Consider the following 112293-nt stretch of genomic DNA (forward strand, 5'->3'; position numbering starts at 1 on the left):
TGGAAGAGATGACTTCCGCCAATCATCGTTTCGTCCTCCAGGTTGCCGCCAATTACGGTGGGCAGTGGGACATTCTTCAGGCGGCTCAGCACTTGGCTGCCGAGGCGCAGTCCGGGCGTCTGAATCCGGCGGAAATTACGCCTGCTCTGTTTCAGAGCTATCTGGCGACCGGCGACATGCCGTTGCCCGATCTGTGCATTCGCACCGGCGGTGAGCGGCGCATCAGCAATTTCCTGCTTTGGCAGCTCGCCTATGCGGAACTGTATTTTTCCGATCTTTATTGGCCCGACTTCAAGCACGTTGCCATGCGCAAGGCGCTCGCCGATTTCGCCACTCGACAGCGGCGATTTGGCAAAACGGGCGAACAGGTCGAAAGCGAGGTCAAGGCCGAATGCTGAAGCAGCGCATCATCACCGCCGCCATCCTTCTGCCCGTCGCGATCATTGGGTTCTTTCTCCTTCATGGGCTCGCTTTCGCCATCTTCATTGGGCTGGTCGTTGCGCTAGGTGCCTGGGAATGGGCCCGATTGGCTGGATTCGCGGGCCAGCCGGTGAGAATCACTTATGCGGCGCTGGTCGTGGTGCTGCTTGCCGTGCTGTATCAACTTCCGGCACTGGCCCCCTGGCTGTTGGCGCTCGCCGTGCTCTGGTGGCTGGCAGCAACCTATCTGGTGTTGACCTATCCGCAGAGCAGTCGTCTCTGGGGTGGCTCCGCTGGCAGTCTGGTGATCGGTCTGGCGATTCTGCTTCCGTCGTGGCAGGCGCTGGTCGTGCTCAAGCAATGGCCATTGGGTAACTGGTTGATCCTTGCCGTGATGATTCTGGTCTGGGCTGCGGATATCGGGGCGTATTTCTCCGGCAAGACGTTCGGCAAGCGCAAGCTTGCACCGCAGGTCAGTCCTGGCAAGAGCTGGGAGGGGCTGATAGGTGGCCTGTTGACCAGTCTGCTGATCACGCTGGCGGTTGGCATTTACCGCGGCTGGTCGGTGCGAGAGCTGGTGCTAGCGCTGCTGGGTGCGGCGGTGGTGGTGTTGATCTCGGTGATCGGTGACCTCACCGAGAGCATGTTCAAGCGTAGCTCGGGCATCAAGGACAGCAGTCAGCTGCTGCCCGGGCACGGCGGTGTAATGGATCGCATAGACAGTCTTACCGCGGCCATTCCGATCTTTGCGGTGCTTCTTTGGCTTGCTGGCTGGGGCGTGCTGTGACGCGACCTCTACAGATAACCGTGCTGGGGGCGACCGGTTCGATCGGACTTAGCACATTGGATGTCATCGCTCGTCATCCCGATCGCTATAGCGTATTTGCGCTGACCGGCTTCAGCCGGCTCGCCGACCTGCGTTCGCTCTGCCTCAAGCATCGTCCGAGCTACGCAGTGGTCGGTGATGAAGCGCAAGCCGGCGTGCTGCAGGGGCAGTTGCAGTCCGATGGCGTTGCCACTCGAGTGCTGAGCGGCGAGGGCGGTCTGAGCGAGGTGGCGGGCCATCCCGAGGTCGATGTCGTGATGGCTGCAATCGTCGGTGCCGCTGGGCTGAAGCCGACTCTCGCCGCCGTGCAGGCAGGCAAGCGAGTGTTGCTGGCGAACAAGGAAGCGCTGGTAATGTCCGGCGCGTTGTTCATGCAGGCACTGCACGATAGCGATGCGGTGTTGCTGCCGATCGATAGCGAACACAACGCGATTTTTCAATGCTTGCCATCGGATTATGCCCGCGGGCTTGGTGCTGTCGGTGTGCGGCGGATATTGCTCACCGCTTCTGGCGGGCCGTTTCGAGATATTGCGCCGCAGCATCTGGCGGATGTATCCCCGGAGCAGGCCTGTGCTCATCCCAACTGGTCGATGGGGCGCAAGATTTCCGTGGATTCGGCCAGCATGATGAACAAGGGGCTTGAGCTGATCGAGGCCTGTTGGTTGTTCAACGCGCGACCAGATCAGGTCGAGGTGGTGATTCACCCGCAAAGCGTTATCCACTCTATGGTGGACTACGTGGATGGTTCGGTGCTCGCGCAACTCGGCAATCCCGACATGCGTACGCCGATTGCGCATGCGCTGGCATGGCCGGAGCGAATCGATTCCGGTGTGTCGGCGCTGTCTCTGTTGCAGGTTGGGCGACTGGATTTCCAGGCGCCGGACAACCTGCGTTTCCCTTGTCTGCGGCTTGCTCGCCTGGCCGCGGAGACCGGTGGTACGGCGCCGGCGATGCTTAATGCCGCGAACGAAGTGGCGGTTGACGCCTTTCTCAATCGACGCATCCGCTTCACCGAGATCGCGAGTATCATCGACGACGTGTTGAATCGAGAGGCATCGGTTCCGACTGTCTGCCTTGAAGATGTACTGGCAGCTGACAACCAGGCTCGTAAAACTGCCGACCACTGGTTGAGCTGCCGCGGGCGATAGGGTCTGCCGGCCTCGCGGCTTGCAGCGAAACGTCAACAGACCCACTCCCGGAGGAAAATATGGGCGCGCTCTACATGATCATCGGCACCCTCGTTGCGCTCGGGGTGCTGGTGACCTTTCACGAATTCGGTCATTTCTGGGTTGCCCGTCGCTGTGGCGTGAAGGTGCTGCGATTCTCCGTTGGCTTCGGTAGTCCGCTGCTTCGCTGGCATGACCGGCAGGGCACCGAGTTCGTCATCGCTGCGATACCGCTTGGCGGTTACGTCAAGATGCTCGACGAACGTGAGGGCGACGTGCCTCCCGCTTTGCTCGACAGTGCATTCAATCGCAAGAGCGTCCGCCAGCGCTTCGCTATCGTATCCGCCGGGCCGTTGGCCAATTTCCTGTTAGCTATGGTGTTCTTCTGGCTGCTGGCGATGCTTGGCAGCGAACAGGTGCGGCCTGTTGTCGGTGCTGTCGCGCCAGGCAGTCTCGCTGCTCAGGCGGGGATGGCGGTCGATCAGGAGATCGTTGCGGTCAATGGCAAGCCAGTCAGTGGCTGGTCCGACGTCAATCTACAGTTGGTGCGGCGCCTGGGCGAGAGCGGTCAGCTCGATATGACGGTGCGAGAGCTTGGCGGTTCTGGCGAGCAGCACTTGCAGATCCCGCTGCAAAATTGGCTGAAAGGCGTGGAGGAGCCGGACCCGATCACCTCGCTCGGAATCAGACCCTGGCGCCCTCAGATTGTCCCAGTGGTCGCTCAGTTGGACCCTGAAGGCCCGGCGCAGGCCGCAGGTATTCGTCTTGGCGACCGCCTGTTGAGTATCGATCAGCAGCCACTGGACGATTGGCAGCAGGTGATCGACGCAGTCAAGGTACTGCCCGGTGAGCCGGTATCCCTGCAGGTGGAGCGCGCCGGTGAGCGACTCGATGTGTCGTTGATGCTGGCCGCGCGTGGCGAAGGCGATGCGCGCCGCGGTTATCTGGGGGCGGGTGTCGAAGGTGGTGAATGGCCAGCGGAAATGCTGCGCGAAGTCAGCTTCGGTCCTCTTGAAGCGGTGGTCGAAGGCGTAAGGCGCACCTGGACCATGAGCCTGCTGACCCTCGATTCGCTGAAGAAAATGCTCTTCGGGGAGCTCTCGGTAAAAAACTTGAGCGGCCCGATAACCATTGCTAAAGTGGCGGGCGCTTCTGCCCAGTCGGGGCTAGGGGATTTCCTCAATTTCCTCGCCTATCTGAGCATTAGTCTGGGGGTTCTCAATCTATTGCCTATCCCGGTGCTCGATGGCGGCCATCTGCTCTTCTATCTCGTCGAGTGGGTCCGCGGACGTCCTCTGTCGGAGCGGGTACAGGGATGGGGAGTACAGATCGGCATCAGCCTGGTGGTTGGGGTGATGCTGCTTGCACTGGTCAATGACCTTGGCCGTCTGTAATGCCGAATCCGTAGTGTCGCCATGCCGAATCGCCGGTTCATTTATCAGGTTTGAATAAGAAAGGACTTCATGAAACGTCTGCTGCTACCTGCGGTTATCTCCGCATTGATGATCGCCGAAGTTCACGCTGAGTCCTTCACTATTTCCGATATCCGGGTCAATGGCCTGCAGCGGGTTTCCGCCGGCAGCGTATTCGGCGCTCTGCCTTTGAACGTGGGTGAGCCCGCCGATGACAATCGCCTCGTCGATGCCACTCGTGCGCTCTTCCGAACCGGTTTCTTTCAGGATATTCAGCTGGGGCGGGATGGCGATGTGCTGGTCATCAGCGTAGTCGAGCGACCATCTATTTCCGGCATCGAGATCGAAGGCAACAAGGCGATCAAGACCGAAGATCTGCTGTCAGGTTTGCAGCAGTCCGGTCTGGCCGAAGGGGAAATCTTTCAGCAGGCCACGCTCGAGGGTGTACGTAATGAACTGCAGCGCCAGTACGTTGCCCAGGGGCGCTATTCGGCGACCATCGAAACCGAGGTCATTTCGCAGCCGCGTAATCGGGTGGCGTTGAAGATCAAGATCAACGAAGGCTCGGTGGCGGCGATCAAGCACGTCAATATCGTGGGCAATTCTGTCTTCGCGGACGAAGATCTGGTGGATCTGTTCGAGCTGAAGACCACGAACTGGCTGTCGTTCTTCCGCAACGACGACAAGTACGCGCGTGAAAAGCTCTCCGGTGACCTGGAACGCCTGCGCTCGTATTACCTGGATCGCGGTTACATCAACATGGATATCACCTCGACCCAGGTATCCATCACGCCAGACAAGAAGCACGTCTATGTCACCGTGAACATCGACGAAGGCGAGCGCTATACCGTGCGCGACGTTAAGCTGAGCGGTGATCTCAAGGTTCCGCAGGAAGAGATCGAGGCGCTGTTGCTGGCAAAAGAAGGTCAGGTGTTCTCGCGCAAGGTGATGACTACGACCTCCGAGCTGATTACACGGCGCTTGGGTAACGAAGGCTATACCTTTGCCAACGTCAACGGTGTTCCTGAAGCTCACGACGAAGACAATACGGTGTCGATCACGTTCGTCGTCGATCCGGGTAAGCGTGCGTACGTCAATCGCGTCAATTTCCGCGGGAATACCAAGACCGAAGATGAAGTGCTGCGTCGCGAGATGCGCCAGATGGAAGGTGGGTGGGCGTCGACCTATTTGATCGACCAATCCAAGACTCGTCTCGAGCGCCTGGGCTTCTTCAAGGAAGTGAACGTAGAAACGCCACAGGTTCCAGGTACGGATGATCAGATCGACGTCAACTACAGCGTCGAGGAGCAACCGTCCGGTTCGATCATGGCCAGCATCGGTTTTGCGCAAAACGCAGGCCTGATTCTGGGTGGCTCCATCAGCCAGAACAACTTCCTCGGTACCGGTAACCGGGTCTCCCTGGGCTTGACTCGCAGCGAATACCAGACGCGTTACAACTTCGGTTTCGTCGACCCCTACTGGACCGAAGACGGTGTCAGCCTGGGGTATAACGCCTTCTATCGCACCACCGATTACGACGAGCTCGATTACGACGTTTCCAGTTATTCGGTGGATAGCCTTGGTGGCGGCATCAACATCGGCTACCCGATCAGCGAGACGTCTCGACTGTCATTCGGCCTGACTGTGCAGCAGGATGATCTTGATACTGGCCGTTATACCGTGGACGAGATCTTCGACTTCATGGAGGAGGAGGGCGACAGCTTCCTCAACTTCAAGGCATCTGCAGGTTGGTCCGAGTCGACCCTCAATCGCGGCGTGCTCGCAACTCGCGGCCATTCGCAGAGCCTGGTATTCGAAAGTACTATTCCGGGCAGCGACCTGTCTTTCTACAAACTCGACTACAACGGCCAGCTGTTCGTACCGATGAGCAAGGATTACACCCTGCGCATGCATACGCGCCTGGGTTACGGGGACGCCTATGGCTCGACCTCGAGCCTGCCGTTCTACGAGCATTACTATGCCGGTGGCTTCAATTCGGTACGCGGCTTCGAGGATAGCAGCCTCGGCCCTCGTAGCACGCCGAGTGACGGGTCGCGCCCAGGCACCATCGCCGACCCGGATCAGGATCCTCTGCCGTTCGGTGGTAACGTACTCATCCAGGGGGGCTTGGAAGTGCTGTTCCCCATGCCGTTCGTCAAGGATCAGCGCTCGCTGCGTACCTCGGTGTTCTGGGACGTAGGTAATGTGTACAACACCAATTGCCCAACAGAGTCGAGTAATTGCAGCGATATCGACTTCGGCGATATGGCCAGCTCGGTGGGTGTAGGTCTGACCTGGATTACCGCAATGGGCCCGCTGAGCTTTAGTCTGGCTATGCCGGTGGTCAAGCCGGACGAGGCCGATACTCAGGTATTCCAGTTCTCGCTGGGACAAACGTTCTAACATTGCGGCGTGATGCCTCAGTGCTTTCTTTCAGGAGTGGTGTTTACCGTGCGTAAGTTGACTCAACTGTTTCTCGTCGTTGCCGCGCTGGTAGCGACCCCAGCATTTGCCGAAATGAAGATCGCCGTCATGAACTATCAGATGGCGCTGCTTGAGTCGGATGCGGCCAAACGTTACGCGGTCGACGCGGAGAAGAAGTTTGGCCCCCAACTGAGCAAGCTGAAAACACTCGAAAGCGACGCCAAGCGTATTCAGGATCGCCTGGTCAAGGACGGCGACAAGATGCAGCAGGCCGAGCGTGAACGTCTGGAACTCGAATTCAAGCAAAAGGCCCGTGACTTCCAGTTCCAGTCCAAGGAATTGAACGAGGCAAAGGCTGTGGCGGATCGGGACATGCTCAAGCAACTCAAGCCGAAGCTTGATCAGGCTGTCGAAGAAGTCATCAAGAAGGGCAACTACGACCTGGTGTTCGAGCGTGGTGCCGTGGTGGATGTCAAACCGCAGTTCGATATCACCCGCCAGGTCATCGAGCGCATGAATCAGCTGCGCTGATATGGCAGGCGCAGTCTATACACTCGGCCAGCTGGCCGAGGAACTGGGTGGCACCCTGCGCGGCGATGCTGACCAGACTATTAGCGGGCTCGCTACCCTGCAGGAGGCAGGCCCGGCGCATTTGAGCTTCCTTGCCAATGCTCAGTATCGCAAGTACCTGTCGACCACCCAGGCCGCCGCGGTGTTGTTGGCTCCCGCTGATGCTGAAGGCTACGAAGGTGCGGCAATTATCGTTAGCGACCCCTATCTGGCTTATGCGCGCGCGTCGCACCTGTTCGAGACTCGACCGGTAGCGAATAGCGGCATTCACCCGACGGCGGTGCTCGCTGCCGATGCTTATGTAGATTCGTCGGCCAGCATTGGTCCCTATGTGGTGATCGAGTCCGGCGCAGCCATCGAGGCGGATGTGGTGATCGGTGCCCAGTCATTCGTCGGCGCCCGTAGCCGAATCGGCGCTGGCGGGCGACTCGCACCGCGAGTCACGCTTTATCACGACGTGCAGATCGGTAAGCGCGTGGTGATCCAGTCCGGTGCCGTGATCGGTGGTGAGGGGTTCGGCTTCGCCAAGGAAAAAGGTGCCTGGCAGAAGATCGCTCAAATCGGCGGTGTGCGTATCGGGGATGATGTGGAGATTGGCTCGAATACCACCATCGACCGCGGCGCCCTTTCCGATACGCTGATTGGCAACGGCGTGAAGCTAGATAATCAGATCATGATCGCGCACAACGTGCAGATCGGTGACAACACGGCGATGGCTGGCTGTGCCGGCATCTCCGGTAGCACCAAGATCGGACGCAATTGCATGATCGCCGGTGGCGTCGGCATGGTTGGGCACATCGAAGTGTGCGACAACGTGTTCGTGACGGGTATGACGATGGTCACGCGCTCGATCACGGAACCCGGAAGCTACTCCTCGGGCACGGCGATGCAGAATGCTGCCGATTGGAGAAAGAGTGCGGCGCGTATTCGTCAGTTGGATGACATGGCTCGCCGGCTGCAACAGCTGGAGAAAAGCCTGGCTACCGTGACTCAGGGTCAGAATCCGGCTTCTGATGCCTGAGCTTACCGTCTGATCCGGTTTTTTTCGGGGTTAATGCCTGTCAGTGCTCGCGCGGGCTTTCAGCGCAGGCGGCCCTATACTTTTTTACAGGCTCTTTCCTGACATGATGGATATCAACGAGATTCGCGAATATTTGCCTCACCGCTACCCGTTCCTGCTGGTGGACCGTGTGACGGAGATGGACGTCGAGGCCAAGCGCGTTCGTGCCTACAAGAACGTGACCATCAACGAGCCGTTCTTCAATGGGCATTTTCCACAGCATCCGATCATGCCAGGCGTGCTGATCATCGAAGCCATGGCGCAGGCGGCCGGTCTGCTTGGTTTCAAGATGATGGGCGTCAAGCCAGCCGATGGCACGCTTTACTATTTCGTCGGCTCTGACAAGCTGCGCTTCCGTCAGCCGGTGGTTCCGGGCGATCAGTTGGTGCTGGAAGCTTCCTTCATCAGCGCCAAACGCGGTATCTGGAAGTTCGATTGTCGTGCGAGCGTTGAGGGCAAGCCGGTCTGCTCGGCAGAAATCATCTGCGCGGAACAGAAGATATGAGTTTGATCGACCCTCGCGCCATCATCGACCCTGCGGCTCGCTTGGCGGATGACGTCCAGGTCGGCCCATGGTCGATCATTGGTCCGGACGTCGAAATTGGCGAGGGTACGGTGATCGCGTCGCATGTGGTCATCAAAGGGCCGACCCGTATCGGTCGGCACAATCGCATCTATCAGTTCTCCTCGGTTGGCGAAGATACGCCGGATCTGAAGTACAAGGGTGAGCCGACGCGCCTGGTGATTGGCGATCACAACGTGATTCGCGAGGGTGTCACCATCCATCGCGGCACCGTGCAGGATCGCTCCGAAACCACCCTCGGTGATCACAACCTGATCATGGCTTATGCTCACATCGGCCACGACAGCGTGATCGCCAATCATTGCATTCTGGTCAACAACACCGCGCTGGCCGGTCACGTCCATGTGGGCGACTGGGCCATTCTCTCCGGTTACACCCTGGTACATCAGTTCTGCCATATCGGCGCCCATAGTTTTTCCGGCATGGGCACGGCGATCGGCAAGGATGTACCGGCATTTGTCACCGTGTTCGGCAATCCGGCGGAGGCGCGCAGCATGAACTTCGAGGGCATGCGTCGTCGTGGCTTCAGCGCCGAAGCCGTTCACGCCCTGCGCAACGCTTACAAGGTCGTCTACCGCAAGGGGTTGACCGTGGAGGCTGCACTCACCGAGCTGGCCGAAAGTGCAGCGGCATTCCCCGAGGTTGCGATCTTCCGCGACTCGATCCAGGCTTCAACTCGTGGCATCACCCGCTGAGATGAACCGGCCGCTCAGGGTTGCCTTGGTAGCCGGGGAGTCCTCCGGTGACATCCTTGGTGCGGGCCTGATGCAGGCGCTGAAGGCTCAGCACGCGAATGTCGAATTCATCGGGGTCGGCGGCTCGCGTATGCAGGCCGAAGGGTTGCAGTCGTACTTTCCGCTTGAGCGTCTGGCAGTGATGGGCCTGGTCGAAGTGCTCGGTCGTTTGCCGGAGCTGCTGGCCCGCCGCAAACGCCTGGTGGACACGCTGATCCAGCAGCGGCCGGATGTATTCATCGGCATCGACGCGCCGGACTTCAATCTCGGGCTTGAGCTCAAGCTGCGCCGGGCCGGAATCAAGACCGTGCACTACGTCAGTCCGTCGGTCTGGGCCTGGCGTCAGAAGCGGGTACTGAAGATCCGTGACGCCTGCGATCTGATGCTCACGCTGTTTCCATTCGAGGCCAGGTTCTACGACGAGCACCAGGTACCTGTTCGCTTCGTCGGTCATCCCCTGGCTGATGCCATTCCGCTTTGCGCCGATCGTGCCGCGGCACGGCAAGCGCTCGGATTGCCAGCGGATGGCCTTATCGTCGCGCTGATGCCCGGTAGCAGGGGCGGCGAAGTCGCTCGACTGGGGGATCTGTTCCTTTCCGCTGCCGAGCGGTTGCGTGCCATGCGTCCCGGGATTCGTTTTGTCATGCCTTGCGCCAGCCCCGAGCGGCGGCTGCAGCTTGAGCAGATGCTGGTTACGCGTGATTTGCCGCTGACCCTGCTCGATGGCCGGTCCCATGAGGCATTGGCCGCCTGCAACGCCGTGTTGATTGCTTCCGGTACGGCAACGCTTGAGGCGCTGTTGTTCAAACGTCCTATGGTGGTGGCCTACAGCGTAGCGCCAATGACTTACCGCATCCTTCGGCGGCTGGTGAAGAGCCCCTATGTTGCGCTTCCCAACCTGCTGGCCCAGCGTCTGCTGGTTCCCGAGTTGCTGCAGGACGCCGCTACCCCCGAAGCGCTTGCGCAGTCTCTGTCGCCACTGCTGGACGATGGTGACGTGCAGACCGAAGGCTTCGACAGTATTCATCGCACCCTGCGTTGCGATGCGTCGAGTCAGGCCGCCGATGCCGTGTTGCGCCTGGTTGGAGTTCGTTGATGCAGTTCGGACTCGATTTCAATCTGGTCGAAGAGCTGGTTGCCGGCGTCGACGAGGTCGGGCGCGGGCCGCTGTGTGGTCCTGTAGTGACCGCCGCAGTGATCCTCGATCCGGCGCGTCCGATCGAAGGCCTCAACGACTCGAAAAAGCTGAGCGAAGCCCGTCGTGAAGCGTTGTTCGACGAGATCTGCGCAAAGGCGGTGGCGTGGTGCATTGCCCGAGCCGAGGTCGAAGAGATCGATCAGCTGAATATCCTTCACGCCACGATGCTCGCCATGCAGCGTGCGGTTGATGGACTGAGTGTCACGCCGCGGCTGGCACTCATCGATGGCAATCGGTGCCCTCAGCTGAACGTGCCCAGCGCACCGGTGATCCAGGGCGACGGTCAGGTGCCGGCTATCGCTGCGGCATCCATCCTGGCCAAGGTCAGTCGTGACCGCGAAATGCAGGCCCTGGATCTCTGCTATCCGGGTTATGGGCTGGCCGGGCACAAGGGTTATCCGACTCCAAGCCATCTGGAAGCGCTTCGTCGGCTAGGACCTACGCCCATTCATCGGCGCTCTTTCGCCCCCGTGCGTACGCTGCTTGAGCAGGCAGTTGTCGAGACCGACATCCCGGCCAGCGTGCTGCTGGTCTAGCGGGTAACTGTACGCGGGCCAGCCAGGTGCTTCATGAGATCCTGGGCCGCCGAACACCCTTTTATCGTGTCGGCTACCGTTAGCGCGGTCGCCAGCCCGTCCGTGCTTTCCGGTACAATTCCGCGCTTGTCGTTCTGCCAGCTCAAGGTCTGTTCATGCCTGTTTCCTTCGTCCATCTACGTCTGCATACCGAGTACTCGCTGGTCGATGGGCTGGTTCGGGTCAAGCCGCTGATCAAGGCGGTCGCGGCAGGCGGCATGCCGGCAGTGGCGGTGACCGACATGAGCAATATGTGCTCGCTGGTTAAGTTCTATAAAGCCGCGCAGGGCGCCGGCATAAAGCCGATCTGCGGTGCCGATATCTGGATGGCTGGTTGTGACGAGGACGGTCCTCTCAGCCGCTTGACCTTGCTGGCGATGAATCCCAAGGGGTATCGCAATCTCACCGAGCTGATCTCTCGCGGCTGGACCGAAGGCCAGCGCAACGATCTGGTGATCATCGAGCGCGACTGGGTCAAGCAGGCCTCCGAAGGTGTGATCGCCTTGTCTGGCGCCAGGGAGGGAGAGGTCGGCCAGGCGCTGCTCAATGGCGACGAACCACTGGCCGAATCGCGTCTGGCTGAATGGCGCGATGTGTTTGCCGATCGCTTCTACCTGGAAGTTCAGCGCACCAGCCGAGTCAATGACGAAGAGTATCTGCACGCTGCAGTCGCGCTCGCCGAGCGCAGCGGTACGCCGCTGGTCGCGACGAACGACGTGCGTTTCCTCAAGCAGGAAGACTTCGAGGCCCACGAGACCCGCGTATGCATCGGTGAAGGCCGAACTCTGGACGATCCGCGGCGGCCGCGTACCTACTCTGATCAGCAGTATCTGAAGACTCCGGCAGAGATGGCCGAGCTGTTCAGCGACCTCCCCGAGGCGCTGGAAAACACCGTCGAGATCGCCAAGCGCTGCAACATCGAAGTGCAGTTGGGCACCTACTTCCTGCCGAACTTCCCCGTGCCCGAGGGCATGACCATCGACGACTACCTGCGTCAGGTGTCGTTTGAAGGACTGGAAGAACGTCTCGAGGTGCTGCTACCCAAGGACACTCCTGACTACGAGGCGAAGAAGCAGGTCTACATCGATCGCCTTGAGTTCGAGCTGGGCACCATCATCCAGATGGGCTTCCCCGGTTACTTCCTGATCGTTATGGACTTCATCAAGTGGGCGAAGAACAACGGTGTACCGGTCGGCCCTGGTCGTGGCTCGGGTGCCGGCTCACTGGTCGCCTACGTGCTGAAGATCACCGACCTCGATCCGCTGGCCTATGACCTGCTGTTCGAGCGCTTCCTCAACCCCGAACGTATTTCCATGCCCGACTTCGACGTCGACTTTTGCATGGATGGTCGCGACCGGGTCATCGATTACGTGGCCGAGGCATATGGCCGTAATGCGGTCAGCCAGATCATCACCTTCGGCACCATGGCGGCCAAGGCCGTGGTGCGCGACGTGGCGCGGGTGCAGGGCAAGTCCTACGGCCTGGCTGATCGGTTGTCGAAGATGATTCCCTTCGAAGTCGGCATGACGCTGGAAAAGGCCCACGAAATGGAGGAGCCGCTGCGCGACTTCCTCGCCGTTGACGAGGACGCCCGGGAAATCTGGGAGATGGCGCTCAAGCTCGAAGGCATTACTCGCGGTACCGGTAAGCACGCCGGTGGTGTGGTGATCGCGCCAACCAAGCTCACCGACTTCGCGCCGATCGCTTGCGACGAGGAGGGTGGCGGCCTGGTGACCCAGTTCGACAAGGACGACGTCGAGCAGGCCGGTCTGGTGAAGTTCGACTTCCTCGGCCTGCGGACGCTGACCATCATCAAGTGGGCGTTGGAAACCATCAACCGCGAACAGGCCAAGAAGGGCCTGGAGCCGATCAACATCGACTTCATCCCGCTGGATGACAAGCCAACCTACCAGTTGCTGCAGAAGGCCGAGACCACCGCGGTATTCCAGCTCGAATCCCGCGGTATGAAGGAGCTGATCAAAAAGCTCAAGCCCGACTGCCTGGAAGACCTGATCGCACTGGTGGCGCTGTTCCGTCCCGGTCCGTTGCAATCGGGCATGGTGGACGACTTCATCAACCGCAAGCACGGGCGTGCCGAAGTCTCCTATCCACACCCGGACTACCAGTACGCTGGGCTGGAGCCAGTGCTCAAGCCCACCTACGGCATCATCCTGTACCAGGAACAGGTGATGCAGATCGCGCAGGTCATGGCCGGCTATACGCTGGGTGGTGCGGACATGCTGCGCCGCGCCATGGGCAAGAAGAAGCCCGAGGAGATGGCCAAGCAGCGCGGTGGTTTCATCGAAGGCTGTTCCAACAATGGCATCGACAAAGAACTCTCAGGCAACATCTTCGACCTGGTAGAGAAGTTCGCCGGTTACGGTTTCAACAAGTCGCACTCGGCGGCCTACGGTCTGGTTTCCTACCAGACGGCCTGGCTCAAGGCGCACTACCCGTCGCCGTTCATGGCTGCCGTGCTCTCGGCGGATATGCACAATACCGACAAGGTGGTGATCCTCATCGAGGAATGCCGCAGCATGAAGCTGCGCATCGATCCGCCGGATGTGAATGTTTCCGAATTCAAGTTCACCGTGAACGATGACGGTCGTATCGTCTACGGCCTTGGTGCGGTCAAGGGCGTCGGTGAGGGGCCCGTAGAGGCCATCGCCGAATGCCGAGCAGAAGGCGGGCCGTTCAAGGATCTGTTCGATTTCTGCGCGCGTATCGACCTGAAACGGATCAACAAGCGTACCCTTGAGGCGCTGATTCGCTCCGGTGCGCTGGATCGTCTAGGTCCGTATTTCTTCGAAGAGGTCAAGGCCTATCAGGCCAACATCGACCGCAATCGGGCGGTTTTGCTGGCGGCGATGGAAGAAGCGGTGCAGGCCGCGGAGCAGACGGCGCGCAGCGCTGAGAGCGGCCACATGGACCTGTTTGGCGGCTTGTTCGCCGAGCCCGAAGCTGACGTTTACGCCAACCACCGCAAGGCGCGTGAGCTGTCTCTGAAGGAGCGTCTGAAAGGTGAAAAGGACACCCTCGGCCTCTATCTCACTGGTCACCCGATCGATGAATACGAGGGCGAGGTGCGGCGCTTCGCACGCCAGCGCATCGTCGATCTACGTCCGGCGCGTGGCGAGCAGACCATTGCCGGCCTGATCGTCAATCTGCGGGTAATGAAGAACAAGAAGGGCGACAAGATGGGTTTCATCACCCTGGATGACCGCTCGGGGCGCATCGAGGCGTCACTGTTCGCCGAGGCTTTCAATACTGCTCAGGCGTTGTTGCAAACCGATGCGCTGGTCGTGGTGGAGGGCGAGGTAAGCAACGATGATTTTTCCGGTGGCCTGCGGCTGCGCGCCAAGCAGGTTATGAGCCTGGAAGAGGCGCGCACCGGGCTTGCCGAAAGTCTACGGGTCAAGGTCGCTGGTGAGGCGCTCAAGGGTGAGCGCATGCGTTGGCTGGCCGAGGTTTGTGGCCGTCATCGCGGGGCCTGCCCGATTACGCTGGAATACACCGGTCGTGACGCGCGTGCCCTGCTGCAGTTCGGTGAAGCCTGGCGGATCGACCCGGCCGACAACTTGATTCAGGCATTGCGTGACCAGTTCGGGCGCGACAACGTCTTCCTGCAATACCGATAGAGGGCCGAGGCCCGGAACGTCGCCGATGGCGCTTTCCGGGTCAGGCCCGAACGGCCCGGTGATGACCGGGTCATGGTTCAGAACAATTTTTGTTCGACCTGAATGCGCCCGTCCCGTAAGGTAAGGCGCAAAAAACGGAACAGCCTCCCGGCCGCCTGGCCGTCGACGCATGACGGATGCCTATGAACCCGAATTTCCTGGATTTCGAACAGCCGATCGCCGACCTGCAAGCCAAGATCGAAGAATTGCGCCTGGTTGGTAACGACAACTCGCTGAACATCGGCGATGAGATTGCCCGCCTGCAGGACAAGAGCGAATCGCTCACCGAAAGCATCTTCGGCAATCTGACCAGCTGGCAGATCGCCCGCCTGGCTCGCCACCCGCAGCGCCCCTACACCCTCGACTACATCAATCACCTGTTCAGCGAGTTCGAAGAGCTGCACGGTGATCGCCACTTCTCCGATGACGCCGCTATCGTGGGCGGTACTGCGCGTCTGGACGGACAGCCGGTGATGATCATCGGTCATCAGAAGGGCCGTGAGGTGCGCGAGAAGGTACGCCGTAACTTCGGCATGCCGCGCCCCGAGGGTTACCGAAAGGCGTGCCGTCTGATGGAGATGGCCGAGCGCTTCAAGATGCCGATCCTGACCTTCATCGACACCCCGGGCGCCTATCCGGGTATCGATGCCGAAGAGCGCAACCAGAGCGAGGCCATTGCCTGGAACCTGCGCGTCATGGCACGTCTGAAGACGCCGATCATTGCCACCGTGATCGGTGAGGGCGGTTCTGGCGGAGCCCTGGCTATTGGCGTCTGCGACCAGCTGAACATGCTGCAGTATTCCACCTACGCGGTGATTTCGCCGGAAGGCTGCGCCTCGATTCTCTGGCGCACCGCCGAGAAGGCACCTGAAGCGGCCGAGGCCATGGGTGTGACGGCTGAGCGTCTCAAGGACCTGGGCATCGTCGACAAGGTGATCCCGGAGCCTCTGGGCGGCGCCCACCGCAATCCTGCCGTCATGGCTGCGGCCATGCGTGAGCAGCTGAACAGCCAGCTGCATATGCTCAAGTCGCTGGATACCGATGCGCTGCTCGCGCGCCGCTATGAGCGCCTGATGAGCTACGGTATCGCCTGATCCGTCACGCCTGATCCGCGTCTCGATTTCACCGTTCGAAATCGAGACGCGAAAGCCACTGGGTTGATCGCCCCCAACGTCCTATCGCTGCTTCTGCCGCCGGGCTTTATGCTTGCCGTCAACGCCGGTCATCGAAGCGCTCGTATGTCCCTCGACTCCCTCCTGCTTTCAGCTCTCGCACCTTGGCGTGGTTCACCGACGTGGTGGGTCGCGTTGTCTGGTGGTCTTGATTCGACCGTCCTGTTGCATTTGCTGGTACGGCTCGCTGGACAGCATGAGTTGCCTGCGATTCGCGCGATCCATGTGCATCATGGCCTGCAAGCCGCTGGTGAGGGCTGGCCGGCGCATTGCCAGGCGATCTGCGACGGTTTAGGAGTTCCTTTGCAAATGGTCCGCGTGAAGGTCGTGCCTGGCGCAAGCCTGGAGCGTGCGGCGCGCGAGGCTCGCTATGAAGCGTTCTCCGAATGCCTGAGGGAGGGCGAGCTGCTCCTGACAGGTCAACACCGTGACGATCAGGCCGAAACTGTGCTGTTTCGTCTGCTTCGTGGGGCTGGCGTGCGCGGTCTGGCAGCGATGCCGGTGGAGCGGTCGCTAGGTCTGGGCAGACTGGTGAGACCGCTTCTCGGCGTATCGCGCATCGAACTCGAGGCGTACGCCCGGCGCAACGCATTACGCTGGGTCGAGGATCCGAGCAATCAGGATCACAACTATTCGCGCAATTTTCTGCGCCGCGAGGTCATGCCGCTTTTAAAGCGGCGCTGGCCGCAGGCGGCTTCGAGTATGGCTCGAGCAGCGGCTCATATGACTGAAGCGCAGCAACTGCTGGACGAGCTGGCGCAACAGGATCTGCTCATTGCGAACATGGCCAGCGCTTTTGAGTGGCTGCGCCTGCCGAGCCTTGCGCTACCGCCGTTGCGAGCATTGACGCCGGTGCGTCAGCGCAACGCGCTACGTCATTGGCTGGCGAGCTTCACGCTGGCGCCGGATGAGGATCACTGGGCCGGCTGGGCGTCGCTGCTGAATGCCCGGCCGGATGCCACGCCGCGATGGTGCTTGGCAGGGGGCGAGCTGCAGCGCACTGGCGAGCGGGTCTGGTGGCTGCCCGATAGCTGGCTTGAGCCGGTTGTCGAGCCGATCGACTGGTCGGATCCGTCCACAGCCCTGGATCTCCCAGGCAATGGCATGCTTCGAGGGGAGGGTGAGCCACCTGCCGGTAAACTCCAGGTCCGCTATCGGCACGGTGGCGAGGCGCTTCTCGTGCCTGGCCGCGGCCGGCGCGACCTGAAACGTCTGCTTAACGAGGCTGGCGTTCCCCATTTTGCGCGCAGTCGTCTGCCATTGCTTTACTGCAATGATGAACTGATCGGCGTAGCCAATCTGCCACTCCTGGCTAACGGGCGGTTCGCCCTGTATTGGTGCGTGCCGGACTTCTAAGTGGTTTGAGCTGATAAGGCCTTTCCGGTAGACTACGCTCCCGTCTCAATACAGCTTCTGCGGTTTCTTCGAATCCGTGGCAGTTGCGCTATTGCCGCTCGCGAGCAATGGCATCTTCGCTTTCCCCCGGCGGCGCCGGCCGCTTAACGCAGACTTCTAGGGTTTTTCATGACGCGCTACATCTTCGTCACGGGTGGTGTTGTTTCTTCATTGGGGAAAGGCATCGCCTCGGCTTCATTGGCGGCCATCCTGGAGGCGCGGGGCCTGAAGGTCACGATGCTCAAGCTTGACCCTTACATCAACGTCGATCCGGGCACCATGAGCCCGTTCCAGCACGGCGAGGTGTTCGTCACCCACGACGGCGCCGAGACCGATCTCGATCTGGGGCACTACGAGCGGTTCATCCGCACCCGCATGACCCAGAACAACAACTTCACCACCGGTCGCGTATACGAAGACGTGCTGCGCCGAGAGCGCCGGGGTGATTACCTGGGTGCGACCATTCAGGTCATTCCGCACATCACCGACGAGATCAAGCGTCGCATCATCAAGGGCGCCGGCGATGCCGACGTTGCCCTGGTTGAAGTCGGCGGCACCGTCGGGGACATCGAGTCGCAGCCGTTCCTTGAGGCGATTCGCCAGTTGCGCGTCGAAGTGGGCGCCAAGCGCGCCATGCTGATGCACCTGACGCTGGTGCCCTACATCGCCACTGCCGGCGAAACCAAGACCAAGCCCACGCAGCATTCGGTGAAGGAGCTGCGCTCCATCGGCCTGCAGCCTGACGTACTGGTCTGCCGCTCCGATCGTGCCATCGACGTTTCCTCGCGGCGTAAGATTGCGCTGTTCACCAACGTAGAAGAGCGCGCGGTGATCAGCCTTCCGGACGCCGATACGATCTACAAGATTCCAGGCATCCTGCATGCCCAGGGCCTCGATGACTACGTGGTCGAGCGCTTTGGCCTGGAGTGTCGTGGTGCCGATCTCTCCGAATGGGATCGTGTCGTCGATGCCAAGCTGCACCCGGAGAAGGAAGTCACCATCGCCATGGTCGGTAAGTACATGGAACTTCTGGACGCCTACAAATCTCTGATCGAGGCGATGAGCCACGCTGGCATCCAGAGCCGTACCAAAGTGAACCTGCGTTATATCGACTCCGAAGACATCGAGAATCAGGGCACCAGCCTGCTGGAAGGTGTCGACGCCATTCTCGTGCCGGGCGGTTTCGGCCTGCGCGGCGTCGAGGGCAAGATCGCTACGGTACGTTATGCCCGTGAGAACAAGATCCCGTATCTGGGCATCTGCCTGGGTATGCAGGTCGCGGTCATCGAGTTCGCTCGTGACGTGCTGGGCTGGTCCGATGCCAACTCCACCGAGTTCGACAAGGACAGTGGTCACCCGGTGGTTGGTCTGATCACCGAATGGGAAGACGCCAGTGGCGCGGTTGAAACCCGCAGCGATAACTCTGATCTGGGTGGCACCATGCGCCTTGGCGCGCAGGAGTGCGGCCTCGAAGCCGGCTCCAACGTATTCGAGTGCTACGGCCAGGAGCGCATCGTCGAGCGCCATCGCCATCGTTACGAAGTGAACAACAACCTGCTGCCGCAATTGCAGGCAGCGGGCCTGAAGATTACCGGGCGTTCCGGCGACGGCGCGCTGGTGGAAGTGGTCGAGGCTCCGGATCATCCCTGGTTCGTTGCTTGCCAGTTCCACCCTGAATTCACCTCCACGCCGCGTGACGGCCATCCGCTGTTCAGCGGTTTCGTCAAGGCAGCGCTGGAATACAAGGCGAAGAAGGCATGAGCCAGAAGACCATCCGCGTAGGTAACATCGAGATCGCCAACGACAAGCCGTTCGTGCTGTTCGGCGGCATCAACGTGCTGGAATCCCGCGACCTGGCCATGCAGGCCTGCGAAGAGTACGTGCGGGTGACCGAGAAGCTCGGCATCCCCTACGTGTTCAAGGCCAGCTTCGACAAGGCCAATCGCTCCTCGATCACCTCGTTCCGCGGCCCGGGCCTGGAAGAAGGAATGAAGATCTTCGAGGAAGTTAAGAAGACCTTCGGCGTGCCTGTCATCACCGATGTGCACGAGCCCTGGCAGGCGCAGCCCGTCGCGGACGTCTGTGACATCATCCAGCTGCCGGCTTTCCTCTCCCGGCAGACCGATCTGGTGGTGGCGATGGCCAAGACCGGCGCGGTGATCAACATCAAGAAGGCGCAGTTCCTCGCGCCGCAGGAGATGAAGCACATCCTGCGCAAATGCGAGGAAGCCGGCAACGATCAGCTGATCCTCTGCGAGCGCGGCTCCTCCTTCGGCTACAACAACCTGGTCGTCGACATGCTCGGCTTCGGCATCATGAAGCAGTTCGAGTACCCGGTGTTCTTCGATGTCACCCACGCCCTGCAGATGCCGGGCGGTCGCGCCGATTCGGCGGGTGGTCGTCGTGCCCAGGTCACCGATCTGGCGAAGGCCGGCCTGTCCCAGGGCCTGGCTGGGCTGTTCCTCGAAGCGCATCCGGATCCGGACAATGCCAAATGCGACGGCCCGTGCGCGCTGCGCCTGAACAAGCTCGAGCCTTTCCTTACCCAGCTCAAGCAGCTGGATGATCTCGTCAAGAATTTCCCGCCAATCGAAACTGCTTGAAGCCTTGCAGCTATCTACGGAGTGTTAACAACAATGGCAAAGATCGTCGACATCAAGGGGCGTGAAGTTCTCGATTCCCGTGGCAACCCCACAGTGGAAGCCGACGTGATCCTGGACAACGGCATCATCGGCAGCGCCTGCGCGCCGTCTGGTGCATCCACCGGTTCCCGCGAGGCTTTGGAACTGCGTGATGGCGACAAGAGTCGTTACCTGGGCAAGGGCGTACTGACTGCCGTAGCCAACGTAAATGGCCCGATCCGTGACCTGCTGTTGGGCAAGGACCCGCTCGATCAGAAAGCGCTGGACCAGGCGATGATCGAGCTCGACGGTACCGAGAACAAAGGCAAGCTGGGGGCCAACGCCATCCTTGCCGTGTCGCTGGCTGCCGCCAAGGCTGCTGCTCAGGCCAAGGGCGTGCCGCTGTACGCGCACATTGCCGATCTGAACGGCACCCCGGGCGTCTACTCCATGCCGGTACCGATGATGAACATCATCAACGGCGGCGAGCATGCCGACAACAACGTCGACATCCAGGAATTCATGGTCCAGCCGGTCGGCGCCAAGACCTTCGCCGACGCGCTGCGCATGGGCGCCGAGATCTTCCACCACCTGAAGGCTGTGCTGAAGGCCCGTGACCTGAGCACCTCCGTGGGTGACGAGGGGGGCTTCGCGCCGAACCTGGCGTCCAACGAAGACGCCCTGGCCGCAATCGCCGAAGCCGTCGCCAACGCCGGCTACACGCTGGGTGACGACGTCACACTGGCTCTGGACTGCGCTTCCTCCGAGTTCTTCAAGGACGGCAAGTACGACCTGGCCGGCGAAGGCAAAGTGTTCGACGCCGCCGGATTCGCCGACTACCTGGCCGGCCTCAGCCAGCGCTATCCGATCATCTCCATCGAAGATGGCATGGACGAATCCGATTGGGCCGGTTGGAAGGTGCTGACCGACAAGATTGGCGACAAGGTGCAACTGGTCGGTGACGACCTGTTCGTGACCAACACCAAGATCCTCAAGCGCGGCATCGACGAGAAGATCGGTAACTCGATCCTGATCAAGTTCAACCAGATCGGCTCGCTGACCGAAACGCTGGAAGCCATCCAGATGGCCAAGGCCGCCGGCTATACCGCGGTGATCTCGCACCGCTCCGGTGAGACCGAGGACAGCACCATCGCCGACCTGGCCGTGGGTACTGCCGCTGGTCAGATCAAAACCGGTTCGCTGTGCCGTTCGGACCGCGTGTCCAAGTACAACCAGCTGCTGCGTATCGAAGAGCAGCTGGCCGGCAAGGCACCGTACAAGGGTCGCGCCGAATTCCGCGGCTGATCCGCGGTACTTAAAAAAGGGCGGCGCAAGTCGCCCTTTTTTGTTTCAATCGCTCCGTGCCCGCGTGCAAACTCTTCGTGCCTCCAGAGCCGTCGCTGTTTGCCAATACCCGAATTTCAGCTGAAGTCGTTTCATGCCTTCTATGCGCCGCCCCTACTGGTTGTTCGTCGTACTGATACTGCTGCTGGGTGGTCTGCAGTACCGTCTCTGGGTGGGCGAGGGCAGCCTGGCTCAGGTCAATGGCCTGAACAAGCAGATCGCCGAACAGCAGGGTGAGAACGAGCGTCTCCTGGAGCGCAATCGAATCCTCGAGGCGGAGGTTCTGGAGCTCAAGCAGGGCATGGAGACCGTCGAAGAGCGGGCCCGCCAGGAACTCGGCATGGTCAAAGAGGGCGAAACCCTCTATCAGCTGATCGAATGAGTCCGCGCGATCAGCCTGCCTTCTGGGTCGTCATCCCGGCTGCCGGTGTCGGCAGTCGTATGCGCGCAGATCGTCCCAAGCAGTATCTGTTGCTGGGTGAGCGCAGCATTATCGAACACACCCTCGATTGTTTTCTGAACCACCCGGCACTTGCTGGTTTGGTGGTTTGCATTGCGCCTGACGATCCCTACTGGCCGGCGCTGCCCTGCGCTCGCGATACTCGCGTGCAGCTTGCGCCGGGCGGTCGTGAACGTTGCGATTCGGTACTCAGTGGGCTGCAGCGCCTCGATGAACTGGGCGCGAATGAGCATGACTGGGTGCTGGTGCACGACGCGGCCCGTCCCAATCTTGCGCGTGAGGATCTGGACAGGTTGCTGGCCGAGTTGGCCGATGATCCGGTCGGTGGTCTGCTGGCTGTTCCGGCGCGGGACACCCTCAAGCGCGTAGGTCCGGATGGGCGTGTGGTGGAGACGGTGGACCGCAGCGTCATCTGGCAGGCTTTCACTCCGCAGATGTTCCGCCTGGGCATGTTGTGCGACGCGCTCGAAGCTGCACTCGCGTCCCGTATGCAGGTTACCGACGAGGCGTCGGCACTGGAGTGGGCAGGTCACTCGCCTAGGGTGATAGAAGGGCGGGCGGACAACCTGAAGGTCACCCGGCCCGAAGATCTGGAGTGGCTGGCGCAGCGCTGGAAGACAGACCGCGAGTCTTGAGAACGGCAGGGGTTGCCTGCCCGCCATTTACATCAGAAACGATAGATCGCCGCAGCGCCGGTGCCGGTCGGCATCCGTTCGGTCGGTACCACAACCACGTCTCCACCTTGCTCGAGTGTCCAGATGGTCAGCTCATCCAGCAGGTCGGGTGTGTTGACGTCATCTTCGCTGGTCGGCGTTGCCGTTCCGTCAGTTTTGTCGACATGGCCGGGAATCTGCCGCTCGGCCTCCACCAGCAAGGTGGCGACCCGGCCTTGGCGGGTGGCCTGACCGATATCCTCGAGGTGGTCGGATGCCAGCCCCTGGCCATGGGATGCGCCGAACTGGTTGAGCAAGTCTTCCAGGCGCTTGAGATAGCGCGGCTGCATCACCATCCAGCTTTTCTCACGTAGCTCATTGACGCTCAATGCGTTCTGGCCGGTCTCGATGCCCTCCGGCAGCAGGCAGTCATTGTGGCTGAGGCGTCGGAAGTGCGACTGCTGCTCGGGCAGAGCGGCGAGGATCAGCGGCAGGCCGGATGGGCGCGAGTGATGTTCGGTGATAGCGCGATCGACTTCGCGAAAGTAGCGATCACGGTCCCGGTCGATCTCCGCCTGCTTGCCGCTGCCGCCAGCCTCCACCTGCATCGGGTCGCCGCGTTCGCTGGAGCGGCCATAACCCTGGGGAAACCCACTTTGACCCTTCTCGGTGAGGTCGCTGCCCAGGGCGTCGGCGAGTGTCCGGGGCACACCGTCGTGCAGCTTCACCTCGTCGAGGGCATCACGGTTGCCCTCGAACAAGCGTACCGAGTCGCGCGAGAGGCAGAGGATCTGAAAGCGGTCGGCTGACTGTGCAATGCGTACCAGCGGTTTGAGGTGCATGCGCGCGTTGGCCACGGCCATTTCCGGCACGCTGCGTTGCAGTCGATAGACCTGGAAGTAGTCCTTGGCGGCAAAAGCGGCCAGGCCGTCGAGGCTGTGGTTCCAGAAGTCACTGTTGTCGATCAGGGCGTAGAACGGCTCGAGCAGGGTGTGTGCCTTGTCGCCATGGCCTTGCTGCTTGAGTGATTCTTCCAGCTGCTTGACCAGGTGCTTGAAGCGGATCGGGTCCTGCTGACGCTCGGGAAAGCTGCGATGAGTGGGTTGGTACACGGACAGGCAGGGCCCGTCTCGTTTTGACAGCAGTTTGGTCAGGGTTTCGCGGTCGAGCAGTCGGTTCATGCGTGGCCTCCAGTAGCGGTGGTTCGGTCCCTCGCAGAAGTGTCGATGGCGCGCTCATTGGCCATCGAGGGCCAGTCAGTGGCGGTTGATCTTGTCCAGAACGTGGCTCAGTGCGTGGTTCAGCTTCTCCGCGGCGCCGTTGATTGCCAGGTCCAGCGTTTCGGCCTTGTGGGTGGCCGAGATGGGGTCGTGACCCTTGACCCTCGCCTCCATCTGGCAGCGCTTGTCATGGGGACCGCTCTTGCTGCTGTTTTCGTCGTTGAGATGGACCTCGACTCGGGTCAGGTGATCATCGAAGCGCTCCAGTTCGGTCTCGACCGTGGCCTTCACTCGTTCTTCCAGATCGGCGGTGACGCTGATGCTGTGGTTACTGTTCACCAGAACCTGCATGGTTTCCTCCTGATTGCAGCGCTGCGCTCATCCAGCGCGGGCGGCTCGAAGAGCAGCAGCTACACAGGGTACGACGTGGGGGATTAAGGCGGGTTCCGCGTCATTAGAGGCGTCTGACGCGCGGTTCAGTGCCCGTTCCGGTCGCCGGTCCTGGCGTACTCCGAACGCTTGGCAAGACCGGTCTTGAGGGCCTCGACCAAGAGCCGAACTTTCGGTAGCGGGTAGCGCCGTTGCGGGTAAACCGCCCACACGGCGGTATCTGGCGGCTGATTGCTTTCCAGTAGCGAAACCAGCTCGCCGCGACGCAGCGGCCCTTGCACGTAGTAGTCCGGCAGCTGGCACAGGCCAAAGCCACGCAGGGCTGCATCCAGCACCGCCTCGCCACTGTTGCAGCGCCAGTTGCCGCTGGGCTTGAAGTGCTGCTCGCGGCCCTCGATCTGAAGCGACCAGATGTCGCTCGTGCCGATCAGGCAGTTGTGTCGCGCCAGCTCCGACAGGGTGTGTGGCCGTCCGTAGCGTTCGAGGTAGCTCGGTGCAGCGCACAGGTACATTGCTCGCGGCGCGATGCGGGTGGCAACCAGGCGCGACTCGCCGAGTTTGCCGAGGCGGATGGCCAGGTCGTAGCCCTCCTGAACCAGATCGAGGGTGCGGTTGGACAGCTCGATATCGACGCGCAGTTGCGGATGCTGGGCCATGAATTCGTTCACCAGCGGCACGATGAAGCGCTCGCCATAGGCCACCGCAGCGGTCATGCGTAACAGCCCGGTCGGTGCGCTGTGCAGATCGCTGATGGCCAGAAAGGCTTCGTCACGTTCCTCGATCAAGCGCTGGCAGCGGGTGAAGAAGGTATGCCCGGCCTCGGTCAGCGAGACGCGGCGGGTGGTGCGATAGAGCAAACGCGCTTGCAGGCGTTCTTCAAGGCGCGCGACCTGTCGGCTGACATGCGAGGATGAAACCCGCAGCCGCTCAGCGGCGCGCATGAAGCTGCCGCATTCGGCGACAGCCACGAATTCGTCAAGGCCTTCCCAGCGGCTCATGGGTTCTCCGGTGTCAGATTCCAGCAAGCGGGTTGCAAAGATCCTAACGTGATGAGCGCCGATTGTCCCTCAACAGCAATAATGTTTTCCCGAGGCCATCGTTAATCCCCGTTTGGCCATGAATTACACTCTCTGCTTTCCAATCACATCGAGAGTGATGTCCATGACCATCAAGTCGCGCGCCGCCGTTGCCTTCGGCCCCAACCAGCCTCTGCAGATCGTGGAAGTGGACGTAGCCCCACCCAAGGCTGGCGAAGTCCTGATCCGCATCGTCGCCACCGGTGTGTGCCACACCGATGCTTACACGCTCTCGGGCGAGGATTCGGAAGGCGTGTTTCCGTGCATCCTCGGTCACGAGGGCGGCGGCATCGTCGAGGCGGTGGGTGAGGGCGTCACCTCGGTTGCCGTCGGCGATCACGTGATTCCGCTCTATACCGCCGAATGCCGGCAGTGCAAGTTCTGCAAGTCGGGCAAGACCAACCTCTGCAGCTCGGTTCGCGCCACTCAGGGCAAGGGCCTGATGCCCGACGGCACCACCCGCTTCAGCTATCAGGGCGAGCCGATTTACCACTACATGGGCTGCTCGACCTTCTCCGAGTACACCGTGCTGCCGGAAGTCTCGGTGGCGAAGATCCCGAAAGAGGCCCCGCTGGAAAAGGTCTGCCTGCTCGGTTGCGGCGTCACCACCGGTATCGGTGCCGTGCTCAACACCGCGAAGGTGGAAGAGGGGGCGACCGTGGCGATATTCGGCCTGGGCGGTATCGGCCTGGCAGCGATCATCGGTGCGAAGATGGCCAAGGCCAGCCGGATCATTGCCATCGACATCAATCCGGGCAAGTTCGCCATTGCCGAAGAACTGGGCGCCACCGATTTCGTTAATCCGAAGGACCACGACAAGCCGATCCAGGACGTGATCGTCGAGATGACCGACGGCGGCGTCGACTATTCCTTCGAATGCGTCGGTAATGTGCAATTGATGCGCGCGGCGCTCGAGTGCTGCCACAAGGGCTGGGGCGAATCGACCATCATCGGCGTCGCTGGTGCGGGGCAGGAGATCAGTACCCGTCCGTTCCAGCTGGTCACGGGACGCGTCTGGCGCGGTTCGGCGTTCGGCGGCGTGAAGGGTCGTACCGAGCTGCCTAGCTACGTGGAGAAGGCGCAGAGCGGCGAGATTCCGCTGGACACCTTCATTACCCACAACATGCCCCTGGACCAGATCAACGAAGCGTTCGACCTGATGCACGAAGGCAAGAGCATCCGGACCGTCATTCACTTCTGATCCCCAGGGTGGATAACGCCGTCGCCAGACGGCTTGTCCACCTCGACCGGTGGAAGCCCGCGCGGTTTCCACCTTCGCGAGGCCTGTTCATGACCCTTGAAATCGTTTCCAGCAACAAGAGCTTTGGTGGCTGGCACAAGCGCTACAAGCATCGCTCCGCCAGCCTCAACTGCGACATGGTATTCGCCGTGTATCTGCCGCCGCAGGCGGAGCAGGGCGAAAAGCTGCCGGTGCTGTACTGGCTGTCGGGGCTGACCTGCACCGATGAGAACTTCATGCAGAAGGCCGGGGCGTTGCGGCTGGCTGCCGAGCTCGGCCTGATCATTGTCGCGCCGGATACCAGCCCACGCGGCGCCGGCGTGCCGGACGATCCCGATGGCGCCTGGGACTTCGGCCTTGGCGCTGGCTTCTACCTCAACGCCACCCAGGAACCCTGGGCTCAGCATTACCGGATGTACGACTACGTGGTCGACGAGCTGCCGGCACTGGTCGAGGCGAACTTCCCTGTCTCCGACCGCCGGGGCATCAGCGGGCATTCGATGGGTGGCCACGGCGCGCTGGTCTGCGCGCTGAAGAATCCCGGTCGCTACCAGTCGCTTTCGGCTTTCGCACCCATCAGCAATCCGCTCAACTGCCCGTGGGGCGAGAAGGCGTTCAGCCGCTACCTGGGCGCCGACCGTTCGCGCTGGCGCGAGTGGGATGCCTGCGCGCTGATTGCCGATGCCGGCGAGAAGCTGCCGATGCTGGTCGATCAGGGCGATCGCGATGACTTCATGGAGGGTCAGCTCAAACCGCAGGCGCTGCGTGCCGCTGCGGACGCTGTCGGGCACCCGCTGACGCTGCGCATCCAGCCGGGCTATGACCACAGCTACTACTTCATCGCCAGCTTCATCGATGATCACCTGCGCCATCATGCCGAGGCGCTGAAGGCGCAGGGTGGATGACCGTGAAGCCTCATCCTCACGTCCGGCTCGGCTCGCCGCGCTGGTCGACACGTCAGGTGGAAGCGCGGCAAAAATAAAAAAGGCCCGTCCGGACATGCCGGTCGGGCCTTTCCATCGCCAGGAGCTTAGAGCGACGGATAATCGGTATAGCCAGCCGGGCCCTGGGCGTAGAACAGCTCGGGTTTCGGCTCGTTCAGCGGTGCGTCCTGACGCAGGCGCTCGACCAGATCCGGGTTGGCGATGTACGGAATGCCGAAGGCCACGGCATCGGCCTTGCCCTCAGTCAGCCAGGCGTTGGCCTGTTCCTTGGTGAAGCGTTCGTTGGCGATATAGATGCCACCGAATATCTTCTTCAGCTGTGGGCCGAGGCTGTCTTCACCGGCTTTTTCGCGAGTGCAGATGAAGGCTATACCGCGCTTGCCCAGTTCACCGGCAACGTAGCCAAAGGTCTCGGCGCGGTTGGAATCGCCCATGTCATGGGAGTCGGCACGCGGCGCAAGGTGTACGCCAACACGCCCTGCGCCCCACACGGAGATGGCGGCATCGGTCACTTCCAGCATCAGCCGGGCGCGGTTTTCCAGCGAGCCACCGTAGGCGTCGCTGCGCTGGTTGGTGCTGTCCTGCAGGAACTGGTCGAGCAGATAGCCGTTCGCGCCATGAATCTCGACCCCATCGAAACCAGCTTCCTTAGCGTTCTCCGCACCCTTGCGGTAGGCCTCGACGATGCCCGGAATCTCAGCGGTTTCCAGCGCACGAGGCGTCTCGTAATCCTTCATTGGTCGCACCAGGCTGACATGGCCGGCTGGTTTGATGGCGCTGGGTGCGACCGGTAGCTGGCCGTCGAGGTAGATCGGGTCGGAGATACGGCCGACGTGCCAGAGCTGCAGGACGATCTTGCCGCCTTTGGCGTGCACTGCATCGGTGACCTTCTTCCAGCCCTGAATCTGCTCGGCGGACCAGATGCCGGGGGTGTCCGGGTAGCCGACGCCCATCGGGGTCACCGAGGTGGCTTCGCTGATGATCAGGCCGGCGTCGGCGCGCTGGGCGTAGTACTCGGCAATCAGGTCGCCGGGAACGCGGCCGGGCTCGGCGCGGCAGCGGGTCAGGGGAGCCATGATGACGCGGTTGTTCAGTTCCAGATCGCCGATCTTGATCGGGTCGAAAAGTGTGGGCATAGCAATACCGCTCCTTTACTGGTGGTGCGAAAAGGGACTCAGAGTTCCTGGCCGATGCGCTCGACGAACGACTCGATGATCGCGTCGTTGCGCTTGAAGAAGTGCCACTGGCCGACCTTTTGGCTGGTGATCAGCCCGGCTTTCTGCAGGGTCGCCAGATGGGCCGATACGGTTGACTGCGACAGGCCGGCACGCTGGTCGATCTGCCCGGCACAGACGCCGTTTTCCAGCGAATGGTGCTGCTCGGAGAAATACCGCTGCGGCTCCTTCAACCAGCGCAGGATGTCGCGACGCAGCGGGTGGGCGAGGGCCTTGATGATGTCGTCGAAGTCGTCCGGCATGGGATGGCTCTGGGCTGTATATCGGAATGAGGCGAACTATATATCGTTGTTTTCCGATATGAGATCGATTCGACTGATGGTGGTTATTGGCTGTGTCGATGATCGGGAGGTGCCGCGGACACTCAAGCAGCACCCGGCTCCTGTAGAATCGCCGCCTCGAGATTTTCAGGGTTTTGCATCTATGCGTATCGGCCACGGTTACGACGTGCACCGCTTCGGCGAGGGCGATCACATCACGCTTGGCGGCGTGCGGATTCCACACAGGTTTGGGCTGTTGGCTCATTCCGACGGTGACGTGCTGCTGCATGCCTTGAGTGACGCGTTGCTCGGTGCCGCTGCGCTGGGCGATATCGGCAAGCACTTCCCGGACACCGACCCGCAATTCAAGGGCGCCGACAGCCGCGCTTTGCTGCGCCATGTGCTCGTCCAGGTCCAGGCCAAGGGATACGTCGTCGGCAATGTCGACGCCACCATCATCGCCCAGGCGCCGAAGATGGCCCCGCACATCGACAGCATGCGCGCGTTGATCGCGGCTGACCTGCAGGTCGAGCTGGACCAGGTCAACGTCAAGGCCACCACGACCGAGAAGCTGGGTTTCACCGGGCGTGAGGAGGGGATCGCCGTTCACGCGGTTGCCTTGCTGGTCCGCGCATGACCGAAGATCAGCTGCTCGGGCCGCGCGCCCATGGCGAGCCCTGTGGCAGTGCCGTGCTGAAAGCGATTGCCGAGGATTTTCAGGTCGATGAAGTGCTCGATATCCCGCTGTCCGGCGAAGGCGAGCACCTCTGGTTATGGGTGGAAAAGCGCAATCTGAACACCGAGGAAGCCGCCAAACGCATCGCCCGCGCTGCTGGCGTGCCGCTGAAGATGATCAGCTACGCCGGGCTCAAGGACCGCCAGGCATTGACTCGCCAGTGGTTCAGCCTGCATCTGCCGGGCAAGAGTGATCCGGATCTTGCCGCTGCCGAGAGCGACGGCCTGGCGATCCTCAAGCGCACCCGGCATCAGCGTAAGCTGCAGCGCGGCGCGCACTCGGCCAATGGCTTCCGCCTACGCTTGACGGAGCTGCGCGGTGAACATGCCGCGCTGGATGAGCGGCTGGAGCGGATCAAGGCCTCCGGCGTGCCGAATTACTTCGGCCTGCAGCGTTTCGGCTATGAGGGCAGCAACCTGCACGGTGCACGGCACTTCGCGGCGAAAGGTGAGCTTCCGGAGCAGCGCAACATGCGTTCGCGGCTGCTTTCGGCTGGCCGCAGTTACCTGTTCAACCGTGTGCTCGCCGAACGGGTTGGGGATGGCAGCTGGGATCAGGCACGAGTAGGCGATCTCCTGGCATTCACCGACAGTCGCAGCTTTTTCCCGGCCGGGCCGGACGAGTGCGACGACCCGCGCCTGACGATTCTGGATCTGCATCCGACCGGCCCTTTATGGGGCATGGAAGGCTCTCCAGCAGGTGACGAAATTCAGGCACTGGAAAACGCCGTCGCCGAAACTGAACCCGCGGTCGTCAATTGGTTGGCGCAGGCAGGAATGAAGCACGAACGGCGCATTCTTCGCCTCCCCATCGGCGGTTTGTCGTGGCATTATCCCGAGCCTGACATTCTGCAACTGGAATTCGTCCTGCCGACCGGATGCTTCGCCACCGCCGTGGTGCGTGAGCTGGTCAGCCTGGCAGGGCAGACGGACATCTGATGCGTATTCTGATCGCCAACGACGACGGGGTGTATGCGCCCGGGCTCGCCGTGCTTTATGACGCGCTGGCCGACTATGCCGAGTGCAAGGTGGTAGCCCCGATCCAGGACATGAGCGGCGCCAGCAGCGCCCTTACCCTGGACCGCCCGCTTCATCCTGTCAGCATGCCGAACGGCTTCATCGGGCTGAACGGCTCGCCCACCGATTGCGTGCATCTGGGCCTGAACGGGCTGCTCGAAGAAACACCGGACATGGTGGTTTCGGGCATCAACCTCGGCGCCAATCTGGGCGACGATGTGCTCTATTCCGGCACGGTTGCCGCGGCTATCGAAGGCCGCTTCACCGGCCGCCCGGCCTTTGCCTTCTCGCTGGTCTCTCGCTCGACGGAAAACCTGCCGACCGCTGCGCATATCGCGCGCCTGCTGGTGGAGAAGCACGACCAGCTCGAAGTGCCGCCGCGCACGGTGCTCAGCGTCAACGTGCCGAACCTGCCGCTTGATCACATTCGTGGTATCCAGCTCACTCGTCTGGGGCATCGCAGCCGTGCCAAGCCACCGGTCAAGCAGGCCAACCCTCGCGGCAAGGAGGGCTATTGGATATCCGTGGCCGGGGACGTCGAGGATGGCGGACCGGGTACCGATTTTCATGCGGTGATGCAGGGTTACGTATCGATTACCCCGCTGCAGCTGGATCGAACTTTTCATGAGGCCTTCAACGGTCTCGAGAGCTGGCTGGAGAACGTGCTGTGAGACATCGCGAACAAGACAGCCTGCTGCATGGGTCGGGAATGACCTCCCAACGCACCCGTGATCGCCTCATCCAGCGCCTGTACGAGGAAGGTCTTTCCAGCGCCCAGGTGCTCGAAGTCATCCGCCGCACGCCACGCCATCTGTTCGTAGACGAAGCCCTGGCGCACCGTGCCTATGAAGATACGGCGCTGCCGATCGGACACAACCAGACCATTTCCCAGCCGTTCATGGTTGCACGCATGAGCGAGCTGCTGCTGGCCGACGGGCCGCTGGACAAGGTTCTCGAAATCGGGACCGGCTCCGGCTACCAGACCGCCGTGCTGGCGCAGCTGGTCGAGCGGGTCTTCTCGGTCGAGCGCATTCAGGCGCTGCAGGACCGAGCCAAGGAGCGCCTCGCCGAACTCAAGCTGCGCAATGTGGTCTTTCGCTGGGGCGATGGTTGGGAAGGCTGGCCAGCATTGGCGCCTTACAACGGGATCATCGTCACCGCAGCGGCAGCCGATGTGCCGCAGGCCCTGCTCGATCAGTTGGCGCCCGGTGGGCGTCTGGTGATCCCGGTAGGGGCCGGCGAGGTCCAGCAACTCATGCTGATCATTCGAGAGGAGAACGGCTTTTCGCGTCATCTTCTGGATACCGTACGTTTCGTGCCGCTGCTCAATGGCCCCGTGATTTGATCATTCAGCGGAAGAAAGCATGAAAGACGCTTTATTGTTGTACGCCAAGGGCATGGCCATGGGCGCAGCGGATGTGGTGCCCGGTGTCTCGGGCGGTACGGTGGCTTTCATCACCGGCATCTACGACGAGCTGCTGCGTTCGATCAGTGCGGTGCCCTATGCCATCCGCCCGTTGCTGCGGGGGCGCGTCGCCGAGGCGTGGAAGACCGCCAACGGCAGTTTTCTGGTGGTGCTGTTTGCCGGCATCCTGACCAGCATCCTCAGCCTGGCCAGGCTGATTACCTTCCTGCTGGAAGAGCATCCGATTCCCGTCTGGTCCTTCTTCTTCGGCCTGATCCTGGTTTCCGTGCATCTGGTGGGCAAGGAGATCCAGCGGCGCAACCTGTCGCGGCTGGTGAGTTTCTGCCTGGGTATCGGTTTCGCCTACTGGATAACGGTGGCGGCCCCGGTGCAATGGGGCAGTGACGGCCTGAGCCTGTTCTTCGCCGGTGCCATCGCCATCTGCGCCATGATCCTTCCGGGGATCTCCGGCAGCTTCATCCTCGTCTTGCTGGGGCTGTATCCGGTGGTGCTGGGTGCGGTAAAGAACTTCGATATCGGCGTGATGGCGATCTTCGCTGCCGGTTGCCTGGTGGGTCTGCTCAGCTTTGCCAAGTTCCTCAGCTGGCTGCTCAAGCGCTGGCGCGACCTGACCCTGGCGTTTCTGACCGGATTGATGCTCGGCTCGCTGAACAAGGTCTGGCCGTGGAAGGAAACGCTGACCTGGCGTACCAACTCCAGCGGCGAGAACGTTCCGGTCCTGCAGCAGAATCTGCTGCCCGGCGCCTATGGCGACTTGACTGGCCAGGACCCGCAGTTGCTGCTGGCCATACTGCTGGCCGTGGGCGGCATCGTCCTGGTGCTGGGTCTCGAGTGGTTCGCCGGGCGACGCCAGCCGATGACGGAAGGCGTTTGACGCACGTGTCTATGAAAGGGAGCGGGCATTGAGGCTCACAGCAGTACGGCGGTGGATTCGCGACCCTTTGGTCCGCTCGATGGTCGGCGTGCTGGTGATCGCCGGCACGCTGGTCGGTTGCGCATCCTCGCCTCCGGGCGGTGGTGTGCAGGTCGTCGATCGCAACCAGCGTGATCGTGTCACCAGCGGGCAGTACATCGTGCGCCGCGGCGACACGTTGTGGTCCATCGCTTTCCGCTTCGGCTGGGACTGGCGCGATCTGGCCCGCGTAAACGGCATTCAGCCGCCGCATGTCATCTATCCCGGTCAGCGGATTCGCTTCAGCGGCGGCGCCACCCGAACGGCGGCTGCTACACCGCAGCCGGTGCCCAAGCCTTCTTCCAGTCCCGCCCCATCCACCCCGGTCGTGGTCGCCAATCCGGTGCCGCGCCAGCCGGCGATCACCACACAGCCTAAGCCTGCGGTTAGCCAGCCGGCGCGCACTCCGGTCACACCTGTGACCCGCTCTGCAAGCGGTTGGGCATGGCCAGCGAACGGCACGATCATCGGTCGTTTTTCCTCAAACGGTAGTTTGAATAAAGGAATTGATATCGCTGGGGATTTGGGACAGCCTGTCCTGGCTGCTTCTGATGGGACTGTTGTGTACGCCGGCAGTGGATTACGGGGTTACGGCGAACTTGTGATCATCAAGCACAGCGATACCTATGTAAGCGCCTACGGACACAACCGCAGGCTGCTGGTGCGGGAGGGTCAACAAGTCAAGGCTGGGCAAAGTATCGCCGAGATGGGATCGACGGGAACCGACCGGGTGAAGCTGCATTTCGAGATTCGTCGCCAGGGCAAACCCGTAGACCCGCTGCAATACCTGCCAAGACGTTGACCTGTCACTTGCCTGTTCCAGCACTAGGTTGGGCTTGAGCGTAGCCAGGGACCCGCGCCGCTTGGGCCTGTTGTCGAACTCGGAACAGGACAAGAATAAAATGGCACTTAAAGACCACGCGCTGGAGTTTGACGTCGACGATGCGGTTCTGCTCATGGAAACGCCGATCCACTTCGACCAGAAAGACAAAGTGACCAAGGCTGCCAGTGCAGGCAGACCCAAGGCCACATCCAGCAAACAGCACAAGTTCATCGACTACAACCGGGCGCTAGATGCAACCCAGTTGTATCTCAACGAAATCGGTTTCTCCCCCCTCCTGACCCCCGAAGAAGAAGTGCATTTCGCGCGTTTGGCGCAGAAAGGCGATCCGGCGGGGCGCAAGCGCATGATCGAAAGCAACCTTCGCCTGGTGGTGAAGATCGCCCGACGCTACGTCAATCGCGGTCTTTCCCTGCTCGATCTGGTCGAGGAGGGCAATCTCGGTCTGATTCGCGCGGTGGAGAAATTCGACCCCGAGCGCGGCTTCCGCTTTTCCACCTATGCCACCTGGTGGATTCGACAGACCATCGAACGGGCGATCATGAATCAGACCCGCACGATTCGCCTGCCGATTCATGTGGTCAAGGAATTGAACGTCTACCTCCGGGCCGCTCGCGAGCTGACCCAGAAGCTCGACCACGAACCCAGCCCTGAAGAGATCGCCAACCTGCTGGAGAAGCCGGTCGGTGAGGTCAAGCGCATGCTCGGGCTCAACGAACGCGTCACTTCGGTGGACGTGTCGCTTGGCCCGGACACGGACAAGACGCTGCTCGATACACTGACCGACGATCGCCCGACCGATCCTTGCGAGCTCCTGCTGGATGACGATCTGTCCAACAGCATCGACCAATGGCTGTCTGATCTGTCCGAAAAGCAGCGGGAGGTGGTTATCCGTCGTTTTGGCCTGCGCGGCCATGAAGCCTCGACGCTGGAGGAGGTGGGGCAGGAGATCGGCCTGACCCGCGAGCGTGTTCGCCAGATTCAGGTGGAGGCGCTGCGCCGTCTGCGCGAGATTCTCGAGCGTAACGGCTTGTCGAGCGACGCGCTGTTCCAGTGACATCAATGTCGTCGGGTCTGGTTGCCGGGCCCGACGACAATCCCGCCGCTGCTGCACTTTTCCTGACCCCTTGCACACGCGGCCTTGGGTCGATCCCTTGGCTTAATCCGCCGCGGTCGGTTTTCCTGGTTGTCCTCTCCCTGTGTACGCATTTGCTTACAAGCGTTGTAAGCAAAGCCCACGAAACAGCTACGGCGACCGGCGATTTATGCCCGGATCACTACGCAACTTACTGATTGTTATAGAAATTATTAGATGCTCTGGATGGGCCAGGCAGTGCTGCGGCTGGATGCCACAGCTTGTTGTCGTCACGCCGATCATTAATATCGCACCCGTGCTCAGGGATTAGCGCGGCCTTCAGGATGAAGGTCAAGGACCGCCGCAGGAAGCGGTGTCATCCAGGAAGATGAGAAGGGATACAGGGAACAAGGAAGGAGGCGGGCGGGGTCAAACCCGCCCCTTTTTTTTGCCTGCGAGAAACTCCCGCTGAACCGAGTGGCCGGGGCACGGCCTAATGGGAACAGTCCATCAGCGGAGAACCACATGAACGGCGACCAGCACAACGACCAGCCCACCAAAGAGCAGGACGACGTGACCCGTCGGCCGGATGAGGCTGACGAAGATCAGCTCGATGAGGCTATCGAAGAAACCTTTCCAGCCAGCGATCCGATCTCGCCCTGATTAACCGGAGGGCGCGCTCAGACGGCTTGTTCCTTCCCCTCCGTACGCATCAATAGCGCAGGCATGATATGCCTGCGCAACAGCGGCGCCACATCCTCCCTCGCGCATGGCGCGATCTCCAGCCAACCCAGTTCTTCCAGTTCGGCCTGCACCTTCACTGCGTGGGGCAGGCGTCCGATGAACACATCCGCCTCCACCTGATGGTCCGGCTCGTTGGCAGCCGGTGCGCGGAAATGCCCGAACGACTCGAGATCATCATCCTCGAGCCTCAGGTCGAGTTCTTCATGAAGCTCCCGCTTGACGGTTTGCAGAGGTGTTTCGCCCGGTTCTGCCTTGCCCCCAGGGAGCATGAAGAAGCGGGTGCTGCGTTTGCGCACGACCAGGAGGCGTCCGCGTTCGTCGATCAGACAGGCGATGGCGATGTTCAGGGTTGCAGCTGGCATTGGCATCATCCTTCGGTCATTAAGCAGGGCAATCAGTGCCTTGGTCCGTCGGTAGCGGGCCAGTCGGTCGGCCAGGGTGTCAGGCAGCAGGTCCGTCATGACGAAGCCAAGTCGCGTATAGAAATCCAGAAGTTCCGGTTTACAGAACAGCCAGACCGGTCCGCTGTTCGACATCAGCGCTTCGCGTACAAGCTGCGCGCCGATGCCGCGGCTTCGCTGCGAAGGGGTCACCAACAAGCCGGTCAGAAAATGCCCATCCGCTACTGGCGTCAGGCAGAGCCCACCCAGGATAGCGCCGCGCCGGGCCACCCAGCATGTGGCCTCGGGACGTATGCGGTTACGGCTGTTGTGGGCTCGATAGAACCTGACCAGCAGCGGCTGCAGAGCCTTGGGGAGCGGCGAATAGTCGAGAGTGGGCATGACCGACCGTGGATTCTTCGAGGGCACTAGTCTAGCGCCTGAGCGGCGATCACCATACGCCCTGTATCCGACCGCTGCCGTTCATCCGTTCGCTGCATCTTTTCCGTCGTCTTGGCGCTCTCACCCTTAGCGTTTCCAACGACAGGAATAACAACATGTTGGATCTACTGATTGTGCTCGCATTCGTTTTCTACGGCCTTTCGGCAGGGATGCGCGCCCGCTCCAAAGCCTCGCAGAGCCTTCACGAATACTTTCTTGCCGGACGAACCATCAAGGGCTGGCGTGCAGGCGTGTCGATGTCCGCCACGCAGTTCGCGGCCGATACGCCGTTGCTGGTCAGCGGTCTGGTCGCGACTGCCGGGGTCTTCGCATTGTGGCGGCTGTGGATCTATGGGTTGGCATTCCTGCTGCTGGCATGGGTATTCGCCTCCGGCTGGCGCCGTGCCGGGGTGCTCACCGACGCCGAACTCACTCGTGTGCGCTACAGCGGTCCCGCAGTGGTGCCGTTGCGGCTGTTCAAGGCGATTTATTACGGCACCGTTATCAACTGTGTGGTGCTGGCGATGGTACTGGTCGCGGCCATTCGCATTGCCGAGGTGTTTCTGCCATGGCACGAGTGGCTGCCGGGCGGCGTCTACGCGGTGATCATGGGCGCAGTGGAAGCCAGCGGCATACGGCTTGGTGAGAGCATTAGTGGGCTCGATCAGCTGACGACCAGCACCAACAATCTCATTTCGATCCTGTTGATACTTACCTTCACGGCGATGTACTCGATCACCGGAGGCCTGCGTGCGGTGGTGCAGACCGATGTCATGCAGTTCAGCGTGGCGATGCTGGGTACGTTGGTATATGCCTGGTTCGTGGTGGACGCAGCCGGTGGACTGGGCGGCCTGACCGATCGGATCGTCGAGCTGTATGGCAGTGAGCAGGCGGCCAAGATGCTTTCGTTCTCGCCGCCGAGCAATGCCGGCGAGGCGCTGACGCCATTCCTGGTGATCGTCGGTTTGCAGTGGCTGTTCCAGATGAATTCCGACGGTACCGGATACCTGGCGCAGCGCAGCATGGCTTGCCCGACAGATCGTGAGGCGCGTATTGCCGGTTTGGTATTCACCTGGCTGCAGATATTCCTGCGCAGCCTGTTCTGGTTGGCGATCGCGATCGGTCTGCTGGTGCTGTACCCGTTCAGTCCAGAAGAGATGAGTGGTGAAGGCTTCACCGCTGCGCGCGAGGCGCTGTTCGTCACCGGTATCGAAGAATTGCTACCGCCGGGTTTCCGCGGGTTGATGCTGGTGGGCCTACTGGCGGCCCTGGCGTCGACCGTGGATACGCACCTCAATTGGGGCGCTTCGTACTGGAGCAATGATGTCTATGGTGGGGTCGTCGCGCCGAAGCTGCTCAAGCGCAAGCCCAAGGACAAAGAGCTGGTTCTGGTCGCTCGTCTTTCCAACGTGCTGATCCTGCTGATCGCGATGGTCATCATGGCCAACCTCGGTTCGATCCAGATGGCCTGGTTCATCTCCTTACTGTTCGGTGCCGGAATGGGTTCGGTTCTGGTACTGCGCTGGCTCTGGGAGAGGATCAATCTGTACTCCGAGCTGACGGCAATGATCGCATCGCTGATCACCGCGCCCTTGCTGCTCTACTACCTGGGCACCGATCCGGAGCGTGAGTGGATACGTCTGGGCATCATGTCCGTGGTTACCTGCAGCGCCGCGATTCTGGTCAGCTACATCACCCCGCCCACGGACAAGGAGACGCTGGATCGCTTCTATCGCAGGGTGCGGCCGTTCGGCTTCTGGGGACAGACCGCCGTGCGTTGTGGCGTCTCACGCCGGGAGTCGCTCAAGGCCCTCGGTGTACGCCTGTTTGCGGTAGGCGTTACGGCGCTATCGGTCTTCACGTTATTGATCGGCGTGGGGCGGTTGCTGTTCCCACAGCCGGAAGGAAGTTCTGTGCTGGCGTGGATATGTATCGCCGTTGGGTTGGCCTTGACACCCGTGTGGATGTATCTCGCGTTCAGCCGTTATTTCGATGATGAACGGGAAGATGATGCGCTTGAGCTTCACGAGAAGAGTGCGGATGTGGCTGGCTGATTTAATGGACGGGTTTATATGTATATCACGCAACGATTCTATAATTGCCTTTCTAATATCTATTTGAAGGTCATCGTGCTGGCATAACAGTATCGCGTTCTAGGCTAATTTTATAAAAATCATCGAATTGACGCTTTTTTCTATTGTTTTGCATGAAAATCCGGTCATTCGTCGATTCCTTTGAGCAGTCTCAGGGTTTACATGCTTGTCTCAGGAATACGCATTGCTATTGCGTATTTCATAACAAGCACAAAAGCAGAGGTGCCGTCATGAATCGACTTTTCAAAACTTCCTTAATGGTTGCCGCCATGCTTCCGGCTGTTGCCGGTGCGGCTCCCATGACCGGTGACAAGGAAATCACATTGGGTGGTGCAGGAAGCAGCGACAAGGACTTTGACGATACTGTTTTTTCCGTACAGGGAAGTTGGGGTCAGTATTTAAGCGAATCTTCTCTCTGGGGTGTCCGGCAGACTGTCAATGCGCGTGATACCGAGGGAGAAAGTGTCAAGTTCGATGGCTCGACTCGCGTCTTCTATGACTATCACTTCGGCACCGGCAAGGCACGGCCTTTCATCGGTGCGAGCATTGGTGGTGTCTACGGTGACCGGGTAGACGAGACGTTCATGGCGGGGCCGGAAGTCGGCTTCAAGTACTGGGTTCAGGACAAGACGTTCATTACCGCGATGGCGGAATATCAGTTCCTGTTCAAGAGCGGCAGCGATGCACAGGATCGATATGATGACGGAGTGTTCCTCTACAGCATCGGTGTTGGCTTCAACTACTGATCAGGACATGCGCGATGTCGCCCGACATCGCGCATGCTAAATTGCCTGTGTCTTCGTAAAAGTGCCGTTTCGCTTGTTTTAATGCCGCTTCGCTTGTTTTTGGAAAAAGACTCTCAGGTTTCAACCAGTTGCTGCAGGAAGTTCTTCAGCGCAACGCCGGGTTCATCGTCTTCCGATGCAATCATGCGAATGCCCCATTGTCTCAACACTTCTTCCTGAACCGGGTTCGGCTTGTGTGAGAACACATATGAAATGGGCCGGACACCGAGCGTCTCGTGTTCGTTCCATATCTTCGACAGCTTGTGAAATAGCAGACGTATATTAGTATCGGAAAGACTGTATCCGATAAACAGAACGGCCTTGCTCAATGTGTCGGCGCGTAACTTGATATCCAGCGGCGTTTCGAACTGCAGGCGCTGGTAGTAGCTGGTCTCGTCAAGCACGATCGAGGCGTCATCATCGAAGTCACCGTGGAACTTGACGATCTGCCTGATGCCATCACGGGCCTTGGTAAGGTCACTGGCGTTGGCGATCTTGATGTAGTCCACCGCATGGGCGTCATGGGCGTACTCCAGCCAACGGTCATAGTTGGTGGTATAGATCGCCGGAAAACGGCCACGAACGATCAGCCGATGAATTTCCGAGTCACGTATTTCGATGTTGCGATGCCACTCGCGGTCCATCCAGCTGCGCAGCGGGCCGATGCTGCCTTTCTTGATCCGGTAGTACTCGGCCAGGGCGAGGAAATTGCCGTAGGTGTTGAACACCTCCGGGTCGTAGTCGAGCTGCACGGCGATCTCGTCGATCAGCTCCTTCCACGGCGGCAAGCCAATGTTGGCGGATACGCCGGAACCGACAAAAAGGATCAGGCGATTGTTCCGGTACGCTTCGCGGAGCTGGTCCATGGTTGCTCAGGACTCCCGCAGATAGGCGACGAAGGCGTCGAGTGCGCGCCGGCGCATGGAAAGGCCGTTCTTTTGCGTGCCCAGCTGCGCGAACGTCTGGGTCTGGCCTTCGGGAATGAATACGTCGTCCCATTCGAAGCCGCCATGCCCGGCTGGCGACGGTGCGATGCGCCCGGCGACCACGCCTTCGAAGAAATGCCGTTTGCGACCGTCGCAATAGCCGATCAGGGTCCGCGCCTCGGCGGCCGGATCGTCCAGCCGCCCGATCAGCTCCGAGAATCGCTCGGCCTGCAGTCGGTCCCAGAAGATCTGCGTCAGCCCGCCGGGAAAGCCGTTGAGGCTGTTGATGAAAAGCCCGGTGTGTTCGACGAAGACCGGTTTACCGATCATCTTGAAGGCGACCAGCAGCTTGTCGCTGACCAGCTGGTGCAGGTCCTCGGTACGCAGCTCCTCGATACGGATGGGGAAGGGCTTCACCTCGATTCCGCTGGGCTGGAGAATCTCGCAAACCTCGAGGATCTTCTGCGGGTTGATGGACGCGAAGCGGATTTTCATGGAACGAGCCAGCTCGGTTTCGACGGATGAACGCTGCCGCCACGACGGCCGCCCTTGTCTGTATGACGCAAGGTGAGTGGCTCGGTTCTCCTGCCCAGCGGATTAATCGATCAGGCGCGCCTATGGACGTTGCAGCGCCACGTCTTAAAGGAATGACATTGCAGACTCTGGCGGGGAGGGCGCTTCAGCTCCGGCCCGGACGCATCGGGCAGACTGCCTGCACCTGACGGATGCGCTCGGCGGGGACGCGCAGCTGCCGTAGCAGGTACTCGGCGAATTCCGGCGTGAATGGCTGACGGGCGATGGCCTGTTGCATGCAGAACAGCCAGGCATCGCGTTCGGCTTCGCCGACCTGCCAGCGGGTATGGAACTGCGGAATGCTGATGCCGCCATACTTCTCTGCGTATCGCTTCGGGCCACCCAGCCAGCCGCTCAGAAAGCTCGCCAGCCGGTCCCGGGCGTCGCTCACGTCTGCCGGATACATTGCACGAACGCCCGCGGCTTCTGGCGCCAGGTCCATCACCTGGTAGAAGTCCGCGACCAGCTGTTGCAGGCCCGGTTCGCCGCCGGCTGCCCGGAACGAGGCGTCGCCGACGCCGAACGCGAGACCTTGATTGGGGTTCATCAGACTCGTCTCTGGCTCGTTGAAAGGGCGCGAGATGATGCGCGCTTGTGCCAGATCAAAACAAGTGCGAGCAGCGCCCGCAACGCGCAGGCAGCTGGTCTAAGCTGAAGGTCCACACAACAGCGGAGACAGGAAATGCGCAGGCTTCTGGTTGCATACGATGGTTCGGACAACGCCAAGCGCGCCCTGCAGTATGTCGTCGATCTGGCGCGGGATACCGGGATCGCGCTACAGGTGCATGTGGTCAACGTTCAGCACGAACCGATCATCTACGGCGAATACGTGACGTCGGCGATGATCGATGAACTCAACAACGGCCTGATGGCCAAGGCGCGCTCCGTGCTCGACGAAGCGGCAGCCGTGTTGCAGGCCGGCGGCCTGAGCTGCGAAACCCATGCGCTGCTGGGCAATGTTGCCGAGCAGGTCAACGACGCGGTCAAGCGGCTGGGCTGCGACACGGTGGTGATGGGCACCCGTGGTCTGGGCAGCTTCACCGGGATGCTGATGGGCTCGGTGGCGAACCGGGTGATCCATGAGGTATCGGTCCCGGTGCTCTTGGTCAAGTGAGCTGAATGCCGGTCTGGCCGATCAGTCCTGCTTGCCCTTGAGCAGATCGGCCAGGTTGGCGAAGGCCTTGAAGGTTTCCTTCGGGCCCAGGTCGCTGCCCGGCCTGGCTTCGGCTTGGTACTGGTTGTCGGTGTAGCGGGAATGCTCGTTGTCGTGGCAGTACAGGCAGAGCAGCTCCCAGTTCGAGCCATCCTCGGGGTTGTTGTCGTGGTTGTGGTCCTTGTGGTGGACCGTCAACTCGCTCAGGCGCTTGCCGGAAAATTCCCGCGCGCAACGACCGCAGACCCAGGGATACATCTTCAGTGCTTTTTCCCGATAGCCTTGTTCGCGCTGACTGTAGGGCGTGGTCGGTTTGCTGCTGCTCATGGTGAATGCTCGCCGGGTTCGTTGTTCGTCAGGGCCCACCCCCGCGTCGGCATCGCCACGTGCGGGAACAGCCCCAAGTAAAGTCGATGGCTGTCAGCCCGCCAAGCCGACGTAGACGTTCTGCACGTCATCGTGGGCGTCGATGGCCTCGAGGAAGGCTTCGACTTCTTCCAGTTCGGCACCGGACAGGCTGACCGGATTCTTCGGACGATAGCCCAGTTGCGCGGACTGCACGGTAAAGCCGAATTCCGGCAGCGCCTTGCACACGGCGTCGAGATCGGTGGGTTCGGTGATGAACAGCGTGCTGCCTTCGTCGGCTGCTTCGAAATCCTGCGCACCGGCCTCGATCGCGGCCATTTCGGCATCGGCGTCGCCTTCAGGCGCGACTTCGATCATGCCGACGTGGTCGAAGTCCCAGCTCACCGAGCCGGAGGAGCCCAACTGGCCTTTGCGGAACAGCACGCGGATTTCGGCAACGGTGCGGTTGACGTTGTCGGTCAGGCACTCGACGATCAGTGGCACCTGATGCGGCGCGAAGCCTTCGTAGAGTGTGCGTTCGTAGTGGACCACCTCACCGTTGAGGCCTGCGCCTTTCTTGATGGCGCGCTCCAGGGTGTCCTTGGGCATCGAGGCCTTCTTCGCCTGTTCGACGACCAGGCGCAGGCGCGGATTCATGTCGGGGTCGGCACCGCTGCGGGCTGCGATCATGATTTCCTTCGACAGCTTTCCGAAGATCCTGCCCTTGGCGTTCGCCGCCGCTTCCTTATGCTTCGCTTTCCACTGTGCGCCCATGCTCGTCCCCGTCTGAAGTGATGAAGTCAGGCGCGGATTCTATAGCGTATTCCGGCCTTGCGTCGCCGGTGGCGGTGCTGCCCGTGCCAGGGCGATGGGCGGTTGCTCCGCACTGTGCCGCTCATTTTGGCGATCACTGTATGGAGCGCTCACCCGAAGCGGCATCTTTAATGCATCTTTTACGCAACAGGGTGCGTCGCCATGTCGCCTCGGGATCTGCTGCTCGCGCTGGTCGTCATCGTCGTCTGGGGCATGAACTTCGTGGTGATCATGGTCGGCCTGCACGACGTGCCGCCGATGCTGCTGGGTGCGTTGCGTTTCATGCTGGCGGCCGTGCCGGCGGTGTTCTTCATCAAGCGTCCGCAGGTGCCGTTGCGCTGGATGCTGGCCTATGGGCTGACCATCTCGCTCGGGCAGTTCGCCTTTCTGTTCACCGCGATGAAACATGGCATGCCGGCCGGACTGGCCTCGTTGGTGCTGCAGTCGCAAGCGTTCTTCACGCTGTTCTTCGCAGCGCTGTTTCTCAGCGAGCGATTGCGCGTAGCCAACTTGCTGGGACTGGTCATCGCGGCCTGCGGTCTGGCGATGATCGGCGCGCAGACCGGCCTGGGCATGACCCTGGGCGGTTTCGTGCTGACCATCTGCGCGGCGTCGATGTGGGCGCTGGGCAACATTGTCACGCGCAAGGTCGGCAAGGTGAACCTGGTCGGGCTGGTGGTATGGGGCAGTCTGGTGCCGCCGCTGCCATTCCTGGCGCTGTCGCTATGGCTCGAGGGGCCGGCGGTGATCGAGGCGGCGCTGCGCGGCATTGGTTGGCAGACGATTCTGGTGCTGGCCTATCTGGCATTCGGCGCGACGATTCTCGGCTATGGCCTGTGGAGTCGCTTGCTGTCGCGTTACCCGGCGAGCCAGGTGGCCCCGTTCTCGCTGCTGGTGCCGGTGGTCGGGCTGACGTCAGCCAGCGTGTTGCTGGGCGAGCGGCTGGGGACGCTGCAATTGGGTGGGGCGTTGCTGGTGATGCTCGGCCTGGGGGTGAATGTTTGCGGTAGCTGGTTGTTCGGTCGGTTGCGTCTGGCCAGGGTCTGAAACGCCCGGCATCAGACCGGGCGTCGCAGCGATAAGGCTCAATGGGTGGCGGCGTGGGCGCCGAGCAGCGTAGTGCCCGAGCCACTCTTCTTGTCGCGCTTGGCCATCCGTTTTTCTTGCGCCGTTTTCATCGGCTTTTTCTTGCCGTTCTTCTTTGCGTCCATTCCCTTGCTCATGGTGTTCACCTCTGATTGCTGGCTGGACATGTCCTGATGTGCGAAGGCCTGACTGTCGCTGCTGGAGCGAAGCCTGTTTCCGGCCTGTGTCTTCCATGACCGCTGCAGTATGGCACTGCTGGGCTGCATTGCACGTACTGCTTTGCTTAGGGTCTGTTCCCGTTTCGTCGCAAGCCGCGTTGCTGCGCCAAATAGCGCAATGGCCGGGCGGCGTTCCGCAGGCGCGGGAAGCAGGTAATGGTAGTTCCCTTGCCAAGTCCCGCAACGCCACATGGCGCCATTTGCCGCTGCCGCGCACGAAACGGGAACAACCCCTAGTTATCAGTCGAACAGGCTGTGCTGGTCGCGCTGGGCGCGAATGGCGTCGTAACGCTGGCGGAAGATCGCCCGATAATGCATGGCCAGACGCGACAGCTTCGCCAGTTGCTGCAGGCTGTCTTCAGTCAGGTTCTGATCGAGAAAGCAGCGCCACAGGTGCGCGACGTTGATCTGTGGGTGCGGGCGCTCGAGCAACTGCAACGTGTCGCCAGGACGCACGGTGCCTGGCTCGATGGTCCGGTAGAGCCAGCCGGTGCGGCCGCTCGCCGACAGCTCCCGTGCCAGGCCACGCACACCGTGACGGTTGTCCAGCCTGATGCAGGGCGAGCGCGGCTGGCTGATCTCGATCAGCGCGGTGCCCCAGCGAAGAAGATCGCCGATGCATACCTGCTCTTCGTCCAGCGCCTGGCTACCTAGGTTCTCACCGAAGGCGCCGCGACCAAGCCGCGCGCGCAGCGGCGGGAAGCGCTGCGACCAATACTGATAATGCTGGGTCGGGTAGTGGCAGAGGCTGCGATCCGGCCCGCCATGAAAACGCCGATCGGCGATCCGATCACCCTGCAGGCCATCCAGGCCCAGCCACAGCGGGCCGTCGCTGGCTTGCTTGTCCATGGCGGTGGCTCTGCGACTATCCGGCAGCGGCGAAAACTGACGGCACAGCAATGGGCCGTCGACGGTCCAGGCTCCGAGCGCGGTGCGTGGCGCCTGCTGGGTCACGGCTGCTGTGCTCGGTTGAGCTGCTCCAGTTCGCGGCGGACCATGGCGGTGTATTCCGGTGGGCTGAGCTGATACAGCTCGGTGGCAACCCAGGCCAGCCAGCGCGAGCCGAGGGCCGCTTGCTGGTCCAGCAGGCGTTGGGCTTCGGCGCGGGCGCGCTCGGCATTGTTCTGATGAAAATCTGCTCGACTCACGAATCGTCTCCGTCGCCGTACTCGGCGATGAAAGGGGCAGCGATGGTAAACCCGGAACGCTCGCGTTAGGCTCGATGGCTATTCTTTTTGCGCCGCGAGAACGATGCATGCCGGTGTCCATGAACTTCAAGCACAAAATCTCCCGCCAGCGCCCCTATGGCAAGGCCGAAGCGGGCCTGCGGGCCAGCGATGGCAGCCTCGACGCCGTGCTGGACCAGCTGGAGAGCGATCGCGGGCGCATCATCAACTCGGCCGCGGTGCGCCGCCTGCAGCAGAAGACGCAGGTGTTTCCGCTGGAGCGCAATGCCGCGGTGCGCAGCCGCCTCACCCATTCGCTGGAAGTGCAGCAGACCGGCCGCTTCATCGTTCGCACCCTGTACAAGCAGCTCGGCCACCGCGCCGCGGAGTTCGGCCTGGACGGACTCGAGCCGGCGTTGCAGAGCCTGGTCGAGATGACCTGCCTGATGCACGATATCGGCAATCCGCCGTTCGGCCATTTCGGCGAGTACGCCATCGGCGAGTGGTTCGAGCGCAATCTCGACGCGCTGTTCACGGCCGCCGTGACGCCGGGGCAGGGCGATGCCGAGCTGCGCAAACGGATGCTGGTCGATCTCAAGCACTTCGAAGGCAATGCCCAGGCGGTTCGCCTGGTGGTCTCGCTGCAACGCCTCAACCTGACCTATACGCAGACCGCCGGACTGCTCAAGTACGTCCGTCCGGCCTATCAGGCCAAGCCCGCGAAGGGCACCCCAGGCGCCTACCTGCTGAAGAAGCCCGGCTTCTATCTGTCCGAGGAACCCTTCGTGCGTGCGCTGCAGGCGGCGCTCGATCTGCAGCCGTGCACGCGTCACCCGCTGGCCTACGTGATGGAGGCCGCCGACGACATCGCCTATTGCCTTGCCGACATCGAGGATTCGGTGGAGAAGGGCATCTTCAGCATCGAACAGCTGGCGCAGCTGCTGCTCGCCAAGTTCGCGCTGCATGGTTCGGTCGATGCCCCGGTGCCGGGTCCGGAGCGCAGTTTCCGGGGCATGGTCAACTATGCGCTGGAACGCGCACAGAAGGAGCCGATCAACAAGGCCGGCGAGTTCTTCATCTGGCTGCGGGTGAACATGATCCACCCGCTGGTGCAGCACGCTGCGCGGCAGTTCATCGACAACATCGACGCGGTTTATCACGGCACCCTGGATCGCGCGTTGCTGGAGGACGACAGCCTGCCCAACGCCATCGTGCAGACCTTCAAGGATGTCGCGATGGAGCACGTGTTCTGCCACCGCGAGGTGGAAACGTTGCAACTGCAGGGCTATCGCATTCTCCAGGGCCTGCTCGACTTCTATGCGCCGCTGCTGCGCGTGCCGGCCACCGTGTTCGATGCACTCAGCCTCGGCACCTGCCGCAGCGAACCTCACCTGCAGATGCTGGCTCGACGCCTGCCCAACCAGCTGATCAAGGCCTACCACGAAGCGCTCAAGGAGCATGCTGAGCAATCGGCGGATTGGCCTCTGTGGGAGTTCTACTACCGCAACCGGATGCTGCAGGACTACATCAGCGGCATGACCGACCAACTGGCTCAGGACGAGTATCGGGCCCTTTCCGCCCTCTGAGGGTGCGCTGCACCAGAACTGCCGCTGTGCTTGGTACGCGCCTTGCTTTTGCTTGGTGCAGCAGTCGTCGTGCGGGCCCCGCAATGGCGCATGACGGATTTCCGGTAGTTTCCTTAACCTGTTGATATCAAAGGTTTCATGGCGCTTCAGCGTCTCGCTGCAAGCAAGCTCCGGCTGCAGGTGACGGTGGCCCGACATGACGCGTTGATGCATCTCGGTGCATGCGTCTGGCGGAGGTAACCGTTTTGGTGCGATTTATCCGCTGAGGCTGTAGTGACCCATGGAAAACCTCAACAGCGCCGTGGAAACCCTGGTCCACGGTTCGAATACCCTGTTCATCCTGATGGGCGCGGTGATGGTGCTGGCCATGCACGCCGGCTTCGCCTTTCTCGAAGTCGGTACGGTACGTCTGAAGAATCAGGTCAACGCGTTATCGAAGATCATCACCGACTTCGCAGTGTCGACCCTGGCGTATTTCTTCATCGGCTACTGGGTCGCCTATGGCGTGACCTTCATGCAGCCGGCCGGCCAGCTGGTGGTGGACCACGGCTACGCGCTGGTGAAGTTCTTCTTCCTGCTGACCTTCGCCGCGGCCATTCCGGCGATCATCTCCGGCGGTATCGCCGAGCGCGCGCGGTTCGGCCCGCAGCTGTGCGCCACACTGCTGATCGTCGCGTTCGTCTATCCGTTCTTCGAGGGCCTTATCTGGAACGGCAATTTCGGCTTCCAGGGCTGGCTCGAGCACCAGTTCGGTGCATCCTTCCATGACTTCGCCGGCTCCGTGGTGGTGCACGCCATGGGCGGCTGGCTGGCGTTCGGCGCGGTAGTGCTGCTGGGGCGGCGCAACGGTCGCTACCGGGATGGCAGGCTGGTGGCCTTCGCGCCGTCGAACATTCCTTTCCTCGCTTTGGGATCGTGGATTCTCATCGTCGGCTGGTTCGGCTTCAACGTCATGAGCGCGCAGACCATCGAGGGTATCAGCGGGCTGGTTGCGGTGAATTCGTTGATGGCGATGGTTGGGGGCACTGCAGCGGCATGGCTCGCCGGGCGCAACGACCCGGGCTTCCTGCACAACGGCCCGCTGGCTGGCCTGGTGGCGGTCTGTGCCGGCTCCGATCTGATGCATCCGGTCGGCGCACTGGCTACTGGTGTGATCGCCGGCGCACTGTTCGTCTGGACGTTCACTGCTACGCAGAATCGCTGGAAGATCGATGATGTGCTGGGTGTCTGGCCACTGCACGGCCTGTGCGGGATCTGGGGCGGGGTGGCCTGCGGCATCTTCGGCCAGTCCGCGCTGGGCGGTCTGGGCGGCGTGAGCCTGATCAGTCAGGTGATCGGCAGCGGCATGGGCATGCTGGTGGCGCTGCTCGGCGGCTTCGGCGTCTACGGCCTGCTCAAGCTGACCACCGGTATTCGCCTGAGCCAGGAGGAAGAGTTCAACGGCGCGGATCTTTCCATCCACCGGATCGGCGCGCTCAGCCAGGATTGAGCCGCTTGCTTATGTCCGGTTGTCGCAGTCGCGCTCAGTAGCCGCGGCTGCGCTCCACCAGATCATGCAGCGGCTCGCCGTCACGCAGCGCTTGCAGGTTAACGGCGACGATCCGGGCCGCGCTGCGCATGTCCGTTGCGGCTGCGATGTGGGGCAGCACGGTCACCTGTGGATGCTTCCAGAACGGATGCTCTGCCGGCAGCGGCTCGCTGCGAAACACGTCGAGCACCGCATGGCCGACCTGGCCACATTCGAGCGCCTGCAGCAGATCAGCCTCGACCAGGTGCCCGCCCCGTGCGAGGTTGACCAGCCCGGCGCCGGGGCGCAGAGCTTCGAAGAAACGCCGGTCCAGCAGATCGCCAGTCTGTGGCGTCAGTGGCAGCAGGTTGATGACGATGTCGCTGCATGCCAGCAGCGGCCAGAGGGCATCCATGCCGTGCTCCAGCGCGACGCCCTCGGCAGCGCCGCTGCGAAGCTTCCAGCCGGTCACGCGGTAGCCCTGGGTGACCAAGCGCTGGGCACATGTCCGGCCCATCTGGCCCATGCCCAGCAGCGTCACCTGGATTTCGTCAGCCCGCCGCTGCGGCAGTTGCCGCCAATCGCAGGCGTGCTGCTGCCGGGCGTAATCGTAGAAACCCCGATGCAGCGAGAGCGTCGCCCACAACGCGGTTTCGGCCATGGCCGCGCTCATGGTCGGGTCGACCATGCGTGCCACCGGCACGTCCGGCAGGCTCGGGTCGCTGAGCAGGCGGTCCACGCCGGCCCAGAGCGACTGGATCAGCCGCAGGTTTGGCAAGCCTTGCAGCAATCCCGCGGGTGGGTTCGCGACCACCGCCGCGGTGATCAGTCCCGCGTTCTCCGCCGTCGCGGACAGGTGCCAGCGGGCTTGCGGCAAGGCGCGCTGCAGCTCTGCGAGCCAGGCGTCGCGCTCGTTATCGTCGAAGCTGCCGCAGAGCAGGATGTCCATGCAGTCATTCCTCATCGGTCCAGGCGGAACTGTAGTCAGCCGCAGAGTCTCTGAATAGGCAAGTAGCGGAACGCGCGACGCGCCTTTCAGCCTGTTGACGAGCCTAAGGAGAACATCATGGAACTACCCAACAAAGACCTCGGTACTCTGTTCGAGCAGCTGGGGCTGGCGTCAGACCCGGCGAGTATCGATGCATTCATCGGCAAGCATGGGCACCTGCCGGAAGACGTTCGGCTGGCCGATGCGCCGGTCTGGAACGAGTCGCAGCGCGCGTTGCTGCGCGATGAGTGGATCGAGGATGCGGAGTGGGCGCCGATTGTCGACGAGCTGAATGTGCGCATGCACGAGCATTGATCACCAGCGCGAGCTGCCGCAATCGCTGCAGCTCGCCTGTCGCCCCTCGAGGCAGATCAGTCCAGCAGATCGGCTGGTACGTTGCCGCCATTCTCGGCCAGTTTGTTCAGCACCGCCTTGTGCAACCATATGTTCATCTGCGCCGAATCCCCCATCTTGTCAGCCGGGCAACCCAGCTCGGTAGCCAGTTCCTTGCGCGCGGTGAGGCTGCTGTCCAGGCTGAGCAACTTCAGCAGGTCGACGATGGACGTGCGCCAGTTGAGTTTCTCCGGGTGATTCTGCGCCATGCCGTCGAGCTTGGCCGCGACGTCCACCTGGTCCACTGCAGGGCCCGTGGGGGCGCCGGCACCGCCTGTGGAGGCCTCAGGTGGTGTGGTGGGCGCTGTGCTGTCGGGTGCGGCATGTGCCTGGCCGAGGCCGATCTTTTCCAGTATCGAGTTGAACAAGCCCATGGGGATCTCCTGTCTGCGTGAATGATGAGCCGTGGCTCGCAGATTAGGACCGCACGTGTATCGATTCGTCGCGTCCGTATTGAAGGCGAGTGGCGTGGGGAAATTGGGCTTTTGGGCGCCCTGGGTGGACCCATGTCATTCATCGTCTTGCCCAGTCGATTCCCGGCATCGCTCGTGCTGCAACAGGTGCATGTCGAGTGGCCTGTTTGGCAAGTTCAGTTGGTCAATTTCGGCGCCCATGGCCCCGATACAGCGTTGCTGCTCCTTGCCATAGCCCCGCTATGACTCGTCGCAGGGAGCCCTGATCATCCGAACTTGCCTCAACCAACTCACCAAACAGTCCACTAGAATGCCGCTTTTGTTTCAGGAACCGATCATGAGCGAGTCGACCCAGCAAGACCTCGATATCGATGCCCGCTACGCCTGTGCCAAGAGCCTCGCGCTGGAAGCCGCGCAGCTCGGCATGGATTTCTATCGGCAACGCGAGACGCTGGATGTCGAGCACAAGGGCAACGACCGGCAGGATGTGGTCAGCATCGCCGACAAAAACATCGAAGACTTCATTCGCGCACGCCTGGCCGAGCGCTTCCCGCAGGACGGCTTTCTCGGCGAGGAAAGCGGCTCGGCCGACCTCAAGGCCCGCTGTGTGTGGGTGATCGATCCCATCGACGGCACTGCCTGTTTCGTCAACGGTCTGCACAACTGGTGCGTTTCCATCGGGCTGCTGATCGACGGGGAACCCCACATCGGCGCGATCGCCGACCCCAACCATGACGAACTCTTCCATGGCTGTCTCGGCCGCGGCGCCTATGTCAACGAGACACCCATCACGGCCAGCGCCGCCAGCCATGTGCGTGATGGCCTGACCGGCGCGGGCACCTTTCATCCGCGCGGCAAGGAGCATTTCATTCCGTTTCTGGAAAAGCTGCTGGCCGAAGGCGGCATGTTCATCCGCAATGGCTCCGGCGCGCTGATGACGGCTTACGTCGCCGCAGGGCGATTGATCGGTTACTACGAGACCGAACTCAAGAGCTGGGATTGCCTGGCCGGGCTGGTGCTGGTGGCCGAGGCGGGCGGGCTGCGCAACGATTTCTTCCGCAACGATGGGCTGCTCAGGGGTAACCCCTATCTGGTGGCGGCGCCCGGCGTGTATCGACAGCTGGCCGAGCTGATCGGCCCTTCGCTGGATGGCTGAGGCGTTGCGCGTTCGTCAGTCGACCGTGTACTGCCAGGCCCGAGTCGGGCAGCCTGTGCTATACCGTTCTGACGCGCTGGGGCCGGCGAAACGGCCCTGTTCATCAGGGGGGAAACAATCGGCGGCCCATCAGCCTGAGCCAACCTGCGTGATCTGATGGCTGCCCGCATAGAAGCGAGGTAACGATCATGACCATGATGCAATGCACCCACCGCGACCACCTCATCACCGCCGAGGTGATGGAATATCCCGGCACTCCGACACCCTGGGCTGGCGGTTGCCGGATTACCGATCCCGCCGGGCACGTGACTCGCCGTATGCCGCTACCGCTCGAGCATGCGTTCATGGACGAGCTGGAAAAGGCCCAGCGACTGTCCATCGCCCATGGCAAGTGGCTGGTCGATCAGCATCTCGATCACGGCCGCGAGCTGTTCCAGAAGGCCGCCTAGCACTGCTCGAAGCGTCTTTTCATGCGTCGGATGTCCATCGTCCGACGCATGCCTTGAGCGCGCCGAGTGAGCGTGCGGTTCTTCGTTCCTGCACACACAATTCGCTTCGCAGTTGCCAGCGCACGAATCTGTACCGTTTGCGGCAGGAACGCCGGCGAACCGGCTAAGTTTCGGATAGCAAAGCGAAAAGTGCTGACGGGCAGGACTGCGTCGGCGGCATTTTGCCCGTTGCTTAATAAGTGAAACGGTGGCATAGCTATCACCAAGCCACCGGAAACGGTGGTGCTCATAAGCGGAAGTAAGGACGACTTATGCAAATCCAGGTTCACAGCGATAACCACATCGAAGGCAGTGCCCGTCTGGCTGATTGGGTCAGTGCCAGTGTCGCAAGCAGGCTGGACCGGTTCGACGACGAGCTGACGCGCGTCGTCGTGCACCTCAACGACGAAAACGGTGACAAGGCCGGCGCCCATGACAAGCGCTGCCAGATCGAAGCGCGGCCGAAGGGGCTGCAGCCGATCTCCGTCACCCACAAGGCCGAATCGCTGGAGTTGGCGATCGACGGCGCGGTGGACAAGCTGAACAATGCGCTCGCTCACCAGTTCGGCAAGTTGCGTAGCAAGCGCTCCGGAGCCCAGCCGCAGATGATCGATGGCGCGGTGGCCGAGCGTGACGCGCTCTTGGAGGAAGACTTCCTCGCGGACGAGCAGGTCCGCAATTCATAAGCCGTAAGCAAGGGCCTTCCTCGGAAGGCCCTTCACACATCTAGTGCAGCAATTCCGGCGGAATCCTGCCGCCATTTTCGGCAAGCTTCTTCATCACCGCCCGGTGCAGCCACATGTTCATCTGCGCCGAGTCCGCCATCTCTGCCGGCGGGCAGCCTAGTTCCGTAGCAAGCTCCCGGCGTGCTTCCAGGCTGCTGTCCAGCCCGAGCAACTTCAGCAGATCGACGATCGAGGTGCGCCAGTTCAGCGCTTCCGGGTGCGCCGCCGCCTTGGCTTCCAGTTGTGCCACCACATCCACGCCACTCGCCGTGGCTGATGACTGATTCAAGTCCTGGTGCGGCGCGATAGTCGCGTTGTCGGTGGCGGTGGGCCTTTCTCCCAGCGTGATGCCCTCGGCGCTCGAGCGGGTAGCGTCGGCTGGTGGTGCATCAGCCTTGTGTTGCGCCTCGTTGGAAGCATCACCCAGGCCGAGCTTGGCCTTGATCGTATCGAAAAGTCCCATGTCCGTTCTCCTGACTGTTGATGTCCATATTCGACAGCAACCCAGGACAGACCATTCGCTCCCGCAGGTCGGGTAATTGTCGGCCTGGCGTGGCCCCTCAGCCGTGCTCCAGCCAGGCGCTGGCTTCGGCTTCCTGGTGCAGGTCGAAGGCCTTGATGGTCAGCCCGGGGATCAGCGCGCCTTCCACCTCACTGGCCTTGCGCAGCCATTCCTTGCCGGCGACCACCGCGCAGCGGTCGAAACGGCGTATGAAGCGGAACAGGTGCGGAAGCCGTGACAGCTCCACGCCGACGGCGCCGAGCGTAGGCAGGTCGAAGTCGCCGATGCGATAGAGCATGCGGCCATGGCTGATGCCTTCGGATTTGAACAGCAGGTCATCCAGCGCAGCGCGCATGGCCTGACTGTCCAATTTGCCGGAGAAGTCGATATCGATGCGGTTTTCGCCTCGGCGCGATACGTGAAACATGCGCAGACCCTCGTTTGTTCGGTGTTTTATGCGAGTTGCCCCGCGTTACCTGACCATAGACGTTGCGTCGTGACCGAGCCAAAAAAACAGGTGCGCAAGTGCCGTTTCGTTGATCTGCGTCAGTGCGTGGGGCTGCGTTGCGTGAGCGCCAAAAAAGGCGCGCAAAGCCAGCAATGGCGAGGCTTGCAGATAGTTGATAAACGGTATCAAGTTGCCCCTGGCGCCGCCGAGAACAGTGTTAGCTGCGACGCCATTCGACGCTGGCATCGCTTTCTCTCCCTGTAGTGGATACCCCCATGACCAGCACCTTGGCGAACGTCATTCAGTCCCTTTTGCGCGGACTGGGTCTGCGCACCATCAACCATCAGTTCTTCTTCTCCTACAGCCTGATCTTCCTGTGTGCGGCCCTGACCGCCGCTGTGCTGTTCATGTCCGCCAAGGACGCCAGCCAGATCGACATGGCCGGAGCCCAGCGCATGCTCAGCCAGAAGATGATGAAGGAAGCGCTGCTGGCGGCGCAGGGCGTCGGTGACAAGACCGCCGTCGACAAGACCATCCAACGCTTCGAGCAGTCGCATCGGCTGCTGCTCAACGGCGACCGCGCCCAGGGCATCGCACCGGTGGAGCTGACCAGTGCACAACCGCACCTGCAGCGCGTCGATCAGATCTGGCAGCGTTATCGGCCCGCCGTACAGGCACTGGCCGCAGGTCAGAGCGCTGACGTGAACGCCATTGCCACCGACTCAAACGACATCCTTGCCGCTTCCAACGAAGTGGTGCTGCTGATTTCCGCTGAAGCCAACCGCAGCGCGTCGCAGCAGCTCTGGGTCGCCCTGGGTTCGACCCTGTGCATCCTGCTGATGGTCGTGCTGGGACGGATCGCTGGAATGAACTGGCTGATGCTGCAGATCGACGAGCTGCGGGGGCGTCTGGAGAGGGTCAGCCAGGGCGACTTTTCCGCGCCGCTGCAGGTGCGGCACGCCGATGACGAGATGGGCATGATCACCCTGGCGTACAACCGCCTGCTGGGGCAGGTTGGAGAGATGATCCGCGGTGTGCGTCTGGCCGCTGACGAAGCCGATGGCCAATGCGTGCGCATGGCGAATCTGGCCGGGGACAGCGCCCGCAACGTCGAGGGGCAGCAAGCCGAGATCGATCAGGTCGCTACCGCCATGAACGAAATGCTCGCCACCTCCCAGGAAGTCGCGCGCAGCACGGTCGAGGCCGCCAATGCCGCAGATGTCGCTGAGCAGGAGACCAACTCTGGCAGCGCGGTGATGAATGAGTCGGTCGGCGCCATCCGCACCTTGAGCGGTCATGTCGACAGCCTGTCCGATGTGATGCAGCAGCTGGTGCAGGACAGTCACGAGATCGGCAAGGTGCTGAACGTGATCAGCGGGATTGCCGAGCAGACCAACCTGCTGGCGCTGAATGCGGCCATCGAGGCGGCGCGTGCTGGCGAGCAGGGCCGCGGTTTCGCGGTTGTTGCCGACGAAGTCCGCAGCCTGGCCAGCCGCACGCAGAGCTCGGCCAAGGAGGTAAGCGTGCTGGTCGAGCGCTTGCAGAGCCAGGCCACCCGCGCGGGTACGGCCATGGATGCGTCGCGTCAGAGCAGCTCGGTGACGCTCACCCAGATTGAAGCGGCGCAGCATGCGCTGGGGCAGATCGTCGGTGCGGTGCAGACCATTCGCGGCATGACCAATCAGATCGCCACGGCGGCCGAGGAGCAGTCACAGGTGGCCGAGGACATGAACCAGTCGCTGACACGCATCGCCCAGGTTGCTGACCAGGCCGCTGGTGTCACTCAGGACACGGCGACGTCAGGCAATACCATCATGCAGAGCATGAAAGGCCTCAAGGCGCTGACCGGGCGTTTCCGTCTCGAGGCGTGATCAGGTCGGCGTGAATCGCGGGAGGGCAATGCTGGCGGAGGGCGCCTGTCCGGCGCTAGGGCATCCCCGCCCATGAGGGGCGGGGACTGGGGGTAATCAGTCCTGACGGCTGGTCACTTCCAGCAGGTGATAGCCGAACTGGGTCTTCACCGGGCCTTGCACCTGATTGAGCGGGGCGCTGAATACGACGGTGTCGAATTCCTTGACCATCTGACCCGGGCCGAATGAACCCAGGTCGCCGCCCTGACGGCTGGAAGGGCAGCTGGAGTTTTCCTTGGCGACCTCGGCGAAGTCGGCACCGCCTTCGATAGCGGCTTTCAGTTCGTTGCACTTGGCTTCGGTGGAAACCAGGATGTGGCGGGCGGTAGCGCGTGCCATGGGGACTCTCCTCTTCAAATAGGCTGCCGAGGCTACCGCAAACCGGTGGCATTGGCGACCGGACCGCGTGGCATTGAAGGCTTAATGAAGGCCCCCGGTGACCTTCTTTTCGGGTACTCTCGCGCGCTTTTTCATCGGACCCGGAAAACGCTCCATGCTTGATACCACCCTTGCGCAACTTGAAAACGTCATCAACGATCTGCTGCAGCGCAACCAGAGCCTGAGCGAGCACTGTGTCTTGCTCGAGCAGCAGCTGCAGCAGGCACGTGAGGAAAACGACAATCTGCAACTGGCTGCGCTGGAGCAGGAAGACAGGCAGGGCGCTACCCTGGCGCGGCTGCAGGCGCTGGTGGAGCGTGCAGCTGGCAGTAGCGCCGCATGACGGCGGATGGCGTTCAGGTGCTCAGGGTATTCGGCCGCGAATACTCGTTCCGCGCGCCGCCCAGCCAGGATGCTCTGCTGCAGGAGGCGGCGGCCTTGCTGCAGCAGCATCTGGCCGACAGCCAGCGGCAGTTTCCCAACGCCACGGGCGACAAGCTGCTGGTGCTCACCGCACTGAATCTCTGCGTGCCGCTGCTGCAACAGAACGAGCAGATGCAGGATGTCGAGCAACGCATCGCCGCCAGCGTCGCCCGTATCAATCAGCAGCTCGCGGCGCAGGGCTGAGCGGCTGCCTCAGGCTGCGTCGCTGCTGCGCGTGGTTTCTTTGACCGGGCGCTCTGTCAGGTAACGCTGCAGGCGAGCCTTTTCCGGCTCGCTGAAGGCCAGCCCGAGTTTGGTACGCCGCCAGAGGATGTCATCCACCTGGGTTGCCCACTCTTCGCGCCGCAGGTAGTCGACTTCCTGCGCATACAGCTGCTGGCCGAGGTCTTCGCCCAGTGCATCGAGCGAGCGCGCTTCGCCCAGCATGCGCCATACCCGATTGCCGTAGAGGGTTGCCCAGCGCTTGGCCAGCGGCAGTTTCAGCCCCTGTACCTTGGCCACCAGCTCTTCGGTGAGTGCATCGGCCGTGCTCATGCCTTCACCGCCAGGCAGTGCCGCCAGCGCCGTCCAGCTTTCACCCATAGCCGGGAAGAACGGCTTGAGCTGCGCCATCGCCGACTCGGCGAGCTTGCGGTAGGTGGTCAGCTTGCCGCCGAACACCGAAAGCAGCGGTGCCTGTTTTTCGTCCGCCGCCAGCGACAGGGTGTAGTCTCGGGTAACCGCGGACGGGTTATCCGATTCGTCGTCGCATAGCGGCCGGACGCCGGCGAAGGTATGCACGATGTCGCGGGGCTCGAGTTGCTCGCGAAAGTGCGTGTTGGCCACTCCCAATACGTAGGCGACCTCTTCCTCGCTGATGCTCACCTTGGCCGGGTCGCCACGGTACTCGCGATCAGTGGTGCCGATCATGGTGTAACGGTCCAGATAGGGGATGGCGAAAACGATGCGCCGATCCTCGTTCTGCATGATGTAGGCCTGCTCACCTTCATACAGCTTGGGCACGATGATGTGGCTGCCCTGAATCAGGCGTATGCCATAGGGTGAGCGCTGCTGCAGGTTTTCGTCGATGAACTGTGCGACCCAGGGACCGGCCGCATTGACCAGTGCCTTGGCCTTTAGTGAGAAGCGGCTGCCGTCCTCGCGCTGCAGCTCGACATGCCAGATGCCGCCAGCACGTTTGGCACTCAGGCACTGGGTGCGGGTATGGATATGCGCGCCTTTCTCCCGCGCCGCCATGGCGTTGAGCACCACCAGCCGCGCGTCGTCGACCCAGCAGTCGGAGTATTCGAAGCCGCGGGTGATCGCCGGCTTGAGCGGGCTATCACTTCCGAAACGCAAACCCCGCGATGCCGGCAGCTTCTTGCGCATGCCCAGGTTGTCGTAGAGGAACAGGCCGGCGCGGATCATCCACGCCGGGCGCAGGTGAGGGCGGTGGGGCAGCACGAAGCGCATCGGCTTGACGATATGCGGCGCCTTGGCCAGCAGCACTTCACGCTCGGCCAGCGCCTCGCGGACGAGGCGGAATTCGTAGTGCTCCAGATAGCGCAGGCCTCCGTGAATGAGCTTGCTGCTGGCCGACGACGTATGGCTGGCCAGATCGTCGCGTTCGCAAAGGAACACCGACAGCCCGCGACCAGCTGCATCGGCAGCGATACCGACGCCATTGATACCGCCGCCGATCACGGCGACGTCATAGAGCTCGGAGACGGGCTGGGCGGAATGGGGCACGGGCTTCTCCTCGAAAACGAAAGGTCATGTTCGGTTTTGAACATGCTATTCGCAAAAGAATCCGTGCGAAAGAAAAAATGTTCGAAAATAGATAAAAAAGAAAATATTCGAACGCTGGGTTTCTGATTGATTGCCGCTGTTTCGACTGTTGTGCTGGTGTCGTCCCGGCCGCCGTCAGAGTTCGCCTGCCCGCAAGGGATCGAATTCGTTACGAGCGTTCTGTCTTAACTATCGGAGCGGAGTTGTCTGCGAAACGAACTGCCGCCCAACTACTCGGCGATTTCCAGCTGCACTTTGTGGCGGGCCAGCAGCTCGGCGAACACCTCCGACGGTGCCGAGTCGGTGAACAGGCAGTCGATCTGTTCCAGCGAGCCCAGGCGCGTCATGGCGCTGCGGCCGAATTTGCTGGAGTCCGCGGCGAGGAAGACCTTGCGCGCGTTATGGATGATCGCCTGGGAGACGCGCACTTCCTGATAATCGAAGTCGAGCAGGGTGCCGTCCTCGTCGATACCGCTGATGCCGATCAGGGCGAAATCGACCTTGAACTGGCTGATGAAATCGGCGGTGGCCTGGCCCACCACGCCGCCGTCGCTGCGCACGTTGCCGCCGGCGATCAGCACATCGAAGTCTTCCTTGGTGCTGAGAATGCTCGCCACGTGCAGATCATTGGTGATGATCTTCAGGTCACGGTGGTTGAGCAGGGCGCGGGCGATCGCCTCGGTGGTGGTGCCGATATTGATGAACAGCGAAGCCTGGTCGGGGATGCGCGCGGCCATGGCGGCGGCGATACGCAGTTTCTCGTCGCGCATCTGGTGCGCGCGCTGGCTGTAGGCGGTGTTCTGCACGCTGGAATCGTAGGCCGCGCCGCCGTGGTAGCGCCGCAGCAGGCCGGCGTCGCCGAGCTGGTTGATGTCGCGGCGGATGGTTTGCGGCGTGACGGCGAAATGCCGTGCCAGCTCGTCGATGCTCACATAGCCGCGCTCGCGCACGAGTTCCAGAATGTTCTGCTGTCGGGGCGCCAGGCTCATGAGGCTTCCTTGTTCGCTGTTGTGCGGGAAGCATGCCGTAGTCTGGCGTTCGATTAAAGCGCTGCCTGTTCGAATTCGCACATGCCAGGCCTGCCTCCAAAACCTCCAGAGGCAGGCCTGTTGTTCGTCAGGTCAGTCTTCGGCCCAGTTGCGCGTACGGTCGACCGCCTTCTGCCAGCCGCGATAGAGCGCTTCGCGCTGTTCACTTCCGCACGCCGGTTCGAACACCCGCTCGATGCTGCTCTTGCTGCGCAACTCGTCGAGGTCGCTCCAGAAACCGGTCGCCAGTCCGGCCAGGTAGGCCGCGCCGAGCGCCGTGGTTTCCTTCATCTGCGGGCGTTCAACCTGAGTACCGAGCATATCGGCCTGGAACTGCATGAGGAAGTTGTTGGCTACCGCGCCGCCGTCCACGCGCAGGGCGCGCAGGCGCTCGCCGGCGTCCTGCTGCATGGCATCGAGCACGTCGCGAGTCTGGTAGGCGATGGATTCCAATGCTGCTCGGATCAGGTGGTCGACCTTGACCCCGCGGGTCAGGCCGAACAGTGCGCCACGGGCACGCGGGTCCCAATAGGGCGCGCCAAGGCCGGTGAACGCCGGCACCAGGTAAATGCCGTTGCTGTCCGGCACTTTGGTGGCGAAGTATTCCGAATCCAGCGACTCGTTGAGCACCTTGAGCTCGTCGCGCAACCACTGCACGGTCGAGCCGCCATTGAAGATGGCGCCTTCCAGCGCGTAGTTCACTTCGCCACGCGGTCCGCAGGCGATGGTCGTCAGCAGGCCATGTTCGGATTGCACCGCCTTGGTGCCGGTGTTCATCAGCAGGAAACAGCCGGTGCCGTAGGTGTTCTTCGCCTGGCCTGGCTCGACGCACATCTGGCCGAACAGAGCGGCTTGCTGGTCCCCGGCGATACCGGCGATGGGGATGCCGGTGCTCTGGCCCGAGCCAAGGTAGGCGTGACCATAAACCTCGGAGGACGAGCGCACATCCGGCAGCATCTCGCGTGGGATATCCAGGGTTTCCAGCATCACTGGGTCCCAGTCCAGCTTGTGGATGTCGAACAGCATGGTCCGTGAGGCGTTGGTGTAGTCGGTGACGTGGGCCTTGCCCTGGGTCATCTTCCAGATCAGCCAGCAATCGACGGTGCCGAACAGCAGTTCGCCGCGGCGGGCGCGCTCACGGCTGCCCTCGACGTGGTCGAGAATCCACTTGATCTTGGTACCGGAGAAGTAGGGGTCGATCACCAGGCCCGTAGTCTTGCGGATGTGATCTTCCATGCCGTCGCGCTTGAGCTGGTCGCAGATCGGCGTGCTCTGGCGGCTCTGCCAGACGATGGCGTTGTAGATCGGCCGGCCGGTGATCTTGTCCCAGACGATGGCGGTCTCGCGCTGGTTGGTGATACCGATGGCCGCCACCTGCTCGTTGGTGATGCCGGCCTGGGCCAGGGCTTCGACGAACACACCGCTCTGGGTCGCCCAGATTTCCATGGGGTCGTGCTCGACCCAGCTCGGTTGCGGGTAGATCTGTGCGAATTCGCGCTGAGCGATGGTCACCACGTTGGCGTTGCGGTCCAGCACGATAGCGCGGGAGCTGGTAGTGCCCTGGTCGAGGGCGACGATGAATTGCTTGTTCTGATTGCTCATGGCGTCGTTTCCTTAGCGAACTTTGCTGATATCGGGCTGGGCGGAGCCCATTTCGGCAGAGGCCTTTTCCTTGGGTTTTGGTGCATCGCAGGCGGCCGATCCAACGCCCGGCAAGTGCCGGCAGATGAGTGCCTTGTACCCTGCAGCGCCGAGGCAGGCGCCGAGAATCGGGGCGAAGATCGGGACCAGGAAATACGGAATGTCTCGCCCGCCAGTGAAGGCCACATCACCCCAGCCGGCAAAGAAGGTCATCAGTTTAGGCCCGAAATCCCGTGCGGGATTCATCGCGAAGCCGGTCAGCGGTCCCATTGCACCGCCGATCACGGCGATCAGCAGGCCGATCAGCAAAGGTGCGAGCGGGCCGCTGGGCAGGCCGTTGCCGTCGTCGGTGATGGCCATGATCATCGCCAGCAGAATGGCGGTGATGACGACCTCCACCAGAAACGCCTGGCCGAACGACAAGGAGGCGTGGGGGTAGGTCGAGAAGATCGATGCGAGTTCGAGGCTCTCGACACTGCCGCGAACCATTTGCTGGGCCTGTTCGAAATCGAAAAACAGACTGCTGTACAGCCCGTAGACCAGCGCCGCAGAACAGAAGGCGCCGGCCACCTGCGCCAGGATGTAGGCCGGAACGCGGTGCCGCTCGAATGTGCCGAACAGCCACAATGCGATGGTCACGGCCGGGTTCAGGTGGGCACCGGAGACGCCGGCGGCAAGGTACACCGCCATCGAAACGCCGATGCCCCAGATGATGCTGATTTCCCACAACCCCAGGTCGGCACCGCCGAGCTTGAGCGCTGCGACGCAGCCAGTACCGAAGAAGATAAGAAGGGCAGTGCCGAGAAATTCGGCGATGCATTGTCCCTTGAGCGTAGGGACGATGGGCGTACTCATGCGCGGAGCCTCGTTCGTTTGTTTTTGTTTTATTCCGAGCACTGCGTTGGTTCGGAATTGTTCGGAAACGAAAACTTAGAGGCAAAGAATGCAGCTGTCAAAGTAAAAATTCGAACATTTTACGGGCGCGCTGCGGGAACAAATGATGGTGCTTGCTGTCGCCGCGGTCCGAGTCATCGCCGTGACCGATGAAGCCTTGCCAACCGGGAGGGCGTTGGAAACCGTCGGTGTCTTAGCGCCGACGCCGCCAGAGGCGCCAGCCGAGCAGCAGATCGTCAGCCATCGGCACCAGAGCCAGTGCCAGCAGCAAGGCGGCCAGCGGGACCGTGGCGATGAAGCCGAAATGCTTGAAGCCGGCTGCGCCGCTCAATCCGCCGACGAAGAAGCTCATCACCATCAGCAGGTTGATACGCAGGCGCTGTCGGTTGGCCCGAACCGGTGGCATGTCGTCATGACGATTGCGGTTGAAGTAGATCAGCCTGCCCAGCTCGATGCCGATGTCGGTCACCATGCCAGTGATATGGGTGGTGCGCACTTCGGCATTGGAGAGCTTGGTGATGATCGCGTTCTGCAGGCCCATGATGAAGCACAGCAGCACCACGGTCAGCGGCACGAAGAAACCCGGAACCGTCATCAGCCGCGCGCCGAGGATACCGAACAGCAGCAACAGCGCGGCTTCCAGCGCCAGCGGTAGCGCGTACTGGCTATGCAGACGGCGACGTCGCGAGAAGTTGATCATCAGCGTCGAGCACATGGCACCAAGAACGAACGAGAGCAATGCACCGAAGCCTGCCAGCGCCAGATCGGTGGCACCGAGGGCCAGGTTGTCGGCCATTGCCGAAACGATACCGGTCATGTGCGAGGTGTACTGCTGGACGGCGATGAACCCGCCGGCATTGGCGGCACCCGCGACAAACGCGAGGCACAGGCCGAGCTGACGATTGCTATGGGCGGACCGTCGGCGATCGGTCAGACGACGGGCGTACTTGATCGGCATGGCAGGCTCGCGCTCGGCAGCAAAGCGGCGATTATAGAGCGGCCGGCCTGGCTGGATCGCGATTGGTGGATATTCTCAACGTCGTCGCCCGGCCTTGCGGCCGCCGCCGCGTCGTGCAGCCCGCGGTTTGCGCTGGCGTGACAGTTCGCGGGTGATGGCGTCGTTGAGCAGCTTGCGCGCGTCTTCACCGTCGTCGTGCTCGGGAAAATGCTCGGGCAGGCTGCGGGCCAGATGCAGGTAGGTTTCCACCACATGCAGGGTACTTTCCAGGCTGGACAGGTCGCTGCCGAGCAGCAGCTTGGGCATCGGGATGGCGTGGCCTTCGGCGACTCGCTTGATCCAGCGCTGGGCATGCTGGCTGGCCGGGCTGTCGAAGCCGCCGCGGATCGGCGTGCAGGCGAACGTCCAGCGCAGCCAGAGCGGAATCTTCGGGTCGTCTATCAGCTCGATCCATTCGGCCAGTTCGTCCGGCAGTACCGAGATAAATGCCTCGCCGTAGTTTATGTTGCGGTTGAAGGTCAGCCAGGACCGCAGCAGGCTCGGTTCGCCCATCAGTTCGGAAATTGCCGAGAGGTGATCGATGGACGGGCGCACCTGGAACTGGCTCAGGTCCACCGGCGCATCCGGGCTGTTGAACAGGCGGCGGATGGACTTGAGCGTCTGCGGGTCCAGCGCAGTGATCTCGCCGCTGTCGTGGTGACCGAAGCGCCCGGCGCGGCCGCCGATCTGCTTGACCTCCTGCACCTTGAGCTGGCGATTCTGGATGCCGTCGAATTTCTCATCGGTATAGAAACACAGCGTGTGCGCCGGCAAGTTGAGGCCCATGCCGACCGCATCGGTAGCGACCATGATGTCCGCCTCGCCCTCGCGGAAGCGCCGGGCCTGCTCGCGTCGGACCTCGGGCGAGAGCGCACCGTAGACCACCGAGACGCTTTTGCCGGCGCTTTCGAGCATGCCCTTGAGCTCCAGCACCAGCTTGCGGCTGAACGCCACCAGCAGCGAGCCGGGTTCCAGCCGTTCCAGCGTCGTGGCGTGGCGGGCGACTTCAACCGGGGACAGGCGCTTGGTGCGTTGCACCACCAGCTTGTCCTCGCACAGATCGCAAAGCGTGCGCAAGGAGGGTTCGATCAGCGCTGGCCCGGTCATCATCAGTTGCGGCGTATGGGCGCTGACCAGTGCATCGACCCAGGCCCAGCCACGTTGCGAGTCGGCCATCATCTGTACCTCGTCGACCACCACCACATCCCAATGCTGATGGCGGAAACGCGCGAACTCCTCCACGGTGCAGCAGAAGTGTGTGGCGCCTTCGCGGATGATTTCTTCCTCGCCGGTTACAAGTGAGCAGCGCACGCCCATCGTCTCAATGCGCTCCTGGTTTTCCAGCGCCATCAGGCGCAGCGGCGACAGGTAGATGCCGTGCTCGGCCGCAGCCATCGCCTCGATGGAACGGTGCGTCTTGCCGCTGTTGGTCGGGCCGAGCAGGGCGGTCCAGCGTCGCGTCAGGCGCCGGGCCGGGTAGAGCTTGTGGTAGTGGACGAAGCGCGGGTTGTTCTCCAGCAGCACGGCAAACGCCATTTTTTCCTCGTGCTCGCGGCGGGCGGCGCGAATCGCCTTGCGCATGCGGCCGGGTTCCAGGGCGATGAGCTCGGTAAGACGCTTGTGCCCGAGCAGTTGCAGATCGAAATCGCGGGCGAGCTCGAGCATGCGCTCGAAGGTGGCCTGCAGCTCGTCGCGATCCTGGCGCTTCCACGCCTCGACTTCCGCCACGCTGAGCAGATGATCCTGGCCGGAAGGAACCCGCCGCTGCAATTCGAGGGTGAGATTGCCGCGCTGCAAGGCCACCACGTAGCGCAGCTCATGGCGAATCTCGTTGAGGGTGGCGATGGCATGCGGCAGAAATTCATCAACCCGTGGCAGTTCCGGGCGGATGCGTGCCAGGCACCGCTGCCGCTCGTCCTCGTCCATTTCGGCGAAGGGCCGTTCGAGCACCTGTAGCCGATTGCGCACATAACGCTGTACGGCCTGTTTCAGGTTGTCGGCGAAATCGTCGCGCCGCGCGCTATCGTCCAGACGCAGCGCCCAGTCCGGCTCCAGCAGATGGACCGGCGAGCCCAGGCTGAAGGTCTTCTCGCTGCCGAACACATCCACGCTGCAGTGGATCTCGCCGAGATCACGGCTGACGACCCGATCGAGCAACTCGTCTGCAGCAGGCGCGGCCAGTAGTTCTTCCACCGCCTGCCCATGCAGCCCCAGCCAGAATGCCTTGGCCGCGCGAGCCAAGCCGACGATGGGGTAGCCGACGTACGGGGTGAACCACTTTTCCTGGTGATGCTTCTTCGCGGTGAATTCCGGATATCGCGCCGTTGCCCAGTCGAGGAAGCGCGCCAGACGTTCGAGCCTGATGGATTTGAACTGCTTGCCCCCGGTCTTGGCCATGATCGACACCTTTGCTGATCAGTCTTCTTTGTACGACTCGCGTTGCGCTCGTTTGCTCGGCGGCGCGCATGGCCGGCCGGGGATTATAGAGGCCAGCGCCGGCTTTTCTCTTGCGCCTGACTGCAATCAAGAAAGCAAATTGTCCGTAAGGGTGGCGGTTGGCCATTATTCATCGATGTCCTATAGTGCGCGCCGCAATGGATGGCAAACAGCCCGGTCGAGCCGGCTGGATGAGAGCTATCGATTTTTGATGGACAACAGGAAATTACAGATGAACGCCAAACACATTCTTGCCGTAGCCGTTGCTGCCACACTGCTTTCGGCCTGCACCGCCACCACTTCGCTGCGCTCCACCGATCCGGACCTGGCAATCAAGATCAACCAGGACGCGCCGCTAGTGCTGAAGAACCCCGTCAGCAAGACCTACAAGGCCACCAGCTTCGGCCAGTACCGCTTCCGCGCCGAGAAGCCGGGGATGGAGCCTATGTATGGTCTGATCCCGTTGAAATTCAACAGCGGCTATCTGGTCGCCGACATCCTTTTCTTCGCACCCGCCGCGTTCTACAACCTGCGCGAGGTGTACCCGTTCTACGAGTTCGACGTAGAGAAGAACGAGGTCCGCTACAAGAAGAACGTTGGCGATCAGTGGACCGTGTACAAGCCGACACCAGCGGAAGTGGCTCGCGCTCAGGCGTACTTCGCCAACTGATCGCAGCCGGCAGCCCTTGCGTCTGTTGACGCAGGGGCTCCGCAATCAAACCCCTCGCTCTGCCGCATCGCCATCGTCACGGCGATCGTCCCCCAGCTGCAGCTTCAGGCTGCGCACTTCTTCAGTCAGACATTCCACCTGTACCAGTAGTCGCTGCAGGGTTTCGCGGTCGGCCAGCTGGTCGCGGTTGTCTTCCTCGTTGCGGTCGGCGACGAACAGCGAACCGATGTAGGCCGCGAAGCTGCCGAACAGACCGACTCCGGACACCATCAGCATCACTGCGACGATACGGCCCAGAGTGGTGACCGGATAGAAGTCGCCGTAGCCGACCGTGGTCACGGTGACGAACGCCCACCACAGTGCCTCTTCCGGCGTATTGATCGAGCTTTCTGGGTTCGGCGCTTCCACCAGCAGCATGGTCAGCGCGCCAAACGCTACCAGCAGCATGGTTGCCGTGGCGGCGGAGGCGACGATGCCTTCGGCGCGGTTGCGGAACAGGATGCGCCAGATCAGCCGCAACGACTTGATCGCCCGCAGCACCCGCAGAATCTGGAAGGCCCGAAACAGCTTGGCCGCCTGCAACCCGCCGGCAGGCACGCTGGCCAGCAGGTCGATCCAGCCCCAGCGCATGAAGCGCAGCTTGTCGTCGGCTTCCTGCAGGCGCATCCAGAAATCGATGAAGAAAAAGAAGCACACGATGTTGTCCAGATACCCGAGCAGAGTCGATACGTCGTCGGGTAGGTCGAACACCAGATCGGCCACCAGTGCACCGATCACGTAGACCGATAGCAACAGGATGAATATCTGAAAAGGTGTGACGGCGCGATGCTTCATGAGTCAACCGGGTTTCGTTGGGCAGGTTGGCGCAAGTTTAAAGCACACCGCGGTAATCGGGCCGGAACGATGGGCAGGAGTGTTGGGGATGGAAGTGCGCAAGATGATTGGTATCGGCTGTGCCGGCTGGAGCCTGCCGCGCGAGGCGTGGCCGGCATTCGCTGAGCAAGGCACGCACCTGCAGCGCTACAGCGGAGAGCTATCGGTGGTCGAGATCAACAGCTCGTTCTACCGACCGCATCGCCCGGCCACCTATCGCAAGTGGGCGGCGAGCGTGCCGGAGAACTTCCGCTTTTGCGTGAAGATGCCCAGGCAGATCAGCCATGAGCTGCGCTTGCGCGAGTGTGACGAGGCGCTCGAGCGCTTTCTCGGCGAATCGACCGAGCTGGCTGAAAAGCTCGGCTGCCTGTTGCTGCAATTGCCGCCATCGCTGACCTTCGATCCTTCAACGGCGGAGGACTTCTTCGCTGCCATGCGCGCACGCTACGACGGTGCACTGGTACTCGAACCGCGGCATGCGAGCTGGCTGGACGCCGGTGAGCTGCTCGAGCGTTGGCGTATCGCACGGGTGGCGGCAGATCCTTCGCCAATTGCAGGAGCAGAGCAGGCGGGCGGCTGGTCGGGCATGCGCTACTACCGACTGCACGGTTCGCCACGCATCTACCATTCTGCGTACTCGGCCGAATGGCTGGAGCGGCTGGCTGGTGAGTTGCGGACTTCTGCTCGGTCCGGCGTGCCGTGCTGGTGCATTTTCGACAATACCGCCAGCGGCGCTGCGGTGAGCAATGCGCTGGCACTGCAGGCGCTGCTGGCAGACGAAACCGCCTGGTCGCCCTAGCGCGGGATGATGCGTACGCGACCCGCGGTGTTGTCGCGTCGGGCAGCCTTTTCGTTTTCCGCGCGGCCGGGAATCGAGCCGAGATCCGCACCGCGATCCGGTGTCGAGCTGCCGTCCAGTTCGCGCTCGTCGACGCTGATCGAGGTGGCGTCCGGGTAGCCGGTGGTCAGCGTCTCGGTGCTGGCGGTCACCGGGGTGGCATCGTCGTCGCCCCATTTGGCGCTGCGCTCGTCGATATCGATGGCGCCGTTGCGCTCCATGACACGCTCGACTGCGGAAACCCGGCTGTCGTCCTCCAGCGTTACGGTGACGTCGTCCTCCAGCGTTACGGTGACGATGGTCGATCCGCGGCGGGCCGCTTCGGGGTAACGACCGGCATGCTGGCTCGATCCGTCGCCGAAGACCTTGTGAAAGAAACTGCCGATCTTGTCGGCCACTGTTGCGTCTTCACCCGGCTCTTCGCCGACCACTTCCACACGGCTGCTGTCGACGGTGTCGCTGTTGAAGGATGCCGATATCTGGATGTCGTCGCTGGACACTCCCTCGCTCACGAGTTCGGCTTTCACTTTCTCTGCTTCGGCATAGCGGTCGAAAGCGGCAATTAGAATCTGGGTCATGACTTCACCTTTCATATGCAGCGAGGCTGCGGTGGCGGGCGTCTGGACCGATAGCGGTCAACGCATGGGTACTGATCGTTGGGCGCGGCGAGCCGCACGATGGTTCCGTGCGGACTCATTATCCGATGCTTCGCCTGGAGCCGCGCCGGCCCGGGCTTTCCACCGCCGGCTAGCTGTTAACCACCTTGCCGCCATTGATATGAATGGTCTGGCCACTGACATAGGACGAGTCCTCGCAGGCCAGATAGACATAAGCCGGACCCAGTTCGGAAGGCTGGCCGCAGCGGCCCATGGGCATCTGGCTGCCGAAGTCTTCGAGCATCTGCGGGTCGTGCTTGCCGAGCGACGGTGGCTGCAGCGGCGTCCAGATCGGGCCTGGCGCGATCTGGTTGACGCGGATCTCGCGCTCGATCAACTGCTGTGACAGCGCGCGGGTGAACCCGTCGATCGCGCCCTTGGTCGAGGTGTAGTCGACCAGCAGCGGGTGACCGATAAAGGAGTTGATCGAGGTGGTGTTGATGATCGAGGCGCCGGCCTGCAGATGGGGCAGGGCGGCACGGGTGAGATAGAAGTAGCCGTGGATGTTGGTGGCGAAGGTCTTCTCCCACTGCTCGTCGGTGATGTCCTCGAGGCGGATCTGCACCTCCTGGCGGCCGGCATTGTTGACCAGCACGTCCAGCCGGCCGAAGGCCTTCACGGTTTGTTCGACGGCATCGTTGCAGTGGCGGCTGTCGCGGATGTCGCCAGCGATCAACAGGCAGCGCTGGCCTTCGGCCTCCACCATCCGCTTGGCGTTTTCGGCGTCCTCGTGTTCGTCGAGATACATGATCGCGACGTCCGCACCTTCACGGGCGAAGTGCACCGCTGCCGCGCGACCGATGCCGCTGTCGCCGCCACTGATCAGCGCGACCTTTCCGGCCAGCTTGCCACTGCCCTTGTAGCTGTCGCGGATGAACTCGGCCTGCGGGTGCATTTCGGTTTCGCGACCGGGCAGACGGTCCTGCTGCTGAGCGGGAATCTTCGGGTAAGCCATACGTACTCCAGTCCTGAAATGGGTTCTGTAGGTACGGCTGGCGCTCGCCTGGAAAGTTTCGCCAGGATGCCGAACGGAAGTCAGGCAGCGGCAGAGCGCCGTGACGAACCACCGGCAGCAGCGACGCCTTTGCGGCCGCTCGTCGTGGCGCACGTTTGCGACCTGACATCAGCGGATGGCGGGCGTAGAATCCGCGCCGCTTCGACTGTCCCGTCCCTCACTCCATCCGCTCCCGCTGCCTTCCTGCTCGCTTCGCGCGTGCGGGCCGCGTGCGTCATGGTATTCGGGCAGGAACCGTCGCCCTTACACCCTCATTCGTCGCGCTTTGCGTCGAGTGAATCGATACCAGACCCACTTCTCCATGAACGAATCGCAAAGCTCCCCGGCCGGGAGCTGGCTTAGCGTTATCGCACTGGCGCTGGCCGCCTTCATCTTCAACACCACCGAGTTCGTCCCTGTGGCACTGCTCAGCGACATTGGCCGCTCGTTCGACATGCCGCCATCCCAGGTCGGGCTGATGCTGACCATTTACGCCTGGGTGGTTGCGCTGGTGTCGCTGCCGATGATGCTGCTGACGCGCAATTTCGAGCGCCGCACGCTGCTCATACTGGTCTTTGTGGTGTTCATCGGCAGCCATCTGGTTTCGAGCGTGGCGTCTAGCTACGGCATGCTGATGCTCAGTCGGATCGGCATCGCTTTGGCACACGCAGTGTTCTGGTCGATTACCGCATCGTTGGCAGTACGTGTGGCGCCCGCAGGCAAGCAGGCGCAAGCCCTGGGTCTGCTGGCGACCGGCAGTGCGCTGGCGATGGTGCTGGGCATTCCGCTGGGGCGCGTGGTGGGCGCTGCGCTGGACTGGCGCACCACCTTCCTGGCCATCGGTGTGATTGCCGCGCTGGTGCTGGTTGTCCTGGCGCGGACGCTGCCATCGCTGCCGAGCCAGAATTCCGGTTCATTGCGCAGCCTGCCGATGCTGTTCAAGCGCCCTGCGCTGTTGACCGCCTATGCGCTGACCGCGTTGGTCATCACCGCGCAGTTCACCGCCTACACCTACATCGAGCCCTTTGCGCAAACCGTCGCGCACCTGAGCGGCGACATGACCACCGTCCTGCTGTTGCTCTTCGGCGGTGCCGGTCTGCTCGGTTCGTTGCTGTTCAGCCGATACAGCGCGCGCTATCCGAGGGGCTTTCTGATCGCGGCGATCGCGGTCATGGCGATCTGTCTGCTGCTGTTGCTGCCGGCCTCGCGCGAGAGTTCGCTGCTCGGTGCGGTGGTGGTGATCTGGGGTATCGCCGGGATGTGCTTTGGCCTGGCCGTGCAATCGAAGGTACTGAACCTGGCTTCGGACGCGACCGACGTTGCCATGGCCATGTTCTCCGGCATCTACAACGTCGGAATCGGCGGCGGCGCCTTGCTCGGCAGCCTCGTTGTCAGCCATCTGGGGTTGCGTGAGATCGGCGTGGCTGCCGGCTTGCTCGCGGTCGCCGGCCTGTTGCTTTGCAGCCTTGCGACCTATCGCTTAGCCAGGCCTGCCAGCGGCACGGCGGTGTAGCTGGGCTACGTGTGATCCGCTGCCGGGCTTGGTTGTTGCGGTGGGATCAGCAGGCTTTCGCAGAGTTAGCTTGGAAAGCTGTGGCTATTCATCCGTAGCGGTGCTTTCGAAAGATGCCTGTGGTGTGCTGTGGGCGGCCTGGGTGCGTGCGATATCCAATGCCGCACGCTCCAGGCAGCGGCCGATTACCCGGTCACGATGCTGGTTGCTGCGGATGCCATCCAACAGGGCTAGAACCACATATGTAACCGTGGCTAACGCCAGCACGAATACGATGCCTTTTCCGGCGATCCAGGTATCGGTCAGCTTGATGACGTCCGTCGACAGACTGACGATCGCCGATACCAGCATGACGATGACGAGATTCTGGGAGACCCAGCGTTCCTGAGGTGGTGGGCCGGCGATCTCGGCGATGCGCGCCAACTCCTGAATGCTCGCCGCGTTGAACCCGCGCTCTACAAGGGTATTTCGGAACAGTGCGTAGCGCAGCAGTTCTTCGCGGCGTAGAAAACCGTAGCGGTTCAGCGTTTCACGGGCATAGATATCCCGGTAGTACCACGCGCAATAGCGCTCCCGGGCCAGCAGCATGCCAAACAGAGCAAGCAGTGCGCCGGCCATGGCAGCCAACCCCTGCAAAGGTGACTGGCTATTGAGCAAGGTCCCAACCAGCAATATGCCGACAGCGATCGTCAGCGCCCAGGAAGGCCAGACCATGCGCAGCCCGCCATGCGTGAAGCTCGCCGTGAACACGCCGGGTTGGCATTGTCGATAGAGCGAGCGGATCTCTGCCCATGTCGCAAGTACAGTCACGGCAGCGCCTCCCCGGATGTATGGACGTCAGGCGTGCGGCTTGTTGCGGATGGTCTTCATCAGATCGTCCGGCGTGATGTGCCCGACCACGCTGCTGCCGCTGCCCGGCAGCGGCAGGTCGAGGATGTGGCCCTTCATCTTGCCGACCACGTGCATCTCGCAGGGCTTGCAGTCGAAGGTCAGGGTCAGCACTTCATCGCCATGCACCAGCTGCATCGGGGCGACCTTGGTGCGCACACCGGTTACGCCCTTGGCCTGCTTCGGGCAGAGGTTGAAGGAGAAGCGCAGGCAGTGCTTGGTGATCATCACCGGCACCTCGCCGGTTTCCTCGTGGGCCTCGTAGGCCGCATCGATCAGCTGCACACCGTAGCGGTGATAGAAGGCGCGGGCCTTCTCGTTGTAGACGTTGGCGAGGAACGACAGGTGCGACTCCGGGTAGACCGGCGGCGGCACGCTGACCGGCTTGCGCCCGCCGCGCGGACGGATGGCTTCGCGCGCTTCGCCCAGCGCCTCGATGGCTTCGCGGCGCAGCGCCTTGAGTTGCGAGTTGGGGATGAAGAAGGCCTGCGGTGCATCCACTTCGACTTCTTCGGCGTGGTAGATGGTGGTGCCCAGCTGGCTCAGCAGATCGGCGATCTGGCCGGGCACCTGCTCGGGCTTCTTCGCTTCGCCGAACGGGCCGGCCAGCGACACGCTGGCATAGGCGCCTTCCTCGCTGGTGACGTGCAGCTCCAGCTCATCGGCGCGCAATTTTGCCAGCCAACGTACGCCGATGCGGCGCTCGGCGGAGGTTTTGAGCAGCGCGTTCTGCCAGTTGTGGTCCAGGTTGCGATTGAGCGGATGGTTCGGGCGCACCTGACGCATGGCGGCGGGCATTTCGTTGGGTTCGACGCGGTACTCGTAGCGCGACTGACCATCTTCCTCGAACTGCTTCAGCGGCTCGACCACGCTGGCGCGGAAACCCACCACCTCGCGCTTGATCAGCACGTTGAGGCCGTCACCGTTGGACAGTGGCTCGCGGGTCTGCACGGTCAGATCATGCTTGCCGACCTTGAGTACTTCGCCGACGGCGAGGCCGGTGAAGGTCGGCGAATCGAAGGCGCCGATGTCGATCTTGCGGTCGGTAACGAAGTAGTCGGTGCTGCCGCGGTGGAAGGTCTTGTCCGGGTCCGGCACGAAGAAGTGATCGGTGCGGCCGCTGGAGGCGCGGGCCAGGTCAGGGCGTTCGGCGAGGATGCCGTCCAGGCGCTGGCGGTAGTAAGCGGTGATGTTCTTCACGTAGCTCACATCCTTGTAGCGCCCCTCGATCTTGAACGAACGCACACCGGCGTCGACCAGGGCGCTAAGGTTGGCGCTCTGGTTGTTGTCCTTCATCGACAGCAGATGCTTTTCGAAGGCCACCACGCGGCCCTGATCGTCCTTCAGCGTGTAGGGCAGGCGGCAGGCCTGGGAGCAGTCGCCGCGGTTGGCGCTGCGCCCGGTCTGCGCGTGGCTGATATTGCACTGGCCGGAAAAGGCGACGCAGAGCGCGCCGTGGATGAAGAACTCAAGGGTCGAATCCACTTCGTCGTAGATCGCGCGGATTTCCTGCAGGTTCAGCTCGCGGGCGAGAACCAGCTGCGAGAAACCAGCCTTGTCGAGGAACTTGGCCCGTTCCAGCGTGCGGATGTCGGTCTGGGTGCTGGCGTGGATCTCGATGGGCGGAATGTCCAGCTCCATGATGCCCATGTCCTGCACGATCAACGCATCGACGCCGATCTCGTACAGCTGGTGGATCAGCGTGCGCGCGGTTTCCAGCTCGTCGTCGTGCAGGATGGTGTTGATGGTGACGAACACCCGCGCATGAAACAGGTGGGCGAATTTCACCAGCTCGGCAATGTCCGCCACACTGTTCTCGGCGTTGTGCCGCGCACCGAAGCTCGGGCCGCCGATATACACCGCATCGGCGCCATGCAGGATGGCTTCACGGGCAATGCTGGCATCCCGGGCGGGAGCGAGCAGTTCGAGATGGTGCTTGGGCAGGGACATGGCGCGGACCGGATTTGAATCGAAAGTCGCGCATTGTAATGGCTTGCGGCCGGTTTGGGACTGGCCGCCGGGCGAGTTGGGGCGTGATGGCCGGTTAGCCGGAAGGGTGTCGAGGTGAGGTTTACCCCACCCCGACGGCTCGGATCCGCGCGCCAGCTTGGTGTTGCGCAGGCTTGCGCTGGTGCCATGGCAGTCTTTGACCGCCCGGCAGCAGCGCAACGAGCCCCGGACGGCTACCGGGCTGGTTCTACAGCGTCAATACGACCTGATGTTGCCCTCCATCCAGCGCAAGTCGTACGTATCCGTTCATGCAATCGAGCGGGCCTTCATCCAGCCGCGCGTGCTGGATGCCGCGGTTGGCCTGGCCTGGGTTTTCCACGCGGATGGCGTAGCGCGTTTCGCCCAGGGTGATGGTGGCTTCGAACGCCGGCCAGTGACTGCTGATGCACGGATCGACGATCAGCCATTCACCTTCGCGGCGGATGCCGAGGATGCCTTCGACGCCGGCGCGATACATCCAGCCGGCAGCGCCGGTGTACCAGGTCCAGCCGCCGCGGCCGTTGTGCGGTGCCACGCCGTAGACGTCCGCCGCGACCACGTAGGGTTCGACCTTGTAGCGCTGGCTTTCTTTCGGTGTCAGCGCGTGATTGATCGGGTTCAGCAGCTTGAACATCCCACACGCTGCATCGCCATCACCGAGCTTGGCAAAGGCGAGCATGGCCCACATCGCAGCGTGGCTGTATTGACCGCCGTTCTCGCGTAGGCCCGCCGGATATCCCTTGATGTAGCCGGGCTCCTTCGGCGTCTTGTCGAATGGCGGGGTGAACAGCAGGGCCAGACCGTCATGCTCGCGGATCAGGTGGTGCTGCACGGAAGCCATGGCCTGTTTCGCGCGGGCGGGGTCCGCTGCGCCGGACAACACCGCCCAGGACTGAGCAATGGAGTCGATGCGGCACTCGTCGCTGTCTTTCGAACCAAGCCAGGTGCCGTCGTCGAAGGTCGCGCGGCGATACCATTCGCCATCCCAGGCCTTTTCTTCAAGCGAGTCGGCGAGCGCCAACGCGTGTTCGCGCCAACGCTCGGCGCGCTGGGCGTCAGCCACGCTGCCTCGTCGTTCGGCCAGCGGCGCAAAGAGTTCGATGGTGCGCAGCAACAGCCAGCCGAGCCAGACGCTCTCGCCCTTGCCGTGTTCTCCGACGCGGTTCATGCCGTCGTTCCAGTCGCCACCTCCGATCAGCGGCAGGCCGAGTTCGCCGGTCAGCTCCAAGCACTGATCGAGTCCGCGAGCGCAGTGTTCGAACAGTGAGGCAGCCTCGTCCGCGATCATCGGCTGGAAGAAGGCATCGTGCTCGCCGGGCTTGAGCAACGGCCCTTCGAGAAAGCTCACCGGCTCTTCGAGAATCGCTGCGTCGCCGGAAACCTGAACATAGGTTGCCGTGGCGAATGCGAGCCAGACACGGTCGTCGGAAATGCGCGTGCGCACACCCTGACCGGAGTGCGGCAGCCACCAGTGCTGCACGTCGCCTTCGGGGAACTGGCGACTGGCTGCGCGCAGGATGTGGCTGCGGGTGGCCTCTGGCTGCGAAAACGTCAGTGCCATGCCGTCCTGCAACTGATCGCGAAAGCCATAGGCGCCGCTGGCCTGATAGAAAGCCGAGCGCGCCCAGATGCGGCAGGCGAGAGTCTGATACAGCAGCCAGCCGTTGAGCATGATGTCCATCGCCCGGTCCGGTGTTTTCACCTGTACCGAGCCAAGGGCGCGGTGCCAGTGGTCCGTGACTTCACGCAGCACTGCGTCGAGATCGGCCTGGCGATAACGCTCGACCAGCGCACGCGCCTCATCAGCCGACGCGCACTGGCCAAGGAAGGCGACGATCTCGACGCTCTCCCCAGGGGCGAGCTGGACCCCGCACTGCAATGCCGCGCAAGGGTCCATGCCTGCGCCGACGCTGGCGGATAACGGTTTGCCAGTAAGCAGCGCCGCCGGCGTGGCGGGGCCGCTGTTGCGGCCAAGGAATTCACTGCGATCAGCCGTCCAGGCCGTTTGTCGTCCACCCAGATCGGCGAATGAAATACGCCCGGGAAAGGCGCTGCTCCACGGGTTGTGCGCCAGCAACAGGCCGCTGCTGGCGTCGCGCTGGGTGACGATGAAAGGCCCGGAGGCGCCGCGGGCGGTGCCGAGCACCCATTCGCTATAACTGGTGACCGACAGTCGGCGAGGCTCGGATGACAGGTTGCGCAGCGTCAGTCGGGAAATCTTGATCGGGTCGCCAAGGGCGACGTATTGCAGCAGATCCAGCGCAATGCCTTCGGCCTGGTGCTCGAAGCGGCTGTAGCCGTGGCCGTGCCGCGCCACATAGAGGCCGTCATCGCGGATCGGCTGGGCGGTTGGGCTGAACAGCGCGCCGCTGCGTTCGTCGCGTACATAGAAGGCTTCGCCGCAGGGATCGGTGACCGGGTCGTTGGACCAGGGCGTGAGCTGATTTTCCCGGCTGTTTTCCGCCCAGGTATAGCCGCTGCCCTGCGCCGAAACCTGAAAGCCAAAGCGCGGGTTGGCGATCACGTTGATCCAGGGCGCTGGTGTCGTGCTGCCCGACTCCAGCAGTGTCACGTATTCGCGGCCGTCCTTGTCGAAACCGCCGAGGCCGTTGAAGAACTCCAGCCCTTGCGCCAGTTCGCTGCCGGTAGGGCCCGGTGTCGCAACGACTGGCCGCGAGGGCGGGGTAGCGAAATGCGCTGCCACGGCGTCGCCCAGGAGCAATGTGTTGGCCAGCTGCTTGTCGATCGGCCCGCGGCGGGCTATCAGTGCTACGCGAGCGACGCTGCGCAGCAGGGCGCGTGCCTCGCCGCTCAACAGGTCGGCGCGCAGCATGTACACCGATCCCTGGGCAAGCTCGGCGCCGAAGCGCGGACGCGACTGGCTGCTGCGCACCGCGGTTTCGATGGCGATCTGCAGATCCTGCAGATAGGAACTGGCGTGCTCGTTGAGAATCACCAGGTCCACCGCCAGGCGCTTCATCCGCCAGTACTCATGGGCACGGAGTAACTGGCGGACCTGGGCGATGTCCTGGATATCGTCGATGCGCAGCAGCACGATCGGCAGATCGCCCGAAATCGCGTGCGGCCACAGGCCGGATTGGGCGCCGGCACCCTGGATGATCGCGGCCGACGGCGCGCGGAATTTCGGATCGGCATAGAGAATGGGCGCCGCCAGTCGCTGGAAGTCGGCGGCTTCGGCCGGTTTGATGTCGAGATGGCGCAGCTGCACCTGGGCCTGAGTCCAGGCCAGGGTCTTGACGCGGTCGTAGGCGCTGCGGTCGTGGTGCTTCTCGATCAGGCTCAGCAGCTCGTCACGCGAGTCGGCGACCAGGGTCCAGAACGCTACGCGGGCGACCTTGCCCGGCGCCACCCTGATCCGGTACTTGAGCGAGAAGATCGGGTCGAGCACCGTGCCGACGCTGTTCGACAGCGGCTGGCCTTCGGCGACCACCGCGGCAGCGGCTACGCTCGGTCGCTGGCCGATGAAGCGGGCGCGATCAGTCTCATACTGCGGGTCGGACAGGATTTCGCCTTCCACCACGGCGAAGTGCGCGGCCCAGATCGGCTGCTCGCCCTCGCTACGCAGGCGGCGGGTGGCGGTCAACGCGCCGAATTCGGGCAGGTAGTCGGTCACCACGAACAGTTTGGCGAATGCCTGATGCGCATTGTCGGTGGCCGGCGTGGTCAGCACCACTTCACTGTAGGACGTCAGTTCGATGTCCCGCGCTTCGCGACCGCTGTTGGCGAGCGAGACGCGGCGCACTTCACTGTCGTCCTCTCCGGATACCAGCACGTCCATCGTGGTGGTCAGGTCCAGATCGTGACGAATGAACTCGGCATGATCCTCTCCGAATATCACCTCGTGACTGAGCGCATCGCTGCCCAGCGGCTGTCCGCCTGCGGGCCAGACCCTGCCGTCTTCGGTATCGCGCAGGAAGACGAAGGAGCCGTAGTCGTCCCGGCTGACGTCCTCGCGCCAGCGCGTGATCGCGAGGTCGCGCCAGCGGCTGTAGCCGGCACCGGCTGCGGTGAGCATCACGGCGTAGCGGCCGTTGCTGAGCAGATGGGTAACCGGCGCGCCGCTTGCGGCTGAGCCTTTCAGGCGGCGCAGTGATTGCGGATCACCGCCGCCCTCGACGGCGCGGATCTTCACTTCTTCGGCACGCGGGTGGGCGATGGCGACATCACGCGGCATGCGTTCCTGCAGCAGCAGTTCACAGGCCTGGATCATCGGCTCGCGATGGAAGCGTGCGCGCATCTGGCCGTCTTGCAAGGTATTGGCGATGGCGACGATGGTCATGCCCTGATGGTGCGCCATGTAATTGCGCACGATGACAAACGCCTGGCCATCCGGCAGGCGTGTCGGGGTGAAGTCCAGCGCTTCGAAGAAGCCGTAGCGCCCGAGCGCACCCATCTCCGTCACGCGCCGGAAGTTCGCCTGGGCGCCAGTCGCGTCGACCATGGTCGCGAGCCCGGTGGCATAGGGCGCGATCACCAGGTTTTCCGCCAGCCCTCGCTTGAGGCCCAGGCCCGGCACGCCGAAGTTGGAGTACTGGTAGGTAAACTCCATGTCGCGGGCGTTATAGGCCGATTCCGAAACGCCCCAGGGCGCGTGGTGGTCGTTGCCATATTCCTGCTGGCGCTGCACGACCAGACGATTGGTCTGCTCCAGCAGGCTGCCCGCCGGGGCGCGCATGACCAGTGACGGCATCAGGTATTCGAACATCGAGCCCGACCAGGAAATCAGCGCGGATGCATTACCCAGCGGTGTCGCCGTGCGGCCCAGGCGGAACCAGTGCCGCGTGGTGACATCGCCCTTGGCAATGGCGAACAGGCTGGCCAGGCGGGCTTCGGAGGCCAGCAGGTCGTAGCAGCTGGGGTCCAGGCTGTTGTCGGCCAGGCCGTAACCGATCGACAGCAGCTTGCGCTCGGGGTCGAGCAGAAAGGCGAAGTCCATATCCAGCGCCATCTCCCGTGCGCTGGCAGCCACGCCGCGCAGGCGCGCCTGCATCGCTGCCAGCGACTCGGCGGATAGCTGGCGATCCCGCGCGTGTTCGGCCAGCGTCTGGCACAGGGCGTTGATCCAGAAGTGAAGCGCCTGCGCATCTTCGTCATCCGTGGCGGATGGGCTGATTTCCTGCGTGACGCGAACGGCCTTCTCGGCCAATTGCCGGAGCGTTGCCGAACGGGTGTCGAGCGCTTGCGCGTCGCCTATTTGCGTGGCGATCTCATCGAGCACGCCGAGCAACGGCTGGCCGCGCTCGCCATTGGCTGCCGGCAGCGCGGCGATGGCCTGACGCGCCAGTATCAGGTTGTCGTGCAGGCCCTGGCGGGCATGCGGCACCTGGGGCTGGTCGAGCCATTCTTCGCAGGCATTGGCGAGGGCGATCAGGTGGCCGGCGAGATTGCCGCTGTCCACGGCCGATACATAGGCTGGTTCCAGCGCGCGCATGTCCTCGGTGGCGTACCAGTTGAAGAAGTGTCCGCGGTGTCGCTGCAGCCGGCTCATGCTGTCCAGCGTCGTCTCCATTCGCTCGAGTGTCTGCAGCGTGCCGGCCCAGCCGAAATCACGTGCGGTGACGGTCGAAAGCAGATACAGGCCCATGTTGGTGGGCGAGGTTCGGCGCGCGACTACAGGCTTTGGGTCTTCCTGAAAATTGTCCGGCGGCAGCATGTTGTCGGCGGGGGTGACGAAGGTTTCGAAGAAGCGCCAGGTGCGCCGTGCAATCAGGCGCAGCTCCTGAGCATCCGCTTCAGCCAGTTTCTGACTGGGAGCGACGCGAGGTGAGCGACTGGCCCACAGGGCCAGCGCCGGAGCACCCAGCCAGAGCAGGGCGAACGGCAGCACCAGTGGCCATGACCGCGGCGCGACCAGCAGCGCCAGCAGTGCGACGCCGACACCCAGCACTGTACCGCCGGCCATGCCACGGTAGAAGCCGCTCAGTTTCAGCCGCGGGCTGATGGCCGATTGTGCGGCGGTGGTCCATTCCAGCAGGTGGCTGCGAGTCGCATAGAGCCGTGAGAGGGTGCGGATGATGGCATCGCTCATGCGCCAGGCCTGGTCCGGCAGAAACGCCAGGTTCAACAGGGTTTGCGAGGCGGCCATGCGCAGGTCGCCGAGCAGCCGGTGCAGATGGCTTTGCGCACTGACGCCACTGCGAGACGGCAGCAGCGTGAAGCACAGTGGCAGGAAACCGGGAATCGCCAGCGCTCCGAGCACCAGCAAGGTGCCGATCAGGGCCGCCGGCAGCGACAGCATCCAGCACAGGGCCAGTGCCAGCAGACTCAGCGGTGCCAGCAGCGAGCGGCGCAGGTTGTCGAGCATCTTGAAGCGCCCGATTATGGGCAATGCCTGGGGGCCGCGGCGCGCGCCGAAGATCCACGGCAGCAGCTGCCAGTCGCCGCGCGTCCAGCGGTGCTGGCGCTTGCCCGATACGTCGTAGCGCGAGGGAAACTCTTCCACCACCTCGACGTCGGTCGCCAGTCCCGCGCGGGCAAACACACCCTCGAACAGATCGTGGCTGAGCATGCTGTTTTCCGGCACTCGTCCGGCCAGCGCTGCCTCGAAGGCGTCAATGTCGTAGATGCCTTTGCCGGTGTAGGAGCCTTCGCCAAACAGATCCTGATAGACGTCGGATACGGCGGCGGCATAGGGGTCCATGCCGCCGGGGCTGGAGAATACCCGTTGATAGAAGGAGCCTTCGCGGCCCACGGGCAGCGACGGCGTGACACGCGGCTGAAGAATCGCGTAGCCATTGATCACCCGCTGTTCGGGTACGCTGAATCGCGGCCGATTCAGCGGGTGCGCCATCTTGCCGATCAGGCGCATGGCGGCATCACGCGGCAGGCGCGTGTCCGCGTCCAGGGTGATCACGTAACGCACATCCGCGGGAATCCGCTGCGTACAGCCGGCCAGGGGCATGTAACTGGTATCGGTCGCGCCACGCAACAGCTGGTTCAGCTCATGCAGTTTGCCGCGCTTGCGCTCCCAGCCCATCCAACAGCCTTCGCTGGGGTTGTACTGCCGGCGCCGATGCAGAATCAGGAAACGGCTGCCGCCGGGCGCCGGGCCGTAGCGCTGGTTGAGTCGCGCGATGGCATCGACCGCGACCTCCAGCAGCCGGGCGTCGCTGTCGAGAGTTTCCTGGTCGGCGTCCAGGCCATCGGTGAGCAGGGCGAAGGTGAGGTCGCCCCCGGCGCCGGCCAGGTGATGCACTTCGATTCGCTCGATCTGTTCCAGCAGGTCCGCTTCATTGGTCAGCAGCGTCGGCACCGCGACCAGGGTGCGCATCGACTGCGGCACACCGGCGGTGAGGTCCAGGCCCGGCAGCGTGCTGGCACCGAAACGCCAGGTGACCACGCGGTTGACCAGCGCCGAGGCCAGGTCCGTGATCGGCAGAAAGGCGACCAGAGCCAGCAGCGCGAGCCAGCCCGCGCCCACGCCAGCACCGCCCATGGCCTGCAGTCCGAGGGACAGCAGCAGGGTGGTAACCAGGAGGATGGCGCCAACATAGCCGACGATGCCCAGCTGCACGTGAAAACGCCTCAGGCGCAGCCCCAGTGGTGGGCGGAAGCCGAGGCTGCGTTCGAGACCGAGACGGCCTTCGCCAATCAGGTGGTAGCCGGGGTCGGCCACGCGCTCGTCGTCGGCGATGTCTCGGCTAGGTGCGGCGTTGGCGGCGTCCAGCGCGGCGCCGGCTATCTCCAGTTCGCTGGCGCTGGAACCGCGTGCCAGTTGCTCGATGGCACTGCGATAGAGGTTGCGTGTCGGGAAGTCCATGGCGGCAAAGGCACTGCCGCCGCGCAGTCGCTCATCCACCAGGCTGACGTCTTCGAACAGCTCGGTCCAGTCGATATCGGAGATCAACCGCATGCTGGTGATGACGTTACGCACGCTGACGTTGGAGGCGCCCTGACGCTGCTGCGACTGCTGTACCACCTGTTCGATGGAGGTGTCCTGGCGGCCCAGCTGTTCTTCCAGCCAGCCCAGTGACGGCGTGGTGCGCGGGTCCTGGTCGCGCAAGCGCTTGGCCAGTTCCGCGGCGAAGACCTCGGACAACGGCTCCGTGCCACGCGCGGCAATTTCATCGTCCAGCGCCTTTTCCGGCGAGCTGGCCGAGAGCAGCCGGTTGGCCATCTCGTCGGCGGCCATTCGGGTTGCCCGGCCATCGGTGATCTGATCGCTCAGACGACGCAGGTTCTCGATCAGGACGATGCGCAGGGTAATGGCCACAGCCCACAGCTCGCCGATCGTCAGCGGCTGGACCTGCTGGTAGGCATTGATGAAACGGCGCAGGGTCTCGGGATCGAAATGACTGTCGGTATGGGTCACGAACGCCCAGGCCAGGCCGAAGATGCGGGGATAGCCCACGAAAGGCCCGTCAGCCAGCTTGGGCAGTTGGCGGTAGTAGCCTGGCGGCAGGTCGTCGCGAATCTCGCGGATCTGCGCCTCGACCAGGTGGTAGTTGTCCAGCAGCCACTCTGCGGCGGGTACCACGCTGCGACCACTTTCCAGCTCGGCGGCGCTGGCGCGGTAAGCCGCCAGCAGCACCGTCGCGTTGTCGTTCAAGCGCGCGTGCAAGGGCAGCACCGCCCGAGGGCGAGCGGTGACCGGCTGGGCGGCGGCCAGGCTCCGGGCGTGATGCTCGAGCCGCTCCGGGCCGAACAACTCGTCGCGAACGGGAGCGAGATCGCTCCAGACGGGCGAACGCTGATGGCGCCCGAGGATGTGACGGAAAACTGAGGTCATGAGCGCCTGTCCGACTAGCGGAGATAGGGGAACAGGCGTTAGTGCGCCGGCTCCTGTCGGGAGGAACCACGGCGGCAAGCTTTCGGAACAACGGGAAACCGATTGCCGGTTTCTGCCAAATCGCCGTACGGCCTCGTGCATGCACCAGACCGCGTGGCGGTATGGCAGAGGCTTCAAGAATCGGCGAGCCATGAAAGCGGAGGGCCCTTCGGCCACTCCGTTTGCAGGAAGAATGCTGTCGCAGCAATTGCTCCACGATACAGCATAGGCACTTTTATTGTCGGTGCTTCGCCGCCTGGCCCTCAGGCGCGATCGGCATGCCGGCTCTGGCGAATCAAGGGGGCGAGACCGGTTCGGGCGAGGCTGGTGTTGCCCCTGTCAGAGACCACCCAGCAGGTCGTGCGCATCGAGCAGGCGCCAGGCGATTTCCGGCTGTTTCTCCAGCCCGCGGCGTACGGCGGCGGCGATGGCAGGGCGGGTCTTGCGGCAGAGGCCGGGCTGTTCGGCGAATTCGATGGCGATGCCGCGCATGCTGCGCACCTCGTTGTGGCCGGGGGCGACGGTCATGCGGATGCCGAGCTGGTCGAGCATGCGTTGCTGCACGCGCTCGAGATCGTCCAGGCTCTGCACGTTCTCCAGGCGCTCGAGCAGGCGGCGTTCCTCGTGGCGGGTCAGCATGAGGATGCGCACGTCGGCGCCGGGCGTTTCCAGCAGCTCGTCACGCCGGCAGGTGCAGGTGCCGGGCGGGCAGGATGGGCGAAGCGGCGGCAGGCTATTCATGGCTCTCGATCATAGCCAAGCCGATGCAATGCGCACAGCCAGTGGCGTTGTGCCTGCCCCCGCTGATGACAAGTGTGGCAGCGTCGCGCACCATGGCGCTTCATTTCTGCGCCGGGTGCGCCTCGTTCCGTCAGGGATTTAGCTGGAGAACTGTCATGCGTGTTCTGTCATCCGTTCTGCTGATCGCAACCTTGTGCGTTGCTGGCGCTGCTGTGGCCGAGGAGGCCCGCCTGGTCGAGGCGATCAATGCCTACCGTGGTGAAGTGCAGCGCTGTGGCGACAAGGCAAGCGAAGAGCTGCCGCCGCTTACCGCCGACTCGCGCCTGAATCTGCCGGTCGATAGTGCGGGTGATTTGCAGCAGGCGCTGTCCCGCGCGGGCTATCCGATGGTGACCGTGCAGGCGATCACGCTGTCCGGGCCGCGGGATGCCCAGGCCGCGATGCAGGCGCTGCGCGAGAGCTTCTGTCGGGTGATCCTCGACCCGCAGTTCGCCGATATCGGTGTGAGCCGCAACGACCGCGACTGGCGCATTGTGGTGGCGCGGCCGTTGCTCGATGGTCGGTTGGGTGACTGGCAGGCCGAAGGGCAGAAGCTGCTGGAGCAGATCAACGCCGCCCGTGCCACCGCCCGCCGTTGCGGCAAGCAGGACTTCGCTGCGGCCGGGCCGCTCAGCTGGAACGAGACGCTGGGCAGCACCGCCGAAGCCCACAGCCGGGCCATGGCCAACGGCAACTTCTTCAGCCATCTGAGCGAAGATGGCCGCACCCCCGGCGACCGCGCCGAGCTGGCGGGTTACGCCGGCAGGCAGGTTGGCGAGAACATTGCCGCGGCGCTGCCGACTGCCCGCAAGGTGCTGGACGGCTGGCTGGCCAGCCCCGGTCATTGCGCCAATCTGATGAATCCGCAGTTCAGCGAGCTTGGCGCGGCCTACGCGGTCGATCCGCAGAGCGACGCGGCCATCTACTGGACGGCGATGTTCGGCGCGCCTTGAGCAGTCGTTCAGCGACCACCGCCAAGCCGCTTTCGGCTCGACTGTTGAGCGATCCGGCCGAGCGCGCTGTCAGACGAACCTGTTCCCATCACCAGGGTTGCCCTTGACCGATATCCCTACCCCCGAGCAACTGCCCGCCGTGCTGGCGGGCCCGCTATTGCGGCGTCTCGAGCCTGGCCTTGTGACGTTCTGGCTGGTCGGCTCACGGCCGCTCGAGCTGTCGCTGATTCTCGAAAGCCCGGCGGGCGGACTGCAAAAATCTGTGTCGCTCGATGAGCTGAGCTGCCAGCGCCTGCCGATCGGCAAGCACGCGGTATTGCATCTAATCGAGTTCGTGCCGGACGCACCGCTGCCAACCGATTGCCTGATCGAATACGACCTGCGCATCCACGATGGTGCAGGGGAGCAGGGCATCGCCGGCTGGGCGCCGCATCTGCTCTACGACGGCGCGACGCGGCCGAGCTTCGTCATCAAGTCGCGGCTCGATCGCGTGCTGCATGGTTCCTGCCGCAAGCCGCACCACGCCGCGACAGATGGTCTGCTGTGTGTCGACGAACTGCTGAGTGACGCGCTGGACAGTCCGGCCGAGCGCCCGGCCGTGCTGTTGATGACGGGCGACCAGGTCTATGCCGACGATGTCGCGGGGCCGATGCTGGTGGCGATCCACGCATTGGTGCGCCGGCTGGGGCTTTATGGCGAACAGCTCGAAGGCGCGGTGGTGAACAATAGCGATGAGCTGATGACCCATCCGGCCAGCTATTACCGTCGCGAGCAGCTGTTGCCCGCATTCAAGTCCAACGAGGCGTTGCGCGAGCGCTTCTTCGGTGGCGTGGAAAAGCCGGTGTTCACCACCGCCAACGGGCAGAACCATCTGATCAGCCTGGGCGAGGTCATGGCGATGTACCTGCTCGTCTGGTCGCCGACGCCCTGGTCGCTGATCGCCCCGCAGATGCCCGCGCTGGAGCCAGCCGAGGCCGAGCGTTACCGGAGTGAAGAGGCCTGCCTGCAAGGTTTTATCGCGGGACTGCCGAAGGTGGCCCGCGCCCTGGCTCATATGCCGTCGCTGATGATCTTCGATGACCACGACATCACCGATGACTGGAATCTCTCCGCGCGCTGGGAAGAGACCGCCTACGGCCATCCGCTGTCGCGGCGCATCATCGGCAACGCGCTGCTCGGCTATCTGCTGTGTCAGGCCTGGGGCAACGATCCGACGCGTTTCGCCGAGTTGCTGCTGCCGGTGCGTGAGCTGCTGGCGACGGCGAGCGATGGCTGGCTGGATTGCGCGGCGCAGGATCTGCTGATCGATACGCTGTTCAGGCTTGACGGCTGGGGCTACGAGCTGCCTACCGATCCGCCGCTGGTGGTGCTGGACACCCGCACCCGGCGCTGGCGCAGCGAGCGCAACCTCAGTCGACCGTCCGGTCTGATGGACTGGGAGGCGCTGAGCGAATTCCAGCAGAACATTCTCGACAAACCATCGGTACTGATCGTCTCGCCGGCACCGATGTTCGGCGTCAAGCTGATCGAGGCGGTGCAGCGCGTGTTCAGCTGGGCCGGCCAGCCGTTGCTGGTCGATGCGGAGAACTGGATGGCCCATCGCGGCGCCGCCCACGTGATGATGAATATCTTTCGCCACACGCGAACGCCGGGTAACTACGTGGTGCTGTCCGGGGACGTGCACTATTCCTTCGTCTACGAAGTGCACATTCGCGGTCGCGATACCGCACCTCAGCTGTGGCAGATCACCAGCAGCGGCGTGAAGAACGAATTTCCGCGGCGCCTGCTGGACTGGTTCGATCGCCTCAACCGCTGGCTCTACGCGCCCTGGTCGCCACTGAACTGGCTGACCAAGCGCCGCCGGCTGGAAGTTGTGCCGCGCGTGCCTGACCGCAGCAACGCCGGCGAACGGCTATGGAACGGCTCGGGTATCGGCCTGCTGCTGCTCGACGAGCAGGGCAGGCCGCGCGAGATCCTTCAGCTGAATGCCGACGGAAGCGCCCCGGTGACGTTTCTCGCCGAGCGCGCTCGCTCGCGCAGCGGGGCATAGCTGCGCGTGCACCCCGGGATTACGCGCGGTGCTCCGCATCGCTGACCGTCAGCCTTTCGGATCGCAACTCCTGCAGGGCCTGGCGGGTGATCTGCACCGCCGCGCTGATGGAGAGCAACGCCATGATCGTCGCCACGATCAGGTCGGGCCAGCCGGCACCCGTGCCGAAAACCCCCAGTGCGGCCAGCATCACCGCGAGGTTGCCGAGCGCATCGTTGCGGCTGCATAGCCAGACGCTGCGCATATTGCTGTCGCCTTCACGGTAGGCATAGAGCATGGCGGCCACCGCGATATTGGCCAGCAGCGCGATCACGCCGACGACGCCCATGGTCGGCGCATGCGGGACACTGCCGTCAATGAAGTTGCCAATCGCGACCACCAGGATGAACGCGCCGAACAGGCCCATCGTCAGCGCCTTGGCCAGCGACGCCCGCGCCCGCATCACCACGCCCAGGCCCAGCACGAACAGGCTGACACCGTAGTTCGCCGCATCGCCGAAGAAATCCAGCGAGTCGGCCAGCAACGATACCGATTCGGAACGCACGCCCGCGCCGATTTCCACACCGAACATTGCCAGATTGATCAGCAGCGCAATCCAGAGAATGCGCCGATAGCGTCCGCGTGCCGCCGTGGTGGCGCAGCCGCCGCTGCAACAATTTCCCGCCATGACATCGCCTCCAGTTGTCGATGGCGCTACGCTAAACCCTGTAGCAACTACAGGGTCAAGCGATGCCACTCACCATCGGCAAACTCAGCAAGGCCACGGCCGTGAACGTGGAAACCATCCGCTATTACGAGCGCATCGGGCTGCTTGCGGCACCTTCGCGCACCGAATCCGGCTATCGCACCTTCAGCGAGCAGGACGCCGCGCGGCTGCGTTTCATCAAGCGTGGGCGGGAGCTGGGCTTTTCCCTCGACGAGATCCGCACCATGGTCGAGCTGGCCGACCAGCCGGAGCATGCCTGCACCGATGTCGATCGCCTGGTGCAGACGCACCTGGTCGAAGTGCGCCAGCGCATCGCCGACCTGCAGCGGCTCGAAGCGGAGCTGCAGCGCCTGGCGGGTTGCAGCGAGTCCTCGGTCCGCGAGTGCCGCATCATCGAGACCCTGACCGGAGCGCGGCGGCCCTAGATTCGCCGCGCGTCTCGGCCCGCGTGCGCACCGCACATCGAGTTGTACGGCGCTGACGAAACGCACGGTCTGCCCTCGGGTTCCAAGGCAATGTCAAAGCTCATTGTTGCCAGAGGACAGCTGCCATGATCGATCCAGACGACCCACTCAAGGATGGCCTGACCCCGCCGGACTACGACGAGTACGGCGATGTGCCGGACTCGGGCGAAAACGATTCAGGCACCGATTCGAACGACCAACCGGAAGCCGATCAGAGCCCGCTCGGCTAGACGCCGGCCAGGCGTGACCTCGCGTGAATGTTCATCCACTGGACAATTCGACCCGCCCGGCCTAAAAAGGCGCGCTGCGCCGAGAGGCGTGAGCGCCAAGCGGCAGCAGCGTGTTTTCCAGAGCCAGGTGAATCGTGAGAAAGAAAAAGCCCGTAGACCCCGTCCGCCAAGCCCAGAAGAACCGCGCCCATCGCATCGGCTGGCTGATTGCCCTGGCTGGCATCGTGGTGGGTTTCGCGCTGGTGATGATGAAATCGGCATAGCCAGTACGTGCCGGCGGTTTCCGTAGCCGCTCACGACGCTGCTGAAAAGCACAGTGCTTTACGAGTGCGGCCGTGTGCAGCAGACAGCCCGCGGCTGTCAGCACGGGCTGCCGGCACCGAATTATCGCGAGAGGAATACCATGCCAACCTACGACTACCGTTGCGAAGCCAATGGCCAGGTTTATGAAGTTCGCCATGCCATGGCGCTACGGCCGAAAACCTGGGGCGAACTGCGCGCAGCCGGCGCGCTGGCCGAAGATTCGAACATTCCGGACAACGCGCCGGTGACCAAACTGATGACGGCTGCCGGGGTGGTCAACAGCCGCGTATTGAAGAATCCGGAAGCGCCGGCATGTGCCCGCGGCGGCTGTGCCGGCAACTGCCGCTGAGTTCAGCCGCGGACTTGGATGCGGCGTCGCTAGGGTGCAAACGGCGAAGCCTTTTCCACGCGGTTTCCCGGGTTGTTTCGTTAGTAACGCATCTCCAGCGTGACCCGGGTCGGTTCGCCGGCGGGCACCTCGAATGCGCTGTCCTCGAAGGACGGCGGGCCCATCACCTTGGGGTTGTTCGACAGCCCGTAGCCTTCCGTTGGGATCATGCCGAAGCGGCGGTCCAGCTCGCCGTTGCCGTTCTCGTCATGGTAGGCCAGCACCGCGTAGCGTCCGGGCGGCACGTCCTTGAACACCAGGGTCACCGCTCCCTGCTCGGCCTTGGTCTTCTGCGCGGCGAATGCCTGGTCGTCCTTGCGGAAGGTTTTCGCGCTGGAATATACCGCTACGGCCACCTGGCCCTTGTCGTGTTGCAGGCCGTCGAGGGTGACCTGCAGTTCCTCGGCATAGGCCGAGGGGACCAAGAGTGCGAGGGCAGCGCCCAGAATCGGAAGTGCTTTCATGCTGTGCTCTTGAAGTCGAGGATGCGGAAGTCGCCGGACTCGAACGTGGCCGGCGACGCTTGGAGTCGATCGCCGCCATCTTCAGCGAACAAGCGAAGCGTTGTCCACGTGCGGGGTGTAGCGCATCCATCGTTCGATCAGAACTGCGGCCCTGAGCGGGTGTTGTTGCCCTTGGCCAGGCGGTCGTAGAGCACCACGTTCACCGTCGCCGCGAGGTTCATGCAGCCTTTGGTGGGGATGTACACCACGTCCTCGCACCAGTCGCGGATTTCCTTGCTCAGCGAGCCGTCCTCGGCACCGAAGATGTACAGCGCGCGGTCCGGGTGCGTGTACTCGGGGAGCGAGCGGGCGCCTTCGACCAGCTCCACCGCAACCGGCACGCAGCCGAGCGGGAGAATCTTGCGCAGGTCGTCGATGTTGATCAGCGGAATGTCCTGGTGGACCTTCTTGGTGTCGGTGACGAAGTCCTTGGCGCGGTCGTAGCGGGTGCCGGTGTAGAACACCGAAGCGGCGCCATAGCAGCCTGCGGCACGCATGATCGCCCCCACGTTGGAAGGCGATTTCGGGTTGCTCAGGCCGATGCAGGCATAGCGTTTGTTGCTCACGGAAGGGGACTCGCGCGGAAAACGCGCAAGTATACGGGAGTGTCCAGTCCGATGACGGCTCGGATGGCCTGCTCAGGGAATCAGCTTGCTCGCCCGCAGCCTGGCGAACACCTCGAAGAACGCCTCGTCGCTGGCCTGATAATTCAGAAAACCGAGCTTGCGACTCTTCGACATGTCCGTCACCACCTCGATCGGGCGGCCGAGATCGGCATCGGTGTGCCACGGCGAGACGAGCTTGCCGATGTCCGCCTCGGCGAGACCGAACTGCTTGGTCATGTCGTTCCAGATGTCCGCGTCGCCCGCCATCTGCTGCTCCAGCGGGGCCGGGCCATCGAACGGCGCAGCGTCGATGCCGAACCACTCGGCAATGCGCGACCACATCCATTTCCAGCGGAACACATCGCCATTGACGACATTGAAGGCCTGGTTGGCGGCTGCCCGCGTGCTGGCGGCCCAGCGCAGGTGCCTGGCGAGCTGGCCGGCGTCGGTCATGTCGGTCAGGCTGTTCCACTGCACGTCCGAGCCCGGAAAGCGGAAAGGCCGCCCCGTGTGGCGGCAGATGGAGGCGTACACGGCCAGCGTGGTGGCCATGTTCATCGCATTGCCGACGGCGATGCCGGTGATGGTGTGCGGCCGATGCACGCTCCAGCTGAAGCCGTCCCGCTCAGCGGCGGCGAACACCTCATCTTCCTGGGCGTAATAGAAATTCTCGACATCCAGCCGCCCCTGTTCCTCGCGGAACGGCGTCTGCGGCAGCGCGCCCTTGCCGTAGGCCTCAAACGGGCCAAGGTAATGCTTGAGCCCGGTGACCAGCGCCACGTGGCGCAGCGTACCAGCCGGCCGGACGGCTTCGAGCAGGTTGCGTACCATCTGCGCATTGACGCGGATATTCTCCGCCTCGCTGGCCTGGCGCGCCCAGGTGGTGAGGAAGACGTGAGTGGGCGAAACGCCGGCCAGCGCCGAGGCGAGCGCCTTGGGGTCCAGCAGGTCGGCGCTGATCGGCGTGACGCCCGTCTCGGTATTCGGTCGACGAGCCAACCCGGCGACGTTCCAGCCTTCATCGGCCAGCAGGCGCGACAGCGCGCTGCCGACAATGCCGCTCGCGCCGACCACCAGTGCTTGATTTGTCATGTCCAGACCCCCACAAAGCAAAACAGGCCTGCACCTTACCCACTCGAAAATGCCGATCCAAGTCGGCACCAAATGGTGACCATCCCCCATGCAACCGGGCTCAGACGAAGAACAATGGCGTGAAGACTGCGCGCCGAGACGCGTGCTCGAACTCTTCGCCACCAAGTGGACCAGCATGATTCTGCACACGCTGCATGCCCGGCACGATGGCACCGCACGCAGCGGCGCGTTGCATCGGAGTCTGCCCGGCATCTCGAAGAAAATGCTGATCCAGACGCTTCGTGAACTGGAGCAAAGCGGCCTGATCGAGCGCCACACGCTCGATTCGGTGCCGCCGGCGGTGAGCTATGCGCTCTCGCCGCTGGGCCAGCTGATGGTTGAACCCATCGAACTGATCTACGACTGGGCAAGGCAGAACTCCGGCGCGCTGGATCAGCTGCAGCCCAGAAGCACGTCGCGCAGGCGGGGCTAGATCGCGTTGACGATCTGCTCCCGCAGCCATTGATGGGCCGGGTCGCGATGGGCGCGTTCATGCCAGAGCATGGCCATTTCGTAGCCTGGAATCTCCAGCGGCGCTTCGACGACCTGCAGTGCAACACCCTGAACCAGCCGTTCGGGCAGCATGGCCACCAGGTCGGTGCTTTCCAGCACCGAGCGCAGGAACAGGAAATGCGGCACCGACAGCACCACGCGCCGTTGCAGGCCATGCGTGGCCAGGGCATCGTCGGTGGCACCGTGAAAGCCGCCGCCATCCGGCGAGACGATCACCTGATCCAGCGCGCAGAACTGCTTGAGCGTCGGCCGTCGCCGCAGACGCGGATGTCCGGCACGGCCGGCCAGCACGTAACGCTCAGTGAACAGAACGCGGCGGCGCAGGTTGGATGGCGATCCGTCAACGGTGTGCAAGGCAAGATCGATATCACCCTGTTCTGCCTGGCGGGCGATGCGCGAAGGCTGCATCTCGACTACGGCGATGCGTGTGCCCGGTGCGGCGGAACGTAGCCCTGCCAGAGCCGGCAGCACAATGGCCGACTCGCCATAGTCGCTGGCTGCGATGCGCCAGACGTTCTGCGCGGCGCCAGGGTCGAACGGGCTGGCTGGCGCGACGGCTTGCTCCAGCGCTTCCAGTGCCAGGCGCAAGGGCTCGCGCAGTTCTTCTGCGCGTGCAGTCGGGCGCATGCCTCGTGGCCTAGGTATCAGCAGAGGGTCGTCGAAAATGTCCCGCAGCTTGGCCAGGTGCACGCTCACCGAGGGTTGGGAAAAATTCAGGCGCTCTGCGGCGCGGGTGACATTGTGCTCGGCCAGCAACACGTCCAGGGTCACCAGCAGATTCAGGTCGAGGCGTCTGAGATTATTCATGGCAATACCTAGAATACAGCTTATTCATTTCAAACATACCTGGGCAAGCCACATTCTGCATCCGTCCCGTTATGGAGGTTTCCCATGAATGTTCTGCTTGTTTATGCCCATCCCGAACCGCGCTCGCTGAATGGCGCATTGAAGAACTTCGCCGTCCAGCGCCTGCAGGCGGCCGGACACAGCGTTCAGGTTTCCGACCTGTATGCCGTGGGCTGGAAAGCCGCGATCAATTCCAGCGACAGCCTGGATCGCGATCCCGAAGCGCGTTTCGATGCTTCCGAGGATTCCCGGCGCGCGTTCGCCAGTGGTCGGCAGAGTCCTGACATCGCGACCGAGCAGGACAAGCTGCGCTGGGCAGATGCGCTGATCCTGCAATTCCCGCTCTGGTGGTTCTCGATGCCGGCGATCCTCAAGGGCTGGGTCGACCGGGTATATGCCTACGGTTTCGCTTATGGCGTCGGTGAGCACTCGGATGCGCGTTGGGGCGACCGCTACGGCGAGGGTTCGATGGCGGGCAAACGGGCCATGCTGATCGTGACTACCGGCGGCTGGGATTCACACTACAGCCCGCGGGGGATCAACGGGCCCATCGAAGACCTGCTGTTCCCTATTCATCACGGGATCCTGCATTACCCAGGCTTCGATGTGCTGCCACCGTTTGTGGTGCACCGCACCAGCCGTATCGACCCGGCCCGATTCGACACGCTTCGCAACGAGCTGGGTGAGCGCCTGGACGACCTCTGGTGCACAAAACCTATCGCCTATCGCAAACAGAACGGCGGCGACTACGACATACCGGCGCTCACGCTCAAAGCCGACGTAGCGCCAGGACAGGTCGGCTTTGCCGCGCACGTAGAACAGCCGTAACAGCTCCAGGGGCAGGGGCGTGCTTTGTCGTTAGGTCGTCAGAGTTCCTTGGCGAACCGTTCGACCGCGCTGACCACCTGCTTGGCGGCGTCCTGAATCTCGACGATCACCGCACCGGCCTGGTTGGCCAGCCCCAGGCCCTGCACCGCCTGTTCGCGGCTGGCGAACATGTTGCGCACGGCCTCGTCGGCCAGCGCCTGGTTCTGTTGCACCACATTGACGATCTCGTCGGTAGCGGTGCTCGTGCGCGCGGCCAGTTGCCGGACCTCGTCGGCAACCACCGCGAAGCCGCGACCCTGGTCGCCAGCCCTGGCCGCCTCGATGGCCGCGTTCAACGCCAGCAGGTTGGTCTGTGCGGCGATGCCGCCAATGGTCTGGACGATGGAGCTGATCAGCAGCGACTGCTTGCCGAGCGCCTCGATGCCATCGGTGGCGGACTGCACCTGGTCGGTGATCTTCTGCATCGTCACCAGGGTGTCCTTCACCACACTGGCGCCGCGCTCGGCACTGACGTCGGTCTGCAGCGAGATGTCGTAGGCGACGCCCGCGGCTTGTCGCACTTCTGCCTCACGCATGACCTGATCGGTCACCACGTTGGCGAACTTGACCACCTTGTAGAGGTTGCCTTCGGTGTCGTGCACCGGGTTGTAGGTCGCTTCCAGCCAAACCTCGCGGCCATGGCGGTCGACACGCTTGAAGCGATCGGCGACGTACTCGCCGCGGTTCAGTTTCTGCCAGAACGCCTTGTAATCCGCCGAAGCGGCATCTTCCGGCGCGCAGAACAGACTGTGATGTTTGCCTTTGAGCTCCGCGAGCGGATAGCCCATGGTCTGGAGAAACTGCTCATTGGCCGTGACCACCGTTCCGTCCAGGTTGAACTGGATCACCGCGGTCGAGCGCAGCAGGGCGCTGATGAATGCCTCGTTCTCCTTCGCCCGGTATACGGCCTCGCTGATGTCGCTGCCGAAGCCCTGAATATGCGAAAGCTTCCCGTCGGCCGTTGCGATCGGATACCAATGGATCTTCAACCAGGCGAGGCTGCCGTCGGCGCGCAGGTAGCGATAGTCGTCGCTGACCGGCTCGAGCTTGGCCACCGCGGCGCGAAAGTTGTGAAAGCAGGGCAGGTTCTTCACGTAGGGCGGAACGATCTCGGCCAGGGGCCGGCCCTGGAGATGCCCGTGCGAGTAACCCAAGGTACGGGCGAATCGATCATTGAACGCGCAGATCTTGAAGTCGGTATCCAGCGTGACCGACAGCATGTCACCGTTCATCTTGCCCATGAGCTGGCGCAGGATTGCCAGCTCGGCATCCTTGGCTTCCAAATCCTTTTTCAAGCGGTTGTTAAACATGCAGGGCATCCAATCGATCTAGTTGTGCTTCCGATATCGGCGAAGAGTGCGGGCGCTTGAGCGACTTCCGTGTCGCGCCAGCGAAAGCCGTTGAGCCGACGCGGTGCGTGCCGAAGCGAGAACATGAAAGGGTGCGATTACCACGCGTTTGTCTTCGCCCCACATGTGATGTGAGCCGCCATCGCCCTCAGAGCTGATCGGCAACTACCTTCTTGTCGATCACCGACCACACGTTGCGGATCTTTCCCTCGAGGAACTCGTAGAAGACGTTTTCGGTAAAGACCACTCTCTTGCCATTCACAGCAAAGCCAAACAGTTCGCCTGTGGGCGTGCAATCGAACCGCAGCTGTGCCGCCACATGGGGCGGCTCGACGATGAGCAGCCCGATATTGAACTGCAGATCGGGGATCGCCCGAACGTCGCCGTCGAGCATCTGGCGATAGCCGTCCAGCCCGACGAACTGGCCGTTGTAGTGCACCTCGTCATCGACGAAGCGCTCCAGCTCCGCCCAGCGCCTGCCGTTCAAACTGGCGATGTAGCCCCGGTAGCAATCAGCGATCTCGTCGCCAGTCATGATCGTTCCCCGCAAAGAAAGCCCGATAGTCAGGCTAGCGACTGCCTCGATATACGCCAGTCGCTTCTACCGGTCGCGCTCGCTGTGGTTATCCGATTACCTGGTCAGTCGAGCACCACGGCGTGGCCCTCCAGCGGATTGATGTCGCCTTTGATCAGGGATTCGGCCAGCGCCTGTGCCGCTTCGAGGCCGGCGTGCTCGTTCACCTGCATCCAGGGCTGCTGCGCATCGCTAACCTGAGCGATAAAGGCCAGCTGCGCCTCGTTGAAGCGGCGGGTGACCTCGGCAGGGCCCCAGTCGGCGTTGCGTTTCTTGATCTGATAGGGCGCGAAGTAGGGCTGTGGCTGCGGACCGGCCAGCGTTGCGTCGGTCTTTCTGTATTCGTGGTTCTGGGCTGACCCGGCGAAGCAGTCGTACACCAGCGCATCCTTGAAATGGCTGTGGATCTGCCGGCGTAGATCAGCGCTACCGGAGAAGTCGACGTAGAGCGTGGGCACGCTCGGGTCCAGCGAAGCCAGCTGGTTGTAGTCCAAGGCCTGTCGGTAGCAACCCAGCCCTTTTACGAAGTCCGTGTTGCCCGCGGAAGTAAGCCCGATCAGCTGCACGGCCGGGTTGTCCTGCAGGCAGAACGCCGTACCGTACGCGGTCTTGCTCGAGGCGCTCGACATCAGGATCTGGCGCGCTCCGAAGAATGCGTTGTCGTCGAGGAAATCGGCCAGCATGAACGAGGTGATGAACAGCGGGCGCAACAGCATCTGGTAGTTTTCGCTCTCTGCGCGATAGGCGGCGTCGCTGCTGATGCGCTGGTACTGGTTGTAGGCCGATGTGAGTTCGAGTCGGTGTTCGGCGCCGTCGTAGAAGCCGCGCTCGGAAACCCGTACCGGCTGCATCACGACATGGCTGGCGATCGGCCAGAAGCCATAGAAGCGTTCGCCCTTCGCCAGGTCATCGACGGTGCTGTCCACGACTTCGGCGAAGCCCCACGCCGGCATGTGGAACCATTCGCTATCGCCGGTGGGGTAGAAGTCCCAATAGCGCAGGTGAGGTGTCTCGCCGAACGCGGCGTAGGTGACATTGTTCGTGGTCAGTGCCAGCCGGCTGATACGCAGCAGGGCTTCGCCGGCTTTCAGCTCCGGCATCGGTCGGGTCTGAATGCGGGTCTGCTGCATGTCTTTCTTGTTGTTCTGCAACTGGCGGATGACGCTCATCGATGGCACCTTGGGTTCGTAAATGGACGGCTTCGACTCTATCCCTTTCGTTTCACCGCCGGGTTCGGATTTCATGAGCACACGATTGCCGAGCGCCAAGCCGCTCAAACGGCCGACTCAGCAGCGCGCCAAGGCCACCGTTCAGGCGATTTTCGACACCTATGTTCGGATATGGCAGCGCGACGGCTGGGCTCGATTAACGACCCGCGCGGTTGCCCTGGAAGCCGGCGTGGCCATCGGCACCCTGTACGACTACTTCCCCAACAAGCACGCCCTGCACTCGGGCTACGTGCGCTATTGCGTCGAGCAGCTGCTGGAGGCCATCGACGCGCAAGCGGTAGCGCCAACTGCGGTTGCCTGGCCCGAGCGCATCCGGCGACTGGTACGCACCCTTGCCGGGGTCGAGTCACGGCTGCCCTGGTTTCACCCGGACATGCTCGAACTGGAAACGCTGGTGGCCGAGCCCAAGCATCAGCGTCGGGTCTACGAGGATCTGTTGGGCGCCTGGCATCGGGTCATTGATGCGGCGACCGATCTGCCGGTACGCCCGACCGCTGCGACGCTGGAAGCACTGCATCTTTCGGTCTGGGGCGGCCGCCGCTACGCCATGCTGGTGCAGCTCGAAGCGGATCGAATGATCGATTGGGCCAACTGCATGGAACAGCTGTGCCTGGACAGGCTCGCGGGGCCGGTCGCCCCTGGCTGAGCGCGGTCGGGCCGAGCCCAGCCCGCTCAAAAAGGCGGTGAGCTTTTGGCCCGTAAAGCTGAGCAACCTGTATGGACGCGTCGGCTCAAGCGCAAATGCCGGGCGAATCGCAGCCGACCGGGATAATATGCGCGCCCCATCGACCCCCGCACTTCAGGTCATCATGCCCGGCGACGCCCTCTATACCGACTTGTCGGGTTATTACGACCTCATGTGCGCGGACATCGATTACCGCGCGCAAAGCCACTGTGTCCAGCGATTGCAGCAGCTGTTCGGCAACGGCGGCACGAGGCATCTGGACCTCGCCTGCGGCACGGGCCCGCACATCCGCCATTTCATCGATGCCGGCTATACCAGCGGCGGGCTCGACATCAACCAGCCGATGCTGGACAGAGCCGCCGCGCGCTGTCCGGAAGCGCGATTTTCCCTGCAGGACATGTGTGGCTTTGCGGTCGAGCAACCGGCCGATCTGATCACCTGCTTTCTTTACTCCATTCATTACAGCGCCGCGCTGACCAGGCTCGAAGCCTGTATCGTCAGCGTGCATGCCGCGTTGGCCCCGGGCGGGCTGTTCTGCTTCAACGCCGTGGACAAGCGTCGGATCGACAACGCGTCATTCGTCTCGCACACGGCCAGGCATGCGGACGGCCTGTTCACCTTCAGCTCCGGTTGGCATTACCCGGGTGAAGGGGAGCAGCAGTTGCTGAAGCTGCGAATCGAAAAGACCATCAGCAATGAAAGCCAGGTCTGGCACGACGAACACAGGATGGTGGCGGTGAGCTTTGCCGAGCTGAGCGAGCTGCTGGCGCCATACTTCGAAGTGCATGTGCTCGAGCATGACTACGAGAAGATCGTGCCCTGGGACGAGCTTTCAGGGAACGCGCTATTCGTCTGCGTGAAGGCCTGAGCGGATGCGCGGATAGGGCAGGGGACAGAAAAAACCCCGCAGGTGCGGGGCTTCTGTTGGACGGTCTTGCTTGCAGCGTTAGCGGGCCAGTTCGGTTTTCGCTACGGCTTTCTGGCCTTCGCTTTCCGAGACCTCGGTCAGCTTCGCACCGCCGACGAACACACCTATCTTGATCGACTGACGCACGTAATGGTTCTTGCCGGCGATGGCGTCCAGTTCGATGAGGTTGTCGCTGAATTCGGACTCGGTTGCCAGGGTGTGCTTGCCAGGCGTAACGAGGCGGTAGAAATAGGTGTTGGCGGCGGTTTCGCCAATGACTTCACCGTCGATCTTCACCGATTTCTTCAGGGCGGCTCCGAGCATGGAGTCGCGGAAGATGTACAGCCCGGCCTGATCCTGCGGCGGTGCCGGGAACGTCTTGTATGCCTGGTCCTTTTCGGGTGACTCCATCGGGACCGAAGCACAGCCGGTCAGAATGGCGAAGCTCAGCGCCGCGGCGCTCATCATGAAATGCTTGAACATGAATACTCGTTCCTGAGTGTTAAGGCGAATTGCGCGGCGATATTAAATTGCCATCGCGCGGCCGGTAACCCTAAACATCTCCGACGGGCTCGTTGTAAGCGGTTTTAGTGATGACAATCACGCTAACGACTACGCACGGCGGTGCGGTGCTGGGAGAACGCGGCCAATCCCGCCTGTTCTGGAACTGATATCGGCTAGTGCAAGCGTTTGGCGGCAGAGGCTGCCTCGACCAGATGCCGTGCCTGCTGGGCCAGCTGATCGAGCAGCCGGTCGCGCTGTTTCTCCGCCTCGCTCATCGCCTTGCGGCCATTCTGCTGCACCAGGTAGCTGTAGATCTGCCGGACTTCCTTGGACTGGAAGATCGGCTCCAGATCCTGCACCGCCACCGCACCGTTCGAAGCCCCGTTACGGGTATTCATCACCACCTGCGGGCCGCGCGCCACCAGCGGCTGAAAGCCCAGTGCGCTGAAATACGGCACCTTGCCTGCAACGCACGCCACCTCGGCATGGGGATAGCGCGTCACCATCGCTTCGACCATTGCCCGGCCAATGCCCTGGCGACGATGGCCGGCGTCCACCGCCAGATAGACCAGCGCGCAGGCTTCGGGATCGTCCACAAAGGGCAGGTACAGCGCGAAGCCGAGCAGGACCGCCGGGTCCTCAGCATCCAACGCCATGATCAGCTCCGGCTTGCCCGCCTGCACGCCGTCCATGCTGTCCAGGTAGCGATGCACCTCGAAACCCACCACGTACTGATACAGCTGATACAGCGGGTTGCTGGGCTGCAGCGAGACCGGGCTGATGTCGCCGAGATAATCCACCACCATCTGCAGCACCTGGCTTTTCAGCGATTCCGGCGGCGGGGTGTCGAGGTGGGTGAGGGTGAACATGGCGGCGCTCCGGGCGGTACGGAAAAAAGGCGGCATTGTACCGGGCGGTGTGCGGCAGGCGAGGGTAAGCGGCATGGTGATCGGTGCAACGAGAGATCGTGCCTGCCTCTACGTCGCGGCTGCGTCTGGCTTTCTCTTCCTCGGTTTGCGTGGCGTTGGTACCGGCATGAGGCGAGCCGTTTCGATCACCAGGCGGCGGAGTTCGTCGGCATCGTCTAGCAGCTCGTCCGCCACCGGATAGTTCTTCGCGCCGGGGTAGGGCGGCGCTTGCGGCAAGTCTGGGGCGAGGGTCTCGGCGGCCGCCGAAGGCTTGATGAACAGGCTGTTGTCGCAGACGAACGCGACGACCTTTTCGTCCAGATAAAGGGCGTACTCGCCGAACATCTTCCTGTACGTCAGCCTGCTCCCCAGGCCGATCTGCTCCGCCACATACAGCACGAAATCTTTGTCGCTCGCCATGCCTGCTCCGCTGTTTCGACTGGGTGCCATGCCCATGGAGCGTAGCGTGGAAAGCGAGGCCGTTTCCACGCGTTGCCCGCCTTACACCTGATTGAGCTCCACCTGCCTTGCCCGCGCATGGCGTAGGGGCGCATCGAGTGTCGACTGCAGCTCCGTGACCAAGGCATCGACCTGGCGCAGCGCCTCGGCCACCGAGGCCGCCAGTACCTCGCCACCGGTTTCCTGACCTTCAATCGCGATCTGATGGATGCGGGTGATCCCGATGAAATTGAGTGCCGTCACCAGGTTCGGCTCAAGATGATTCATGTGCGCCATTTCCCCGCCAGGGCCAAAGCCGATGCCGCCGCGGGCACTGAGGATGACCGCATGCCGTGGCCGGTCCGCCAGCAGCGGCACGTACGGATCGGGCAGTTTGCTTTCGTCGACCTCGACCGTCCGGCCTGGGCGCACGATCTGGTCGATCCAGGCTTTCAACGCCGCGGGCATGCCGAAGTTGTAGAGCGGCGTACCGATGACCAATACATCGGCGGCGATCAGCTCATCGACCAGCTGGTCGCTCTCCGCCAGCGTATCCCGCATCCACGGCTCGCGGCGCTCTTCCGGCGTGAAGCTGGAGGCAATCCAGTCATGGTTGATAAACGAAGGCGGGTTCTGGCCTATATCGCGATAGACGATGCCGTCCTGCGCGCGGCGGGCCGCCCACTGGCTGACGAAGCGGTGAGTGAGGTTACGGCTGTGGGAACCGTGCTCGTCCTTGCCGGCAAGGCCGGGGCGGGCGCTGGCATCGAGGTGCAGAAGGTGCGTCATGGCGATTCTCCTCTGTGATTGAATTCATCTGTCGTTCGCGGTAAATCCAGCCTATGGCTAGGCTGTACTGGCGACAAACGACCATTTCTTCCAACTACAGATGAGAGAAACTCAGCCATGGCGCACCGCCGGTTACCTTCGCTTTCTGCGCTGCGGGCCTTCGAAGCCGCCGCCCGCCACGAGAGCGCCAAGCAGGCCGCCGAGGAGCTGAATGTCACCGCTACGGCGGTTAGCCACCAGATTCGTTCGCTTGAGGAATCCCTCGGCGTGGCGCTGTTCCTGCGCAAACCGCGGAAGCTGGAACTGACCGACCAGGGGCGCGAGCTGCAACAGACGCTGGAAGCCGCATTCGACAGCATCAGCGGGGCGGTCGAACGCCTGAGCGCGAAGCCCTGCCGCCAGGCGATCACCCTCAGCACCACACCGGCCATCGCGGTGCGCTGGCTGGTGCCCTGGGTCTGCCTGCTGCGCGATTCCCATCCGGATATCGATCTGCGCTTCCATACCTCCCATGAGCCAGTCGCGCTGGATGGCGTCACGGCGGACATCGCCATCCGTTACGGTGACGGCCGCTGGCCCGGGCTGGTGGCGGAGAAGCTGTTCGATAACACCTTCGTCCCGGTCTGCAGCCCGCACCTCGGCTTGCGGGATATTGCCGAGCTGCCCAAACACCCGCTGATCCACTTCCGTGCGCAAGCCGCCTTGTCCGCCCCGATTCATTGGGCGTCATGGCAGAAGCTCGCCAACGTGCCGGGGCTGGATGTGAGCGCCGGGCTGGTTTTCTCCGACGAGACCCACGCAATCTCCGCCGCCATCGGCGCGCAGGGTGTGGCGCTGATGAGTCGGCAGTTAATCGAGGATGAATTGAGGGAAGGGCGGCTGGTGCAGCCATTCGGGCCGGAGATGGAGGGCAAGCCGTTTCACCTCGTATACCCGGAGAGCCGTCGGGATGATCCGACGGTTCGGGCAGTGAGGGAGTGGGTGATGAGGGTGCCGGGTGGGTTGTGTGAGGTACGGGCTGATATCGGCAATGCCGAGCCCGCAACCTCACTACATACCAATCAAGTTAATGAAGCCATGGATTAACGTGCGTTGTAACAGTGGGCATTGACCAGCGCTTAGCTGCCAGAAAAAGGCCTGCGGTCAAAGAATGGCCATAAAGACTAGATGGAGAAGGGCGCCGTCCTTGAATCTATAAACGGTAACGTCCTTTGTGGCGTAAACATCTCCAGTCAGCGCAATAACAATCGTGCCTGAGAGGCAGAACAGCAGTGTAAGCAAAACGAACCAGCGCTTTCGTTAGATAGGCACGACTATGAAATACGAGCTTTTTCGAAACGCCTTATATCCATATTCATGGCGCTCCTAGTGTTGGTGCAATGATAGTCCTCTTTTTCACACGGGAATTATACGCAAGTTGGTATTTAGAAAAATTGAGCTGGTTTGTGTTCGCGCTTCTTGCGGAAGAAAAGAGAATCGTGCGGCCGTCATTACCTATGCGTCCTGTTCGCAGCCTCTCGGAGAGAGGGCGGCGTTTCAGGACACTTTGCTTCTCGATAATTGTAATCTTTGCAACGCAGCTACCAGTTCGGGTGCCACATGCTTCGATTGGGGTGGATCGAGGAATACGCTATTCAGAGAGAGCACGATGGCATGGGATGTAGAAATAGCTACCTCGGCCACGTTGATTCCTGGCTGTAGGTATTCAGAAAGTCCAGTCGGGAATTCAACGGCAACGTTGTCGATCGTTATTTTCTGTAGTTTCGCTGCTGTCGTTTCCAGTCCGAATCCACCAATCTTTCCCTCTAGAAGATAAACGTTGTCATTTTTCGGTATTAATAGCGAGCCGGTTTTCTTATCTATTTTGCTCAAGGCATTATAATCTGCCATGAGTCGCAGTTTTTCCGTGCTTGTTAAGGTTCGGTGTGGCTTGGCCCATTGCTCTAGGTCTTGTAAAGCCATCCGGCTCCCAAGCAGCTTTCCAAAGAAATAAATAGCTGAACCAAAAGTGACGGCTGCGATTGCGGTGATGAAGAACAGATTGATATAGCCTGCCATGGCTGTCTGGCTCCGTTTACGTTTCTACTAGATTGGTGAGAGCTGCCGGTCATGCCCAGCAAAAGGTGGTCACCTTACATCAAGCGCATTCCTGATTTCGCCAACACATCGGCATTGCGGGGAGTAGCGTGGAATGGCGATGCTTATCCACGCGCTAGTCCGCATCTCCCGCGAATCCCTCCGCCTCGCCACCGCACCAATCAACCGGATAGACCCCAGCTCCGACCGCCCGATGAAAGCTCGAATAGGGCCAGTCGACGACACGCTCCACCAAACCGTGCTTCAACGGATTTCGATGCACGTAGTCCACGTGGTGCCGGTAATCCAGTTCATCCTGAATCAGGTGTTCCCAATAGCGCCGTTGCCAGATTCCACGCTCGCCGCGGGAGCGCTGAGTTGCCGTTAGTATCTCGGTCTTTGGCAGGCGTCGGGCGAAAGCGAACTTGATGACTTTCCAGCGCAGGGCGAAATCGGCGTTGCCATCCGGGAGCGTCCAGACGCAATGCATGTGGTCGGGCAGAACGACCCAGGCGTCGATGTGGAAGGGATGGCGTGAGCGTGTGGCTCGCACCGTCTCGCGGAGCAGGTCGACGTGGCGGACCAGCAGGTCGCTGCGCCGGTTGAGCAGATTGACGGTGAAGAAATACGTGGCGCCCGGCACATGGGCGCGGCGGTAGCGGGACATGGCGGCTCATCCTTGAGCGTTGTGTTGACGGGAGGTTCGTATCGGTGGATAAGCAAAGCGTTATCCACCCTACGACATCTCGACCGCCCACACCGCCGACGCATCGACGTTGCCGGAGATAGGGTGGAAAACGGCGTAGCCTTTTCTACGCGTTTCTTCCAGGCTACCTCGCTAGCTCGCTGACGTGTCATCTATCGCGCCGTACATCCAGCACTTCGTTTTTGCCCATTCTCTCCAGAAACCGTTGCCGGAAGGTTAGCTTGCTCTCCTGCAATGGTTGAAGACCGAAACGCTGACGTTCGTTATCAACCAGGCGGCGCGGAAGATGGGCCTCGCAGTAGTGCGCATACTGCTCGAAGTAGATCCTGCTATACGCACCATCCTTGATTTCGACTGGCTCGTTTAGGGCCTTGCGTTTGTGTTTGACCCACGGCTCCAACGCATACCAGCAGGCGAGATACATCGGGCCCCAGATATTCATGAAGTGGTTTCGGGAAACCAAGTTGTGAAGCGCCATGTAGCCGATGCGTTGCAGATTGACCCCAACGACCTGGGCTGCATCGAGCTCCTGGCTGGTCCAGCCGTTCGGGTTTGTCTCTGGGTCGTGCGGCAGCCCGCAGTAGCTATGCCGCTTGTGTGCGTCGGTGAGTAGCCTTATCTGCGGTTTGAGGGTGTCCATTTCCGACATGGCCCAGCGGAGAATGTCAGCGTCCCGTGATATCGACGACTCGCGAATGTTCTTTGCGCCCTGCCTCAACCCTGCAAGTAGAACCAATGTGAGCAGCACCATTACCACGTCGGACAGGCCGGATACGCCGCTCCAGTCAAACTTGCTGAGCTCGATTTTTATTTCGGTGAACATCGTTGTCCTTGAGTCTGGTTTGTATGCGCTGTTGATGCCGTATGTATCGTTGAGTCTGCAAGTCGCGATAAGCGGTTTTTGATTGGCACAGAGGGCGCCACGTCGTGCTATGCCAAATCGTATCGGCGATAGTGCAGATTTCTGGAGGCTGTGGAAGGGATCGCTCTGCAAGTGAAAGGGGGGCGTGAACGTGTGGCTCGCACTGTCTCGCGGAGCAGGTCGATATGGCGGACAAGCAAGTCGCTGCGACGATTGAGCAGATTGACCGTAAAGAAATACGTGGCGCCCGGCACTTGGGCGCGGCGGTAACGGGAGATGGCGGCTCATCCTTGAGCGTTGTGTTGGCGGGAGGTCCGTATCGGTGGATAAGAAAAGCGTTATCCACCCTACGCCATCTCACCCGCCCACACGGCCGACGCATCGACGTTGCCGGAGGTAGGGTGGAAAACGGCGAAGCCTTTTCCACGCGTTACTTTCAGGCTATTCGCTTTACATATATTCAGATAGATTCAATGATTAGTTGGCTGAATTTTATCATTGCATCATTGCTTGTTTGGAAGTCTTTTTTGGTTAGTGTCAGGTAACGGCTCTCAAGATTCTCTCTAAGTCTTTCAAAAATTTCCCGGAAGAATTCCTCAGTCAAGGATCCTTGCTCAGCACCCGCTGTAAACATTTGTGGCATGGCTTTCATTAATCCACCAAAACCTACAGTTTTTGCAAGTAGATGGTTGTTGCTGTTCCATTCGGTCGGGAAGGTTTTTGCTAGTGCGCTAAAGCAGTTTAGTAGGATCCTTAATATTATGTCGTCGCGCTCATTTTCGTAATATGCCCTGAAGCAGCCTTTAGAGCTCACTAGCGGCTTCAATGAATCAATAAAGGCAGATTGGCTTATAGTTTCGGTTGGTGAGGTTTTTATGCCAAGCATTTTTATTTTATTGTGAAGTGGCGAGTCTTTTTCAGAGTTAAGGGATTTTGCTATTTCGTGGCATGCCTTTATCTCTGTGCGCTCTTCACTTATTCCGAATAGGTCGTATATTAGTGACTTTGGTACGGGTTTCTGATTGCTGTTTATGGTCAGGAATATAGTTGCGTCACTGTATACGTCCGTTCCAGTTACGAATATCACTAAGAGTTTGAATTTTGCCTGCTGCTCTTTCGTTAGTTGTTGTAGGCCCAATACTCGATGCTGCCCGTCGAGAATATGGCCGAGAGATCCATGTTTTGTGAAGGATACGGTTTTTGTGTCTGTATTAATTATTTCGCCGTCGCAGGAAATAATTATTGGTGTCGGGAATACGGCATCTTCCCGCAGTGCATATTTCTTTATCTCGCTGATTCGTTTTGTATCTGGATTTCTTTGTATACCGTCAGGGGTGGAGCCACGCCTTTTGATTTCGACGCGATCTACGAGCTCCGAAGCTAGCATTGTAGTGACATAAAAAGTCCCGCCAGGTTGCTCTAGCTCTATGTACGGATACTCCATTTTTTCGCTCATAGATCAATCCCTTCTGGCGTTGCAGCTAGTGACTTGGCTTTATCTAGATTTTTCTGACTCTTCTCGTCGATTTCGTCTCGGATTGTGGAGCGTTGGGGTGGGAATATTTCGAAAAATACCCAAAGCGCCAGCGCAAACAAAGTCGAAATTGAGTAAACCCACCAATGCCATGTTTTGGCGGTTTCAGAAACTTGGTCGAGTGGGGCGGTTACAAATTTTATGAGTGTGGCGGATATTGCAATCAGCCCTAATGCGATTAATAGCATGACGGACTTTGATTTTCTAAGGTCGATTTTATTGCTTCCGTTGTACTCGTGTATGAAGTGGAAGCAGCTGCTAGCAAGGATGGCTATAGAGAAAGTCAGGAATGCACCAGAATTCAATAGCTGTGTAATGATTGGTGCGAGTTCTGCTTCAGTGAGTATCGAAGCAGTTATTGTGTAGGCGACTGGGGCTTGCCCAATGATGAAGGTAATGACTATATACCAAGCTAGGTTTGTTATTAGCTCTGTTGGTTTCACAGCAAATCCTATTTGGCTGTTTGGGGTTGGCGGAGTCGTGGTTGTTGAACCCGCCAGTGCTCACAGCCGATCGGCTGTGAGCGTCAGGAGGTGCGAGATCAATCCCAGCTCAACGCCCCACCAGTCTGATACTCAATCACCCGCGTCTCAAAGAAGTTCTTCTCCTTCTTCAGATCCATGATCTCGCTCATCCACGGGAACGGGTTGGTAGTGCCCGGATACTCTTCCTTCAACCCAATCTGCGTCAGGCGACGGTTGGCGATGAACTTGAGGTAGTCCTCCATCATCGCGGCGTTCATGCCGAGCACGCCACGGGGCATTGTGTCGCGGGCGTATTCGATTTCCAGTTGGGTGCCCTGGAGGATCATCTGGGTTGCTTCGTCCTTCATGTCGGCGTCCCACAGGTGCGGGTTCTCGATCTTGATCTGGTTGATCATGTCGATGCCGAAGTTCAGGTGCATGGACTCGTCACGCAGGATGTACTGGAACTGCTCGGCGGTGCCGGTCATCTTGTTGCGGCGGCCCATGGAGAGGATCTGGGTGAAGCCGCAGTAGAAGAAGATGCCTTCGAGTACGCAGTAGTAGGCGATGAGGTTGCGCAGGAATTGCTTGTCAGTCTCCGGGGTGCCGGTCTGGAAGGTCGGGTCGGAAATGGAACGGGTGTACTTGAGGCCCCAGCTGGCCTTTTTCGCGACGCTCGGGATCTCGTGGTACATGTTGAAGATCTCGCCTTCATCCATGCCCAGCGATTCGATGCAGTACTGGTAGGCGTGGGTGTGGATCGCCTCTTCGAAGGCCTGGCGCAGGATGTACTGGCGGCATTCGGGGTTGGTGATCAGGCGGTAGGTGGCCAGCACGAGGTTGTTGGCGACCAGGCTGTCGGCGGTGGAGAAGAAGCCGAGGTTGCGCTTGACGATGCGGCGCTCGTCTTCGCTGAGGCCGTCCTTGCTCTTCCACAGGGCAATGTCGGCGTTCATGTTCACTTCCTGCGGCATCCAGTGGTTGGCGCAACCATCCAGATACTTCTGCCAGGCCCAGTCGTACTTGAAGGGTACGAGCTGGTTGAGGTCGGCGCGGGCGTTGATCATGCGCTTCTCGTCGACGCGCACGCGGGCCGATTCGCCTTCCAGTTCGTTGAGGCCTTCCTGGATGTCCAGGTCGTCCAGCGCGCGCTTGGCGCGGGCGATGGCGTCGGAGTCACTGGCGGCAACGGCGCGGGCTTCTTCTACGGAACCGGCGGCGTCGTTGTCCAGCTTGGCGGCGGTCTGGCTTGCCGGCTGCGCGGCAGCGGGGGCCGGCGCGGCGGTGGTGGTGTCTTCTTCGTTGAATTCGTCCCAGCTCAGCATGTGCGATAGCTCCTGATCGGGGACCGGGGCTTGGCCGGTCGGATGTGTTTGGGTGCTTTTGGTTTGCACGCAAAAGCGGGTATTTGGTTTGGGCCGAGGTAGGTCCGGCCTTTTGTATCGTCTGGTGGGGCTGCCCCTCACCCTGACCCTCTCCCCGGAGGGGCGAGGGGACTGGTTTGGTGTTGGCGTCGGGCTTGTTCGATCGGTAGCCACTGCGTTGGCTTAGGGCTCCTGGCGAGCAGGAGCGGGCCGTTCTGTTTCCTTGTCGCAACAATGGTGCGAGCGTGGGGCTGTGCGAGTGGCTGCTAGGCGGCTGCCGAGCCGGAACCCCTGAGCGTACAGCTGTACGTGATGGGGTCCGGTTTGGCGGCCAACGCCGCAGACGCCGCTCAGCTACGCGCGACTTCTGTTACTGGCAGGCTTCGCAATCGGGGTTATCGATGGAACACGCCAGCGGCACCGGAGCCGGCTGCGGCTCGGCAGCCGGAGCGGCGCTGGCGGAGTTCGCCGCCTCGCTGCCACCACTGGACACGGCGTTCAGCTTGCCGGTGTTGATGGTGGACTTCTCGGTGCTGGTCGCGGCCAGGGCACGGAGGTAGTAGGTGGTTTTCAGGCCACGGTACCAGGCCATGCGGTAGGTCACGTCGAGCTTCTTGCCCGAGGCGCCGGCGATGTACAGGTTCAGCGACTGCGCCTGGTCGATCCACTTCTGGCGGCGGCTAGCGGCGTCGACGATCCACTTGGTCTCGACTTCGAAGGCGGTGGCGTACATGTCTTTCAGATCCTGCGGGATGCGCTCGATCTGCTGTACGGAGCCGTCGTAGTACTTGAGGTCGTTGACCATGACCGGGTCCCACAGGCCGCGGGCCTTGAGGTCGTGGACCAGGTACGGGTTGATCACGGTGAACTCGCCGGACAGGTTCGATTTGACGTACAGGTTCTGGTACGTCGGCTCGATGGACTGCGACACGCCAACGATGTTGGAGATGGTCGCGGTCGGCGCGATGGCCATGATGTTGGAGTTGCGGATGCCTTTCTTGACGCGCTCGCGGATCGGCGCCCAGTCCAGGGATTCGGTCAGGTCGACGTCGATGTACTTCTGGCCACGGGCCTCGATGAGGATCTGCTGGGAGTCCAGCGGCAGGATGCCCTGGGACCACAGCGAGCCCTGGAAGCTGGAGTAGGCGCCACGCTCGTCGGCCAGGTCACAGGAAGCCTGGATGGCGAAGTAGCTGATGGCTTCCATGGACTTGTCGGCAAAGTCGATGGCGGCGTCGGAACCGTAGGCGATGTGCTGCAGGTACAGCGCGTCCTGGAAGCCCATGATGCCCAGGCCCACCGGGCGGTGCTTGAAGTTGGCGTTCTGCGCCTGCGGCACGCTGTAGTAGTTGATGTCGATGACGTTATCGAGCATGCGCACAGCGGTGCGCACGGTGCGCTCCAGCTTAGCGGCGTCGAGCTTGCCGTCCTTGATGTGGTTGACCAGGTTGATCGAGCCCAGGTTGCAGACGGCGATCTCGTCCTTGTTGGTATTCAGGGTGATCTCGGTGCAGAGGTTGGAGCTGTGCACCACGCCGACGTGCTGCTGCGGGCTGCGCAGGTTGCACGGGTCCTTGAAGGTCAGCCACGGGTGGCCGGTCTCGAACAGCATCGAGAGCATCTTGCGCCACAGGTCCTTGGCCGGCAGGGTCTTGAACAGCTTGATCTTGCCGTACTTGGTCAGCTCCTCGTAGTACTCGTAACGCTCCTCGAAGGCGCGGCCGGTGAGGTCGTGCAGGTCGGGGACGTCGGACGGGGAGAACAGGGTCCAGGGGCCGTCGTCGAAGACGCGCTTCATGAACAGGTCCGGAATCCAGTTGGCGGTGTTCATGTCGTGCGTACGGCGACGGTCGTCACCGGTGTTCTTGCGCAGCTCGAGGAATTCCTCGATGTCCAGGTGCCAGGTTTCCAGGTACGCGCAGACCGCGCCCTTGCGCTTGCCGCCCTGGTTGACCGCGACGGCGGTGTCGTTGACCACTTTCAGGAAGGGCACGACGCCCTGGGATTTGCCGTTGGTGCCCTTGATGTAGGCGCCCAGTGCGCGCACCGGGGTCCAGTCGTTGCCCAGGCCGCCGGCGAACTTGGAGAGCAGGGCGTTATCGCGGATGGCATCGTAGATGCCGCCCAGGTCGTCCGGCACGGTGGTCAGGTAGCACGAGGACAGCTGCGGACGCAGGGTGCCGGCGTTGAACAGGGTCGGCGTCGAGGCCATGTAGTCGAAGGACGACAACAGGTTGTAGAACTCAATGGCGCGGGCTTCTTTCTGCTCTTCCTCAATGGCCAGGCCCATGGCGACGCGCATGAAGAAGATCTGCGGCAGCTCGAAGCGGACGTTGTCCTTGTGGATGAAGTAGCGGTCGTACAGGGTCTGCAGGCCGAGGTAGGTGAACTGCTGGTCGCGCTCGTGGTTGAGCGCGGCGCCCAGCTTGGCCAGGTCGTAGCTCTTGAGCTTGGAATCGAGCAGTTCGAACTCGACGCCTTTCTCGATGTAGGCCGGCAGGGCCTTGGCGTACAGGTCGGCCATCTCGTGATGGGTGGCGGCTTCGGCAACGTCGAGGAAGCCCAGGGCTTCGGCACGCAGGGTGTCCATCAGCAGACGCGCGGTGACCTGGCTGTAGTTCGGCTCGCGCTCGACCAGGGTACGGGCAGTCATCACCAGGGCGGTGTTGACGTCCTTCTCGGCCACGCCGTCGTACAGGTTCTTCAGGGTCTCGCGCTCGATCAGCGCGCCATCGACTTCGGCCAGGCCTTCGCAGGCTTCGGTGATGATGGTCTGCAGGCGGCCCATGTCCAGCGGCTGCTGGCTGCCGTCGGCGCGGGTGACGCGGATGCTCGGGTGCGGCTGGGCGATGTCGCTGCTGCCGCTGGCACTCTTGCGCTTGACGGCCTGGGCTTCGCGGTAGATCACGTAGTCACGCGCGACCTTCTGCTCGCCGGCACGCATCAGGGCCAGTTCGACCTGGTCCTGGATTTCCTCGATATGGATGGTGCCACCGGAGGGCATGCGACGGCGGAAGGTGGCGGTGACCTGCTCGGTCAGGCGCGCGACGGTGTCGTGGATGCGCGAGGAAGCGGCAGCGTTACCGCCTTCCACTGCGAGAAAGGCCTTGGTGATGGCGACGGTGATCTTGTCGTCGGTGTAGGGGACGACGGTACCGTTGCGCTTGATCACGCGCAGCTGGCCCGGGGCGGTAGCCGCCAGATCCGGTGCATCGGCTGATAGCGGGTTCTCGCGAGTGGATTGGTTTTGCATGGGGGCTCCGGATTCTCTCTTTTAGTCGCGGTTCTGGTTCTGTCTGCACGGGCTTCGTTGAGCCCGGGCGTCGTTACTGCATCAGCCATGCCGCGTATCGCGGTGCATGGTGGTATCGCAAGGAATAGTCCTGACTAGGCCGCTGACGAGCTAAGTCGTTGCCGGAAGGATAGTCAGGCTGGGAAAACTGTCAACACAATATGTTGTGTTTTGTCTTGGCTCCGAGCACAGCTGCTAGTTCCGCGCTTGAAGTCAGGGAGACGACTGTCGAAGGCTTGCATTAATGCTTGACCTGAGGCTGCCGACGGTGTTGCAGAGCAATGGGAGGCAGGGCGATAGTCCAGCTCTCGAAAATGTCTCGATTGTGTCAGTTGCGGTGCGCAGGCCCAATATCTAGGGGGCAGGGCGCGCAGGAGCGACAAGATAATGCTGGCTCCGGGCCAATGCAAGGCAGCCGTCTGGGATAACCTGTGGATAACGTGTGTGCGGATTGTGGGTGAAAGCGCGGCGTCCGGCCGCAGGCCGCGTGGCTGCGGCGCTCGCCCGAATGCCGACGAAATACGCGCCGCCGGGCATATTTTGATGATGGTCAATGACACAACATGTTGTGTTTGCCGCTGCCCGCTTTTTGTGCATCGTGCCGGGCCGGGCGTTGGGTACAATGCGCGCTGTTCGTTTGTGGCCTGACGGTCTGACAGGGGGCGGGGATGGAGCAAGAGACGTGGCGGATTCTCATCGTCGAGGACGATCGACGGTTGGCCGAGCTGACGCAGGAATACCTGCAGAGCAGTGGCGGCTTCGAGGTGTCGATCGAATCGGATGGCGCCTGCGCCGCCGAGCGCATCATCGAGGAGCGCCCGGATCTGGTGGTGCTCGATCTGATGCTGCCCGGCGAGGATGGCCTGTCGATCTGCCGGCGGGTGCGTGACCGCTACGATGGCCCGATTCTGATGCTCACCGCGCGGGCCGACGATCTGGATCAGGTGTTGGGACTGGAAACCGGCGCCGACGACTATGTCTGCAAGCCGGTGCGTCCGCGTCTTTTGCTGGCGCGCATCCGCGCCTTGCTGCGTCGTCAGCCGCCAGAAGCACCGACCAATGCCAAGCGCCTGCAGTTCGGCCCGTTGGTGATCGACAGCGCGTTGCGCGAAGCCTGGCTGCGTGAACAGCAGATCGAACTGACCGGCGCCGAGTTCGACCTGCTCTGGCTGCTGACCTCCAATCCCGGACGCATTCTTTCCCGTGAAGAAATCTTCGCCGAGCTGCGCGGCATCGAATACGACGGCCAAGACCGCTCCATCGATGTGCGTATCTCGCGTATTCGCCCCAAGATCGGTGACGACCCCGATCACCCACGGCTGATCAAGACGGTGCGCGGCAAGGGCTATCTGTTCGTTTCCGAAGCTGCCGTGGCGATGGTGTAGCGCCGCCGCCCATGAACTCGATCTTCCTGCGCATCTATGGCGGCATGCTGGGGGTGCTGGTGCTGGTGGCGCTGCTCGGCACCGGCGGCCTGCACCTGCTCAACCAGCACCGCGCGGATGATCACCGCGAGCGCCTGGCCAGCGGCACCTTCCGCCTGATGGCGCACAACATGAGCAGCATGACGCCGATCGAACGGCGCCAGGCTGCGAACCTCTGGGGGCGGCTGCTGGGCATTCCGCTGCGGGTGCGCACGCTGGATGACGTTCGCCTGGAAAATCGCCTGGAGGCGCGCCTGCTGCGTGGGCAGGTGCTGGTCGAGCAGATCCGACCGCAGAGCACCACGGTGTTCAGCCTGGTCAGTGCACGGGATCGGCTGGTGCTTACCGGTGAAGTCGAGCAGCTCAGCGAACAGCTGGCGCGCGCCACCATTTATCTGCTGATCGACGAGCTGATCCGCTATCCCGAAGCCGAGCAGCCGCGACGTCTCGCAGAGCTGAAGCAGGCGCGTGGTTTCGGCTTCGATCTGGAATTGCTGACGCGTGACAGCGCCAAC

General features: G+C 62.2%; 109 protein-coding genes and 1 pseudogene (2 of these 110 running past the window's edge). 58 read left to right on the plus strand and 52 right to left on the minus strand.

What is annotated here, in order from left to right; all coding sequences use genetic code 11:
• The 19 genes from uppS to ispD all read left to right on the plus strand — a co-directional run.
• On the plus strand, nucleotides 1-398 hold the 3' portion of the coding sequence (gene uppS / locus LW136_RS08620; RefSeq protein ID WP_014819906.1) for a polyprenyl diphosphate synthase. 364 nt of this gene lie to the left of the window's left edge; the window shows 398 of its 762 coding nt (coding positions 365-762); its start codon lies off the left edge, out of view; it ends in the stop codon at nucleotides 396-398.
• Entirely contained in the window at nucleotides 392-1207 is an 816-nt protein-coding gene (locus tag LW136_RS08625) for a phosphatidate cytidylyltransferase (RefSeq protein WP_014819907.1), read from the plus strand. The genes uppS and LW136_RS08625 overlap by 7 nt, the downstream gene beginning before the upstream one ends.
• Nucleotides 1204-2394, plus strand: coding sequence for a 1-deoxy-D-xylulose-5-phosphate reductoisomerase (gene ispC, locus LW136_RS08630; protein ID WP_234175243.1), 1191 nt, complete (start codon nucleotides 1204-1206; stop codon nucleotides 2392-2394). Before LW136_RS08625 ends, ispC begins: the two co-directional genes overlap by 4 nt.
• Nucleotides 2395-2453: 59 nt before the next feature.
• On the plus strand, nucleotides 2454-3806 hold the full coding sequence (gene rseP, locus LW136_RS08635; protein ID WP_234174978.1) for an RIP metalloprotease RseP: 1353 nt from the start codon (nucleotides 2454-2456) through the stop codon (nucleotides 3804-3806).
• Nucleotides 3807-3875: 69 nt separating this feature from the next.
• Nucleotides 3876-6227, plus strand: a complete 2352-nt coding sequence (gene bamA / locus LW136_RS08640; protein ID WP_003299362.1) for an outer membrane protein assembly factor BamA — start codon at nucleotides 3876-3878, stop codon at nucleotides 6225-6227.
• Nucleotides 6228-6275: 48 nt separating this feature from the next.
• Complete coding sequence (locus LW136_RS08645) at nucleotides 6276-6779, plus strand: OmpH/Skp family outer membrane protein (RefSeq protein WP_003295019.1); 504 nt, start codon at nucleotides 6276-6278, stop codon at nucleotides 6777-6779.
• Between the two features lies 1 nt (nucleotide 6780).
• Entirely contained in the window at nucleotides 6781-7839 is a 1059-nt protein-coding gene (gene lpxD / locus LW136_RS08650) for a UDP-3-O-(3-hydroxymyristoyl)glucosamine N-acyltransferase (protein ID WP_234174979.1), read from the plus strand.
• 103 nt (nucleotides 7840-7942) lie between these two features.
• Nucleotides 7943-8383, plus strand: coding sequence for a 3-hydroxyacyl-ACP dehydratase FabZ (gene fabZ, locus LW136_RS08655; protein WP_003299359.1), 441 nt, complete (start codon nucleotides 7943-7945; stop codon nucleotides 8381-8383).
• The gene (gene lpxA / locus LW136_RS08660) at nucleotides 8380-9156 is read left to right on the plus strand and encodes an acyl-ACP--UDP-N-acetylglucosamine O-acyltransferase (RefSeq protein WP_003299358.1); all 777 of its coding nucleotides are present in this window, start codon (nucleotides 8380-8382) and stop codon (nucleotides 9154-9156) included. Before fabZ ends, lpxA begins: the two co-directional genes overlap by 4 nt.
• Nucleotide 9157: 1 nt before the next feature.
• The gene (gene lpxB / locus LW136_RS08665) at nucleotides 9158-10291 is read left to right on the plus strand and encodes a lipid-A-disaccharide synthase (protein WP_234175244.1); all 1134 of its coding nucleotides are present in this window, start codon (nucleotides 9158-9160) and stop codon (nucleotides 10289-10291) included.
• Nucleotides 10291-10929 carry a ribonuclease HII gene (gene rnhB, locus LW136_RS08670; RefSeq protein ID WP_125878143.1) on the plus strand — a complete coding sequence of 213 codons (639 nt, stop codon included), beginning with the start codon at nucleotides 10291-10293 and terminating at the stop codon, nucleotides 10927-10929. Before lpxB ends, rnhB begins: the two co-directional genes overlap by 1 nt.
• A gap of 155 nt (nucleotides 10930-11084) precedes the next feature.
• A complete protein-coding gene (gene dnaE, locus LW136_RS08675) occupies nucleotides 11085-14606 on the plus strand; it encodes a DNA polymerase III subunit alpha (RefSeq protein WP_234174980.1) in 3522 nt (1173 codons plus the stop codon).
• Between the two features lie 182 nt (nucleotides 14607-14788).
• Nucleotides 14789-15739, plus strand: a complete 951-nt coding sequence (locus LW136_RS08680; RefSeq protein ID WP_125897187.1) for an acetyl-CoA carboxylase carboxyltransferase subunit alpha — start codon at nucleotides 14789-14791, stop codon at nucleotides 15737-15739.
• A gap of 144 nt (nucleotides 15740-15883) precedes the next feature.
• Nucleotides 15884-17173, plus strand: coding sequence for a tRNA lysidine(34) synthetase TilS (gene tilS, locus LW136_RS08685; RefSeq protein ID WP_228207283.1), 1290 nt, complete (start codon nucleotides 15884-15886; stop codon nucleotides 17171-17173).
• A 168-nt stretch (nucleotides 17174-17341) separates the two neighbouring features.
• Nucleotides 17342-18973, plus strand: coding sequence for a CTP synthase (locus LW136_RS08690; protein ID WP_125862397.1), 1632 nt, complete (start codon nucleotides 17342-17344; stop codon nucleotides 18971-18973).
• Nucleotides 18970-19815, plus strand: a complete 846-nt coding sequence (kdsA, locus tag LW136_RS08695) for a 3-deoxy-8-phosphooctulonate synthase (protein ID WP_042925650.1) — start codon at nucleotides 18970-18972, stop codon at nucleotides 19813-19815. The genes LW136_RS08690 and kdsA overlap by 4 nt, the downstream gene beginning before the upstream one ends.
• 33 nt (nucleotides 19816-19848) lie before the next feature.
• Nucleotides 19849-21138: a phosphopyruvate hydratase gene (gene eno, locus LW136_RS08700; protein ID WP_234174981.1), complete on the plus strand. Its 1290-nt coding sequence runs from the start codon at nucleotides 19849-19851 to the stop codon at nucleotides 21136-21138.
• Nucleotides 21139-21280: 142 nt separating this feature from the next.
• Entirely contained in the window at nucleotides 21281-21559 is a 279-nt protein-coding gene (gene ftsB / locus LW136_RS08705; RefSeq protein ID WP_014819920.1) for a cell division protein FtsB, read from the plus strand.
• The gene (ispD, locus tag LW136_RS08710; RefSeq protein WP_234174982.1) at nucleotides 21556-22272 is read left to right on the plus strand and encodes a 2-C-methyl-D-erythritol 4-phosphate cytidylyltransferase; all 717 of its coding nucleotides are present in this window, start codon (nucleotides 21556-21558) and stop codon (nucleotides 22270-22272) included. The genes ftsB and ispD overlap by 4 nt, the downstream gene beginning before the upstream one ends.
• Before the next feature lie 32 nt (nucleotides 22273-22304).
• Here the strand turns inward: ispD and LW136_RS08715 are convergent, their stop codons facing one another.
• From LW136_RS08715 to LW136_RS08725, 3 genes are all read right to left on the minus strand, one after another.
• Entirely contained in the window at nucleotides 22305-23471 is a 1167-nt protein-coding gene (locus tag LW136_RS08715) for a baeRF3 domain-containing protein (protein ID WP_125897191.1), read from the minus strand.
• 75 nt (nucleotides 23472-23546) lie between these two features.
• On the minus strand, nucleotides 23547-23861 hold the full coding sequence (locus LW136_RS08720; RefSeq protein ID WP_104097127.1) for an HPF/RaiA family ribosome-associated protein: 315 nt from the start codon (nucleotides 23859-23861) through the stop codon (nucleotides 23547-23549).
• Between the two features lie 125 nt (nucleotides 23862-23986).
• Complete coding sequence (locus LW136_RS08725) at nucleotides 23987-24898, minus strand: LysR family transcriptional regulator (RefSeq protein WP_234174983.1); 912 nt, start codon at nucleotides 24896-24898, stop codon at nucleotides 23987-23989.
• A 163-nt stretch (nucleotides 24899-25061) separates the two neighbouring features.
• On the opposite strand from LW136_RS08725, the gene LW136_RS08730 reads away from it, so the two are divergent.
• Nucleotides 25062-26177 (plus strand): S-(hydroxymethyl)glutathione dehydrogenase/class III alcohol dehydrogenase, encoded by a 1116-nt coding sequence (locus LW136_RS08730; RefSeq protein WP_041013633.1) that lies wholly within the window; start codon nucleotides 25062-25064, stop codon nucleotides 26175-26177.
• A gap of 89 nt (nucleotides 26178-26266) precedes the next feature.
• Nucleotides 26267-27121: an S-formylglutathione hydrolase gene (fghA, locus tag LW136_RS08735; protein ID WP_256449925.1), complete on the plus strand. Its 855-nt coding sequence runs from the start codon at nucleotides 26267-26269 to the stop codon at nucleotides 27119-27121.
• A gap of 125 nt (nucleotides 27122-27246) precedes the next feature.
• Here fghA and LW136_RS08740 read toward each other — a convergent pair whose 3' ends face one another.
• Both LW136_RS08740 and LW136_RS08745 read right to left on the minus strand, forming a co-directional pair.
• A complete protein-coding gene (locus tag LW136_RS08740) occupies nucleotides 27247-28296 on the minus strand; it encodes an alkene reductase (protein ID WP_044314628.1) in 1050 nt (349 codons plus the stop codon).
• 38 nt (nucleotides 28297-28334) lie between these two features.
• Nucleotides 28335-28637, minus strand: coding sequence for an ArsR/SmtB family transcription factor (locus tag LW136_RS08745; protein ID WP_003285796.1), 303 nt, complete (start codon nucleotides 28635-28637; stop codon nucleotides 28335-28337).
• A gap of 181 nt (nucleotides 28638-28818) precedes the next feature.
• On the opposite strand from LW136_RS08745, the gene ispF reads away from it, so the two are divergent.
• The 8 genes from ispF (at nucleotide 28819) to LW136_RS08785 (ending at nucleotide 35364) form a co-directional block, all read left to right on the plus strand.
• Entirely contained in the window at nucleotides 28819-29292 is a 474-nt protein-coding gene (gene ispF / locus LW136_RS08750) for a 2-C-methyl-D-erythritol 2,4-cyclodiphosphate synthase (RefSeq protein WP_003299334.1), read from the plus strand.
• On the plus strand, nucleotides 29289-30329 hold the full coding sequence (gene truD, locus LW136_RS08755) for a tRNA pseudouridine(13) synthase TruD (protein ID WP_234174984.1): 1041 nt from the start codon (nucleotides 29289-29291) through the stop codon (nucleotides 30327-30329). Before ispF ends, truD begins: the two co-directional genes overlap by 4 nt.
• On the plus strand, nucleotides 30329-31078 hold the full coding sequence (gene surE, locus LW136_RS08760) for a 5'/3'-nucleotidase SurE (RefSeq protein ID WP_234174985.1): 750 nt from the start codon (nucleotides 30329-30331) through the stop codon (nucleotides 31076-31078). The genes truD and surE overlap by 1 nt, the downstream gene beginning before the upstream one ends.
• A 38-nt stretch (nucleotides 31079-31116) precedes the next feature.
• The gene (locus LW136_RS08765; RefSeq protein WP_003299331.1) at nucleotides 31117-31752 is read left to right on the plus strand and encodes a protein-L-isoaspartate(D-aspartate) O-methyltransferase; all 636 of its coding nucleotides are present in this window, start codon (nucleotides 31117-31119) and stop codon (nucleotides 31750-31752) included.
• Between the two features lie 19 nt (nucleotides 31753-31771).
• A complete protein-coding gene (locus tag LW136_RS08770) occupies nucleotides 31772-32707 on the plus strand; it encodes a polyprenyl-phosphate transporter (protein WP_023443764.1) in 936 nt (311 codons plus the stop codon).
• A gap of 79 nt (nucleotides 32708-32786) precedes the next feature.
• Nucleotides 32787-33587 (plus strand): peptidoglycan DD-metalloendopeptidase family protein, encoded by an 801-nt coding sequence (locus tag LW136_RS08775; RefSeq protein WP_003299328.1) that lies wholly within the window; start codon nucleotides 32787-32789, stop codon nucleotides 33585-33587.
• 100 nt (nucleotides 33588-33687) lie between these two features.
• A complete protein-coding gene (gene rpoS / locus LW136_RS08780) occupies nucleotides 33688-34683 on the plus strand; it encodes an RNA polymerase sigma factor RpoS (protein ID WP_003299327.1) in 996 nt (331 codons plus the stop codon).
• A gap of 543 nt (nucleotides 34684-35226) precedes the next feature.
• Entirely contained in the window at nucleotides 35227-35364 is a 138-nt protein-coding gene (locus LW136_RS08785) for a hypothetical protein (protein WP_003299325.1), read from the plus strand.
• A 17-nt stretch (nucleotides 35365-35381) separates the two neighbouring features.
• On the opposite strand, the gene LW136_RS08790 is transcribed toward LW136_RS08785, so the two are convergent.
• Nucleotides 35382-36227 (minus strand): GNAT family N-acetyltransferase, encoded by an 846-nt coding sequence (locus LW136_RS08790; protein WP_044314128.1) that lies wholly within the window; start codon nucleotides 36225-36227, stop codon nucleotides 35382-35384.
• A gap of 155 nt (nucleotides 36228-36382) precedes the next feature.
• Here LW136_RS08790 and LW136_RS08795 point away from each other — a divergent pair, with 155 nt between their 5' ends.
• Entirely contained in the window at nucleotides 36383-38320 is a 1938-nt protein-coding gene (locus tag LW136_RS08795; protein WP_234174986.1) for a sodium:solute symporter family protein, read from the plus strand.
• A 269-nt stretch (nucleotides 38321-38589) separates the two neighbouring features.
• Nucleotides 38590-39105: a hypothetical protein gene (locus LW136_RS08800; RefSeq protein ID WP_014819933.1), complete on the plus strand. Its 516-nt coding sequence runs from the start codon at nucleotides 38590-38592 to the stop codon at nucleotides 39103-39105.
• 113 nt (nucleotides 39106-39218) lie between these two features.
• On the opposite strand, the gene LW136_RS08805 is transcribed toward LW136_RS08800, so the two are convergent.
• The 3 genes from LW136_RS08805 to LW136_RS08815 all read right to left on the minus strand — a co-directional run bounded on the left by LW136_RS08805 (nucleotide 39219) and on the right by LW136_RS08815 (nucleotide 41190).
• Nucleotides 39219-40010, minus strand: coding sequence for an SIR2 family protein (locus LW136_RS08805; RefSeq protein ID WP_125862406.1), 792 nt, complete (start codon nucleotides 40008-40010; stop codon nucleotides 39219-39221).
• A gap of 6 nt (nucleotides 40011-40016) precedes the next feature.
• Nucleotides 40017-40565 carry a non-canonical purine NTP pyrophosphatase gene (locus LW136_RS08810; RefSeq protein ID WP_042925699.1) on the minus strand — a complete coding sequence of 183 codons (549 nt, stop codon included), beginning with the start codon at nucleotides 40563-40565 and terminating at the stop codon, nucleotides 40017-40019.
• A 184-nt stretch (nucleotides 40566-40749) separates the two neighbouring features.
• Nucleotides 40750-41190, minus strand: a complete 441-nt coding sequence (locus tag LW136_RS08815; RefSeq protein ID WP_234174987.1) for a group II truncated hemoglobin — start codon at nucleotides 41188-41190, stop codon at nucleotides 40750-40752.
• Nucleotides 41191-41325: 135 nt separating this feature from the next.
• On the opposite strand from LW136_RS08815, the gene LW136_RS08820 reads away from it, so the two are divergent.
• The gene (locus LW136_RS08820) at nucleotides 41326-41757 is read left to right on the plus strand and encodes a universal stress protein (RefSeq protein WP_003299314.1); all 432 of its coding nucleotides are present in this window, start codon (nucleotides 41326-41328) and stop codon (nucleotides 41755-41757) included.
• A 21-nt stretch (nucleotides 41758-41778) separates the two neighbouring features.
• Here the strand turns inward: LW136_RS08820 and LW136_RS08825 are convergent, their stop codons facing one another.
• Both LW136_RS08825 and LW136_RS08830 read right to left on the minus strand, forming a co-directional pair.
• Nucleotides 41779-42123, minus strand: a complete 345-nt coding sequence (locus tag LW136_RS08825) for a YajD family HNH nuclease (RefSeq protein ID WP_003299313.1) — start codon at nucleotides 42121-42123, stop codon at nucleotides 41779-41781.
• Nucleotides 42124-42216: 93 nt separating this feature from the next.
• Nucleotides 42217-42915, minus strand: coding sequence for a YebC/PmpR family DNA-binding transcriptional regulator (locus tag LW136_RS08830; RefSeq protein WP_234174988.1), 699 nt, complete (start codon nucleotides 42913-42915; stop codon nucleotides 42217-42219).
• Nucleotides 42916-43116: 201 nt separating this feature from the next.
• Between LW136_RS08830 and LW136_RS08835 the strand changes: the two genes are divergently transcribed.
• Nucleotides 43117-44001: an EamA family transporter gene (locus LW136_RS08835; RefSeq protein WP_234174989.1), complete on the plus strand. Its 885-nt coding sequence runs from the start codon at nucleotides 43117-43119 to the stop codon at nucleotides 43999-44001.
• A 38-nt stretch (nucleotides 44002-44039) separates the two neighbouring features.
• Here LW136_RS08835 and LW136_RS08840 read toward each other — a convergent pair whose 3' ends face one another.
• The 3 genes from LW136_RS08840 to LW136_RS08850 form a co-directional block, all read right to left on the minus strand.
• Entirely contained in the window at nucleotides 44040-44177 is a 138-nt protein-coding gene (locus LW136_RS08840) for a hypothetical protein (RefSeq protein ID WP_156924007.1), read from the minus strand.
• A 321-nt stretch (nucleotides 44178-44498) separates the two neighbouring features.
• A complete protein-coding gene (locus tag LW136_RS08845; protein WP_234174990.1) occupies nucleotides 44499-45212 on the minus strand; it encodes an MOSC domain-containing protein in 714 nt (237 codons plus the stop codon).
• Complete coding sequence (locus LW136_RS08850; protein WP_041013572.1) at nucleotides 45209-45406, minus strand: hypothetical protein; 198 nt, start codon at nucleotides 45404-45406, stop codon at nucleotides 45209-45211. Before LW136_RS08850 ends, LW136_RS08845 begins: the two co-directional genes overlap by 4 nt.
• A gap of 107 nt (nucleotides 45407-45513) precedes the next feature.
• Here LW136_RS08850 and dgt point away from each other — a divergent pair, with 107 nt between their 5' ends.
• Nucleotides 45514-47010 carry a dGTPase gene (gene dgt / locus LW136_RS08855; RefSeq protein WP_234174991.1) on the plus strand — a complete coding sequence of 499 codons (1497 nt, stop codon included), beginning with the start codon at nucleotides 45514-45516 and terminating at the stop codon, nucleotides 47008-47010.
• Between the two features lie 280 nt (nucleotides 47011-47290).
• Nucleotides 47291-48499: an ammonium transporter gene (locus LW136_RS08860; protein ID WP_191122076.1), complete on the plus strand. Its 1209-nt coding sequence runs from the start codon at nucleotides 47291-47293 to the stop codon at nucleotides 48497-48499.
• A gap of 34 nt (nucleotides 48500-48533) precedes the next feature.
• Here LW136_RS08860 and LW136_RS08865 read toward each other — a convergent pair whose 3' ends face one another.
• On the minus strand, nucleotides 48534-49466 hold the full coding sequence (locus tag LW136_RS08865; protein WP_179484490.1) for a 2-hydroxyacid dehydrogenase: 933 nt from the start codon (nucleotides 49464-49466) through the stop codon (nucleotides 48534-48536).
• Nucleotides 49467-49583: 117 nt separating this feature from the next.
• Between LW136_RS08865 and LW136_RS08870 the strand changes: the two genes are divergently transcribed.
• On the plus strand, nucleotides 49584-49820 hold the full coding sequence (locus LW136_RS08870) for a DUF2789 domain-containing protein (protein ID WP_179484489.1): 237 nt from the start codon (nucleotides 49584-49586) through the stop codon (nucleotides 49818-49820).
• Nucleotides 49821-49876: 56 nt separating this feature from the next.
• Here the strand turns inward: LW136_RS08870 and LW136_RS08875 are convergent, their stop codons facing one another.
• Nucleotides 49877-50272, minus strand: coding sequence for a DUF3597 domain-containing protein (locus LW136_RS08875; RefSeq protein ID WP_234174992.1), 396 nt, complete (start codon nucleotides 50270-50272; stop codon nucleotides 49877-49879).
• Nucleotides 50273-50648: 376 nt separating this feature from the next.
• On the opposite strand from LW136_RS08875, the gene LW136_RS08880 reads away from it, so the two are divergent.
• The 3 genes from LW136_RS08880 to LW136_RS08890 all read left to right on the plus strand — a co-directional run bounded on the left by LW136_RS08880 (nucleotide 50649) and on the right by LW136_RS08890 (nucleotide 52641).
• Nucleotides 50649-51467, plus strand: a complete 819-nt coding sequence (locus tag LW136_RS08880) for an inositol monophosphatase family protein (protein WP_023443781.1) — start codon at nucleotides 50649-50651, stop codon at nucleotides 51465-51467.
• A 188-nt stretch (nucleotides 51468-51655) separates the two neighbouring features.
• The gene (locus LW136_RS08885) at nucleotides 51656-51916 is read left to right on the plus strand and encodes a hypothetical protein (protein WP_014819947.1); all 261 of its coding nucleotides are present in this window, start codon (nucleotides 51656-51658) and stop codon (nucleotides 51914-51916) included.
• A gap of 311 nt (nucleotides 51917-52227) precedes the next feature.
• Entirely contained in the window at nucleotides 52228-52641 is a 414-nt protein-coding gene (locus tag LW136_RS08890) for an HPF/RaiA family ribosome-associated protein (RefSeq protein WP_014819948.1), read from the plus strand.
• A gap of 40 nt (nucleotides 52642-52681) precedes the next feature.
• Here the strand turns inward: LW136_RS08890 and LW136_RS08895 are convergent, their stop codons facing one another.
• Both LW136_RS08895 and LW136_RS08900 read right to left on the minus strand, forming a co-directional pair.
• The gene (locus LW136_RS08895) at nucleotides 52682-53143 is read right to left on the minus strand and encodes a DUF3597 domain-containing protein (RefSeq protein ID WP_014819949.1); all 462 of its coding nucleotides are present in this window, start codon (nucleotides 53141-53143) and stop codon (nucleotides 52682-52684) included.
• Between the two features lie 97 nt (nucleotides 53144-53240).
• Nucleotides 53241-53609: a SpoIIAA family protein gene (locus LW136_RS08900; protein WP_003299292.1), complete on the minus strand. Its 369-nt coding sequence runs from the start codon at nucleotides 53607-53609 to the stop codon at nucleotides 53241-53243.
• A 296-nt stretch (nucleotides 53610-53905) separates the two neighbouring features.
• On the opposite strand from LW136_RS08900, the gene LW136_RS08905 reads away from it, so the two are divergent.
• The gene (locus tag LW136_RS08905) at nucleotides 53906-55501 is read left to right on the plus strand and encodes a methyl-accepting chemotaxis protein (RefSeq protein ID WP_234174993.1); all 1596 of its coding nucleotides are present in this window, start codon (nucleotides 53906-53908) and stop codon (nucleotides 55499-55501) included.
• Between the two features lie 96 nt (nucleotides 55502-55597).
• Here the strand turns inward: LW136_RS08905 and LW136_RS08910 are convergent, their stop codons facing one another.
• Nucleotides 55598-55879, minus strand: a complete 282-nt coding sequence (locus LW136_RS08910) for a peptidylprolyl isomerase (RefSeq protein WP_014819951.1) — start codon at nucleotides 55877-55879, stop codon at nucleotides 55598-55600.
• A 154-nt stretch (nucleotides 55880-56033) separates the two neighbouring features.
• On the opposite strand from LW136_RS08910, the gene LW136_RS08915 reads away from it, so the two are divergent.
• Nucleotides 56034-56261, plus strand: a complete 228-nt coding sequence (locus LW136_RS08915) for a hypothetical protein (protein WP_234174994.1) — start codon at nucleotides 56034-56036, stop codon at nucleotides 56259-56261.
• Entirely contained in the window at nucleotides 56258-56545 is a 288-nt protein-coding gene (locus LW136_RS08920) for a cell division protein ZapA (protein ID WP_023443783.1), read from the plus strand. Before LW136_RS08915 ends, LW136_RS08920 begins: the two co-directional genes overlap by 4 nt.
• 9 nt (nucleotides 56546-56554) lie before the next feature.
• Here the strand turns inward: LW136_RS08920 and glpD are convergent, their stop codons facing one another.
• The 6 genes from glpD to LW136_RS08950 all read right to left on the minus strand — a co-directional run bounded on the left by glpD (nucleotide 56555) and on the right by LW136_RS08950 (nucleotide 65086).
• Complete coding sequence (glpD, locus tag LW136_RS08925) at nucleotides 56555-58090, minus strand: glycerol-3-phosphate dehydrogenase (protein WP_234174995.1); 1536 nt, start codon at nucleotides 58088-58090, stop codon at nucleotides 56555-56557.
• A gap of 269 nt (nucleotides 58091-58359) precedes the next feature.
• Nucleotides 58360-59118, minus strand: a complete 759-nt coding sequence (locus LW136_RS08930; RefSeq protein ID WP_041013582.1) for a DeoR family transcriptional regulator — start codon at nucleotides 59116-59118, stop codon at nucleotides 58360-58362.
• Between the two features lie 132 nt (nucleotides 59119-59250).
• Nucleotides 59251-60759: a glycerol kinase GlpK gene (gene glpK, locus LW136_RS08935; RefSeq protein ID WP_042928053.1), complete on the minus strand. Its 1509-nt coding sequence runs from the start codon at nucleotides 60757-60759 to the stop codon at nucleotides 59251-59253.
• A gap of 12 nt (nucleotides 60760-60771) precedes the next feature.
• Nucleotides 60772-61653: an MIP/aquaporin family protein gene (locus tag LW136_RS08940; protein ID WP_044314141.1), complete on the minus strand. Its 882-nt coding sequence runs from the start codon at nucleotides 61651-61653 to the stop codon at nucleotides 60772-60774.
• A gap of 232 nt (nucleotides 61654-61885) precedes the next feature.
• Complete coding sequence (locus tag LW136_RS08945; RefSeq protein WP_041013585.1) at nucleotides 61886-62650, minus strand: YoaK family protein; 765 nt, start codon at nucleotides 62648-62650, stop codon at nucleotides 61886-61888.
• A 75-nt stretch (nucleotides 62651-62725) separates the two neighbouring features.
• Entirely contained in the window at nucleotides 62726-65086 is a 2361-nt protein-coding gene (locus LW136_RS08950; RefSeq protein WP_234174996.1) for an SUV3 family DEAD/DEAH box RNA helicase, read from the minus strand.
• Between the two features lie 271 nt (nucleotides 65087-65357).
• Here LW136_RS08950 and LW136_RS08955 point away from each other — a divergent pair, with 271 nt between their 5' ends.
• The gene (locus LW136_RS08955) at nucleotides 65358-65795 is read left to right on the plus strand and encodes a hypothetical protein (RefSeq protein ID WP_046621783.1); all 438 of its coding nucleotides are present in this window, start codon (nucleotides 65358-65360) and stop codon (nucleotides 65793-65795) included.
• 45 nt (nucleotides 65796-65840) lie between these two features.
• On the opposite strand, the gene LW136_RS08960 is transcribed toward LW136_RS08955, so the two are convergent.
• Complete coding sequence (locus tag LW136_RS08960) at nucleotides 65841-66629, minus strand: ion transporter (RefSeq protein WP_234174997.1); 789 nt, start codon at nucleotides 66627-66629, stop codon at nucleotides 65841-65843.
• Nucleotides 66630-66717: 88 nt separating this feature from the next.
• On the opposite strand from LW136_RS08960, the gene LW136_RS08965 reads away from it, so the two are divergent.
• Nucleotides 66718-67467, plus strand: coding sequence for a DUF72 domain-containing protein (locus tag LW136_RS08965; RefSeq protein ID WP_234174998.1), 750 nt, complete (start codon nucleotides 66718-66720; stop codon nucleotides 67465-67467).
• Here LW136_RS08965 and LW136_RS08970 read toward each other — a convergent pair.
• Both LW136_RS08970 and LW136_RS08975 read right to left on the minus strand, forming a co-directional pair.
• Entirely contained in the window at nucleotides 67464-68084 is a 621-nt protein-coding gene (locus LW136_RS08970; RefSeq protein ID WP_234174999.1) for a hypothetical protein, read from the minus strand. The two genes, LW136_RS08965 and LW136_RS08970, sit on opposite strands and share 4 nt — an antisense overlap.
• 169 nt (nucleotides 68085-68253) lie before the next feature.
• Nucleotides 68254-69117, minus strand: coding sequence for an SDR family oxidoreductase (locus tag LW136_RS08975; protein WP_234175000.1), 864 nt, complete (start codon nucleotides 69115-69117; stop codon nucleotides 68254-68256).
• Nucleotides 69118-69478: 361 nt separating this feature from the next.
• Here LW136_RS08975 and LW136_RS08980 point away from each other — a divergent pair, with 361 nt between their 5' ends.
• On the plus strand, nucleotides 69479-70669 hold the full coding sequence (locus tag LW136_RS08980) for a sugar transporter (RefSeq protein ID WP_234175001.1): 1191 nt from the start codon (nucleotides 69479-69481) through the stop codon (nucleotides 70667-70669).
• An 84-nt stretch (nucleotides 70670-70753) separates the two neighbouring features.
• On the opposite strand, the gene LW136_RS08985 is transcribed toward LW136_RS08980, so the two are convergent.
• The 4 genes from LW136_RS08985 to LW136_RS09000 form a co-directional block, all read right to left on the minus strand.
• The gene (locus LW136_RS08985; RefSeq protein WP_234175002.1) at nucleotides 70754-71479 is read right to left on the minus strand and encodes a hypothetical protein; all 726 of its coding nucleotides are present in this window, start codon (nucleotides 71477-71479) and stop codon (nucleotides 70754-70756) included.
• A gap of 27 nt (nucleotides 71480-71506) precedes the next feature.
• Nucleotides 71507-73507, minus strand: coding sequence for a peptidase U32 family protein (locus LW136_RS08990; protein WP_234175003.1), 2001 nt, complete (start codon nucleotides 73505-73507; stop codon nucleotides 71507-71509).
• Between the two features lie 247 nt (nucleotides 73508-73754).
• Nucleotides 73755-82295, minus strand: a complete 8541-nt coding sequence (locus tag LW136_RS08995) for a GH36-type glycosyl hydrolase domain-containing protein (protein WP_234175004.1) — start codon at nucleotides 82293-82295, stop codon at nucleotides 73755-73757.
• 378 nt (nucleotides 82296-82673) lie between these two features.
• The gene (locus LW136_RS09000) at nucleotides 82674-83075 is read right to left on the minus strand and encodes a hypothetical protein (RefSeq protein ID WP_101274175.1); all 402 of its coding nucleotides are present in this window, start codon (nucleotides 83073-83075) and stop codon (nucleotides 82674-82676) included.
• Nucleotides 83076-83230: 155 nt separating this feature from the next.
• On the opposite strand from LW136_RS09000, the gene LW136_RS09005 reads away from it, so the two are divergent.
• Both LW136_RS09005 and LW136_RS09010 read left to right on the plus strand, forming a co-directional pair.
• Nucleotides 83231-84067 (plus strand): CAP domain-containing protein, encoded by an 837-nt coding sequence (locus tag LW136_RS09005; protein WP_044314152.1) that lies wholly within the window; start codon nucleotides 83231-83233, stop codon nucleotides 84065-84067.
• Between the two features lie 139 nt (nucleotides 84068-84206).
• On the plus strand, nucleotides 84207-86117 hold the full coding sequence (locus LW136_RS09010; protein WP_234175246.1) for a metallophosphoesterase family protein: 1911 nt from the start codon (nucleotides 84207-84209) through the stop codon (nucleotides 86115-86117).
• Between the two features lie 19 nt (nucleotides 86118-86136).
• Here the strand turns inward: LW136_RS09010 and LW136_RS09015 are convergent, their stop codons facing one another.
• Nucleotides 86137-86784, minus strand: coding sequence for a cation efflux transmembrane domain-containing protein (locus LW136_RS09015; RefSeq protein ID WP_234175005.1), 648 nt, complete (start codon nucleotides 86782-86784; stop codon nucleotides 86137-86139).
• A gap of 62 nt (nucleotides 86785-86846) precedes the next feature.
• Between LW136_RS09015 and LW136_RS09020 the strand changes: the two genes are divergently transcribed.
• The 4 genes from LW136_RS09020 to LW136_RS09030 all read left to right on the plus strand — a co-directional run bounded on the left by LW136_RS09020 (nucleotide 86847) and on the right by LW136_RS09030 (nucleotide 88169).
• Nucleotides 86847-87248, plus strand: a complete 402-nt coding sequence (locus LW136_RS09020) for a MerR family transcriptional regulator (protein ID WP_003299252.1) — start codon at nucleotides 86847-86849, stop codon at nucleotides 87246-87248.
• A gap of 125 nt (nucleotides 87249-87373) precedes the next feature.
• Nucleotides 87374-87517: a hypothetical protein gene (locus LW136_RS09025; RefSeq protein WP_014819973.1), complete on the plus strand. Its 144-nt coding sequence runs from the start codon at nucleotides 87374-87376 to the stop codon at nucleotides 87515-87517.
• 134 nt (nucleotides 87518-87651) lie between these two features.
• Nucleotides 87652-87780: a hypothetical protein gene (locus LW136_RS22765; protein ID WP_023445530.1), complete on the plus strand. Its 129-nt coding sequence runs from the start codon at nucleotides 87652-87654 to the stop codon at nucleotides 87778-87780.
• 140 nt (nucleotides 87781-87920) lie between these two features.
• Nucleotides 87921-88169 carry an FmdB family zinc ribbon protein gene (locus tag LW136_RS09030; protein ID WP_234175006.1) on the plus strand — a complete coding sequence of 83 codons (249 nt, stop codon included), beginning with the start codon at nucleotides 87921-87923 and terminating at the stop codon, nucleotides 88167-88169.
• A gap of 80 nt (nucleotides 88170-88249) precedes the next feature.
• Here the strand turns inward: LW136_RS09030 and LW136_RS09035 are convergent, their stop codons facing one another.
• The 3 genes from LW136_RS09035 to LW136_RS09045 all read right to left on the minus strand — a co-directional run bounded on the left by LW136_RS09035 (nucleotide 88250) and on the right by LW136_RS09045 (nucleotide 90408).
• Nucleotides 88250-88672, minus strand: coding sequence for a DUF2141 domain-containing protein (locus LW136_RS09035; RefSeq protein ID WP_234175007.1), 423 nt, complete (start codon nucleotides 88670-88672; stop codon nucleotides 88250-88252).
• A 137-nt stretch (nucleotides 88673-88809) separates the two neighbouring features.
• On the minus strand, nucleotides 88810-89277 hold the full coding sequence (locus LW136_RS09040; RefSeq protein WP_234175008.1) for an RNA methyltransferase: 468 nt from the start codon (nucleotides 89275-89277) through the stop codon (nucleotides 88810-88812).
• A 72-nt stretch (nucleotides 89278-89349) separates the two neighbouring features.
• A complete protein-coding gene (locus tag LW136_RS09045) occupies nucleotides 89350-90408 on the minus strand; it encodes an SDR family oxidoreductase (protein WP_234175009.1) in 1059 nt (352 codons plus the stop codon).
• A gap of 88 nt (nucleotides 90409-90496) precedes the next feature.
• On the opposite strand from LW136_RS09045, the gene LW136_RS09050 reads away from it, so the two are divergent.
• Nucleotides 90497-90880: a winged helix-turn-helix transcriptional regulator gene (locus tag LW136_RS09050; protein WP_125023236.1), complete on the plus strand. Its 384-nt coding sequence runs from the start codon at nucleotides 90497-90499 to the stop codon at nucleotides 90878-90880.
• On the opposite strand, the gene LW136_RS09055 is transcribed toward LW136_RS09050, so the two are convergent.
• The gene (locus tag LW136_RS09055; protein ID WP_234175010.1) at nucleotides 90877-91767 is read right to left on the minus strand and encodes a LysR family transcriptional regulator; all 891 of its coding nucleotides are present in this window, start codon (nucleotides 91765-91767) and stop codon (nucleotides 90877-90879) included. The two genes, LW136_RS09050 and LW136_RS09055, sit on opposite strands and share 4 nt — an antisense overlap.
• Before the next feature lie 84 nt (nucleotides 91768-91851).
• On the opposite strand from LW136_RS09055, the gene LW136_RS09060 reads away from it, so the two are divergent.
• Nucleotides 91852-92634 (plus strand): NAD(P)H-dependent oxidoreductase, encoded by a 783-nt coding sequence (locus LW136_RS09060; protein WP_234175011.1) that lies wholly within the window; start codon nucleotides 91852-91854, stop codon nucleotides 92632-92634.
• A 38-nt stretch (nucleotides 92635-92672) separates the two neighbouring features.
• On the opposite strand, the gene LW136_RS09065 is transcribed toward LW136_RS09060, so the two are convergent.
• The 3 genes from LW136_RS09065 to LW136_RS09075 form a co-directional block, all read right to left on the minus strand.
• Entirely contained in the window at nucleotides 92673-93983 is a 1311-nt protein-coding gene (locus LW136_RS09065; RefSeq protein WP_234175012.1) for a methyl-accepting chemotaxis protein, read from the minus strand.
• A gap of 187 nt (nucleotides 93984-94170) precedes the next feature.
• Nucleotides 94171-94557 carry an ester cyclase gene (locus tag LW136_RS09070; RefSeq protein ID WP_234175013.1) on the minus strand — a complete coding sequence of 129 codons (387 nt, stop codon included), beginning with the start codon at nucleotides 94555-94557 and terminating at the stop codon, nucleotides 94171-94173.
• A 104-nt stretch (nucleotides 94558-94661) separates the two neighbouring features.
• Complete coding sequence (locus LW136_RS09075; RefSeq protein WP_234175014.1) at nucleotides 94662-95765, minus strand: DUF2855 family protein; 1104 nt, start codon at nucleotides 95763-95765, stop codon at nucleotides 94662-94664.
• A 73-nt stretch (nucleotides 95766-95838) separates the two neighbouring features.
• Between LW136_RS09075 and LW136_RS09080 the strand changes: the two genes are divergently transcribed.
• Together LW136_RS09080 and LW136_RS09085 are read left to right on the plus strand one after the other, a co-directional pair.
• Nucleotides 95839-96471, plus strand: a complete 633-nt coding sequence (locus LW136_RS09080) for a TetR/AcrR family transcriptional regulator (RefSeq protein ID WP_234175015.1) — start codon at nucleotides 95839-95841, stop codon at nucleotides 96469-96471.
• A gap of 163 nt (nucleotides 96472-96634) precedes the next feature.
• Nucleotides 96635-97378: a class I SAM-dependent DNA methyltransferase gene (locus LW136_RS09085; RefSeq protein WP_234175247.1), complete on the plus strand. Its 744-nt coding sequence runs from the start codon at nucleotides 96635-96637 to the stop codon at nucleotides 97376-97378.
• A 78-nt stretch (nucleotides 97379-97456) separates the two neighbouring features.
• Here LW136_RS09085 and LW136_RS09090 read toward each other — a convergent pair whose 3' ends face one another.
• The 4 genes from LW136_RS09090 to LW136_RS09105 all read right to left on the minus strand — a co-directional run bounded on the left by LW136_RS09090 (nucleotide 97457) and on the right by LW136_RS09105 (nucleotide 100056).
• Nucleotides 97457-97900 carry a DUF2846 domain-containing protein gene (locus LW136_RS09090; RefSeq protein ID WP_234175016.1) on the minus strand — a complete coding sequence of 148 codons (444 nt, stop codon included), beginning with the start codon at nucleotides 97898-97900 and terminating at the stop codon, nucleotides 97457-97459.
• Between the two features lie 194 nt (nucleotides 97901-98094).
• Complete coding sequence (locus LW136_RS09095) at nucleotides 98095-98790, minus strand: GNAT family N-acetyltransferase (protein ID WP_234175017.1); 696 nt, start codon at nucleotides 98788-98790, stop codon at nucleotides 98095-98097.
• 108 nt (nucleotides 98791-98898) lie between these two features.
• Entirely contained in the window at nucleotides 98899-99249 is a 351-nt protein-coding gene (locus LW136_RS09100; RefSeq protein ID WP_234175018.1) for a TfoX/Sxy family protein, read from the minus strand.
• A gap of 81 nt (nucleotides 99250-99330) precedes the next feature.
• Nucleotides 99331-100056, minus strand: coding sequence for an FMN-dependent NADH-azoreductase (locus LW136_RS09105; protein WP_234175019.1), 726 nt, complete (start codon nucleotides 100054-100056; stop codon nucleotides 99331-99333).
• A 117-nt stretch (nucleotides 100057-100173) separates the two neighbouring features.
• Between LW136_RS09105 and gcvA the strand changes: the two genes are divergently transcribed.
• Nucleotides 100174-101142, plus strand: coding sequence for a transcriptional regulator GcvA (gene gcvA / locus LW136_RS09110; RefSeq protein ID WP_234175020.1), 969 nt, complete (start codon nucleotides 100174-100176; stop codon nucleotides 101140-101142).
• Between the two features lie 450 nt (nucleotides 101143-101592).
• Here gcvA and LW136_RS09115 read toward each other — a convergent pair whose 3' ends face one another.
• The 8 genes and pseudogenes from LW136_RS09115 to LW136_RS09150 form a co-directional block, all read right to left on the minus strand.
• A complete protein-coding gene (locus LW136_RS09115; protein ID WP_228207238.1) occupies nucleotides 101593-102114 on the minus strand; it encodes an intracellular growth attenuator family protein in 522 nt (173 codons plus the stop codon).
• A gap of 154 nt (nucleotides 102115-102268) precedes the next feature.
• Complete coding sequence (locus LW136_RS09120) at nucleotides 102269-102799, minus strand: REP-associated tyrosine transposase (RefSeq protein ID WP_228207236.1); 531 nt, start codon at nucleotides 102797-102799, stop codon at nucleotides 102269-102271.
• A 187-nt stretch (nucleotides 102800-102986) separates the two neighbouring features.
• Nucleotides 102987-103661 carry a hypothetical protein gene (locus tag LW136_RS09125; protein ID WP_228207235.1) on the minus strand — a complete coding sequence of 225 codons (675 nt, stop codon included), beginning with the start codon at nucleotides 103659-103661 and terminating at the stop codon, nucleotides 102987-102989.
• A gap of 173 nt (nucleotides 103662-103834) precedes the next feature.
• A pseudogene (locus LW136_RS09130) lies at nucleotides 103835-103978 on the minus strand (REP-associated tyrosine transposase); the annotation flags it as partial.
• Between the two features lie 182 nt (nucleotides 103979-104160).
• On the minus strand, nucleotides 104161-105156 hold the full coding sequence (locus LW136_RS09135; protein WP_234175021.1) for a DGQHR domain-containing protein: 996 nt from the start codon (nucleotides 105154-105156) through the stop codon (nucleotides 104161-104163).
• Complete coding sequence (locus LW136_RS09140; RefSeq protein WP_234175022.1) at nucleotides 105153-105677, minus strand: hypothetical protein; 525 nt, start codon at nucleotides 105675-105677, stop codon at nucleotides 105153-105155. The genes LW136_RS09135 and LW136_RS09140 overlap by 4 nt, the downstream gene beginning before the upstream one ends.
• A 98-nt stretch (nucleotides 105678-105775) precedes the next feature.
• A complete protein-coding gene (locus LW136_RS09145) occupies nucleotides 105776-107023 on the minus strand; it encodes a ribonucleotide-diphosphate reductase subunit beta (RefSeq protein WP_014819995.1) in 1248 nt (415 codons plus the stop codon).
• A gap of 409 nt (nucleotides 107024-107432) precedes the next feature.
• Nucleotides 107433-110315, minus strand: a complete 2883-nt coding sequence (locus LW136_RS09150) for a ribonucleoside-diphosphate reductase subunit alpha (protein WP_234175023.1) — start codon at nucleotides 110313-110315, stop codon at nucleotides 107433-107435.
• A gap of 707 nt (nucleotides 110316-111022) precedes the next feature.
• Here LW136_RS09150 and LW136_RS09155 point away from each other — a divergent pair.
• Both LW136_RS09155 and LW136_RS09160 read left to right on the plus strand, forming a co-directional pair.
• Entirely contained in the window at nucleotides 111023-111739 is a 717-nt protein-coding gene (locus LW136_RS09155; RefSeq protein WP_046621223.1) for a winged helix-turn-helix domain-containing protein, read from the plus strand.
• Nucleotides 111740-111750: 11 nt separating this feature from the next.
• Nucleotides 111751-112293, plus strand: the 5' end (the start) of a protein-coding gene (locus LW136_RS09160; RefSeq protein WP_234175024.1) for an ATP-binding protein. The gene runs 1074 nt beyond the window's last position; 543 of the gene's 1617 nt are visible here — the first part of the coding sequence; it begins with the start codon at nucleotides 111751-111753; the stop codon falls past the right edge of the window.

It is taken from the genome of Stutzerimonas kunmingensis (assembly GCF_021432085.1).
Lineage (GTDB): Bacteria > Pseudomonadota > Gammaproteobacteria > Pseudomonadales > Pseudomonadaceae > Stutzerimonas.

Bases quoted from the DNA above. Each gene is read 5' to 3' on its own strand.
- LW136_RS08680 (WP_125897187.1), top strand. From the start codon at position 14,789: ATGAACCCGAATTTCCTGGATTTCGAACAGCCGATCGCCGACCTGCAA.
- truD (WP_234174984.1), top strand. From the start codon at position 29,289: ATGACCGAAGATCAGCTGCTCGGGCCGCGCGCCCATGGCGAGCCCTGT.
- LW136_RS09045 (WP_234175009.1), bottom strand. From the start codon at position 90,408: ATGACAAATCAAGCACTGGTGGTCGGCGCGAGCGGCATTGTCGGCAGC.
- LW136_RS08840 (WP_156924007.1), bottom strand. From the start codon at position 44,177: ATGAGCAAGGGAATGGACGCAAAGAAGAACGGCAAGAAAAAGCCGATG.
- LW136_RS08720 (WP_104097127.1), bottom strand. From the start codon at position 23,861: ATGCAGGTTCTGGTGAACAGTAACCACAGCATCAGCGTCACCGCCGAT.
- LW136_RS08765 (WP_003299331.1), top strand. From the start codon at position 31,117: ATGACCTCCCAACGCACCCGTGATCGCCTCATCCAGCGCCTGTACGAG.
- tilS (WP_228207283.1), top strand. From the start codon at position 15,884: ATGTCCCTCGACTCCCTCCTGCTTTCAGCTCTCGCACCTTGGCGTGGT.
- LW136_RS09155 (WP_046621223.1), top strand. From the start codon at position 111,023: ATGGAGCAAGAGACGTGGCGGATTCTCATCGTCGAGGACGATCGACGG.
- LW136_RS09015 (WP_234175005.1), bottom strand. From the start codon at position 86,784: ATGGCGGGAAATTGTTGCAGCGGCGGCTGCGCCACCACGGCGGCACGC.
- LW136_RS08940 (WP_044314141.1), bottom strand. From the start codon at position 61,653: ATGAGTACGCCCATCGTCCCTACGCTCAAGGGACAATGCATCGCCGAA.
- LW136_RS08865 (WP_179484490.1), bottom strand. From the start codon at position 49,466: ATGGACATCCTGCTCTGCGGCAGCTTCGACGATAACGAGCGCGACGCC.
- LW136_RS09135 (WP_234175021.1), bottom strand. From the start codon at position 105,156: ATGAGCGAAAAAATGGAGTATCCGTACATAGAGCTAGAGCAACCTGGC.
- LW136_RS09150 (WP_234175023.1), bottom strand. From the start codon at position 110,315: ATGCAAAACCAATCCACTCGCGAGAACCCGCTATCAGCCGATGCACCG.
- LW136_RS08745 (WP_003285796.1), bottom strand. From the start codon at position 28,637: ATGCCGGACGACTTCGACGACATCATCAAGGCCCTCGCCCACCCGCTG.
- LW136_RS08975 (WP_234175000.1), bottom strand. From the start codon at position 69,117: ATGGCTTACCCGAAGATTCCCGCTCAGCAGCAGGACCGTCTGCCCGGT.
- LW136_RS09005 (WP_044314152.1), top strand. From the start codon at position 83,231: ATGCGTGTTCTGTCATCCGTTCTGCTGATCGCAACCTTGTGCGTTGCT.
- lpxD (WP_234174979.1), top strand. From the start codon at position 6,781: ATGGCAGGCGCAGTCTATACACTCGGCCAGCTGGCCGAGGAACTGGGT.
- rpoS (WP_003299327.1), top strand. From the start codon at position 33,688: ATGGCACTTAAAGACCACGCGCTGGAGTTTGACGTCGACGATGCGGTT.
- LW136_RS08785 (WP_003299325.1), top strand. From the start codon at position 35,227: ATGAACGGCGACCAGCACAACGACCAGCCCACCAAAGAGCAGGACGAC.
- LW136_RS09115 (WP_228207238.1), bottom strand. From the start codon at position 102,114: ATGGCAGGCTATATCAATCTGTTCTTCATCACCGCAATCGCAGCCGTC.
- LW136_RS08625 (WP_014819907.1), top strand. From the start codon at position 392: ATGCTGAAGCAGCGCATCATCACCGCCGCCATCCTTCTGCCCGTCGCG.
- LW136_RS08775 (WP_003299328.1), top strand. From the start codon at position 32,787: ATGGTCGGCGTGCTGGTGATCGCCGGCACGCTGGTCGGTTGCGCATCC.
- glpK (WP_042928053.1), bottom strand. From the start codon at position 60,759: ATGAGCAATCAGAACAAGCAATTCATCGTCGCCCTCGACCAGGGCACT.
- ftsB (WP_014819920.1), top strand. From the start codon at position 21,281: ATGCGCCGCCCCTACTGGTTGTTCGTCGTACTGATACTGCTGCTGGGT.
- LW136_RS08995 (WP_234175004.1), bottom strand. From the start codon at position 82,295: ATGACCTCAGTTTTCCGTCACATCCTCGGGCGCCATCAGCGTTCGCCC.
- LW136_RS09025 (WP_014819973.1), top strand. From the start codon at position 87,374: ATGATCGATCCAGACGACCCACTCAAGGATGGCCTGACCCCGCCGGAC.
- LW136_RS08895 (WP_014819949.1), bottom strand. From the start codon at position 53,143: ATGGGACTTTTCGATACGATCAAGGCCAAGCTCGGCCTGGGTGATGCT.
- LW136_RS09055 (WP_234175010.1), bottom strand. From the start codon at position 91,767: ATGAATAATCTCAGACGCCTCGACCTGAATCTGCTGGTGACCCTGGAC.
- LW136_RS08905 (WP_234174993.1), top strand. From the start codon at position 53,906: ATGACCAGCACCTTGGCGAACGTCATTCAGTCCCTTTTGCGCGGACTG.
- LW136_RS08715 (WP_125897191.1), bottom strand. From the start codon at position 23,471: ATGAACCGACTGCTCGACCGCGAAACCCTGACCAAACTGCTGTCAAAA.
- LW136_RS08860 (WP_191122076.1), top strand. From the start codon at position 47,291: ATGGAAAACCTCAACAGCGCCGTGGAAACCCTGGTCCACGGTTCGAAT.
- LW136_RS08805 (WP_125862406.1), bottom strand. From the start codon at position 40,010: ATGGACCAGCTCCGCGAAGCGTACCGGAACAATCGCCTGATCCTTTTT.
- LW136_RS09145 (WP_014819995.1), bottom strand. From the start codon at position 107,023: ATGCTGAGCTGGGACGAATTCAACGAAGAAGACACCACCACCGCCGCG.
- bamA (WP_003299362.1), top strand. From the start codon at position 3,876: ATGAAACGTCTGCTGCTACCTGCGGTTATCTCCGCATTGATGATCGCC.
- LW136_RS09120 (WP_228207236.1), bottom strand. From the start codon at position 102,799: ATGTCCCGCTACCGCCGCGCCCATGTGCCGGGCGCCACGTATTTCTTC.
- LW136_RS08880 (WP_023443781.1), top strand. From the start codon at position 50,649: ATGAGCGAGTCGACCCAGCAAGACCTCGATATCGATGCCCGCTACGCC.
- lpxB (WP_234175244.1), top strand. From the start codon at position 9,158: ATGAACCGGCCGCTCAGGGTTGCCTTGGTAGCCGGGGAGTCCTCCGGT.
- ispF (WP_003299334.1), top strand. From the start codon at position 28,819: ATGCGTATCGGCCACGGTTACGACGTGCACCGCTTCGGCGAGGGCGAT.
- LW136_RS08810 (WP_042925699.1), bottom strand. From the start codon at position 40,565: ATGAAAATCCGCTTCGCGTCCATCAACCCGCAGAAGATCCTCGAGGTT.
- LW136_RS09070 (WP_234175013.1), bottom strand. From the start codon at position 94,557: ATGACTGGCGACGAGATCGCTGATTGCTACCGGGGCTACATCGCCAGT.
- LW136_RS09080 (WP_234175015.1), top strand. From the start codon at position 95,839: ATGAGCACACGATTGCCGAGCGCCAAGCCGCTCAAACGGCCGACTCAG.
- LW136_RS08830 (WP_234174988.1), bottom strand. From the start codon at position 42,915: ATGGGCGCACAGTGGAAAGCGAAGCATAAGGAAGCGGCGGCGAACGCC.
- LW136_RS09105 (WP_234175019.1), bottom strand. From the start codon at position 100,056: ATGACGCACCTTCTGCACCTCGATGCCAGCGCCCGCCCCGGCCTTGCC.
- LW136_RS08885 (WP_014819947.1), top strand. From the start codon at position 51,656: ATGACCATGATGCAATGCACCCACCGCGACCACCTCATCACCGCCGAG.
- LW136_RS09035 (WP_234175007.1), bottom strand. From the start codon at position 88,672: ATGAAAGCACTTCCGATTCTGGGCGCTGCCCTCGCACTCTTGGTCCCC.
- LW136_RS08725 (WP_234174983.1), bottom strand. From the start codon at position 24,898: ATGAGCCGCTGGGAAGGCCTTGACGAATTCGTGGCTGTCGCCGAATGC.
- LW136_RS09000 (WP_101274175.1), bottom strand. From the start codon at position 83,075: ATGAATAGCCTGCCGCCGCTTCGCCCATCCTGCCCGCCCGGCACCTGC.
- LW136_RS08930 (WP_041013582.1), bottom strand. From the start codon at position 59,118: ATGAGCCTGGCGCCCCGACAGCAGAACATTCTGGAACTCGTGCGCGAG.
- gcvA (WP_234175020.1), top strand. From the start codon at position 100,174: ATGGCGCACCGCCGGTTACCTTCGCTTTCTGCGCTGCGGGCCTTCGAA.
- LW136_RS08800 (WP_014819933.1), top strand. From the start codon at position 38,590: ATGAATCGACTTTTCAAAACTTCCTTAATGGTTGCCGCCATGCTTCCG.
- LW136_RS08870 (WP_179484489.1), top strand. From the start codon at position 49,584: ATGGAACTACCCAACAAAGACCTCGGTACTCTGTTCGAGCAGCTGGGG.
- LW136_RS08770 (WP_023443764.1), top strand. From the start codon at position 31,772: ATGAAAGACGCTTTATTGTTGTACGCCAAGGGCATGGCCATGGGCGCA.
- LW136_RS08900 (WP_003299292.1), bottom strand. From the start codon at position 53,609: ATGTTTCACGTATCGCGCCGAGGCGAAAACCGCATCGATATCGACTTC.
- fghA (WP_256449925.1), top strand. From the start codon at position 26,267: ATGACCCTTGAAATCGTTTCCAGCAACAAGAGCTTTGGTGGCTGGCAC.
- dgt (WP_234174991.1), top strand. From the start codon at position 45,514: ATGCCGGTGTCCATGAACTTCAAGCACAAAATCTCCCGCCAGCGCCCC.
- LW136_RS09065 (WP_234175012.1), bottom strand. From the start codon at position 93,983: ATGTTTAACAACCGCTTGAAAAAGGATTTGGAAGCCAAGGATGCCGAG.
- LW136_RS08890 (WP_014819948.1), top strand. From the start codon at position 52,228: ATGCAAATCCAGGTTCACAGCGATAACCACATCGAAGGCAGTGCCCGT.
- LW136_RS08915 (WP_234174994.1), top strand. From the start codon at position 56,034: ATGCTTGATACCACCCTTGCGCAACTTGAAAACGTCATCAACGATCTG.
- LW136_RS09095 (WP_234175017.1), bottom strand. From the start codon at position 98,790: ATGTTCACCCTCACCCACCTCGACACCCCGCCGCCGGAATCGCTGAAA.
- LW136_RS08910 (WP_014819951.1), bottom strand. From the start codon at position 55,879: ATGGCACGCGCTACCGCCCGCCACATCCTGGTTTCCACCGAAGCCAAG.
- LW136_RS08960 (WP_234174997.1), bottom strand. From the start codon at position 66,629: ATGAAGCATCGCGCCGTCACACCTTTTCAGATATTCATCCTGTTGCTA.
- LW136_RS09020 (WP_003299252.1), top strand. From the start codon at position 86,847: ATGCCACTCACCATCGGCAAACTCAGCAAGGCCACGGCCGTGAACGTG.
- LW136_RS08950 (WP_234174996.1), bottom strand. From the start codon at position 65,086: ATGGCCAAGACCGGGGGCAAGCAGTTCAAATCCATCAGGCTCGAACGT.
- rseP (WP_234174978.1), top strand. From the start codon at position 2,454: ATGGGCGCGCTCTACATGATCATCGGCACCCTCGTTGCGCTCGGGGTG.
- LW136_RS08920 (WP_023443783.1), top strand. From the start codon at position 56,258: ATGACGGCGGATGGCGTTCAGGTGCTCAGGGTATTCGGCCGCGAATAC.
- ispD (WP_234174982.1), top strand. From the start codon at position 21,556: ATGAGTCCGCGCGATCAGCCTGCCTTCTGGGTCGTCATCCCGGCTGCC.
- LW136_RS09030 (WP_234175006.1), top strand. From the start codon at position 87,921: ATGCCAACCTACGACTACCGTTGCGAAGCCAATGGCCAGGTTTATGAA.
- LW136_RS09085 (WP_234175247.1), top strand. From the start codon at position 96,635: ATGCCCGGCGACGCCCTCTATACCGACTTGTCGGGTTATTACGACCTC.
- fabZ (WP_003299359.1), top strand. From the start codon at position 7,943: ATGATGGATATCAACGAGATTCGCGAATATTTGCCTCACCGCTACCCG.
- kdsA (WP_042925650.1), top strand. From the start codon at position 18,970: ATGAGCCAGAAGACCATCCGCGTAGGTAACATCGAGATCGCCAACGAC.
- LW136_RS08790 (WP_044314128.1), bottom strand. From the start codon at position 36,227: ATGCCCACTCTCGACTATTCGCCGCTCCCCAAGGCTCTGCAGCCGCTG.
- LW136_RS08740 (WP_044314628.1), bottom strand. From the start codon at position 28,296: ATGCCCACACTTTTCGACCCGATCAAGATCGGCGATCTGGAACTGAAC.
- LW136_RS08690 (WP_125862397.1), top strand. From the start codon at position 17,342: ATGACGCGCTACATCTTCGTCACGGGTGGTGTTGTTTCTTCATTGGGG.
- LW136_RS09100 (WP_234175018.1), bottom strand. From the start codon at position 99,249: ATGGCGAGCGACAAAGATTTCGTGCTGTATGTGGCGGAGCAGATCGGC.
- LW136_RS09125 (WP_228207235.1), bottom strand. From the start codon at position 103,661: ATGTTCACCGAAATAAAAATCGAGCTCAGCAAGTTTGACTGGAGCGGC.
- LW136_RS08825 (WP_003299313.1), bottom strand. From the start codon at position 42,123: ATGAGCAGCAGCAAACCGACCACGCCCTACAGTCAGCGCGAACAAGGC.
- LW136_RS08970 (WP_234174999.1), bottom strand. From the start codon at position 68,084: ATGACCCAGATTCTAATTGCCGCTTTCGACCGCTATGCCGAAGCAGAG.
- LW136_RS08875 (WP_234174992.1), bottom strand. From the start codon at position 50,272: ATGGGCTTGTTCAACTCGATACTGGAAAAGATCGGCCTCGGCCAGGCA.
- LW136_RS09090 (WP_234175016.1), bottom strand. From the start codon at position 97,900: ATGTTCAAGCATTTCATGATGAGCGCCGCGGCGCTGAGCTTCGCCATT.
- LW136_RS08945 (WP_041013585.1), bottom strand. From the start codon at position 62,650: ATGCCGATCAAGTACGCCCGTCGTCTGACCGATCGCCGACGGTCCGCC.
- LW136_RS08795 (WP_234174986.1), top strand. From the start codon at position 36,383: ATGTTGGATCTACTGATTGTGCTCGCATTCGTTTTCTACGGCCTTTCG.
- eno (WP_234174981.1), top strand. From the start codon at position 19,849: ATGGCAAAGATCGTCGACATCAAGGGGCGTGAAGTTCTCGATTCCCGT.
- surE (WP_234174985.1), top strand. From the start codon at position 30,329: ATGCGTATTCTGATCGCCAACGACGACGGGGTGTATGCGCCCGGGCTC.
- LW136_RS09075 (WP_234175014.1), bottom strand. From the start codon at position 95,765: ATGAGCGTCATCCGCCAGTTGCAGAACAACAAGAAAGACATGCAGCAG.
- LW136_RS08820 (WP_003299314.1), top strand. From the start codon at position 41,326: ATGCGCAGGCTTCTGGTTGCATACGATGGTTCGGACAACGCCAAGCGC.
- LW136_RS09050 (WP_125023236.1), top strand. From the start codon at position 90,497: ATGCAACCGGGCTCAGACGAAGAACAATGGCGTGAAGACTGCGCGCCG.
- rnhB (WP_125878143.1), top strand. From the start codon at position 10,291: ATGCAGTTCGGACTCGATTTCAATCTGGTCGAAGAGCTGGTTGCCGGC.
- LW136_RS08835 (WP_234174989.1), top strand. From the start codon at position 43,117: ATGTCGCCTCGGGATCTGCTGCTCGCGCTGGTCGTCATCGTCGTCTGG.
- LW136_RS08965 (WP_234174998.1), top strand. From the start codon at position 66,718: ATGGAAGTGCGCAAGATGATTGGTATCGGCTGTGCCGGCTGGAGCCTG.
- dnaE (WP_234174980.1), top strand. From the start codon at position 11,085: ATGCCTGTTTCCTTCGTCCATCTACGTCTGCATACCGAGTACTCGCTG.
- LW136_RS08990 (WP_234175003.1), bottom strand. From the start codon at position 73,507: ATGTCCCTGCCCAAGCACCATCTCGAACTGCTCGCTCCCGCCCGGGAT.
- LW136_RS08955 (WP_046621783.1), top strand. From the start codon at position 65,358: ATGAACGCCAAACACATTCTTGCCGTAGCCGTTGCTGCCACACTGCTT.
- LW136_RS09060 (WP_234175011.1), top strand. From the start codon at position 91,852: ATGAATGTTCTGCTTGTTTATGCCCATCCCGAACCGCGCTCGCTGAAT.
- LW136_RS08815 (WP_234174987.1), bottom strand. From the start codon at position 41,190: ATGAACCCCAATCAAGGTCTCGCGTTCGGCGTCGGCGACGCCTCGTTC.
- lpxA (WP_003299358.1), top strand. From the start codon at position 8,380: ATGAGTTTGATCGACCCTCGCGCCATCATCGACCCTGCGGCTCGCTTG.
- LW136_RS08730 (WP_041013633.1), top strand. From the start codon at position 25,062: ATGACCATCAAGTCGCGCGCCGCCGTTGCCTTCGGCCCCAACCAGCCT.
- LW136_RS08980 (WP_234175001.1), top strand. From the start codon at position 69,479: ATGAACGAATCGCAAAGCTCCCCGGCCGGGAGCTGGCTTAGCGTTATC.